Genomic DNA, 115,343 nt, shown 5'->3' with positions numbered 1-115,343 from the left:
ATTGTTTCTTTTTCTTCGTCATTTCCAGACATTAAGTTCCCTATAGCATCCGCAGTAACTTCAACTACAAATTCACAAATCCCTACTACAACTTCTCCAACTACTTCCTCCATCTTTCTACCTCCTTGTTTTATGTAACTTATTTGTAGTATAGGAGATATTAGTTAATTTTAACTATCGGAAAAGGTGACAAAAACATTACAGATTTGTAAGCTATTTCAACGGTTTTGTGAATTTATACTTCTCCCCTTTGAAACTTTAAGTATTATTAACAACCAGATAGGTCATCATAATATAAAGTATTTAAGAATCCTAATTTAAAGGAGGCGTGTAAAATATACTACGTAAAATTAATTAAAGGTCAATCTTTCTATGCTTTTGATCATCGTTTTTTAATATCTCAAGAAGAAGCAGTTTCGGAGAAAATTTTTAATTACTTACGCCGTAATGAATTCTTTGAAGTGCGTAAAGAAGAATATTCTGCCTAATGTACAAAAAGCATCAAGAAACAACTCACAGTATTGTGATTCTTTCTTGATGCTTTTATATTATCGCCCCGCCCCATATTCAACTTTATTCTCAATTCTATTAACATCTTCTAGTATATGTCCAAGCTAATTCATCGTTACTTTCATATTTTAGTATATGAGGAGGTGACGAACATGACTCATATCATTGATTACCAAGCTACTCAACCAATAAATAAAACGGGTGAAACAACTTTTGTAATTCCCCATTCCCCAAACAAAGCAATTCTAGCAAGTATTAAATTGAAAATTTCAAGAAGCGATTCACGTAATAATCGAGTAGAATTAATCGCTACAGTTGGAGTTAAAGGTATAACTGATATATCACAAATATTATTTAGAATTTTCCGTGACAACACTGAAATTTTCAACACGCAAGTAGGTATTGAATCTACAGATTCAGAGCAATTCTACGCTCAAACATTTCAAGCTATTGATAAAGATGTAAGCTGCGGGACTCACGAATATTCATTAACTGTGGAAAATCTAACAAGTGCTGCAAGTGCAGACGTTGTTGGCCCTCTATCTTTTAGTGGTTTAGCTATTGGACAAGATCATAAGTGTTGCTAAAGGAATCTATTGTTTGATGTTGCATTTGAGAAAAGTGAGACGTAGTAACTACGTTCTCACTTTTTTATTTTCTCTATGTTTTTCTTTATTTTCAATTTGTATTTAATCAAGAGTTTTTCACATTTTGAATTACTTATTTCATCATATAATTAATCAAATTTTCGACAAATCAAAAAGATTGAAATCCACTAATGAAACACGTAATATAGACTCTGACTCTAAAAAAGGCGCGTTAAAAAATAATGAATAAATTAGGAGGTTTTATATACGAGTTTTTAATTTTAAAAGACTGAGAGGTATTAATTATGTGGCGTAATAAAAATGTTTGGATCGTATTAATTGGGGAGTTTATTGCTGGTCTTGGGTTATGGCTTGGTATTCTTGGTAACCTTGAATTTATGCAAAAATACGTCCCTTCTGATTTTATGAAATCCGTTATATTATTTATCGGACTGTTAGCTGGCGTTCTAGTTGGTCCAATGGCTGGTCGTGTCATTGACCAGTATGAAAAAAAGAAAGTTCTTCTTTACGCTGGATTTGGTCGTGTTCTTAGTGTTATTTTCATGTTTTTCGCTATTCAATATGAAAGTATCGCCTTTATGGTTGCTTTTATGATTGCACTTCAAATTTCAGCGGCATTTTATTTCCCTGCATTACAATCTGTAATCCCACTCATCGTTCGGGAACATGAACTATTGCAGATGAACGGTGTACATATGAATATCGGTACAATCGCTCGTATTGCAGGTACTTCACTAGGTGGAATTCTTTTAGTTGTAATGAGTTTACAGTATATGTATGCCTTCTCAATGGCAGCATACGCTTTATTATTCCTCTCAACTTTCTTCCTACAATTTGAAGATAAAAAATCCGCTACATCAAGTAAACAATCCGCTAAAGATAATAGTTTTATGGAAGTATTTCGTATTTTAAAAGGAATCCCTATTGCTTTTAAAGCACTTATATTAAGTATTATCCCTCTTTTATTTATAGCTGGATTCAATTTAATGGTTATTAACATTAGCGAAATACAACATGACCCAACAATTAAAGGATTCATATATACAATTGAAGGTGTAGCGTTTATGTTAAGTGCATTCGTTATTAAACGTTTATCTGATCATTTCAAACCTGAAAATTCACTATATTTCTTCGCATTTTGCACCGCTTTTGCACACCTTTCGTTGTTCTTTAGCGATATTAAATGGATGGCACTTGCCTCATTTGGTTTGTTTGGATTTAGTGTTGGCTGCTTCTTCCCTATTATGTCGACAATTTTCCAAACGAAAGTCGAAAAAAGCTATCACGGACGTCTCTTCTCATTCCGTAATATGTTTGAAAGAGTTATGTTCCAAATTGTCTTACTCGGCACAGGCTTCTTCTTAGATACGATTGGATTACAGTATATGGTTCTAATTTTCGGAGTCATTTCATTGTTAATTATATTTATTTCCCTATCTAAGCAGAAACAATTCGAAAAACAAACGTCGCAATCTGCTAATTTATAAAGTAAAACTTTAATCAGTGGGGGGTTTGTTCATCTCCCACTGATTATTAGCCCTCACCAATCAGGCTTTTACGGGCAGTTACCTCCCACCTAACCATCTCGCATTCGCCGAATTTTGAGGTGGGAGTCTTACTGCCCGCAAATAGCGAGATAAAACTAATACTTCTTAAGAATGGACCCAGTATTTTACTTGATCCATTCTTTTCAATTTCTAAGATTAAACTTTATATCCTTTGTATAGTCCAAATATTTAAAGGTGTATCGCTTACTGTTTTCGAATACAATAAACAATAGATTTTTCAAAAAGGAGCTGTGGAAATGTCTGTTGGTATGCAATTATTAATTACCCTTCTTTTTTCATTAGTTATGTTTTGCGTCCTTAATTTTCTAGCCATTTCCCTATCCCAAAATAACTTTAAAAGAAGGATTGTTGCAGGTTTCTTATTTTTACTGTTAACTCCCATTATCTTTTTGACTACTACAGCATTCGTTTCTATATTCAATAAAGGTGGTTTTGGATCAGCTAACCTAGCCTTTATTATTGCAAATATGTATGTTGTAAATGGAATTGTCATTCTTCTTTCCGCTTCATTTATCCTCAAAAGACATAACATAAGATAGAGTACTAGGCATGAATCTGGCATTACACTAGATTCATGCCTTTTTATTTTGAAATCCCACCCTTCTCCAAATTTTTATGTGAAATTTATTAATTCTTTATAAAAATTTAAACTTTATTCATTACAATATTCTTATTGTATTCGCACGTTTATAAAAAATAATAAGAAAGGAGTACACAATGAAAAAGTTTCTACTTATTTTCCCTATATTAATCGTTCTACTTAGTGGATGTAGCAATAATGATATATACGGCTCTTGGGAAGTCATTGATAATAAAAAAGGTGAATGCCCTGTGTATTATAAATTTGAAACAGTTGTAAAAGAAGAAAAGAAAGAAAAGGTTGTTCACAATTTAGCGGAAATGCAAACAACAACTAAAAAAGAGGATTTATTTAAAGGATCGTTTGTTAAAAATTCTAACGTGTATCGTATTGATTATGGTAACTCGTTTACATCGGATCAATCTTTAAAAGTTGTCGATAATAAATTAAATGTATACTTTTTTACAACTGAAAAAACATGTACATATAAAAAAATAAACAATTAATCTTCATTTATAACGTAGAAAATATTTTCTGCGTTATTTTTATATTTTTCCTTATTATCCTCCCTCTAAATTTGTCAATCGTTTTAATTTTCATAAAAAAATGATAAAATGTAAACATGTGTTTTCAGAATAATTAAAAACGCAGAAAGAAAACACTGTTTTTAGGAGGGGTTTTGATGACTTACACGTTAGCAACTAGAATGAAAGCATTCCAATCTTCTATATTTAGTGAATTAGGGTCCTATAAAAAAGAGAAAATTGCAGCAGGTCATAAAATGATCGATTTAAGTATCGGGAATCCTGATATGCCTCCTGCTGATTTTGTAAGAGAAGAAATGGTACATACGGCAAGTGCAAAAGAAAGTTACGGATATACGTTATCTGGTATTCAAGAATTTCACGAAGCTGTAACTGAATATTACAACAACACTCATAACGTTATATTAAATGCTGAAAAAGAAGTTTTATTATTAATGGGTTCACAAGACGGACTCGTTCATTTACCTATGGTTTTTGCAAATCCGGGAGATATAATACTAGTTCCTGATCCAGGATATACAGCTTATGAAACAGGAATTCAAATGGCCGGTGCAACCTCTTACTACATGCCATTAAAAAAAGAAAATGATTTCTTACCTAACTTAGAAGTTATCCCTGAAGAAATCGCTGATAAAGCGAAGATGATGATTTTGAACTTCCCAGGAAATCCAGTTCCAGCAATGGCTCATGAAGATTTCTTTAAAGAGGTAATCGCATTCGCGAAAAAACATAATATTATCGTTGTCCATGATTTTGCTTATGCTGAATTTTATTTTGATGGCCAAAAGCCGATTAGCTTCTTATCTGTACCTGGTGCAAAAGAAGTTGGCGTTGAAATTAATTCTTTATCTAAAAGTTATAGTTTAGCGGGTAGCCGTATTGGTTATATGATTGGTAACGAAGAAATTGTCGGCGCGCTTACGCAATTTAAGTCTAATACAGATTACGGTGTGTTTTTACCAATTCAAAAAGCTGCATCCGCTGCATTACGACACGGCGCTGCGTTTTGCGAGAAAAACCGAAGCATTTACCAAGAACGTAGAGATACTTTAGTGGACGGATTCCGCAAATTCGGTTGGAATGTCGATAAACCAGCTGGAAGTATGTTCGTTTGGGCTGAAATTCCGAAAGGATGGACTTCTCTAGAGTTCGCTTATGCACTTATGGATCGTGCAAATGTCGTTGTCACACCAGGCCATGCATTTGGTCCTCATGGCGAAGGCTTTGTACGTATTGCACTTGTTCAAGATAAAGTAGTATTACAAGAAGCAGTTGAAAACATTAAAAATAGCGGTATTTTCTCTATTGAAAAAATAGAAGAATTAGTTAAAAATTAATAATAACTCCCCTGCTTAACTTTAGCAGGGGTATTATTATTCCTGGAGGTACGATATGAATATTAAAGATACTCTTCCCCATCGCTATCCATTTTTAATGATCGATAAAATTACAAATGTTAAAGAATCTCAATCAGCTACAGGATACAAACTGATCACAAATAACGAGTGGTTTATTAATAAAAATCAAAACTATATGCCTCATATGCTAATTGTAGAAGCACTGGCTCAACTTAGTGCTTTTGTAAGTACAGGTGAATCTGAAGGACTTGGTTTCCTCTCCTCTTTGGATGGGGTGGAATTTCATGAAAATGCGTATCCCGGTGATAAACTTGACTTACATTATGAATTAACACGTAACAGACGAGGTTTTATTCTTGGGAAAGGAATTGCCTCTGTAAACGGTCAATCAATCGTTACCATTGAAAAGCTATTAATATATCAAGCTGATTAAACAGATTACATAGTAAGGAGTAGGAAAATGCAGAATGTTGTAGGTATTGATGCTGGGGGAACATTAACAAAAATTGCTTACTTTAACGAAATGAACAAATTAGTTTTTAAAAAATTTTATTCATATGAACAAGAAAGAATTAAAGAATGGCTTTATAATAATAATAATTCAATTACACAATTATGCATTACAGGTGGTAAAGCTAAACAGTTAGAACAACTACTTTCAGGTTTATATGAAATAGTAGAGTTAAACGAGTTTGAAGCTACTTTAGCAGGAGTACGATACATACTAAAAGAAGAAAAGCTTGCTATAAACAACTTTGTATTAACAAATATCGGTACAGGTACTTCTATTCACTATGTTCACGACAAGCAATACGTTCGCGCTGGTGGAACTGGAGTTGGCGGTGGTACTATTATGGGTCTTTCAAAACTATTAACAAATATAGATCATTTTGAAGATGCGATTCCACTTACGAATATAGGCTCAAGAAAAAGTCTAGATATTACAGTTGGAGATATTTATGGTGGGATCCTCTCCCCTATTGATAATAACTTAACTGCTAGCAATTTCGGAAAAGCGACTATTACAGACTCAAATTATAGTAGTTCAGATATACTCGCTACCGTTCAAGGACTTGTCGGTGAAGTCGTCACAGCATTAAGCCTTCAATTCGCCGAAGCAAAAAATATTAACCATATCATTTACATCGGTTCTACTCTATGTAATAACATCCACCTTCAAAATATTATAAATAGCTATACAGAATATCAGAACAAAATTCCAGTCTTTTTACAAGATGGTGGTTATAGTGGTGCGATTGGTGCTTTACTTCATGTTACGAAATAAAAAAGCTGACTTTTGTCAGCTTTTTTTAAAGCAATACTTCAAATTCAATAATTGATTCTCCATTCTCTCCAATTCGTTCCACACTAATTCTATCGATTACACAGTGCAGCTTCTTATGAAAACAAGGAAGATCCCTTGCTAGTTAAGTAGCTAACTGCGAACTTTCTTTTCTTCCGACTGTTACATGGGGTATGTACGGAATGTCTTTTCTCAAAAGTGGTAGTAATGGTCCTGTATATAATTTATCATGTAGCTCTTCTATTTGTTCTTTTCCTTGCTCAATTTCTAAAAATAAATAGTCTCCTATACTAGTTACACCACTTGCAAACTCAATTTCAATTGTACCTATCCCTTTTGACAAATTCAAAATATGTGATTTCAATTTATTATTTGAAATATTACTTTCAAAAGGAAATACAATTGTTATGTGGGGCGGAATTAAACCAAATAAAGGATCGTGTATTTCTCGAATACTTTCTATCTCATCAGTAGACATGTTATTTAGAAAAAGTAAAATTGTACGCATTTTTATATCCCCCACTCTCCTCAATTTTTTATATTGCATGGTAGCTTGCACTTCAACAAGTTATTTCACTTACATAGAAAAATAAAAAACTTCTCAAATGAGAAGTTTTCATATAGCATGATTATTATTTTCCCGCCAAACTTTTCTGAATTTTATATAACAAGCAATTCTCCACGGAATAATATAAGACACCGCAACGACGTAAAATAATAAACCAATTGTTTGCGGATCTAAGCCAACAATATATTGTCTTGAACTATATCTTAAAATAACAATTCCGATAAAAGTAATTAAAAAGGCAGCACTTTTTTTCGTATAAATGTTTCCGTCTTCTCTTCGTTCATAGCTTGTTAGAAATATAAGTGGGATTGCGAAAAGAACCCCAATGAATGCTGCTATAGTCACTTGTAATATAGCTGGATGTACTGGACCAAAAAACAATAAAATACCCGGTGTTAAAAATAATAATGGCCACAAAATTCGTTTCCCATTTCCTTTTATCGGCTTATACATAGAACGAAAACGACGCCAAAATATTAGCAGTGCAACACATAAAAAGACTGTTATTAGTGAAGATGTATCTCCCATTGTCTTCCCTCTTTCTATAATAATCTAACAATATTTTAAACCGTTTGTTCGAATGAAACTTTACGAATAAATATACTACTAGTTATGATATATAGAATGGTTAATCCAATTGAAATCACAGTAAAATAGGGAATATCTATTAAAGATAGATCGCTTGTAAATAATAAACCTTTTATTCCTACCTCACCATAAAGCACACTGTTTGTTGTTAAAAAAAGTGTTCCACCAATCATAAGACCGATCCACTTAAATCGTTGTTTAAAAACAACTACTACTTGAAAGAAACATGCTGTCGTAACATAAAATAAAAATTGTAAAATAAACTGTTGTGCTAATAGTTCTCCAAAACTAGCATTCCCCATATTATATTTTATATCTTGTAAAAGCATTACTTGAAGAAATGAAAATAGTCCGGATTGCAGTACAATATAACAAATCGCTCCGATAAAATATTGTATCCTTGTCACACCAAATGAAATAGCTAAACGAAATAAATCATCTTGTATGATGAAAGTACTCCCTATTATAAACATCATAATTGCTATAGAAGGATTATTGATAAATTCAGGTAAATAACCAATTTTCATTCCATATAAATTAACAGCATTCATAGCCCCTTTTATTAATAAAGCTGCGATCCAAAATATTAAAATTGCCTTATAATGAAAATTCATATGTAACTTCAACTGCTTCATTAACATCGTCATTTCACTTCACCACCAGTTATGTGAATAAATAGTTTTTGTAATGTGATTTCATCAACTGCTAATCCTTCTTTTTCAAGAGAGTAATAATCTTCATTAGTAAATTTTCCCCATATAACAGCAATTCCTTTATTTCCATAAATTTCTCGATTTATAACTTTTTTATTGATCGAGAACTCATCCACTTTATCTTTTTGCCCTGATATAATATGACCTTGTTGTAATAAATCTTCCGCCGATGATTGAACAACTAGTCTTCCTTCTTTTATGATAATTACATCTTCAATAACATGGGTTACTTCTTCTACTAAATGTGTTGATAATATAATTGTTCGAGGATACTCACCGTAATCTTCTAATAGTAAACTATAAAATAACTCTCGATGTGCTGCGTCTAAACCAGTAGTTGGTTCATCAAAAATTGTAATTGGTGCCCTACTTGCTAGACCTTGAATAATCCCTACAACTGTTTGCATTCCGTGTGATAATTTATGATATTTCTCTTTCATATTAAGCTGAAATTTCCCTGCCAGTTCTTCCGCGTACTTCTGGTCCCAATTTTTATAAAACATGTTACATAACTTAAAAATTTCTTTTACTTTATAACTTAAATGCGCTTCTTCTTTCACTCTAACAAAACAAATGCTTCGCATCGCTTTACTATTTTCAAAAATATTTTCGCCAAATATAGATACACTTCCACTACTTGAAATAATTTGTCCAGCAAGTAAGTTTAATAAAGTCGTTTTCCCTGCTCCGTTTCTTCCAAGCAAACCATATATTTTATGATTTTCTACTTTAATTGTTACTTCGTTTACAGCTAGTTTCTTTTTATATTTTTTCATTAAATCTTTCGTTTCAAGTGCAAACATCACTCTTTCCCCTCCTTTGTAATTTTTTGTATCATGTCCATCAATTCGTCTTTTGATATTTCTAGTACTTTTGCTTCTTCCCACACTTTAGGTAAATATTGAGTCATAAAAGTATTTTGTCTTTTTTTTAGTACGACTTCTTTTGCTCCCTTTGCAACAAACATCCCGATCCCTCTCTTTTTATATAAAATCCCCTCATCCACTAATACATTTACCCCTTTAGCTGCAGTGGCTGGATTAATTTGTAACATCTTCGCAAATTGATTTGTCGATGGAACTTGTTCTTCTTCAAGTAATATGTCTTTTAAAATATCAGATTCAATGGTTTCTGCAATTTGTATGTATATTAACTTATTTTGTTCTAGAGTAGGTTTCACGATTTCACCACCTTAGGTTCCTAGGTTCATTACTTATGTAATTAACCATAGCACATCGTTTTATTTTTTTCCATAATTTTCATCAAAAAAAAGAATCATTCGATAATGAATGACTCCCTTTAAAAAATGTTCGTATTTTCAATCGTGAAATAACCCCATCTTCCTCCATATCACTTAGATTCCCGCACAGGATGTTCATCAAAAAATTGCTTCCGAAAATCTTTATTATTAACTAGCTTTTCTATTTTTTCTTGATTACCGTAAAAGAAGTTCATTACGATTCCCTTATTCCATATAAGATCATCCTTTGGCAAATCATTAAATTCTTTATAAAGTATGGGTAAAAGTTCTTCTCTTTTCAATGTAAAACTTTGATTTTCAACCTGAAACTCATATCCTTTCGCATTTGGTACTAAAATTGCAAGATAAATAGCGTTAAAGAGAAAATTCTTCTTCATCGTATCCTTCCCATCAAACCAATACGTCTCAATCATGTCATCTGTAAGATTTCCATTCTCTTTTGCACCATATTTCACTTTAATATTTTCATTTTCTAAACTTATACTTTGAACTGTTTCACCACCAGATAAGTTTTTAACAATCGCAAACACGTCGGAATTATTTCCAACGTATGTCCCCGTATATTTTTTAAAAGCCCCAGGTTCAATATGTGATATTTCTTTTATTTGTTCCCCATTAGAACAAGCAGTAACAAATAAAAAAATTGTTAGCATAACACCTGCTATTCTATTCATATACTTCATTAGACACCCCCAAGTTCTATTAATTATCCAATCTATACAATGTATCCCTTAAAAACCCTTTAAAATATACGCATTTTAATCAAAATTAAAAATTTTCAATTTTTATGTTTACAATTATCCATTAATTGTATATACTTACTAACGTAAGAAAAATATTCTAAAAGGAGGTCGAAGGAAATGATGAAATTACAATTACATGCTTTAACTTTAGCGTTAACTGCACCTGTGTTTTTCGGACAATTAAATATGAATTCGACCACCCTAATGGAGAATTAAAAATCGTACTTTATTTCTTTTAATTCATAAATTCGCCACAGGAGGTCGTATACTTTCCTGTGGCTTTTTCACGCCTAGCCATAGGAGAACGATATCTTCCTGTGGCTTTTTTGTGCGATTTTTTAGTCTCTTACATTATTTTTTAAAGAAAGGAGCAACATTCGATGACTATTAGCGTATTGTTTTTAAGTATTACGATTCAAAGAAATGCACTTTCCAAAGCTGAAATTCTTCATAATGAGCAAATTGCAAAAGCTATGAATGATGTTAAGGAACGCCAAGTGCTTTATTGTGATCACCTGTAATTCCTTTTCGAAAGGAGGAATTCGTCTATGACTTTTCATATTTTCTTTTTTACGACAGCACTTCAGAAAAAAACGTTATCTGAAGCTGAAATCTTTCGTAAACAACAATTAAAACAAACTATGGATAAAATAACGGACATTAAAAGTTCGTATTATACACAAATGTATTAAAAATATTTTTTAAAGGGGCAATAACCTAATGAAATTTAAAGCTTTCTTTTTAACGATTACCATTCAAAAACGTAAACTTTCAAAAGATGAAATTTCTCGCGAACAACAAATTAAAAATATTATGGACGGAGTAAAAGAGCGTCAGTCCTCTTATTACAATCGTCTTTACTAAATAAATTATAAAGGGGTAATATCCAATGAAATTCAGAGTATTATTTTTAACTATTACCATTCAAAAAAATAAACTGTCTGAGTCTGATATGCTTCATGACCGACAAATTGAACAGGCTATGGACAACGTAAAGGAACGACAAAGTCATTATTGTAGTCACCTGTAATTCCTATTCGAAAGGAGGAATTCATGTATGAAGTTTCACCTTTTCTTTTTAACCATTACGATTCAAAAAGAAACTATATCTGCAAATGAAGCAAAACAAGAGAAACAGTATAAAAAGATTATAGATGAAATTCGTGATCGTAGAAGCAAGTACTACACTCACCTATAATTGTTTGAACTTATATTAGAAATGAAAGGAGTCGATTATGATGTTAATAACGCGGTGTAAAGAAATGATTTGGATAGTTCAGAGGGATTCCACATAGTTTATTTAACAAAAATTCACCGCCTGATTTGATGTGTAAAAAATATATAATAATACGTATTTCATACACTCAAAAAAATAAAAGATACACCTCTTTTTATTAAGCGGTGTATCTTTCTCAACATATTCTATTTCCGTTTACTTCGTTTCGTCTTAAACAATCTCACTAAGTTCGAAACAACTGTTTTTGTTACCGCATAAGCTGGTACTGCTAAAATCATTCCGATAATTCCCGCGAAATTACCTACCCCTAAAATAAGGATGATAATTGTTAACGGATGGATATTTAATTTTGAACTCATAATACGCGGTGAAATGATGTTACTTTCAAACTGTTGTACGATTGTTACTATAATAATTACGTACAAAGCTTGCATCGGAGATACGAACAGACCTATAATGACAGCTGGTGCTGCTCCGATAAATGGACCTAAGTTCGGAATTATATTTGTAAATGCTGCGATAATTCCTAAAACGAAAGCATACGGTAAACCGATAATTAAATAACCAGTAAATGTAAAAGCACCTATAAATAAACAAACGAGCGCTTGACCTTGAATATATGCAGATAATGTTTCGTTCGTTTCCTTTATGATACGAAGTCCTTCTTCACGGTAAGACTCTGGTAATACACTAACAGCTTTTCCTGGAAATGCATGTCCATCTTTAAACATATAAAATAAAATGAACGGTACTGTAAAGATAACTAACGCCACGTTCGTGATAATACCAAATAAAGCCGTTGCACTCGACGTAATTGTGTTTGGTATACCCTTTAAGTATTCAATCGCATTTTTCTCAATTGTTTCAATGGAAACGTAGTTTTGTGTAGATAACCATTCAAATAACCTATGATGGGATAGATCTTGTATGTATACTTTTCCCTCTTTTATATAAGTCGGCATGTTTTTCACTAAATCCATTAGCTGTTGTGAGATGGTTGGAACAACTACTCCAATAGCAACTCCAGTTAATGTGATGATAAAAAGATACAGTAGTAAAATCGCTAAACCTCTAGGAACTTTTTTATTCTCCAAAAAGACTAACAATGGGTTAAATATGAAGTATAAAAATAACGCGATTAAAATTGGGAAAAATAATGTTGATATGAAGATACCAATCGGTTGAAATAGAAACGATATTTTTGTGCAAATAAATATAATTCCTACAACCATCAGCACTTCTAATGTCCAAAAGTGCACTTTCGATTTCAAAAAAACGTCCTCCTTTAAACTAGCACTTCTCTTCATTGTACCAAATTAAACTTAGATTTCACATAATATTTTCTTTTACAATATTCCAAAATCCCATTAAATACACTACAATGAGATTACAGACAAATTTGCAGGTAAAGGTGATAAATATGACACAATGCATCATTTGCAGAAAAGATACGAAAGAACTTAGTGAACAATATGTCATTCCAGAGATATTATGTGGATATTATTTCACAAACTCAATTTGTGATTCCTGTCATGAACATATGACAACAAATATTGACCGTCCTTTAATTAGACATAAATTAAGTCAATATAAGATTGAGCAAATGAAAAAACAAATCGACTCCCCTCTCTATACGAATGAACATGGTGAGGAGCTAGCAGCCGCTGAGACAGATGTAGTCGAAGTAAGTGATGAGATACTTTATTCTAATGCATTAATTATGAAACTATGTAAAAAGCACGATATTTCATTACATAATGAAATTTGGAAAGAAGAGCGCGTAACAAAAGTGGCTAGTTCTATTCAACGTGAATTGCTTTTAGATAACCGTAAATATAAAATGAGTGTATTAAAAATGGCTTATACTTTTGCTGTACAAACAATTGATGGCTACTTTGACGATCTAGATGCGATTGATATTTCTACCATTCTATTAAATGCCGATTTCATGGAATTAAAGGAAAAGAGTATCGTTCGTGACTTAAGCAAAAGCTCTTTATGGAATACATTAAATACAACGAGCGAAAACCATTATTTTATTTTACTTAGTGATAAAGACGGTCTGTTCTGCTTCATTCGCCTATTTGATATTTTTGATGTTGTTGTTCATTTATCAGAAGAGAGATACAATCTTCCATCACCAATTGTCGGCGTAAATAATGTAGACAAAAAAGGATTTTTTGTGGAAAGTTTAAAACAGTATATGGATGGGCTATTTAAAGAAACTACACGTTCCATTTAATCCATACGAGAACATACGGTCTCCTTTCTTCATAAAAAGACACTGTGTTATAATGAGTGTGAAAAGAACAATACAATCACATAAAACAATTAAAAACTGTATATAAATAAAAAAGACTAGTGTGCGGCTACACACTAGTCCACGTAACTTAGCAGATTGGATTGTTCATTTATCCTATTTGTTTCGTACAAACACAACAACCCACATTCTATAGGCATAGGTGGGTTGTTATTTTTTGAGCTTGTCAATTAAGACGACAATAAACGTTAACAATGCAATGAGAAACAGTCCACCTTGCAGTAACAACGCAATTTCACTCACTTATTATCACCCCCCTCCTACTCAGAGAAGTGATAATTGAACAACCAACCGTACCATAAGTTACCTCTTAATTTTATCATATTTTTTAATTGTTTACGACGAAAACCCGCAAGCTAGTAACCTGCGAGTTTTTTTATTTCTCACTATTTTTACTCATGTTTTAACTTTCCCTTAAGAACATCATAAAATTTCCGTTCATCATCTACATTTAAGTGAACACGACTTACTGTTTTAGAAAATCCATATAACAACTGTGCTTTAATTGGCTCTTTTAACGTTATTTCAAAAGTTGCAGGTTCTTTTATAAATTCCATAACAGTTGCGTCAAGAACCTCTTTCTCTTCTTCTTTCGTTAAAGGTTCGCCTTTATAAAACACAATGTTATCAATTTGTGTAAATGGTATAACGATTTTCTTTCCTAATCCAATTTGAATAATTACTTTTTCTTCCGCAATGATAATTGGATTTTTACGCATCGCTTGTATTTCAGCTAAAAAATAAAACATCGCATATATGTTTAAGATGAGTAAAATCCAAGCTATTATTGGATTCCATTGATGAAGTAAATAATGAAAACCGATACTTTCAATTAATGTTGCATGAATAATCATGATATACACACCTATTGCACCGGTCTTTTTATGATATGAATATATGAATTCATTTTCTGGTACTTTTACACGCCACGATAAAAACGCATAATAAAGTAGTTTACACTCTGAAAGAATAACATTCACCGCTGTACTTCTTTTCATAGTAGCGTCAAATGCTTTATCAATCGCATAAGAGAATGATTGATATTCTCTTATATACTCTTTATATATTTTCATTATTTTAGGAAGAGCTCTAATAATTTTATATACGATGAAAAGCTCTAACCCTATAAAGGCAATTTCTCCAGCCACAATAATATACGAAACAAATGAATAGGCTTGTAAATAATCGCTTGGGATAATAAATCTTGCGAATATGTATCCAGCAATTACGACAGGAAAGATATACGTTAACGAATATCGCTTTCGGATAATAATGAAATATGTAATAACTGGAATTACAAATATAAAATCCAATAATGAACCGAGCGCTACTTCCTCTGGTACAGCTGGTGTAATTGGAAGGGAATATACTAAATAATTCGACAACATAATTACAGCTACGAGCCCTATCCACACACCTTTTCGCCTTCGTGAAATTGAAGAATTCATTCATTCCTTCTCTCCTTTATTTAAAGACCTCATTTAAATTATCTTTATAAAATGAGATAGCACGTTCAAATTCTTTTACCTCATCTGCTTTCACAACTGTCTCTAAAAGTAATTTCATCGCTTCTTCATGATCTTTCACGTTGTATTTTGCTAGTGATAAAAACACTTTCATCACATCATTTTCTGGGAACTTCTTCATCCCAGCTTCTAATACTGTGATCGCTTTATCGTATTCCCCAATACAACGATACGTGCTGCCAAGACCGATATACGCACCGCGAAGGGATTCACCATCAAGTCCGTTCGCAATTGCCTGTTCATAATACGGAACCGCCTCCATTTCAAGGCCCATGGCATCATGTATCCAAGCGCATTGATATAGCACTTCTGCATCCCTCGTAAAGTTTGTTAATCCTATAAGGATCTCTCTAGACTGCGCATATTTCTTTTCATTTCTAAGTTTAATAGCCTGCTTTAATAAATGTTCCATAGAATCCACTCCTCACAAAATGTTCATTATGCATATATCATGTATTACACATTTACGAGCAGCTAATGGCCTATTCTATTGATTCAATTTAATAATTAATGAGAGATACGTTCCCCCACTAATTTAATATTAACTCCATTATATACTATGCGACTACAGCTCTTTCTAAAAGCTTAAATTTCCATAGCAGTAATACGATTGCATAAATGCTCTAACATATTGACAATTTCTTTTGCAGTTTCATCTTTCCCATTACATAACTTCACAGTACCATCTTGTCCAATAACGTGATGCACAGCCCCGCGAGAATATAAAGAATGCGGTGAGTTTGCTACCATTACACTTGCTTTTGCATCTTCCATTCTTTTGCTTGCTCTTTCAATAAGTTCTGCTTCATTTACATCACTTTCAAGTTTAAAGCCAACGAGTATCGTCTCTGGATCCCAATTCTTTATTTGTTTTAATACTTTTGGTGCTTTTTGAAAATGAATAATCGGTGCGATATCACTTGAAATCTTTCCGTTCATATTAAGAACAGTTCCATCTTGGTCACAAACCTTTTCGACAACCCAATCTGAACCAGCAGCAGCCATAATAACTGCATCTACTTTTTCATGTGTGATAATACTTTTCATCTTATCTTGTAAATCAATAATCCCCTCAAATGGGTGCAATTCTAATTGGTTATTTACATCACTTGGCTTCTCCGCAAAATAACCGTGTAAATATATAACATGTGCTCCTTTTGCCATAAGCTCTTCCGCCATAATTCTCCCAATCGTACCTTTTGCTAAATTTGTATGTCCGCGTACTTGATCCCATTTTTCTAGGCAGCCACCACTCGTTATTAATATCTTTTTCCCCTTCATCATAACCATCCCTTACTGATTTTTCGTACGAAACCACTCTACACCAAAATCAACTACATCACGTTGCTTCATAAAGCGGCACGTTGCATTTCCTATCTTCCCAAGAGTAACAGTTCCTTTACGTTCGAACTCTACTCCAATTTCTACAAACGTATCAGACTCGTAATCCATTTCAACAAACTCTTTCCATACTCTTACACCGTTTTCTATAATAGGTGCACCTACTTTTATTAATTCCCGTGCACCTGTACGTACTTCAGATAGGTGCATAGACGTATTGGAATCATATCCGACTCCAATTAATAATATGTATCCATCTAAATCATATATTTTTCTTAACGGTGATTCTTCTCCCAAGCTCATTGATAGCGAGTGATTCATTGTAATTTCCTCTGCATTTTTCCCCCATGCGGCAAAGCTTCCTAGCGGATGATTGCTGCGCGATACATTCGGATATGTACGAAAACACTCAACTATTTTTCCCATTGCCCTTGTTGGTGTTGTATTTGGGTTAAATGCCGGAACGCTATCTCTAATAACTTGCCACCATTCTTCTGGTACAGGTGGTCTTCCCCAATGTTTCGGGTCGGATAAATCCGAAGATTGTGTTGGCATAATTATTGTTCCTTCTTCCGTAACAACCTTCATTAATGCCTCTACTACGGCCACCGACCCGCCGGATATCCAGCCGAGAGAACTTAATGATGAATGAACAATAATTGTCATTCCTTTTTCTACTCCTAATGCTTTTAAATCGTTTGTAATTGTTTCAATTGTATTTGGAAATTGTGTACTCGCCACTATTTCATTCATTTTCACGATGGTTCCCCCATTTTGCTTTAAACTAATACATAAATATATTATCATATTTTTCTTAATTTTTAACATAATCATTTGGATTACTATACACCTATTGTTCTTATCATATCGAAAACAGTTAAATTATGGTATATTTATTTAAAATTTTAAAAAAAAGGTGAACACAATGAAGAAAATTATATTACCCCTTTTCATATTAGGAATTATTAGCTTAAGTGGCTGTACTTTTTCTAATAATGAATATGAAGATTTTTGGGTGTTAGAAAAATCTAGATATAACGAAGGTGGATATGGCCCTTCAAACTTATATGAAAAAGCACAGGAAGATCCAACTATGATTCATTACTCAAACGATAACATTAGTGAAGGAAAGAGGATGGTATATTTAGCATTTGGAGAAAAGTATAAAAACGATAAAATTACAGTAAAAGAAGTTAAAGACGAAAAAGATACATCGGTTATCGTCTTACGTATTGAAAAAAATAAAGGAAAAGATAAAAACCCTGTTATGTATATCGGTGTGCCTAAACTTAGAGATTTTATTAAAATAGTAGATGAAGATGGTAAGAAAATTTTTGAAATGAAACAAAATGAAAGCGTTACATCACAGCAATGAAAAATTTTCACTCTAGCAATCCTAATTTATACTTTATACTAATATGAAATAACCCATCACAAATGATGGGCTATTTGTTAATTACTTTTTAATTCAACTGTTGCTACCCTTCAATCGTAACCCCAGTAAACATTGATAAATTCCCGGTTATTCTTTCTCCTACTCGTAAAAACAGTCCTGCTGCTCTTCCGCTAATACAATGCGAACCGATAAGAAGTTTACCAGTATACGGTCCATCCCATGTATCAATTGTATAATCAGGCATGTCTACGTATTGCTGATATATTTTTCGTTGTTCAAAATAATACTCTGTTTGATCTTCAGCTAATAGTTCATCATTTTCGTATATAGATACTCCTCCACCTTCTCGACCGTATAAAGGTTTAGAAACATATGATTCATTTCTTTCTAAAAATGGCTTATTTGTAAAATATGTTGGTAGGAAGTATTTATTAATAATATTACGCTCTTCTTCTTCAAAGAAAACCACTTCTTCATAAAGCTTCCAAATTAATGCGAGTACACTTTTGTTTTGCATAACAAAAGCAGCCGGTGGATTGATAATTTGCACTCTTCCTTGTGCGATATGATTTAAAAATTGTAGACCGATTCTTTTCCCATTTTTATCAACATCTGAAACTAAATATTCAATTGGATACAGTCGATATAAATAATGGATTCGCTCTCCATTTGGCGTATATATTCCATCATCTGCAACGACGATATCTTGTATGCCAACATATTCCGTGGACTGATCTAAGCAATAACTTCTTAAAAATTGAACTGTTTGATGATCTTCATCGTGCCAATCATAACTAGTAAAATATATCGTTTCTTCATGTCCTATATTATAGTCGTGTTTAATTTGTTCCCATGCCTGCACAATATGCTCCTCAATGTGATTCGGGTGATTCACATCGTGATAACGGCACAACACTTCATTTGCGACAGACGGTTCTAAATAACCTGTTGGTGTATCACAATTTACTTCTATTAATTTAATATCATCACCATTTACGATAAAGTCAAACCTTGTAAAATATGAAAATAAACCAGTATGTTTCATTCTCGCAATTTCCCACGTTTCAGGCGGGAATCCAAGTTTTTGAAAATCTTCAGTCGTATTTACAATATATTGATACGTTCTATATAACACATACATAATTTCTTCCGTCGCTTTAGAAATTGCAGTATATGTACGTACTGGCATCCGGTACATACCAGTTGCCATATATTGATTCCATTCTTCATTCTCTAAAAGACTTGGCCACGTAAATCCATTTCTACTAGCCTCTTCTGCAAGAGAAAACCATACTTTCATATACGCTTCCTGTTCTTGTTCTGTATACATTTCTCCATTATCCTTTCAAATTAGGATCCAGCTGGTGCTTTTGCGTTTCCAATTCCACTTGAACCAGAATTCACTTTCGGCGTTTGCGTAGTAGATGATTTTGACGTGTTTGAATCTGTTGTTACTTTATTTGAACTATTCGGTTGTTCTTTATTTAAATCTACTTTTTTTGAAGAATCATTATTTCTACTAGTGCCACCGTAATACCCACCACCACCGCTGCCACCACTTCTTCGCTCATCTTTTTCACGGTATGGAATAATATTATTTGCATATGGTTTCTTTGTAAGATTTGGTTTCGCAGTACTATACATATTCGACGTCTTACTTGCTAGTAAATAGCCAGCAACGAACGGAAGTATTGGCAGATGGGAGCTCTCATTATTAAATGAAGCAGGTGAATTATTATCTCTACATAATTCTTCTTTTTCTATATTTTCTGTCGTTGGCGCTTTATCATCACAATTTAATGCTTCTTGTTTGCTTTCTTGCTTCGTACCATCTGTTTTTACCGCACTACTTTCTTTTTGTGCGCTCTCTTCATCATTATCAGCACATCCTGTTAATAAAAAAGATGACACTCCTATTGAAGCTGCAATTTTCACAAATTTACTTTTATCCATTCTCATGTGTTATACACCTAATTTCTTGTTTATCTATATTTTACCAATTACCTTTATTATATAATGTAATCATCATTTTTTTCAAACTAAACCAAATATGTAAAATTACATATTTCGCATACTTTTAAACTGTTCATTCTCGAGATAGCAATGAAATCTTTCCACCCCCGGATATTTTTCTCCCAGACTTTTAATCTTAAACCTACACTTTTTATAAAATTCGACTGCCTCTTCGTCTGTCTCTGCCTCTATATATGTCAACTCATACTTCCTAATTATTTCTCTTATCATTTGAAGTGCAATTCCTTGATGACGATATATTTCATCAACAGCTATGTGACACATTCTCGCTCTATTTGTATCAATTAATACAATACCTATGCACCCCATATTCCCATATTTATATAGTACTGCATGATCGTTTTCATACAATGAAACTGCTTTAATTAAGCTTACTTCACTCGGACCGGTCGCATGCTTTAATACTTTCTTAATTGGATCTATTTCTAAATGCTCAACACGTTGTAACATCATACTTCCATATCCTTTCTTATGAAAAAAGACTAGCTCTTTATTAAAAAAGAGCTAATCTTTTTACGCTGTTCTTTTTTCTTCTTTTTTCACAACTACAGCTACATAGCTATGAAGTATCATTCCGACAATAACGAGGCTCATTCCAATCCAAGATAAAGAAGACGGAATTGGGGCAGATAGCCAGATAAGCTCTCCTACTAGTGCAAATAAAACTTCACCGGACTGTGTCGCTTCAACGGTTGCTAATTTTTGCGGATCGTCTTTTACAAGATCTGTTGCAAAGAAAAATAATACTGTTGCGATTAAACCTGAGCTAACCGCTACAATAAAACATTGGATAACTTGGCTACTTGACGGTAATCCACTTGTAGAAACTTCATATCCAGATAGTAAAAACCAAAATGGTAAACTTGCTAATGTCATACCGAGAACTCGTTGGAAGACATCTAATTCACCCTTACAAACTTGCATCATCTTTCTATTTCCAAGTGGATATGCAAAGGCTGCAATGAGTACAGGAACTACACATAAAACAGTTTCACGAATTCCTAAAGAAGAAGCGTGTTCTACTTGCATAAGAACAACACCGAATAAAATAATGCCTGACATTACTAATTCCTTCATTGGAAGTTTTTTATGTAATGGGTCAACCGTGAAAAATGGTGTTAACAAAATCCCTGCAACTATCGTTATTTGCCAAGTTGAAGCGACGAGCCACCCCGGTCCAAACGCACCAGCAAAACTAAGCGGTGCATAAAAGAGACCAAATCCAACAATACTCCATAACAACCATTCTTTCGGATTGTTTTTCATATATTGAAAGAGTTGCTTTAAGTTCCCTCTATACATGACAATTAGTAATAGCATGGGAACCATAAAGTAATACCGTAATGATGCACTCCAAATCCAACTTCCACCTTCTAAGTCCATCGATCGGTTTAACACAAAGGTAAAGGCAAAGAAAAACGATGCCAATATCCCTATTGCAATAGCTTTCATCTTAAAACCCCTTATATAGTTTCTCCTTTTACTATATAACAAAATGAATATAATTAATATTCAAAAATCTCATCACACGTGTAGTCTACTTCTCTTATATAACTTCCGTAATCGACTAATGTGAGCTTGATGATACCGATTATGATCCGCCATATGCCATATTCCCCATCTTACAGTCGCTGTTTCGCTATTTTCATAGGACACCTCCCGAAGCAAATCATTTTCTATTAGTTTCATACATTCCTTATAAAACATAATCTGTACTTCTTTATAGTCTTGCATCAACTCTTGTAGCGTATGTTTTCTTAGCTTTGGAAGCTCTCCTTCTTCATTCAGCATAGGACCATATGTATTTTGAAATACTGATGGCACTTCTTCCCCCTTTAAACGATATACCCAATGCAAATCGACAACTGCTAAATGCTGAAGTAATTGCCCAATACTATTTTCATCATTTTCTGGCCCTTTATATGATAGTTCTTTTTCTTCAGTACCTTCTACTAAATTTTGCAATCTTTCAAATGTATCCCGAACAGTCGCATACAAAATTGCCACGTTGGGGTTCATATCTTTTTCTAAATGGAGATCTTTCATGATAATATCCTTCCTTTAAAGAAACAACACCATATTTTCATCATCACTATACACACCATTCACCTTTATAGCTTTTTTTTCAATTCCATACGTTTTAAAGCCCAATGATTTGTACAATTTTTTTGCTGGTTCGTTTGTGGACACAACACCTAAGGTTAATTGCTCTAGTTTTATATCTCGCGCTCTTTGAATGGCATTTGCTATTAACTCACGTGCCAATCCGTTCCGCCTGTTTTGTGCATCTACATACATCGCAACGATATGACCTTTATGCTTATATGCCTCTTTCTCTTCAGTCAGTAAAGTGACAACTCCAATTAATTGATTTTCTTTATTAAAAGCACCGAATGTACAACTAGTAGCAGATGTTAAATTACTTGCAACTCGGTCAAGAGGATTTTCCTGGCGGATTGCCTCTTCATAAGTTGTTATAAACGCCTCTGGGTTTACTTGTAATGCTTGTAAACGTAAGTTCCAATATTTTTCCGCATCTTCTTTAGTAAGTAATCGAATCATTTCTCTATCCCCTTTAAGTTTACATAATATTTTTATAGACTATTAAATAAAGATTAATATTCTTCTTTTAACATACTATAACGATATCGATGAATGAACTTACCTTGACGTAATCGATCATTTCTCATTATTCCTTCACAAACAAATCCAGCTTCTTCATAACTCTTTCTAGCTTGTAAATTATCTTCGTCTACACGTAACCAAACTTTTTCTAATTTGAATTCAGAAAAGCCGATTTGTAACATACTGTATAGGGCTGCCCTTCCATATCCTTTACCCCAATATTCTTTATTTCCAATTGCAATCCCTAGTTCAGCATTTTTATTTGTATTATCAAAGTTTTTTAGGTCTACCCATCCAATGTGTATACCTTCCTTTGTAACGATAGCTCGTTGCTCATAACCATTCTCTCGACTAATGCATGCTTCAATCCACCTTCTCGTATCTTCACGAGTGAACGGTGGATATTGATCTGGTACAACTAAATGCTTTGTTACTTCTGTATCTAATGACCATTGATATCGATCTTCTACATTGTCTAGTGTCAATTCTCTTAATTGAACGAATGGTATATTCACTTTGCTATCCCCTTCTCATTTCCCAATAGAAAACCCTTCGAACACTCTTCCTCCATACTCTTCTAACGTTTTTTCTATAAAGGTGATTAACTCCTTTTTCTCACTTGTTTTATAAAAATGATCAAAAGCCGCTACAAAATGTTCTGCATATTGCTCGTCATACCTTCTTAACACTCTAATAAACCATTTTGAATTTCCAAGCCATTGACCATTTACCCTTAAAACATATTCATGCACTAAATCAGCTAATAAATTGGCGATGAACAATTCTTCTTCTCTCTTTGCTGCACCAATGAAGTCATCTAATGCATCCGTAATAAAATAGCGCTTCTGCTTCATCGTTTCTTCTGTCCATTTTTTTGGTCCTTTATTTAATAAATCATTCGCTTCTCTTTTGAGTATCTCTACAATTTCATCTTTTCCTTTTAACAAAATACCTTCTGAAACTAATTGAGGTAATGAAGGTCGCCCGCGCTCACAATCACTTTTTAAAAAGGTTTTATACGTTTCAAAATTATGTACAAACACTTCAACAGGCCATCCATTACTATAGAAAGATTCTCTATAACAAGATGACAAACTTTGGTCGAAAATTACAATATCAAGGTCAGATGTTTTCGTAGCCTCTCCTCTAGCAACGCTTCCCCCTAGTAAAGCAACATCACAATTCGAAAATTGTGATGTAATAATACTTTGTGCCGCTTCAATTGATTTCATAATCTTATCCCTTCTTATTTTACTTTCTTCTTTTCAGCTCTTTCTCGTGTCTTTTTAATATAGGATTCTGCATCTGGTGTTTTGCATGACGTTTCACCGTGATCAACTTCTACTTTTCCAATTTCACGTGAGATTTCAATTGCTTGTTGCTCTAAACTTTCATTTCGAACCCCTATCGCAATTAAAGCTCTATTCATCGCTTCTCTTTTTCGATTTTTTTCATTATGTATATGAACTTTAATCTCTTCTAAATACGGTAAGAAAAAGTCATCGTCTAACGTTTTATTTTTTATAGCGATATTCGCTAATAATGACCAACCTGCTCTTCCAATCCATTCATCATCAGACTTCGTCCATTCTTCCATTCTTTCTATCGCGATTGGCGACGTACATATAGCTGTCATAAGAACGTCCATTAAACAATAATAATCAACATCCTGAACCCATCTATTTAGCTGTTCTGACGTTAGTTTCTTCGGATCTAAAATCATCGTTGCTAAAGTCATTGCATCCATATTTTTCGTTTCCCATAGTGAAATTGCTAAATCATGATCCTTTTTTATCTTCTTTTTTAACAATTTTAAATTCGCAAAACTAACTCCAAATAACGGCTCTTTCGCCCCATGGTTTTTATAAGTCTTACGAGTTTGTTCTGTCCCATATTCTTCTAGTTGCTGCATTACTTCTTCAAGTAACATATGCCCACCTCTTTTATATATTTCGTTGACTTCATATATGTATGTACGATATATTCCACATTACTTTTAGGTTTTCCTATATTTATTTTTCAAATACGGTATGTGAAATTTTTATTGATGTATTTTAAAACAACAAACATCCTCTAGCGCATTCAACGGGTTTATTATGTTCCTTCCTATTATACTTTCTACCCTTGTAGCAGCGTCTACCATAGATAATTGTGCAACTGAAAGCATTTCGTTTCTATCTTTCATAATTTCATATAAATACTTTTCTAATTTAGCATCATGCTCTTCTTTACGACCTTGCATAATTAACTCAAATATCCCTTCTATCACTTCTACTTTTACATGTATGGATTTATTATTCTGCCGAGCGTATTGTTTTAAACGTTCCATCGTCCCTGAAACAGTGCGGTTATTTGTAAAAAGTATGGTCTGTGGCTCTTCAACCTGACAAATCATTTCAAAGAATGGCTCATCAATTTTCAATATAGGAATGTCTATTTCGAAATTTTCATCTAATAGCGTAATATAATCTGTACAAGTTAATAAAAGTGTATCTACATCACTTTTGGCTATATACTTTATAATATCTTTTAAATTATTTCGTGCTTGTTCTTTTTCAAAATCACAATCTTTTTTTAATATGCGTGATAAGATGGGATCTACAAAATGGAGTATTTCGATTCCAAAAGATTGCAATGCTCGGTCAATGTATTCAATATTTGAATGATGAGCATGTAAACAAGCTAGTTTTTCCATACTTATCCTCCCTTTCTAAAGCAAAAAACATGAATGAACCATTTTACATACAGTTCCATTCATTTAATTCTTGTTTCATTTTTTCAAACCTGCAAAACAGTGAAATCTTGCATACTTTTTTACAAACTTTTTTGCGCTTGTAAAAAAGTTTTTTTGCATTTCCCCCTCTAAAATTGCTAATATAGTAGAGTAGAACTTTTATAGAGAGTAGGAAAATTATGCACAATGGAATTCGGATGACAACTTTAGTGAAAAGGGCTCTGTTGATTTGCGCTGGGGTATTATTTACATACGAAGCTGCTTACGGATCAACACATATCGCTCTAGCAAGTACAGAGGATGAAGCTAAATCTGTTCAACTTGTAAGTGAAATTCAAACATCCCTTGCTCCGAAAGAAGCTCCAAAGCACTATAACGGGCAAGTTAGAAAAGTCGCTTACTTAACATTTGACGATGGTCCTGGAAAATACACAGCTGAGCTTTTAGATATGTTAAAGAGCGAAAATGCAAAAGCAACATTCTTCCTAATTGGTTCAAACGTGAAAGCTTTCCCTGATCTTGTAAAACGTGAAGATGCTGAAGGCCACTATGTTGGGATGCACAGTATGACTCATAACTACAAAAAACTGTATACAGAAGGTCACTACGTTGATGAGATGAAGGAAGACCAAGGCTTAATCGCTGGAGTTCTAGGTAAATCACCAGTATTAACTCGCCCATCTTACGGCTCAATGCCAGGATTAAATGAAGCTCTTCGCAACAAAGTTGTTGAGAATGGTTTAAAAGTATGGGATTGGACAATTGATTCATTAGACTGGAAATACAACAAAATGCCAGTTGATGCTGCTTCAGCTAAAATCGTAGAAAACGTTCTAGCTGGTGCTACAAATCCAACAGAAGTTATTCTTATGCACGATATTCATCCACAATCAGTTAAAGCAGTACCTGGAATTATTAAAGGACTGAAAGAAAGAGGATATGAATTAGAAAGCTATCATGAGAACGAACACTTCCCATTAAACTTCTGGCATGATAATCGTATTTAATGAAAAAGACTTGATTTCCTCTAGTAGGTTATCAAGTCTTTTTATTATCGTTTTGGGAATTTCTTTTGCTGCTCTTCAATAGCACGAATAATATTCTCTCTATCATCTTGAGTTATACTGATAGAAAATTCGTACTCCTCTTCCTTACACCATGCAGGATTAAGTTCTTGCGATAAGCGAATAACAATGTGAAACTCCCCTTCATTTTCTCCGACATATTCAAACGCCAAATTTGGTTCTATGAAATCTAGTTCATTATATGTAGGGTTTGGTAAAGATTCAAACCATTTTATCATGTACTGCAAGTCATAAGTTTGTAAAAAAGGATCCATCGTTTTAAAAACTTTATTTTCTTCTAACAGTTTCGCCTTTACTATTAACCAGTTTCTATCACACTCGTCTTTCTCATCTTTAAATTGGTATTTTACAACCTCTAAATGTAATGATACTTTTTTATTTTGAAAATTCATGAGTAGCCCCCTTCTATCTCTGAGTCTTTTGTTTTATAAAGTTTTATTAATCCCGATACTTAAAATTATACTAGGTTATTCTAATCGTTTTTTAATACGGATGAATTGTTTAAATTTATTATCATTTGTACATAAAATAAATTTGATTTGCAATATAATCTGAACTAAAGTGAAGTCCATTCCTTATCCACCACATGATAATACCTACCAATGAAGCTGTTTTAATATCAACCGCAACATAATCATCTGGCAAATCCTTTTTCGTATTCTCTCTTCTCGTTTCTATTAATTGCTTTAAAAATAAAAATAATTGCTCCTCAAATTGATTCATTTTAAATAATATAAATAAATAATTTCGGTGGAGATATAAATAATCAAGTAATTGTGTTAGTTTTTGTTTTTCTGATAAATCTTTTGCATGCATTAAATCAACAATTTTATTAGACAGCTCATTTAAAATCTCATTCGTGATTTGTTCTAGTAAATCTTGAATATCTTGATAGTGTAAGTAAAATGTTGTTCGATTTAATCCTGCTTTTGTTGCGACTTTCTGAACTGTTAAGCTTGAAATACTAGAATTCTCACACAAGAGTGAAATAACAGCATTTTCAAACATTTCTCTTGAACGAACTGTACGAGGATCTTCTTTTTTAGGTGTAGACATTTTGAAACTCCTTTATAGATTTTCTCTTTACTTACTCGACAGTGCATACCTTCTATGTCGAGTAGTGAACATTTTCAACAAAACTGTTCATGGTCAAAGAAAATTTATTTTGTTACCATTAATTTTATAGACACTATGTCGATAAATCAAGAAAACAATGAAGGAGTTTACCAATGCAAAAGGAAATATCAGAAAGAAAGAAATAAAAAAATTATATTAGTTGTGCTCATTGCCGGCTGTTTTTTATCAACATTAAATCAGACGCTATTAAATGTAGCGATGAGTAATTTAATGGAAGTATTTGATGTTACGGCTGCTACAGTGCAATGGCTATCAACAGGCTTTATGCTCGTGAACGGTGTACTAGTGCCGATTACTGCATTTTTAATGAAACGATTTACTACAAGGCAGCTATTTATTAGCTCAATGTTCTCCTTGTTGATCGGGACTGTTCTTTGTGCATGCGCCATGAATTTTGGCATTTTGTTAACAGGAAGAATGATTCAAGCAGTTGGGGCAGGAATTATTATGCCACTAATGATGACAGTTATTTTATATTTATACCCTAGTGAAAAGCGTGGCAGTATTATGGGGACCATCGGCTTCGCCATAATCTTTGCGCCAGCCATCGCTCCAACATTATCTGGCTTTATTATTGAATATGTATCATGGAGATGGTTATTTATTGGATTAGCTCCCTTCGTATTAATCGTTATTATTCTCGCGCTAAAATATTTAATGAATGTTGCTGAGACAACAAAAGCAACATTAGATATCGTAAGTGTCATTTTATCAACGATTGGATTTGGTTGTATTATATTCGGATTTAGTAGTGCGGGGAGCAAAGGATGGGATCATCCAGTTGTTATTACTACAATTATCATCGGAATAATTGTTACAACTCTATTCTGTTTACGTCAAATAAAGTCTAGCGATCCACTATTAAATTTATCCGTATTTAAGTATAAAATTTTCACTCTTACATCAGTCATTAACGTACTCATTACGATGATTATGTATGCTGATTTAATTCTTTTACCAATTTACTTGCAAAACGGACGAGGTTTCACTGCTTTTGAATCAGGTTTACTTCTATTACCTGGCGCTGTAATTAATGCCTTCTTATCACCTATCACAGGTAAAATGTTTGATAAATACGGGGCAAAACCACTCTTTATTACAGGTTTAATATGCATCATTATATCGATGTGGGGTGTAATTGATTTGACCGAATCCACTACTTATATGTATTTAATGGTTCGCACCATTATTCTACGCATTGGACTAAGTTTCATTTCGATGCCTTTAAATACAGCAGGTTTAAACGCTTTACCAAGAGAATTGGGTTCACATGGCTCCGCAGTGAATAATACCCTTCGTCAATTAGCAGGTGCTATTGGAACAGCAGTTATTATCACTGTGTATACAATTCAATCCACTTCACATACTTCACAGTTATCTAGTGAGAATGGAAGCATATCAGCTATGCAAGTAACGAAATTATCTTCTATCTTCAGCTCAAGTGATGCCTACGCATTTATGTTAGTCTTATCCTTTGTAGCACTGATATTTGCATGTTTCATGCCTAAAAAAGTAGCACTCCAAAAATCCGAAAGTAAATCTTAAAATAAAAAATCCTACTCGTTTTCTATACGAGTAGGATTTTTTATTATTTATTTTGTTTCCCCGTCTTCAGTCATCTTCACCTTCGTTTTATTGTTATAGTTATATTTAGAACGATCTACCGGTGTAAATCCTTCTGGTGTGTAGAATCGTAATAAGTCACCGTTAACAACTTGGTCGGAGTATTTTAGTGATTTTTGAACCATTTGTTCATTTTGTTTTATTTCATCTGTAAATTCTACAGGTTTCCCAGTCGCTGTATCATAATATTTGCCGTTAAGTGCTGTAACTGTTGGGCTTACGTAGTTACCGTTACGGAACGGAACGACTTGTTTATGCTCTGGTGATAATAAATCTGATCCGAATTGGACATAATTTTTCGTATCTGTACCTAGTAAGTGTAATAACGTTGGAAGAACGTCAATTTCTCCGCCGTATTGATGTTGTACGCCGCCTTCCATTCCTGGTACGCGAATGATTAAAGGTACACGTTGTAATTGAGCATTTTCAAATGAGTTCATTTCTTTACCCATTATTTGAGACATTGCTGCACTATGATTATCTGAAATACCGTAATGGTCACCGTACATAACGATAATTGAGTTATCGTATAAACCAGATTGTTTCAAGTAATCAATGAATCCTTTTACAGATTCATCTAAATAGCGTGCTGTTTGGAAGTACGTATCTACTGATGAATCACCTGTTTTAGCTGGTTCAATCGTTGCTTCCGCTTTATCAATCGGATAAGGGAAATGGTTCGATAACGTAATGAACTTCGTATAGAACGGTTGTTTCAACGTTTGTAATAACGGAATTGATTCATTAAAGAACGGTTTATCTTTTAAGCCATAGTTTACTACATCTTTTTCATTCATATCATAGTATGACGCATCAAAGAATTTATTAAAACCAAACGATTTATAAATTTCATCACGGTTCCAGAACGTTTTGTAGTTACCGTGGAACACTGCTGATGTGTATCCTTGTTGACCTAAAATAGCTGGTGCTGATTGATACGTGTTATGAGCTTTATTTGTAAAAACAGATCCTTGCGGTAATCCAAACATTGAGTTCTCTAACATGAACTCCGCATCAGATGTTTTACCTTGCCCTGTTTGATGGAAGAAGTTATCAAAGTATAACGTATTCGCATCTTTTGTAAATGAGTTTAAGAATGGTGTAACCTCTTGACCATTTAGCTTGTAGTTTAGTAAAAAGTTTTGGAATGACTCTAAATGAATATAAATTACGTTCATTCCTTTTCCTTTACCAAAATACTCAGGATTTGGACTTGCATAAGTTGATGTAAGATAGTTTCTAACTTCTGTCATATTATCGCCATCAGCTAATGCTCGTTCTGTTGAAGCTTTCGCACTTTGAATACCATCATAAATCGTAAAGTTGTACGCCCCTAAATATTTCACGATATAATTGCGGTCAAATGTTCTTGTTAACAATTCAGGACGGTCAGATTCTGCAAGACCTAGGTTAATACTAAAGAATAAAATACCTGCTACAAATACTAGAGATAATTTATGCTTGGCAACACGGATTGGTTTAGGATTTACAAATTTCGTTGCGACTAAAACAATTAAAATGATTGTATCTAAGAAATATAGTGGATCATATAAGTGTAGCAATGCAAAAATACTACCACCTAAATCTCCAAAGTTATTCGATTGTGTTAATGTCGGGAACGTAATAAAGTCGCTGAAAAAGCGATAATATACTACGTTTGCGTATAAAAGTATAGACATTAGCAAATTAATAATAATTAACCAAATGTAAGCTCGTTTCCCTTTTGCGAATAGTGCGAGCCCTAAAAATAGAACTGCTGAGCTTAACGGGTTGAAAAACAGTAAGAACTTTTGGATTGTGTTCGATATCCCTAAATTAAATTCTGTCACATATGCTGCATATGTTTTTAACCAAAGTAAAATAACGGCAAATACGAAAAATCCAAAATGATTACTTAATACTCGTTTACTCTTTAATAAAAATTGTTGCATCTCTCCACCTCTTTTGATCATCCAAGGCTTATTTTATATAAGTCTGTCTCTCTCAATTTTTCTTCTTCAAATAGATTTTATTTGTTTAACTATATGAAGAATATTAGTAATTATAATTTGTAGCTTTTATTTATTCAACTATTTCTTTTTAAACAGTTTGACTTTGGTTTCTATTTTACAAAATACATTTGTAACATTTCCTGTTTTCTCCCAAGGCTCATCCACTAATTATGACTCCACAAACTATAATCCTTTATTTCCTCATTTGCAAACTAATCTTTCTCCAATTTTGGTACATATTTCACATAAGAAAAAGTGTAGTTTGAAGTAATTGCTCAAACTACACTTTTCCTACAATCTTATCCTTTGTAACTAACTTCCCCAATTGCAACTAATTCCTTTAACCCCATAAACATTAAATTCCAACCATGCTCAGACCCGTCATGATGCTCTTTAAGCGCTTTTTCAATATGAAGTTCTGTCCAATCTTCTTCATGAGGAACGATAATGTTTTGTGAAAATATCATTTCAGATCCTTGTTGATGATCTTTTATCTCAACTGTAATTATATCTTCTAATTCGCTAAATTGTGGCATTTTGAAAGTAAACACCAATTTTTTAGGTTGGTCAATTTCAATGTATTCTCCTATAGCTCGATAATCATTCCCATCGCGATGGTCAACAATTTCCCAACTTCCTCCTACTCGAAGAGTATTTTTCGCTACTTTATTCGTTCCTTCCAATGTAAAAAACCATTTCTTCATCATTTCAGGGTTTATCCATGCTTCAAAAATTTCTTCAGGAGCAACATCAAAATCCCTTACCATCGTTAATGTTATTTTTGAATAATTATTCATTTGCATACTCCCCACTTCATATAAAAATGAAGATTTTTTTATTTGAAGTAAAATACACAAAACCCTCGCTCTCATAAAAGAAAGCGAGGGTTTTAATCATTTATTATTGACCTTTGTACATTGCATCAACTTGTTTTTGAAGTTCTTCACTTTCTAAGAACTCATCATACGTTGCTACCTTATCAACTACACCGTTTGGCGTTACTTCGATAATACGGTTTGCAATTGTTTGTACGAACTGATGGTCATGAGAAGTGAATAGTAATGTTCCTTTAAATGTGATTAAACCGTTGTTTAATGCTGTAATAGACTCAAGGTCTAAATGGTTTGTCGGATCATCAAGTGTTAATACGTTTGCACCGCTTAACATCATTTTAGATAACATACAACGAACTTTTTCTCCTCCAGATAAAACAGAAACGTTTTTCTTTACTTCTTCACCAGAGAATAGCATACGGCCTAAGAAACCACGTAAGAAACTTTCTGATTCATCTTGTGGAGAGAACTGACGTAACCAATCAATTAAAGTGTAATCACTGTTCTCGAAGTACTCAGAGTTATCTCTTGGGAAATGAGCTTGAGATGTTGTTACACCCCATTTGAATGAACCGCTATCTGGCTCCATTTCACCCATAAGAATTTTAAATAATGTTGTCATCGCAATATCGTTACGTCCGATAAATGCAACTTTATCACCTTTATTTAAAGTGAAGTACACATTATCTAATATTTTTTCGCCATCAATCGTTTTCGAAATACCTTCAACTGTTAATAGGTCATTTCCTACTTCACGTTCTGGTGTGAAACCAACGAACGGATAACGACGTGATGATGGTCTAATATCATCTAATGTAATTTTATCTAACAATTTTTTACGAGAAGTTGCCTGTTTCGCTTTAGATGCATTTGAGCTAAAGCGTGCAATAAAGTTTTGTAACTCTTTTACTTTTTCTTCTTTTTTCTTGTTAGAATCTTGCGTTAGTTTTAATGCTAATTGGCTTGATTCATACCAGAAGTCATAGTTACCAACGTATAATTGAATTTTACCGAAATCAAGATCAGCCATGTGCGTACATACTTTATTTAAGAAGTGACGGTCATGGGATACAACGATAACTGTATTTTCAAAGTTCATTAAGAAGTTTTCTAACCATTGGATCGCTTTTAAGTCCAAGTGGTTGGTAGGCTCATCTAGTAATAGAATGTCAGGTTGACCGAATAAAGCTTGAGCAAGTAATACTTTTACTTTCTCTGCCCCTGTTAATTCAGACATCTTTTTATCATGAATATCTTCACCGATGCCTAATCCTTTTAGAAGGATTGCAGCTTCTGACTCAGCTTCCCAACCGTTTAGCTCAGCGAACTCACCTTCAAGTTCTGCAGCACGCATGCCATCTTCATCACTAAAGTCTTCTTTCATGTAAATTGCATTTTTCTCTTGCATTACTTTATAAAGACGTGTGTGACCCATCATTACTGTTTCTAGTGCAGGGAACTCTTCATATTCGAAGTGATTCTGTTTTAATACTGCTAGACGCTCACCTGGCGTAATATGTATGTCACCTGTTGATTGGTCAACTTCACCAGATAAAATCTTTAGAAATGTTGATTTACCAGCACCGTTTGCTCCGATTAAACCGTAGCAATTACCTGGCGTGAATTTTATGTTAACATCTTCAAACAATTTGCGATCCGCAAAACGCAAACTAACGTTACTTACTGTAATCATGTGTTTCCTCCAATTTCGATACTTTTATATACATGCTTCAATTACTATAACATATTTAACAAACTAAAGGTATATCTTATCATCATTGTATTGGGTACAAAATAATTTCTTTAAACATCAAAAGAAATCATAAATACACGGCTTACGCACGGGCACTAAATTCTCAAATGCACGTATCTCCTCTTCGCTTCCGCTTATTAACTCTAATTCATTTAATTCTAACGGACGTTTATAACCAAACATAATAGTAGATAACGCGTTAATATCCATTTGAATCCCTTTTTCTTTTGCTGTTTCTTCTTTAATGATTGTTATTTCATTATTTTTAAGTTGAACCGTTACGTTATTCCACGGTGCAAATGAATCTGTAATATGTAAAATCACTTCTTGTTCTTCGTTGCTCCCATTCCATTCATATTGTTTGAAGAACTGTTCTACATCTACAATTCTTCCCATGAAATATGGAGTTACTTCTGCTTTTACTCGTGGTTCTTGTAATGTGTAAAGAAGTGGCTCTGTTTCACTTAGTATCATTTCAAGATCTTTTATCATAGAATCATGTTGGCAAATGAAATTCCAAAGGCCAATTCTTGCTTCATTATGCAGTGGAACAAACTCTTCTACTGTCATTTTAGAGTTCTCTATTTTGTATAAAATGTAACCCGCCGCATTTTTATTTTCATCATAGTAAACAGCCAATGTTAATTCATGATATACCGCTTGTAGCCACCATTTACGGTCTCGAACTAACATACCAGAAAAACGTTCTGCAAATGTTTCATATAGCTTCTCTACTTCTTCTGAATGATTATCTTTATTAAAACGTTTCACTGTACCATTCACTTGTTGTTTTATTATTAAATCGCTCTTTGTCATATGGCATATATGGCGATTGGCACAAAGTTCCCATCCGTATTTGCGGTAAAATGAAACTGCAAATGGATGTAACATCGATACACTATATCCATCTTTTTTCATCGTTTGAAGGGAATGCTGAAGCAACTCTTTTACATATCCGCTTCTTCTATACTCTGGGTACGTCGCTACCCCTGCAACGCCGCCCATTTTAAACTTTTCTTTTCCTATGTAAATATGAAAAGGAATTAAGTGCAACTTTGCAGCTAACTCGTCACCTTCCATGATGCCGTATGTTTGATGGCTTTCCTTCATTCGAGTAAGTTGCTGCTGCAATCGTTCCTCATTTACTTTATATTGAAAAGAGTATTCCGATAAAGCTAACGCTTTTCTGAATTTATCTTCTTTTAGTTGTATAACGTTCATATATTTCTCCTCCATCCTTTGTTTGAATTATATCATAATTCTTAATATTCCAGTACGGTGAATGAAATTATATCGACGCTTCGACAAAGAATATCGACACCTATCTTATATAAAAAAGCAGATACATTACGCATCTGCTTCTCATCAATTTATTTAGCTAACGTTTGAAGCTCTTCAAAAAATGTAGGATACGATACACCTACTGCTTCTGCATCTTCAATTATTGTTTCTCCTTCAGCAATGCAGCCAGCAATCGCAAGCATCATTCCAATGCGGTGATCACCGTGACTATGTACTGTAGTTCCTTTTAGCTTACATTTACCGTAAATAATCATTCCGTCGTCGGTCGCTTCAATACGAGCTCCTAGTTTCGTTAGTTCAGCAACGACTGTATCGATACGATTCGTTTCTTTCACTTTTAGCTCGTGTGCATCTTTAATGACTGTAATTCCGTCTGCTTGTGTTGCTGCTAAAGCGATAATTGGAATTTCATCGATTAGTCTCGGAATAATATCCCCGCCGATTTCGATTCCTTTCAGTGACGATGTTTCAATTGTAATATTTGCAGCAGGTTCTGATGCACCTTCGTTAATTGGATCCACAGTAAACGTAGCTCCCATTTTCTCAAGAACATCAATAATACCTGTACGAGTCGGATTCATTCCTACATTTTGTAATAGTAGTTTACTATTTGGAATAATTGCGCCCGCTACTAAGAAAAATGCCGCAGATGATACGTCACCCGGAACTTGAACGCCTGTTCCTTTTAGATTTTGTCCACCAGCTAGTTTTACAGTTTCCCCCACGCGAGTTACTGTAACGCCAAACGCCTCAAGCATTCTTTCTGTATGATCACGCGAAATATGAGGCTCTGTAACAGTTGTTACACCTTCTGCACGAAGACCTGCAAGTAAAATAGCTGATTTCACTTGTGCACTTGCTACCGGTGAAGTATATTCAATCGCCTTTAAATTCCCGCCTCGTATTGTGAGCGGCGTAAACGTTCCTCCTTCTCGGCCATCAATTTTTGCGCCCATTTTCTTTAGTGGATTTGTGACACGTTGCATCGGTCTCTTCGCAATTGAAGCATCACCTTGCACGCAAGAAAAGAATGGTGTGTTTGCAAGTATTCCTGACATTAATCGTATCGTTGTACCAGAATTACCTACATCTAATACAGTTTTTGGTTCTTGTAAACCTTCTAATCCTTTTCCAATTACCGTAACTTCGTCTCCATTTTGCGTTATCTCTACTCCCATTTCTTTAAAACAAGAAATAGTACTTAAACAATCCGCACCAGGAAGAAATCCTTTAATTGTTGTTTTTCCTTCCGCGATTGCGCCAAACATAACAGCGCGATGCGAAATTGATTTATCGCCAGGGATTGTAATTGTGCCATTCAATCCGTTATTTACAGTTTGTACTGTTTTTTCTTTCACGTTGCTACCCTCCTCATTAAATTGTTTCATACGTTTGGTATTCTGCTTTTCCTAGTGCGATTTTTGCCTGCGTGCGATCCTCTTCCCTTTGGAAACTAATTCGTAACACCCCAAGTAATCCTTCACGGGCTTCTAAAATTTGCAAGTTTGTAATGCTAATTTCTTCTTCTGCTAAAATACTCGTAATATGAGCTAAAGCCCCTACTTTATCTAAAACATCGACGTATAAGTCGTGATAAGCAGGAATTGCGCCCCTCTTTCGCACCGGTAAAGAATCACGGTATTCTTTTGCGTCAGCAAAATAGTTTTGTATTTCACCTGCATCTCCTTTAGAAACCATCTTGTATAAATCTTCCATTTCAGAAATCCATTCTTCTAATAGTTCCAATAAATGCTCACGGTTTTGTTTTACAATATCACTCCACATTTTCGGACTACTTGATGCGATACGCGTTATATCTTTAAATCCGCCTGCCGCTAGTTGGTGAATAAGCGGGTTATCCCCTGCATGTTTCTCAACTTGTTTTACTAATCCTGCTGCGATTAGATGCGGAAAATGGCTAACAATTCCTGTTACATAATCATGTTCTTTTGTATTTAAAACGAGAAAATGCGATCCGGTTCCTTTTAACCATTCTTTCAGCTCATCTACTTGATCCGTTGGCACGCGATTCATTGGCGTTAAAATGTAAAATGCGTTTTCGAAAAGGTGCGCCTTTGCACTTTCAACACCAGTTTTATGAGAACCTGCCATTGGATGTCCACCGATAAAAGAAACTTTCTTTGATAATAAAGCTTCCGCTTCATTCATGATTGTCCCTTTCGTACTTCCTACATCGGTAACAATAACATCTTCTCGTAAATGAAATGATGCAAGTTTGTGTAATAACTTTTTTGTTTCTTCAACTGGAGAGGCAAAAACAATTAAATGTGCCTCTTCACATGCACTCTGTAAATCTACTGCTACTTCATCAACTACATGTAATTCTTTTGCGCGCTCTACTTGCTCTTTAAATATGTCATAACCGATAATCGTTACATCGTGCTCTTTTTTAATCGCTAATGCAAGAGAGCCTCCTATTAATCCAGTACCGATTAATACTACCTTTTTACACATTTGCCTCATCCCGAGACTTACCTTTTTTATTTTCAAAGTGTTGTTTTAACACTGAAATCACTCCCTCATTTTGTTCCCTAGTTCCGATTGTAATACGGACACCATTTGGAAACGGACGAATAATAAACCCCGCGTGCGCACAAGCTTCATAAATTTCCCCAGCATCATCTACTGGTAAGAAGATAAAGTTCGTTTGCGACGGATAAAACGGGATTTCATTTTCTGTACAAAAACTTTCGTACTGTTGTAATCCCTCTTCGTTAACACGTACTATTTCTTCAATAAACGCTTCATCACTAAAGGCAATCGTTGCAGCTTTTTGTGCTAATGAAGACACGTTAAACGGCAAACGAACGACATTTAATTTCTCGATTAATTCTTCTTGTCCAATCGCATACCCAACGCGAAATGATGCTATACCGTACGCTTTAGAAAACGTTCTTAAAATAAGAAGGTTTTTATGTTTTTCTAATAGTGGTAACGTCTCTGGGAAATCTTTCGCGGTTACGTATTCATAGTATGCTTCGTCAATGACAATTAACGTCTTTTCACTAACTCCCTCAATAAATTGAGTTAATTTTTGCTCATCAACATATGTGCCTGTCGGATTATTCGGATTACAAATCCATACGATTTTTGTATATTCATCAACTGCTGAAGAAATTTCGTCTAGATCATATACACCGTTATTTAAAGCAACTTCTTTCACTTCACAGCCTTCAATAATTGCATGATGACGGTACTGAGGGAATGTCGCGCCAGCAGTTACGATATTATCTCCTTTACAGAGCACTGCACGGCTTATAATTTGAATGACTTCATCGAGCCCACTACCACAAAGCACTTTTTCCATTTGCACTTGTAATTTCTCTGCAATTGTTTGACGGAGTACTTCAGCACCTCCGTCAGGATATAAAGCATGTTCCTGCCACGATTTTTGTAACTCTCCTAAAACACGAGGTGAACAGCCAAATGGATTTTCATTTGATGCTAACTTAACAAATGAATGATTCCCGTATGCTTCTTTCATTTGCTCTGGTGATTTACCTGGTTTATACGGTTGTAATGATGATAATTGATCTTTTACTTGCATGTTAAATCCACCTTTTCATTAAAATTCTTTTGCGTATTTGTTATGTTGCGAAATGTTTTGCTTTAGTAATTCCATGCGATCTTTTCCGAATTGTTCGACTAGTGCATCTGCAAGTTCCCACGCAACAACAGCTTCAGCTACAACCCCTGCTGCAGGTACTGCACAGCTATCCGATCTTTCAATACTCGCTTGGAATGATTCTTTCGTATCAATATCTACGCTTGCTAACGGTTTGTATAATGTAGGAATTGGCTTCATCACACCTCTTACTACAATTGGCATACCTGTTGTCATACCGCCTTCTAAACCGCCGGCATTATTCGTATTTCTCGTGTATCCTTTTTCTTCATCCCACATAATTTCATCATGCACTTTACTTCCAGGTTGTCTTGCCGCTTCGAAACCAACACCAATTTCAGCACCTTTAAATGCATTAATACTCATAATAGCACCAGCAAGTTTTGCATCTAATTTACGATCGTAATGAACGTAGCTACCAACGCCAATTGGCATACCTTCTGCAATTACTTCAACAATACCGCCTATAGAATCTCCGCTACTTTTCGCGTTATCAATTGCATTCATCATCTCTTGTTCTACTTCTTTATCTAAACATCGAACAGGTGAGTTTTCAGTAATCGTTTGAATTTCTTCTATCGGCAAGTGAGTAATAGGCTTCGCTTTTACTCCGCCAATTTCAAGAACATGTCCTGCAATTTCCACGCCTAATTCTTTCAAAATTTGTTTCGCAACTGCACCAGCAGCTACACGAACTGTCGTTTCTCTTGCAGATGAGCGCTCTAATACGTTTCTTATATCACGATGGCCATATTTAATTGCTCCGTTTAAATCCGCATGTCCTGGACGTGGTTTTGTAATTGTACGTTTCATTTCTTTACTTTCTTGCTCTGAAATTGGTTCTGCTCCCATTACTTTCGTCCAATGTTTGAAATCATCATTTTTTACGATTAACGTAATTGGTGAGCCAAGTGTCATTCCATGACGTACACCACTTGCAATTTCAACTGTATCTGTTTCAATTTGCATGCGTCTTCCGCGTCCATGCCCTTTTTGTCTTCTTAATAATTCTTTATTAATATGTTCCGCTGTTAATGTTAAACCTGCTGGTACACCTTCTAAAATAACTGTTAACTGCGGCCCATGTGATTCTCCAGCTGTAATGTATCTCATTTCTCTTGCCCCTTTATTATTTTTTTGTACAAAAAAGTCCCTACTGAGCGCTCAGTAGGGACGATGTTTATCGCGGTACCACCCTAGTTGTAGACTTATTTCGTCTACCTCTCTTCTTCTTTAACGATCGTTTGACCGTCTTTCCCTCCAAAAGTTGGCGGGAAAGATGCTCCAAGGCTGTAATTCATGCTTACCTTTGTACTGATTCACACCGGCCATCAGCTCTCTTTAACAGTGAGATAAGCACTACTGTTTCCTCTTCAGCGCATATATGATATGGAATTAAGATAATTTATTTTTGAAACCTTTTAACTCATCCATGAATCTATGGAATTCTGGAATATCCATTTGTTGTGCAGAGTCTGATAATGCAACTGCTGGGTCTGGATGAACTTCAGCCATTACTGCATCCGCTCCAATTGCTAATGCCGCTTTCGCTGTTGGTAATAATAAATCTCTACGTCCAGTTGAATGCGTTACGTCAACGATAACTGGTAAATGTGTTTCTTTCTTTAAAATCGGTACTGCTGAAATATCTAATGTGTTACGTGTCGCTCTTTCGTATGTGCGAATACCGCGCTCACATAGAATAATTTGGTCGTTACCTTGCGCAATAATGTATTCCGCTGCATTGATGAACTCATCAATTGTTGCTGCTAAACCACGTTTTAATAATACTGGCTTGTTAACTTTACCTACAGCTCGTAGTAAATCGAAGTTTTGCATGTTACGTGCGCCAACTTGAATTACATCAACGTATTCTAATGCCATTTCCACATCGTTTGGATTTAAAATTTCACTAATAATCGCTAAGTCGAACTCATCTGCTACTTGGCGTAAAATTTGTAAACCTTCTTCTCCTAAGCCTTGGAAATCGTATGGAGATGTTCTCGGTTTGAAAGCACCACCGCGCATTAATTTTAAACCTTGGTCTTTCATCGCTTGCCCTACTTGGCGAACTTGCTCTAAGCTTTCTACCGCACAAGGTCCCATAATGAACGTTTGTGTTCCGTTTCCAATCAATTCGCCTTTCACATTAACGATTGTATTTTCTTTTTTCTTTTTACGTGATACTAGTAACGCTTTACGGTTATCATCTTCTTGTAATTCTAAGCTTGCTTTGAAAATCGTTTTGAAAATATGTTGAACCGTTGACGTTTCGAATGGTCCTTCGTTATGCTCTGCGATCATATCCAGTACTTCACGCTCACGTACTGGATCAAAACGTTTCGTACCTTGTACTTGTTTTTGCTCCCCGATTTTTTGAACGATTTCACCGCGTTTGTTTAATAGGTGTAATAGTTGTAAGTTAATTTCATCTACCTGTTTACGTAATTGATCTAATTCGTGATTTGCCATTTGGAAATCCTCCTCTAATGTTTTAAAAGTATAGTAAGAGAATGAAAAATTCTCTATTTTCTGAACTGGTTAATTATACAAATTTAAAGTGGAATCGATACCTCTTCTTATTTTAAACTAATAATTACCATAAAGACACTAACTACTAGTTAATAAGGCACTTTTTTTGTACAAAAAAGCCCTACTGATTCAATCAGTAGGGACGATATTTATCGCGGTACCACCCTAGTTGTAGACTTCTTTCGTCTACCTCTCTTCATTGTTAACGATCAATGTGACCGTCTTTCCCTTCATAAAGATACATATCTTTACTACGAAAAAGATGCTCCAGGACTGTAATTCGCTCTTGTTTTTGTACTGGTTCGCACCAACCACCAGCTCTCTGTTACAGGGAAACAACAACTACTGCTTTTCCTTTCAACGCATGACTATTTTATTTTCAAGTTGGACCACTAAAATACAAAAAGTCCCTACTGAATAAATCAGTAGGGACGATATTTATCGCGGTACCACCCTAGTTGTAGACTAACTTTCCGTCTACCTCTCTTCACTGTTAACGATCAATTGACCGCTTTTTCTTCATAAAGACAATACTATCTTTACTATGAAAAAGATGCTCCAAGACTGTAATTCATGATTATCCCTGTACTGGTTCACACCAACCACCAGCTCTCTGTTACAGTAAGACTAACCACTACTGTGATCTCTTCATTGCACTTTGTTTATTCAAATGTTTTTGAAATTGAATAAGTATGATTCGTATTATAGAACGCTTTTCAAAACACTGTCAACAACTTTTTATTTATTTTTTAAAATTCCGTTTTCGCCCTATGATTCCTCTTGTAAATTCTCCATAACAATTCCGATACGTATTATTTCATTTTCAAGTAAATGTAAAACACATTCCTCTACTTCATATTGGATTAACAATTCTTTTATTTGTATTATTTCATTTTCAAGTAAATCGGCTTCCTGACATGTTTGCAGTAAAATAAAAAACACGTTTGCAAACATTTCTTTATGCGCTTTCATACTCTCTTTCTTATCAAGCATTTCGATAAATAACTGTTTCATTTCCTCCCCCGTACATTTTCCACTTACACCCGAAAATGTACGAGACATAATACATAATCCTTTTTCTAAAATTTCATCCATGTATAAAATAATGCGTAAAAGCATTACATATTCTCTCGTTTTTATCTCACCCATTTTTGGTCGTTCTCGTAAAAATATACTGAGCCAAGCTGTCCAAAATTTTTGTTGTTCTTTTACACTTAACGTTTTGACGTAATAGCATAAATACTGCATGAACTTAATTTTATTTTCTTCATTTTCTTGTATGAGTAAAGGATATAACCAATCTGTTTTTTGCTCCCAATACAGTACACATTTAATAAATACAAAGCTTAGCCACTTCAAAAAAGCTTCCCTCGTATGCGGATGTAATACTTCCAAATGTTCTACCGCATACTTAATAAATCGCTTCATCTCTGTAAATAAAGGTAAATTTATTTGCGTGTAACATAAGCCCGCCCACGCATATTTCGTAATTTCATTTTCCTTCTTTAAATCTAAGTATGGTAACATATATTTTCGGCACCATTGCTTCTCAATATGATATAAAAATGTAATATCTGCTATTAAACGAGCAAACATAAGGTTTGTCCGTTCTGAACTAACTCTTACTTGTTCTTCAAACAAAAATAAATATTCATACACATTACGATCGTATAAATGATCATATGATAACAGTTTTAATAATACAGCTGTCATTTTCCCGACAGGATGCTGAATCGATTCATTGTAAAAGTCTTGTTTTCCAAGCTTAAAATCTGTATCGCTTTTCATAACTTGAGGAAATACTGAAAAAGCAAATCGTTTTACAACCCGTATACTATTCTCCTCTAACTCTTCTAATCGATTACTAATTTCATATAGAAAACTACTAATTAACCAATGAAAGGCAGTATTTCTAACAAATTTCTGCAATAGCGGAATAATTTTTGGGATTTGCTCATTTGTCAGTCCCCGGTTATTTCGCCACTCTCTTATACAAACGAACCATACTTCATTACTTATTTCATGCACACCTACTAATTGGTATGCAAATGAAATACTCCATTCTGTATTCAATTTACATGCTTTCGATAACATCTCTAGAAAATGGCGTTGTTCAAAAACACCGTCTTGAGAAAATTGACGAACTTGCTTCATAATTTCATCGTCTTTCAGTTGTAATAATCCATCAGCAGTTACATTACAAGTAATGCTTTGTTCTGTAGTCTCTTTCTTTTGTACACTGTATCGATCAGAATTGAAGTGAGGATGTTTTTGCTTCATTAACTCATACCCTTTTGCTGTAGCTGGACTATTCGAATCACAAGTGAATAATACATCTAAGACTAAACAAACATCAAATGCCCTCTCCTCTGCAAGGTGCTTCATTACAGTTTGAATGACTTCTTCCTTTGTTTTTTCTAAAGAATGTGCGTAATGATTTTTTAAAAGTTGAAAAACTTCGTGTTTATATGTGACATCTAAAAGAAATCCTTCCTGTAACAACCATTTCATTTTGTCATCTACGCTAACAAATATATTTTTATTCATCGCATCAATTGCAATTCGCTTTTGAAGTACACTATTTGCTTCTATCATTTCTGTAATATAATAATTCCCTTTTTTCTCATTGTTTTCACATAAATAGGTTAGACACTCTTTTACAATTTGAATTAAAAATGCAAGGTCATTTTGATGAAACTCTTTCTCTACATTTTCCTTATCTCTTTTTTTCAGTGCTGTTTGTCTTAATGACAATATTCGCATCTTCTCTAATCCCATCATCATAATTGGAACAGCGTAATAAGAGATATGCGGTCTCATCTTCTCATTCCAAATTTGCTCCACATGAGAAAAGGTAGACACTGGTAAACGACTCGATTCCTCGAGTTCAATTGATTCTTGCGTATCATTTCCCCACTTTCTTTCACGCTTCAACTTAAGTTTTCCGTCCAAAATAAACGTGAGTAACAATAAAGCAATTTCTTTATGCTCAGGAAAAGAACATTTTTGAAGTAAGTAAGAAATTTTTTCTATAGATCTACTATCTTTTTCAGCTGTTTCTAATAAAAGAAGTGTCCACCTTGCAAACAACAACGGGTCCATCTTGATCTTCGTTTCGTTTAAGTAGCTACAAATCGTTTTCCATAATAATGGAGATATTTTAGAATGATTTTTAAAAATCAATTGAAATAATTCTTTCTGATGGCTAAAAAGAAATTGTTCTACTAACCATTCTGCAAGTAACTCATCTACTTCATCATAGTTTGGCGTAAGTAAAAATAAATTTTGTAATTTCCCTTCTGCTTCAAGCCATTCGACCCATTCATAATCACGGGCAAATTCAACGAAGTACCGAACAGTTTCAATTTTTTTTATTGACTGTTTTATATAGGATAATTGCTCCTGCTCTACTGATGGAGGTACGGTTACAATATCACGAATACGCATTCTTTTTGTAATATAATTATCACCCATTAATTCCGCCCAACGTTTCACCGCTTTGACAAGGGACTGATGATTATTTGCTTTATTCGGATACACAATCGGCCTTATCCCTAAATGTTCCCAGTGGTACGTATTTTCCCCTTGTGCGACAAATGCATAACGCCTTGTACTTGGTGGTAAACCAGTTGCTAAATATTTCATTACTGGGTCATTATGGCTATATCCAACGAATAAAACGGTGTAATTTGAGAATAAATCAACTAAAAATCTTCTCGCCCATCCTTCCGTTAAGTAAGCCCTTCCAAAATCACCATCTGTTAAAATTAAAGCTTCTTTTTCCTGTTCTATATTGCCATGTATGTAAGCCAGCCCTTTAAACGCTCTACCTGTAGGTAAAGCAGGTGCGTAATAAACGTTTAATTCTCTATTCATTTCTTTCATCACAGTTGTAAAATGTCGATCAAAGTTTGTCGTTACAATGCGGACTTCTGTATCTAAAGGAAACAACCTCGGAATTGCATAATGAAGCGGATTTGGTTTTGACTTTTCTATATGAACTAGATCTCTTGCAACTTGATGCACATCTTTCGTTTTCGCAATTTTACCGAGATAATAATCGTGGGGTTCTGTCATCTCACGCCTTTCGACATATAAAGCTTTCGAAATTTCATCAACTAAATCATCGAAATTCGGTAAGTTTGATTTCCCCTTCATAGAAACTCCTGCTCCAACGAATAATACTAACTTCCCTTGTTCAAGGTGATCGATTAACTCATCTGGAATTTCTACTTCTGAAGTAATCCACATCCCGGATTCCCCCTTACCTAAAAATGTCATACGCTCTCATTTTACTATAACATTTTTTAATTGTTTTTTTAATATTTAGATAAAATTTCGACGTGATAAAGTTTTACCTAAATTAAACCGTTCCAATGTATGAACTCCTGGATTTATTGTAAAACTATGTATAAATGGGAGGTGTAAATATTGAGTGATATTACTGTAATACTTATCAAATTTATATCATGCATCATCGCTTTTAGTATCGGACTAGCTCTATTTTTCCCAGCAACGCTCGTCCAAATCATTTCTTTTAGTCTCTTCGTCACAATCGTTTCTTATATGTTTGTTGATAAAATTATTTTAAATCGAATTGGCAATTCCGCTGCCATTATGACGGATTTCTTACTTACGTATTTAAGCGTTTGGATTTTCGGTAATATTTTATTAGACAACTACATGCAAATTGCATGGGGCAGTATCCTTTCTGCCATCGTCTTTACATTATCAGAAGTAATCGTCCATCGTTTTTCTAATGCCCACACAAGGCACAACAATGATAATATTCGTGTTAATCGCCGCTTGGCATATGGTACTGAGTTTGCTGAAGAACAAAACATATTAGATAAAGATAAGAAAAAGTAAAAGAAAGGACGCCATTCTATAATGACGTCCTTTCCTATATTAAGCTTCTACTTTTAAATCTTTTAATGCAATAACATCCGCAAATGCTCCAAACACTACGTTATGATGCTTCACAATATCTTCAGCACGTAATACATCTGTATCAAACGTACTATGCGCATCACTTACTAATGTTACTTTATATCCTTCACTAAACGCTCTACGCGTTGTTGTATCAACACAATACTCGGTTTGCATTCCTGAAATAATAACATGCTCAATGCCTTTTTCTTGTAAAACTTCGTTCAAGTTCGTCTTATTGAATGAATCTGGCGTTGTCTTTTCAACGATACTATCACCCTCTTGCGGAGCAATCGCCGCATGTACTTTCCAACCATCCGTCCCTTTTTCTAATGGATGATCCTTAGGCCCGTTATGTTGGACATAAATAACCGGAATACTATTCGAACGACATTCCCCAATAAGCTCTTGTAATGTTTCTAATAACTTTTCCCCATTATGTACTGGCATTCCTGCTGTATACATACCCGCTTGCACATCAATTACTATTAATGCTTTTTTCATTTCACACAGCTCCCTTTGTTTGTATAAGCCCCCTGCATATTCATTATAATTGTTTATATTCCACCATCCAACAATCTTCTAAATTCCCTTCGTGAAGTTCATGTTTCTTTAATATTTTTACCTTTTTAAAGCCGCACTTTTCATAACAACTTATCGCACGTTCATTATTTACTCTAGGATCCATCGCTATTGCTTCAACTTTAAGTTCATCTATAATATATGTAATTGCAGCTTGCACAAGATTTGTTCCAATTCCTTTTCCCCAATATGTCGCTTCACCGATGAATTGGTCCATCCCCCATACTTGTTGCGTTTCTTTATACCCATATAACGCTTTCCATTCAGAATCCACCGGGTACATTTGTATGTAACCAATAGGTATTTCATCGAACTCTACTAAACATCTTTTTTCAAGACTGTTTGGATTATGTATAAAATGATCAAGTACCTTTTCTACAGATTGCGGATTATCTCTTCCTTCGTAATATTGTAAAACTTCTGGGTCTGTTAACCATTTTGAAATGATAGGTGCATCTTCTTCTATTACATATCTAACTAATAATTGTCCCTTTTGGAATAACATAGGTCACCTCCTTATTAGTTACTCTTATAATAACTTTTCTATATGTGGACATTAAACTTTTAAAATTGCTTCTACTCGCATAATCCCCAAATAAAAAATTATTCTGTTCAACTCAAACTGATTATCATAAACTATTACTTAACAAACTAAAAGAATGTTTCCCATAATGATGTTCTTATGTAACAAAATCTAAAAAACTAAAACAATTTGGAGATGAGACTTTGAAATCAACATTAATCATTCTTCGAGGAAACTCCGCAAGTGGCAAAACAACAATCGCAAAAGAACTGCAAGAGCATTTCGGTCAGGGAACACTTCTAGTCTCACAAGACGTTGTGCGTAGAGATATGCTAAAAGTGCACGACACAATGGGTAACTTATCTCATGATTTACTATTTGAAATTACGAAGTACGGAAAAGGAAAATGCGAATTTGTTATTTTAGAAGGTATACTAAACAATCGTAGATATGGAGATATGCTGAAAGAATTAATACATTATTTTGACGGCAACGCGTATACATATTACTTCGATTTATCGCTTGAAGAAACGATTAGACGGCATAATACGAGAGAAAAACGACATGAATTTGGAGAGGATTCATTAAGTAAATGGTATAATCCGAACGATACAATTGAGGTCGGTAGCGAGACTGTCTTTACAGATGATTTCACGCAAAAGGACATATTTCATGCGATTCTTAATGATGTGACGCATAAAAAATAAGACTACCTCATTATGTCAGTCTTATTTTTTATGTTCCTTGAATTTCAGTTTTCATAACCGAACAAACTTTACATAAGTAATAATATATATTCATTTCCCCGAACTGAAAATCAACTACTGAAATAAGTTCCCGTTCCTCAAGATCTTGTGTAATTGTAGCAACATATTTCATCTCTTTCGAACAAGTTGGACATCCTAAATCTTCTGGAACATCATCGTATAGGGGCGCTCCTAACAATCTACATACATATTCCGAACCGAATAAGTCAAAAGCTTCCCAGTAACTATCTTCATCAGTAGGTATATCTTCATTTTTCATATTCGTTAGCTTTACATTAGTTTTTGGAAGATTGACCGGTAGCTTATCCTCATCTTCCATAATCCACTCTTCCGTATTGTCTTGCTTTATTATTTGTACCGTTTTACCCCCATTACTTAATTGAAAATATTGAGGCTCCCACACCATCGCACAATTCAAGCAAGAGACGAATGGTAAAACATTCATTTCATCATTTTTAAGTTCAGCAGGCCTCTCATCTTTCAAATCTAAACTAAAGATTTGATGCATTTTCTCACCGCATAACTTACATAGTGGTAATTCACAATCTTGACCACCGAAATAATGATTATATGAATCTTTCCCTTCCATTACTCTATACCCTTTCATTTGATTGCAATGTGTGCCATATAATTCCATTGTCATATTTAATCCTTGCTTCATTTAAATCAATAAATTCTTATCCTTTAACCTTTATAACATAATTACACTTCAAATTTTAAATACCAATAAATCGCAACTTCATCATTTTGCTCATTTATCCCTTTATAAACAAGAAAATCAAACCCACCAATTAAAAATCCACATTTTTCATAAAACTTACATGCTGCCACATTATTATTTTGCGTTTCAAGCATAATGCCCGGCATATTACCGTCTTTTGCCCACTGCTTTGCTTGTTCTATTAACCTTCTACCAATTCCGAGTTCTCGACATTCTTTATCCACTTTTATATCTTCTATGTATGCATAGCGATTCCAATTCTTTTTCAATATCATAACTCCTACGATCTGGTTATGTAAGAGCGCAATGTAGATTATTTGATTAGGATTATTTATATATTCATTGTACGCTAGCTCTTCATCGTCATCATACTTATCTTCTAAATAACTTTTTTCATAGCCAGGTACTTTTTCGACTGTATATTCTATTTTGTTATTTATTTTTGAAACAGAAAGAACTAACCGGGTATTCACTGTAAAACTATCATCAATTGCAGGTAAATAGTCTAAATCATTTATTTCTAATTTTCTAATCAAAAGACCCATCATTTTCTCCTTAAAATAAACGTTTCATATCTTTCTTCTTTATACTAAATAGTTGTCGCAATTCCTGCTAGAAATAAACTTACGATCGCTAAAAAAGGCGTACCCACTACAGCCCCTCTTAAATGAAACTGGTAATCTTTATATCCCTGCATCCCTTCTGTACTAGGAATAACTACAAACCGCGGAGTAATCCAGCAAAATATAAGCCAATCAATTATAAGTAAATCTACTAAATTGAAAATCATTAAAATGCCAAAAGTATGTAAATAAGCCTCAATATACAATAATTTTTCATGGTGATGTAGTATATATGTAGAAACAAAAGGTGTACCGAAGAGAATAATATTATATATAAGTCCGAAATAAATCGTTTGCCTTTTTTCATTTATCGATTTTGGAAAAACTATTTTTTGAATATCTTTCGGATAATCATTTAACCAAAGACGGGGATTATAATATAAAGACCCTAATATCATAATAGACAGTATAAAAGACATGGAAATACCGACAATCAGCATTTGTTCAATTTGCCCCACAAATTAGCCCCTCCTTATTTACAATTGGTATGTACTTAATTCACTTAATTAGACATTGTATGCATGATACAACCTAAAAATTAACAAATATTTTTATTAAAACTTTTTCGTTATTACTTGATTTTCCCTAACGTCCATGCTTATTTCTTGCAATATGGTTGCAGATTTAATAAAGTGAACATCTAATTAGTGTTGTTCACCTTCGCTAATTATTACAGAGTAAATATTTTTAAATTTACATAAAGATAGGATTGGTGAAACGAATGAAAATCGAACATATCGCAATTTGGGTAAATGATTTAGAATTAATGCGCATTTTTTATACGAAGTATTTCAACGGCAAAGCAAACTCTTTATATCATAATGAAGCAAAACAATTTGAATCTTATTTTATTACGTTCGAATCTGGAGCGCGCCTTGAAATTATGCGTAAGAAAGGTATAGAGAACGAGCCTAATCTTAATATAACTGGCTATGCACATATGGCTTTCTCTGTTGGAAGTGAAGAACGTGTAAATGAACTGACAAAAACGTTAAAAGAAGCAGGCTATTCTTTATTAAATGGACCACGTTTCACTGGAGATGGCTATTACGAAAGTGTAATAAGCGATCCAGAAGGCAATCAAATAGAAATCACTATTTAGTTATCTTTTATCTTTTCTGAAGAACAAATGAAGATTAGTTTGGAGGAATACTATGCATAAGCTACATTTCAAAAAATTTGAAGCAACAGATTTCGATCAATACTTTCAGCTCGTATCAAATGAAAAAGTGATGGCACAAATTACAGAGCGTGCAATTCCGTTAGACGAAGCGCAAAACGACTATAAAAAACTGTTAACGCGCAATGAAAAACATAAATTATTCGGCTCCTACAAAGTGTATGATTCTATTACAAATGAATTTATCGGTCTTGGACATGTAACAGCAAATGAGGATGCTACAAACGAAGCTGAACTTGGTTATATGATATTGCCGGAGCACTGGGGAAAAAGATACGGTAGCGGGATTGCAGCAGAATTAATGGATATAGCGAAGCAAACAGATGTAAACGTACTAAAAGCAATTATCGATCCAAACAATATCCCCTCTCGAAAAATTTTAATAAACGTTGGTTTTACATCAGAGAAAGTTTGTGAAATTGATGGATTGCCTGGGGAGATTTTAAGTAAATATATTTAACTATATAAAAAGGCGATGCTACCACTCACAAAAGGCGTTTACGTTAATACACCCGACCTCTCTATTAAAGATTGGCCAGATGCTTACTACAGGCTATAACTTTGACCGGTTAATGGAAGTAAAGGCTAAATATGATCCGAAAAATGTTTTCAACTTCCCGCAAAGTATTCCGCCTTTTTATAGTCCAAAATGAAAGTTATCGTTTATATTTCTTTTGCATGATAGTGATTTGGTTTCGTACCTCCCCATCACCTTACATAAAGCAAGTGAACACGAAAGCCGGTGGAATATTCCAGTTTATTTTCTTCACCTCAATATTTGCAAAAAAAGACCGGAAAAATTGGTGTTTAAAACGTGTATATTGGAAAGTAATAAATTTCCCATCTTCCCCTAATACTTCTTTTGTTACCTGTAATATCTTTGTAGAAGTATCAAGGGATAAACTGGTAAATGGCAATCCTGAAATAATATAATCCACTTGGGTAATTTTATATTGCTGAATATACTTTTCCGTATATTCGGCAGAGTCATGAATAATGTACACATTTTCCATGTGTGAGTATCGCTCTTGAAGTATACTGTAAAACTGTGCGTTATTCTCAATGATTAGCAATACTGTTTCATTATGTTTATGTTGAATGAGCTGTTCCGTAAACACTCCAGTTCCTGGTCCATATTCAATAATGCATTTTGCTTGTTCAAAATTTATAGGGGCTACCATTTGTTTTGCAAGTTGCTTAGAACTTGACAATACTGCTCCTACAGTTCTTGGGTGCTTTATATATTCACTTAAAAAATGTAGTACATGCATAGTCTTCTTCCTCTTTCCTTGTAGGATACAAGGTATACTCTACTAAAAAAATATTAGAATACGATGAGAAATACATAAGATATTCTTAATGTCCCCCTAAATACAAAAGAAACTTAACCAACAAGTCACACATGCTTTAACATGGAGAAACAAGTATAATAGCGCCACATGCTTGTTATTATGACGTTCTTGGCATGCGAGTCATGCTTGTAGAGACTCCATGTCAAACTAATATCGCTCTGTACTTTTATTTTGCAGAAAACGACCAACTTAGGATATCAAATGAAGAGTGTCAATTTTGCTGTATTTTCTATGTCGCGAACAAAGAAAATATATACTTTTTTAACTGTATTTGTTAAATGAAAAAGACACTTTAGAAATTTCTTTTTTCATCCTCTTTTAATGATTTTTTCATCCAAATTTCATCTGAATCTCATTCTTATTAGTTACACTCTGTATATAAATTGGCGTTGGCCATAAAAAACTAGTAAGGAGGAATCCTACATGAAATATTATGAGAAGGATCAGGATAATATTAGAGAAAATCCATCCATTTCTGATGAAGTCGCTTCCGTTTCATCACGAGGCTGGCAGATGCTGAACAAGGTTCCAGAAGTCACGATTTTCTTCTGGATTATCAAAATCATGGCAACTACTGTGGGCGAGACAGGCGCAGACTTCTTAAATACAAACCTGAACTTTGGCTTGACCAAAACGACTTTTGTTATGAGTGCTCTCTTGTTCATCACACTGTTCTTCCAGTTCAGGTTGAAGAAGTATGTTCCAGGGATTTACTAGTTCACTGTCTTGCTGATTAGTGTTGTCGGCACGCTAGTCACCGACAATCTTACGGACAACTTCGGGGTCGCTTTAGAGACGACCACCATCGTTTTCACCCTCGCGCTACTGGCGACTTTTGCCGCTTGGTACGCGAGTGAGAAGACATTGTCCATTCACTCTATTTACACGACAAAGCGAGAAGCATTCTACTGGTTGGCTATCCTATTCACCTTCGCCTTAGGTACTGCAGCTGGTGATCTCGTAGCAGAGAGTCTCAACTTAGGTTACTGGATTTCAGCACTCATATTCGCCGCATTAATTGGGGCTGTAACCGTCGCTTACTACCGCTTCAAGCTAAATGCAGTGTTGGCCTTTTGGATCGCTTATATTTTAACTCGTCCTTTCGGTGCCTCTTTTGGCGATTATCTATCACAGCCTCACGATTCTGGTGGTCTTGGTCTCGGTACAGTGGGAACAAGCGTAATCTTCCTCACAATAATCTTGAGCTTAGTTATTTATTTGACCAAGACGAAAAAAGACGCGAGCCCGAGCCTTAATTAATATATATTTTGTCTAAACCTTAAAATAGGTGACATGATTTCCTAATCGTTATTACAAAATTTCAACCAAAAGAAAATTAAAAGGCAATACTACTTTAAACTAACAGTAGTATTGCCTTTATATAAAATAAATCATTATTCCCTTATTTCGTCTACTATACTATGAATTAAAGAAATTAGAGCTTGTTTTGTTCCCTCATCTGTAACTTTTGCATCATCACTAAATTTAGTGCGTACAGACGGGATTAATAACGAGCCATTTTGAACGACAACTGTATCTAACATGCCTAGTGTAAGTAACAAAGATTCATGGGCTTTATCCCCTCCCGCAATTGACGGTGAAGCTGTTATGATAGCCACTGGTTTTTTATATAGTTCCGCTGATGAAACAAGCCATTCTAACGCATTTTTTAAAACTCCTGGTATACCTTTTGCATACTCTGGCGTACAAATAATAAGTGCATGTGCTTCACTTAATGTCTTTCGAAATTCTTCAACAACAATAGGAGCTCCAACTCGATCTACATCCGGATTAAAATGAGGAAGTTCCTCTATTCCCTTATAAATAGTGTAATCTATACCTTCTGGAATAAATGCTGCTAAAGTTTTTAATACATTTGTATTAGATGACCCTTCCCTAATACTGCCTGAAATCGCTATAACCTTTTTGTATTTGCTCATATGATCGCCCCCTACGAACATCATACTTATACGACCATAGAAAAATCAAAAATATTGAATCATTTATCAAATGTACATCTATTAAATTTGTTTACATAATAATATTATGTTTTTAAAATCCAAACATTATTACCGTTATTACTTTCATCGCTTTGCATTTAGTCTCTACATACCATGCACTATTCCACCACCGAAAGTAAAACTTTCTCAAGGTCTTTTTTAGACAACATACTATCGTTTACATACACTTGATATGCATTTCTTCCTTCTTTTGCTGGCACAACTATTTTCATAGCCCGTACATTTGACTCTTTATACTCACCGAATGTAATGTCATATCCGTTTAATTTATATGTTACAATGTCTTTATAAAAATTTGGTCCTTTTTCAGTTGCTTTATCAAATGGTTCTTCAATAAAATAATCTTTTTTATCATCTTCAAGTATTTCTAATTGATGAATTGTAAATCCTAATTCCGCATTCGATGTAGATGGCTTTTTTTTCACATTACGATCTTCATATCTCATCGTAATTAGAGGGATTGGTTTTCCAACCGTTGCATTTGCTTTTGCTTCTTCAAATACTAGTTGATACCCAGAAGGAATATATGTAGGACGCTTTATTGGAAAACCAATTATTTGTTCGGCTTGTTCATATGTATATGTAAAATGTTGATCTAATCTTTCTTCATATTTGTTTAACTCTTCCATTACCTCACTATCTCTTTTCTCTTCATCAGCATTTAGACGGTCTGTAGCTGTATATTTTCTTTCCTCATTCTCTACGACACTAACTTTCTTATAAAAATGATATGTTTCTTGTAATAACTCTACATATTTTTCAAAGTCCTCTGTTGCAAATAGTTTTTGAGCGACTTCTATCCTTTCCATTAATCCTATATAACCGTCCTCTGACATCCCCATATCTTTTCTCGCTTCTTCTGGTGTACCTACAATCTTATCAATTATTGTTGTACCCGCAAAAGTACCAGTTGGTATAAGAACAGCCGCAGCTACAAAGCCAAGTAATAACTTTTTCTTCATAGAAGTTTTCCCTTTCTTTTTCATTTGTTGGTATTTATGAAAAGAGGTTTGTACTTTATCTTCTAGATTAGGTGTGGGTTCGAGTGTCTTTGCTTTTCTTTTCAATTCATCCGTTATATATTTTTCAAAATCCATTTACTTCTCCCTCCCTTACGGCTGGCATATGCTCCATTTCTGTTCTTAATCGTTTTAGTGCTATATGTAATCGAGATTTCACTGTACCAATAGGGATTTGAAGAAGTGCAGCAATTTCATCCAAGCTATATTCATGGAAGTAACGCATAATAACAACTTCACGATGCTTATAAGATAATTTTTGTACAACTTCCACTATTTCACTTCGTGTTTCTTTATGTAAAATACCTTCATCCATTATGTAAGACCGATCTTGTTCATACATTTTCTTCTTTTCAAAGATTCGAAATCGCCGCCACGATTTACGACGCCAATCCTGTACTTGCTTGACAACTAGTCCATGTAACCAAAAACGAAATGAACGGTTCATATCATAATTCGTTACAGACTTCCACATTTTGATATATACCTCATTAACTATATCGTCTACATCTTGGTGTTGATTCCCTAATAAAAATACTACTGTTCTATAAATATCTTTACTTGTTAATTCATAAATAACTTGAAAGGCTTCTTTGTCCCCAGACTCCATTTTATACAGCCATTCTTTTAATTCTACTTCATCCAAAATTACGTTCCCCTCTCATGATCCTTCACACTATATTCGTCCGTTTCTCACAAAAAGTTCATTTTACATAAAAATTTATTTATTACAATAAAAATATAATATATATTTTACAGAAAGGAGGATTCGTATAATGAACAAAGAGGACAAAATTCATGCTGAAAATGTATTAAAACATCTCTTTATAGGATCGCAAGTTGATGGCCTACAGTTTGGTCTTTCTCCAACGACTATAAAGATCCATTTTACAAATTTTGATGCTGCAGTTAATTATGATGGACAGTTATATGTCAACATCGAATCGAAATGGTGTTTATTTAATAATCCACCAGAAAAGTACCCTTCTAATGAAGATGAATTTGACGATTATTCCGAGGAAGAAAAATATAATAGAATTTTTAACATGAGAAGGCAGAAAGTTATAGACCTGCAATTAGGTAAGGAAACTCCACATTTGTTTATCTTACTTGAGAACGGAAAAATCATATTTGTAAATGGTTTTCATGACTATTTTGAATGTTGGCAAGCTGGGGTCCAATGTGAGGATTGGCTTGTAGTTGCTACACCTGGTAATGAAATTGCTACTTGGACTCCCGATGAATTTACTAATAAATAAGATGTCAGAAATCGCAATTGAAAAAGTATATCTTGCACAAGGAGCAACAGATTTACGTAAATCAATTGATGGACTAGCGACTGTTGTAAAAAAACATTTATAATTCCACTGATACGCAGAAAAATAAAAAAGAGAATGATTCAGAATTTTATTTCTAATCATCCTCTTTTTATTTTTATATTTTAACATACTGGATATGCATTAGAACCCAAATAACGTTCTTTTATAATTTGACGATGATGAAGCTCATGACCAGCGATAATGTTTGCTAATGCAAGAACCGTGACTTCAGAATTGTTCGCAATTCCCCTTTGTACCCAAGCTTCTTTATCTAAACTTTTAAGCAATTGCACAGTAGATTGGCGAACAACTGTTAAATTCTCAAGAAGATCTTGCATAAATTGCTTATCAAACGCTGCTCTAAGAACATACATATCATCGTTATATCCAGGAAGTTCTGCTGTCTCGCCTCTTGCTATGGAAAGCAATCGATATGCCATAATACGTTCAGTATCCGCAATATGACCGATTACTTCTTTTATACTCCATTTATTAGGAGCATATCGAAAATGTCCCTCACTATCAGAAATATCCTTCAATAAAAGATTCGTTTCCTTCATTTGTTGCTCTAGAATATGTATGATATCTCCATCTGGTATTAAGTTTATGTACTTTGAATAATACGGGTTATATTCATTTGCTTCTGGTCTCTTTTGCATGCTTATCATCCTTTTTATTTTATCTTTATATACAACTTGTTATAATGATATTATCATATTAATCTGAAAAATTAAATTCTAAAACAAAAGGTCCACATCCTAATCGAATGATATCTATAAAGATTCATTTATAGATATCACAGAAACTAGTACTTTCGCAACAACTAGAACGCTTGACTCTTTCAAAGCAACAATTGATATGTTTTTTCCTCCAGTATTTATCCTGTACGATTACTTAATACAATTTGACTCTTCAACGATTGGTTTAATTCAAAAGAACTACATAATAATTCAGAAAATGATTGAGAACCCCTTGGGATTTCTCCCAAGTATTTTTGTATGCTAAGTATCTTTCTATTCCTGTAACTATTTATACCCTGTTTTAGCTTTTTCTCCACGTTGTTCGCCCTACTTATGATTCTTCCCTCAGCTTGTTGATTAGAAATATAGGTGATGGAGCCCGCAGTGATTAGGATCACATTAACAAAACGACTCATTCCCAATCCTCCAACTAAACCATCTCCCATGCCCTTCCGTTACCCAAAAAGTTTCACAATATTCGTTTCCGTGAATATAATAATCAATATGAAGGTCCCGATCCCACATGTTGTTATATAGGTGAAATACATCACGTTTTGCACCAATTTCTTTAATTTGTTTTTCTAGCGTATGTTTTACATTTTCAGGTATTTGGTTTGCCACATGTGTATGAAAAATACAAATAACAGCATCTTCGCTGATTTGATCTGCAATGGCCGGAAAAAGTACTACACCGTCTCCTTCTATTAATCTTACTGATTTTTCTTTTACGAGAGCTGCTGCTTGATCAAACTTTTCAAGTCTTTCTTTATGTTCTGGCCAAATAAGCGCGCGTAACCATAAATAATCTTCTTCATCATTTAAATCGTTCACATGTAAATCTATTCCGATTCTTTCTACGACAGGTGGACTTTGTTTTAAAAAGGAGGGCTTCTTCTCCCCTTTTATTTCTGATTGTAAATGAACATTTGATTGTCTATTTCCATACACTTCTTCCGTTCCATATGAATAACGATATTGATCCCAAAACAGTTGTAATCCCGCACTTGTACCAATTTCTATTAACGCCAATGGTTTGTTCACTTTATTAAATATGTAACAGAAACTTGGATATAAATAGGCACATCGTCTTACTTCATTCGTTTGAACAAGTTTCGTTTGTAATAAAGAGATAATTTCTTCTCGATATACGTGGCAAAAATCTTTAAATTGGTAAAAGGCATTTTCAAAATTTATATCAGCATTTTCAACTAAACTTTGATAATACTTTTTTAAACTGTGCTCTTTTCCTTTTAACAATAAATAATGGACCGCACCTAATAATAAGTTCGGAACCGGTTGACCAGGTTGTGCGTAGGAAGCTAACGTAAGAACTTCCTCATCTTCAGAAATTTTTATTGATAAGTATTCGTATAAAGGACTCGATCCTTTACATTCATTTACGGAAAAACCCCGAAATAAGTTTACGACTTGTTCTTTTGTAAGCATTGGTATCCCTCCTGTTTATTTTTCAGAATAATCTTATCATTAATTTATTATTTACTCTATTTTTTCAAATTAGATGTTACAAAAATAGAATTTTACTAGTTTCCAAAGATAAAACATAAAAATAGAAATTTTTTTGGGATAACATCAAACTGGAATTCTTCTCCAAATCCCGCTTTACTACTATGCTTTTTACCCTTATGACAGAAGAATTCTATGAAATAAAACGTTAAATAGTTTAAAATTATCAGATAACACTAGATATTTTAGTCTATTAATTATTATAATAGACTATGAGATGGTTATATAATTGAGACAAAAAAGATAGATTCCTAGGTGGGGCCTAGGCGGTGTTTTCTTTTTACGGCTTAGAAATAAAAACACCTACACTTTTTTGCCAATATAGGGGATGGAGAGATTATCATGAGCAACATGCAGCAAAAAACAGACGTTATCTTAATTGGCGCGGGAATCATGAGCGCAACGTTAGGATCATTACTGAAAGAATTGGCACCTGAATGGGAAATTAAAGTATTTGAAAAACTCGCAAATGCCGGAGAAGAAAGTTCTAACGAATGGAATAATGCCGGTACAGGACATTCTGCGCTATGTGAGCTTAACTATACATCCGAAAAATCTGACGGGTCTATAGATATTGGTAAAGCTGTAAATGTTAATGAACAATTTCAACTTTCAAGACAATTTTGGGCATATCTTGTAAAGAGAAACTTAATTCGTAATCCACAAGATTTTATTATGCCACTACCTCATATGAGTTTGGTACAAGGGGAAAAAAATGTCGAGTTTCTAAAAAATCGTTTTGAAGCGCTTTCAAAAAACCCACTATTCCAAGGAATGGAATTTTCTGACGCTCCTGACACATTAAAAAAATGGCTTCCACTCATTATGGAAGGCCGTAACTCTAATGAACCGATGGCTGCAACGAAAATTGACTCTGGAACAGATGTTAACTTTGGTGCGTTAACGCGTATGTTGTTTGATTACTTAAAAAGTAAAAATGTCGAGCTAAACTACAAACATAGTGTTGAAAATATTAAACGCACGAAGAATGGTTTGTGGGAAGTGAAAGTACATGATATGAATAGTGGTAAAATCGAACATCATACTGCAAAATTCGTCTTTATCGGCGGCGGTGGCGGTAGTCTACCTCTACTACAAAAGACTGGTATTCCTGAATCAAAACATATCGGTGGATTCCCAGTAAGTGGACTATTTATGGTATGTAAAAACCAAAAAGTTATAGAGCAGCATCATGCAAAAGTATACGGTAAAGCTAAAGTTGGTGCTCCGCCAATGTCTGTACCTCACCTTGATACAAGATATATAAACAACGAAAAAGCTTTACTGTTTGGACCATTTGCTGGCTTCTCACCTAAATTCTTAAAAACTGGCTCAAATCTTGATTTAATCGGTTCTGTAAAACCGAATAACGTCTTAACGATGTTAGCAGCTGGTGTAAAAGAAATGGGATTAACAAAATACTTAATCCAACAAGTTATGTTATCACACGAAAAGCGTATGGAAGAATTACGTGAGTTTATTCCGAACGCTAAAAGTGAAGATTGGGATATTGTCGTTGCTGGTCAACGTGTGCAAGTAATTAAAGATACTGATGCAGGTGGTAAAGGAACACTTCAATTTGGTACAGAAGTTGTTAGTGCAAATGACGGATCAATCGCTGCGTTACTTGGTGCTTCTCCAGGTGCTTCTACTGCTGTTCACGTTATGCTTGAAGTATTAGAAAAATGCTTCCCAGAACGTATACTAGCATGGGAGCCAAAAATAAAAGAAATGATCCCTTCATATGGCATATCACTTACGGAAAATCCAAGACTGTTCCAAGAACTTCACGCTTCAACAGGACGCACACTTGGGTTAAATGAAAAAGAAGCTGTTCACAATTAATGAATAGATTAAAAAAACGACATAATAAAAACGTCCGATATATTCGGACGTTTTTATTATGTCTGACGAAGAAATATAGTGACTAAAATTATATCGGCGATTTTTTCAATATGCCAGCGATTCGACAAAGTATATCGATTCACTTACAATAAATGACAAATATCCATTAACTCTCAACTAGAAATTATACTTATCGATATTATCCTTTGTAAATACAACTCGTTCAGGAAGTGCGATAATACCGTTTCCTTCTGCCTCATAGTCATACCCTTGAATAGAATTTGGTTCTACTTTCACTTTGCCGATTCCTTTTACTTCAAAGCTATCCCCTACTTTTAACTTCTTCCCTTTTACAGCAATTTCATTTGCAACATACGTTGCGAGTGCACCTTGTTGTTTAACATCCCATAAACCGAATTGTTGTACTGTTCCTCGTTTTACATAATCACGCATAACATTTGGTGTTGAAAATCCTGTTACGACTACTTTTTTATCCATTTTCAAATTCTCAGCTGCTTGCGCCATCGCTGGAAGTGCTGTTGCATCTGGACATATTACTGCGTTAATATCCGGATATGTTTTTAAAATACTCTCCCCTACTGATAAAGATTTTTGTGCTTTATTTTCACTGGACTATTTATCGCTTCAACTGGAATAAACAAAATAGCGAACACATATGTTTAAGCAGTGGTCAATTGTTGAAAGGGATGAAGAGCATGTCACAGCTAAACTTTGAAGACAATTTGTTAACAAAAGTAGCTTGGTACTATTATAAAGATCAATTAACCCAGCAAGAAATTGCTTCACTTCTTCACATTTCAAGAAATAAAGTCGTTCGGTTGTTAGATAAAGCACGGACGGAAGGTGTCGTCACATTTCACGTAAAAGGTACTGGTTTGCACTGTTTAAGCATCGAACGTGACCTTATGAAAAAATTCCATCTAAAAGATGCTTTCGTTATTCCAATGCCAACTGAGGATTATTCATTTTCACTCGGAAAAGCTGCCGCACAATATTTAGAAACTCAATTGCAACAAGGAGATTTACTTGGGGTTGGCTGGGGAGAGACGATAAGTAAAATGCTAGAAAACATTCATTTTGATAGCTCTATGAATCTTTCAATCGTTTCTCTTACAGGAGGCGTAAATCACTATATTCCAAGAAATCAAAGCTATTTAAACTACATGCAAGGCGATCTTCATATTATTCCTACCCCTTTTCTAACATCTACAAACGAAATGACGCAAATTATTCTATCTGAACCGAGCGTGAAAGATATGCTTCACGTCGCTTCACTCGCTCATACAGCAGTAGTTGGCATTGGCGGTTTATCTCAAGACGCCACAATTGTGAAAGAAGAAAAATTAACACTACGTGAAATGACTTATATACGTAGTCAAAACGGGGCCGGAGATATTTTAGGGCAATTTTATAATACTGACGGAAAACAATTAGAACTTCCCCATCATAACCGTCTTATCGGCACACCACTCTCTGTTCTTCAAAATATGAAACATGTCGTTGGTGTAGCTGGCGGCACAGAAAAGATAGATGCAATTTACGGCGCCTTAAAAGGAAAATTCATTCATACATTAATTACCGATGAAGAAACTGCCCTCTCCTTATTAAGAAAGGAAGGTGACACTTAATGTCTACTCTATTAGCTTACGACGCTGGTACAGGAAGCATTCGAGCAGTTCTTTTTGATTTAAATGGTAATCAACTTGCCGTTAGTCAAAAAGAATGGATTCATAAATCAGATAGTCGTTACTCTGGTTCTATGAATTTTGATGTAATAGAAAACTGGCAGCTCGTTCAAGAATGCACGAAGGATGTTATTCAAAAAAGTAATACGTCCCCCTCTTCTATTAAAGGTATTAGTGCAACGAGTATGCGAGAAGGTTTTGTTTTATACGATAAAAATGGGCAAGAAATATGGGCTTGTGCAAATGTTGATGGCCGCGCATCAGCGGAAGTTAGTGAATTAAAACAAATTCGTTCCGAAATTGAAGAAGATTTATATAGAAAATCCGGTCAAACTTTTTCGTTAGGTGCTTTACCTCGCTTACTTTGGATTAAAAAACATGAACCAGACGTGTACAAAAACATTCATTCCTTTACGATGTTAAACGATTGGATTTTATATAAATTGTGCGGCGTACTGCAAATTGATTCTTCAAATGGATGTACGTCCGGTATATTCGATTTACAAAATAGAGCTTGGGATAACTGGGTTGCTGAGCAATGCGGTCTTACTCTAGCCTTTTCTCCAAAAGTAAATGAAGCTGGTACAGTTATCGGGAATATCACAAAACGAAGTTCTGAATTAACAGGATTACATGAAGGAACACCGGTCGTTGCTGGCGGCGGAGATGCACAAATGGCATCGCTTGGAACTGGAGTTGTAAAGCCTGAACAAACATTTATATGCGGGGGCAGTTTTTGGCAACAAGAAGTAAATATAACAAAACCAGAAACTGATCCAAATGCGGCGATTCGTGTAAATTGCCACGTCATTCCTAACCTATGGCAATACGAAACAATCGCTTTCTTCCCTGGCCTTGTTATGAGATGGTTTCGAGATGCTTTTTGCCAAGAAGAAAAAAGGCTCGCTGAAAAACTCGGTGTAGATGCTTATGAATTACTAGAAGAACAAGCGAAAGAAGTTCCTGTAGGCTCACATGGCATAATCCCCACTTTTTCAAATGTAATGAACTATATTTCTTGGCGACATGCTGCACCATCCTTTTTAAATTTAAGTTTAGATGCTGAAAAATGCGGTAAAAAAGAAATGTTCCGTGCAATAGAAGAAAATGCCGCCTTCGTTACATTCGGAAACTTGAAATTAATAGAGGCTCTCACAGGTAAATTTCCTTCTGAAGTGATTTTTGCTGGCGGCGCTGCTAAAGGAAAACTTTGGCCACAAATACTAGCAGATGTCCTCGGAATCCCTGTTAAAGTACCAGTTGTAAAAGAAGCTGCTGCTTTAGGTACGGCAATTGCAGCTGGAGTTGGCGTAGGGATTTATAAATCTATGGAGAAAACCGCCGAGCAATTTGTACAGTGGGAAAAAACGTTTGAGCCAAACGCTGAAAATCATGAACGATATAAAGGGTACTATGACACATGGAAAACAGTGTATGAAAGTCAACTTTCTTTAGCTGATAAAGGACTTACATCACATATGTGGATGGCGCCTGGTGCATTGTAACAAATTACATAAAGGAGTGAACGGTATGCTTAAAGTGAACGAAAATGATTTCTCCTATCGCTTCGGTGATAACGGGCCGAAATATTTAATACAAGGCCCGAATATCGATCTTGGCCTAGTCGTGATTCAGCCTGGGCAAGAGTTTCAAAATCATTATCATACAACGTGCGAAGAAGTCTTCTATGCGTTAGAAGGCGAAATAGATTTCTATGTTAATAACGAAAGAGTTCCGATCAAACAAGGTGATGTCTTGCAAGTTCGACCTCATGAATCTCATTATCTTATTAACCATTCCGATAAGCCTTTTAAAGCTGTTTTTATAAAGTCACCACATTTACCAAATAAAGATACAGTACAAACTGAAAATCCAACATTAACGAAGGAGTGATTTCGAATGACTTGGGGATTTAAAAATCGATTAAACACAATTTTACCTGACGGCAGAGCAGTTATGTTAGCGATAGATCACGGCTACTTTTTAGGACCAATTCACGGACTAGAACAACCGTTAGAAACAGTTAAAAACTTGCTTCCATATACAGATTCCCTCTTTTTAACGCGCGGTGTACTCAGCTCCTGCATTCCTGAAAACTGCAACACACCGATGGTTATGCGTGTATCAGGCGGGGCAACTGTAGTCGGCAAAGATTTAGCGAATGAAACAATTGTTACACCTGTGAAAGAAGCAGTAAAACAAAACGCAATTGGCGTCGGCGTTTCTGTCTTTGTTGGATCAGACTATGAAACACAAACTGTTTCAAATCTCGCAAATGTAGTCTCTGAAGCTCACGATTACGGCCTGCCAGTGCTCGGTATTACCGCCGTTGCGAAAGAACTACAAAAACGAGAAGCTCGCTTTCTAGCACTCGCCTCCCGCGTATGTGTTGAAATGGGAGCTGACATTATTAAAACGTATTACTGCGAAGGATTCGAAAAAATTACGAGCACATGCCCTGCCCCAGTCGTAATCGCGGGAGGTCCAAAACTAGATTCAATCGAAGACGCATTAAACATTACGTACAATGCGCTGCAAGAAGGCGCAATTGGGGTAGATATGGGCCGAAACATATGGCAGTCCGAACATCCTGCTGCAATGATTCAAGCGATACATGGTATTGTGAAAAATAGATTGAATGTGAAAGAAGCGCTTGAATTATATGATGATGTGAAAAATTAAGGTGAAAGATAGACCATTACACTTCAATATATACAAAGTCAATATTCTACTATAAGGTAAAGCCCATATGTTAGATTACTTGACAATCTAACATATGGGCTTTTTTACATTTTTCATTGTTCCGAATTTGATCAGGATTTCTAAAGATCGCGTACGTTCCAAACAATCTCACCGCGCTCGTCCCACGTACTGTGATGCCGCTCAAATCCTATCTTTTCTAGTACCCGGAAGGACGCAACATTCCAAGCACCTACAGTTGACCAAAGTCTGTGGCGCCCGGTAGCAATCGCAGCCTCTAGCACAGCGGATGCTGCCTCAGTCGCATAGCCATTACGATGAACACTGCGGAACAACTCATATGCAATTTCCGGCTCTTCAAGCGTGGAACGACCGATAATCAAGCCACAATACCCGATGAAATCGCCTTTGTCTCGCCTGCGAATAGTAAGAAGAGAAATACCATTTTCATATGCTCTCTTGCGCATCTCGATAAGATCGCTACGAACGGAGTCCAGGGATGGCATGTCCACACCACGTTCGCCAATTAATTTTCTCATCCAGACTGAATCGGATTCCTCCCACATATTCAGGTCAAGTCGTTCAGTTTTCAGTTGAAACGCCATAGCTTTAAATAAAGCTGTCATAGTAGCAACCTCCTATTTATGTCACTGTACTCATAATAGCTTCGCACCTCATCACCACATCAGATCGGAAACCCGGTTGATTCGTGAAATTTTATAGCAACAGTATACAAAAAATTAGTATTCTTTTATGCATAAGTAATTCCCCTACAAAATAGACCTTTTTATCAAACTTTATTTAAAATCTACAACAGTTGGTTTAAAGTGACTACACTCTCGTTCATAAATGATTTGTTTTAGATTTTCACTTATCCTACAAAACATCTTCCTCTATTTCTTAAAATAATGATAAACTCCCAATAATTTGCTGCCATAATCGGTGTATCCTTACTATATTCACGCTTAATATTTATATTTTTGGCTCTGTTAAATTTTAATGTTGAAAATTGAGTAAATTAGAGGGAAACCCAAATATAAGGGTTTCCCGTTTTTATACTTTCGACTTTTCGCTGTTAAGAGACATTTTTTAGCCAAGTAATAATTCGAAGTACCTGAAATGGTTCAAACCAAGTAATTAAAAACATCACAACGAAGAAAGAAATCAGTGATATGAATTTTAATGTTCCTTTTTCCCGTTTAGCAACTGCTATAAAACTTAGTACAATTCCAACTAAAAAAGAAATAAAACTAAACAGTACAATCGGCTCAGAATATCCATCTATTATCCAATTTAATCCGAATAATAATATCCCTACAAACATCAAGACTATTGACAATGCACTGAATTTTTTCACAATTTCACCTCCAAATATAATTTTACCATTTTAAGAATTAAACGATAATTTTTTTGTTGCATAAGAATGAACAATTACACGATAAACTTAGATAAACGTAAGCTCTCATACGTATCAATTATTTCATACACAAATGACGATAGGAGAAACTCTTTTATATTGTGTTTAGTGCTTTCGTTACTGCAACTATCAATAAATAAAAACCAAGCGCGATAGTTATCGAGATATTTTGTAACCACGCCTTTAAATCGGTCTATCCATTGTTTCATACGAGAATGGAGACCATTTACATTATAGATAAATAAAGAAGCTGTCTCACAAGTCAGATTTCTGACTAAAAGACGCTTATTTTTTACTTTGGTGTTCCATTAAATAAGCGAATAAAATGATCAAGCCCCTTCCCAAACTGGATAAGGGGCTTGATATACACCTTCAAACAATTATTCTTGATGAGTGCCATTAGGTTTTGAAACTTTTTTACCTTCTCTATAGTCAAGGCAAGAAACTTCAATTAATAATCCATTAAATATTGTAAAATAAAAGCCATAACTACTACCTCTCATTGTATAAGGTTCCTTGTCTATTTCAATGCCCCCAGCTACTAAACGATTATATGCTCGATCAACTTCACTTGAAGTTTCCACCAAAAAACCAATATGAAAAGCTTCAGGATATGTAACGTCTTTTTTCCCCTTGAACGCTTTTGGATCACTTAACACAAGTATAAATCCATTCTCATCACTCATCACTACAAGTGCCTTTCCCTTTTGTTCCAAAAATTGAAAATCAAAAAATGTTTCAAAAAAATGTCTAGCTTCTGATAAATCATCAACACAAAGATTCAAATGGTTCAACCTCATTCACTCATCTCCTTATAAACAGGGATTATACAGAAGTATATTGACCCATATAGATAACACTTGAATGTTTAAGGGCAGGAATTCAAGTGTTCAGTCTACAACTATTTTTTAACAGTCTAATACTTTTTTCTATAGTCTAGAACGTTTTTTTAATGCCACATTTGGAATACAATGAATGAAATTATATGAACAATCCGACACGGAATATCACTTTACTGATAAAGATTGAGAATCGTAGTAGCCCTATTGTTTATTCTCCAAATTGGTTAAAACCCACTCAATCAAGAAAATTGCTGAAGAAATCCGCTCTGTCGTATCCCCTAAGAACACTTTATTAAGTAACTCATCAAAATTAGTCGGTCTAATAGGTAATGCTTGAATATACCTTAAAACAGCTCCAGCTGGAGGGGCTGGCTTATTATTAATAGCCCATATTCCCTCTAGCAATGTCCACATTGATGTGTGAACTATGTATGAAGCTTTTAACTCATCTTTTGCTTTCAAAGCAGCCTGAATTTTAATAAGCGAACTATTTAACCAATGAGAAATGCCTTTTACTTTATCACTAGAAACAGAATAATTTTCATATTTATGTTGAGCTATTTCCTTTAACCTTTCCAACTCACCGTTACTATCAAATACAATTTCCCCTTCTAAAAAAGAGTATAATTCCATTGAATTATTTTTAAAGTTTAATTGAATTTGATTAAAATTTGCATACTTATATTCAATTAAAATACCTTCTCTCATTTCTGAATGAAAATCCTTCTTTTGTCCATTCTCTAAAAGAACATATAAGTCTAAATCGGATTCGGGGTATGCGTCACCTCTTGCGATAGATCCGATGAGCATTAATCCATTTACCTTATACATATATAAACTTTCATTTAATATTGTTTGTACCAATTTTTTATGTTTTTCATATGTAATGAATGAAAGGTTTTCTTTCATTTATATCCCCCTAGTACTAAAAAAGAGGATACATGTTAGCTTCTACAACATGTATCCTCTGCTTATATTATTACGACTTCTGATAAGCCGATTTCGATGATTTCACATAATAAACCCCGTGCTCAACCTTAATGATATGATCTGGTTTTGGCTTACCGCGGCCTGCTCTATGCCCAGCTAAGTGCTCTTCACTCGTTTCCCAGTTCTTCCATGCTTCTTCAGATTCCCAGCGAATCATAACTACAACTTCTTCATCTCCGCGTCTTACTTTTTTTACGAGAACACTTAAGTCGATGAATCCTTCAAATTTTTCAATAATTCCTTCTCCAGTGAAACGTTCTACAACTATATTAGATGTACCTTCTTTTACTGTAAATGTCTTTGTTTCGATAAACATATATTCCACTCCCTCTTTGTAATACGAATACTAGTATTCTTCTATTATAATTGATTATGATAATTATTTTCAATTAAAAAGTTTCTAATTTTTAGAATTATGCTGATTTCTCCTCAATCGCCTCATCTAAAAATTTGAAGTACGGAAGCAATATTCCTATTAAAGACGTGACACATATAATCGAACCGATAATAAAGTATAGCACTCTCACTCCCCACATTTCACTCAGTATTCCCCCTAATAACACACCTAATGGCATAGCCGATCGTATGAAAAATAATCGCACTGAAAATACTTTTCCTATCATATTGTTCGGGACTGTTTGCTGGCATATCGTCGTGTTGTGGACATTGAAAAATGCAATACATATACCTGCAATTACTTCAATTATTACCGCGATTATAATACTATGATTGAATCCTAGAGAAATGTATGTGAGGCCCCCTATAAACAATCCTCCGAGCATAAGTATACGCCGACTTTTATATGTTACTTTTCCGACTAGTATGGATCCCACTACATAGCCAAGCGGGAAACCTGCCATAAAATAACCGTATTCAGCATATCCTGCTGAAAGTTCGTCTTTTATATAAGGAAGATTCGTAACCATCGTTACCCCTACTCCAAACTGTACGAAAGTAAGAAATACACTGAGCCAAACGATTATTGGTTTTGTAAAAAAGTATGTAAAACCGTGAAGAAACTGTTCTAGCCACGTTTTTCTCAATTCTTGTTTTACTCTTTTTTCTTTTATGAAAAGTAACAATCCTCCACTAATGAATAGACAAACACATACGAACAACATTGTTAATTTGATTCCAATGAATTTAATAACAATGCCACCTAATACTGGCGCAAGAAACATCATAAGACGGGTCATTCCATCTATATACGCATTTGCATCTTGAAGCTGCTCTTTACTTACAATGCTCGGTGTAATTGCTTGACTGGCGGGTGTATAAAGCGGCGTAATGAGCCCTATTATAATTTGAACGACATACACGTGCCAAACTTCTATACTACTAGTAACTAACATGACTAAAGGTAGTAAGAAAACAGATGCCCGTATCCATTGTGAAAAAATCATAATCCACTTTCGGCTCCATTTATCAATAAATGGGCCACTTATTAGTTGCAGTATGAGAGACGGGATAAAATATAATAACCACATACTGCTTAATGCTGTTTTCGATCCTGTTAACTCATATACAAGTATCGAATTACATAACGTCCCGAAAGCCCCGCCTAATTCTGAAATCGCGCTACCAATCCACATATAAAAAAACGAACGATTTTTCAATACACTCTTCACTATAGCTCACCAACTTTTCTATTAAATTCCTCCCTTTATGTACATTCTCGTTGTATATTATCTATTCAAAAATGTATCTAATTCTTTCGCTAACGACTGCACTGCTTTCTTTCTTAATACATATTTCCCGTCATATATATCTACTAACTTCGCTGAACGTAACAATTTCAAATGATGGTGTACTGTCGATTTACCAAGTTGCAGTCTTTCTGTAATTTCCTGCAATGTACGTTCTTTTTCAAACAGCACTTTTACAATTCGTAATCTCGCTTCATCCCCGAGCGCCTTATGTTTATGAACTAAAAAATAATTCGGTTCATATGGATCTTCAGGATGTATGCTTTCGTTCGCGACTGGATAATGAAATACTTTCGTATCTTCAATATCCGCTTCTATATTCCACGGTCTGTACGTCATTTGCGGGATAAGAAGTACGTGATGGACACTTGGCTCTGGCATATAGTTCACTCCACCAGTCGCCCACTCGACAAACTCTTCCGGTTTCATCTTTTTATTCATTTCATTTTTCGCTTCATAATCTCGCTGTAGTATAGAAACAATTTCTTCTGCCTCTTTTTTAACAACACTGTCATACCACCCTGTCATGACGGCGATTAAATGCGTTTTTAGTTCGCGCACATCGACATGACATACAAACTCTATATACGTAGAAAAAAACTGATGATCATGTGTCAGTTCCTTTAGTTCATGTATTACAGCTACTTCTCCGCTTGCTGCTAAACGTCTTTTTTCTTCATACTTCTCTCCTAAAAACGGTAAACATATATACTTTAAATCTTCTTCTGAAAGTGAATCGATATTTGCAATAAACTGTGATAGATCCTGAAAATCTCCCTCATACAATAACTGAAGCAATGCTTTCCATGTATTATTTCCTTCTACAAACTGTAAATGCTCTCTCATCTCTACCGATAATGATTGTCTAATTTCTTCCCATTCGCTTTGAGATTTTTCAAGCGTGTCGATTAACCTCTTATGAGTAATTGCCGCAATGCCAAGTGCACATTCGAAAAGTATCGAATACCTCATTTGAACGTTGTACGTTTCCCTCTTTCTGCTCGTTACGTGAAAGACTTCCATTTAATCCCCTCCTTATTTTCTAAGTATTGAATTCTATATTTATCGAATTATACCTTCTAATTTTTTAGAATTTTAAAACCTTCCGAAACTTTATATTGCTACAAATTTTTAAACTTAAGCTGCAGTTGATTTCCTTGTTCAACTATGAGGCAGGTTTATTGAAGAGAAAGGAGAATTTATTACATTTAGAAAAATGATTTAGAAAGCATAAGTTTATTTCTGCAATTACTACAACGACGCCGTATTGTTCTTTTAAAAACTTCCAAACATCAATCAGATGATAAGTAGGTACGTTTTCTCTAACACTTATTGTTGGTCAATTTCATAGTTAAGGAGGCTATACGAATGAGTAAAAAAGAAATGTTGCAAAATGGAGTCAAGCAAGTTTTTTACGAAGAAGAATGGTACCCACCGATATCAGAAGCGTTAAAGAATCTTACTGCTGCACAAGCATGTTGGCAACCAGAAGGAAAGGCCAGTAATACGATTTGGGAAAATGCAAACCATTTACTAACCTTTAAAGAGCGCTTACTTTCCCGCTTACATCAAGATGATACATTTGTTGCTCCACAAAATAATTATGACACGTTTTTCCAAGGTGGACCTAATGATGATGATGATGCTTGGCAACAGACAGTGAAGCGCACGCTTCAAGTACATGATGCCTTACAATCTTCATTAACATCCCTTCAAGAAGCAGAACTGGATCAACCAAGTCCTTCTCTACCAGTTTGGCAACAATATCTGAATATCCTTTTGCATGATGCTTATCATACAGGACAAATTATACAACTTCGTAAACTCCAAGGTTCATGGCCAGCTCATCGTTCATATTTATAAACGATGATTAAAGATGATAGACAAGCATATGATTCTACATTTAGCAGAATAAGTACAAAAAAAGCAAATGAGATTCTAACTCTCATTTGCCTTTTTTGTATACTGGCGAAACATCCTACAATGAATTATTAACCTTAATTAAAACTCAACAAAGAATGTTCAAATTGATAAAGTAAACCTTTAATCAATGGGATTTTGTCCATCCCCCACTAATTATTAACCCAAACCAATTGGGCATTTCCGGGCCATTATCTCCCACCTCACTTCCTCGCATTCGCCGCATTTTGAGGTAGGAGTCTTACCGCCCATTAATACAATTCATTCACACTTATTAATTCATCTGCGCATCGTTCAATAGCCCTATTATTTCACTCAACATTTCTTCTGTAAAAGCACCTGCGCTAAAGTTCACTAATGCTCGTAATGGCATATAGTTCAGCATAGCGTCCATCATTTCAGAGGCATCACTATCCCCTTCAGTCATACTACCAAACGGACTGTCTTTTAATGCTTTTTCCATAAGCCCTTTTGCGATTGGTGCTAAGATTTGGTTCGTAAATATGTCCCCAAGTAAAGTATTACGATGCACCGGTTTTTGAATTATGGTCGTTGATTGAACATACATGCTATCATGTAAAACGATCTCTTTTGAAGACTTTCCTACTAAAATTTCAAATTCACCTGTTTCAACATGCCAGTCCTTTAATTCAACATTATAATAAGCAAATGATCTTTTATTTAAAGTAAAGTTAACCGTTTTTTCTTCTCCCGGCTGCAATTCTACTTTTTCAAATCCTTTTAGCTCTTTTTCAGGACGAATCATACTGCTTTCAACATCTTTTATATAAAGCTGAACAATTTCTTTCCCTGCCGTACTACCAGTATTTTTCACGTTAACACTGATAGAAACAGTGTCCGTATCCGTTATCTCTTTCTTATTTATTGAAAGATTACTATACTCAAAGTTTGTATAGCTTAAACCAAAACCAAATGGGAACAACGGTTCAATATTTTTTGCATCGTAATAACGATATCCGACGAACACACCTTCTTTGTATTCTACTTTGTCACCTTCACCAGGGAAGTTTAAGTAAGAAGGATTATCGCTTAACACTTTCGGGAATGTTTCCGCTAATTTCCCGCTTGGATTCGCATCACCAAATAATAAATCAGCAATCGCTCCGCCTAATGCTTGTCCACCTAAATAGCCTTCAAGTATTCCTTTTACTTTACCTATCCATGGCATTTCAATTGGAGCACCGTTACTTAAAACTACAACGATATTACTTTGAACTTCAGCGATCGCCTCAATTAATTGCACGTGATTTTCTGGCATCTGTAAATGCTTTCGATCAAAGCCTTCAGATTCATAACGATCTGGAAGTCCAACGAAAAGGACCGCTGTATCTGCTCGCTCTGCTATTTTTTTCGCTTCATTAACCATGCTTTCATTTACATCATCACTTGCAATATCATAACCTTGTGCAAACAATATGTTCGTTTTTTCACCTGATACAGTTTCAATTTCTTCGAGAATACTTTCAAGCTTTGTTGGGTTAATATGAGAGCTTCCGCCACCTTGATATCGTGGTTGCTTTGCAAAGCCTCCAATTACCGCTATCGTTCCCTCTTTTTTCAGCGGAAGAATGGAATCTTCATTTTGTAACATAACCATACTTTCACTTGCAGCTTCTCTTGCAAGCTGATGATGCGTGTCCTTACTATACACAGCGTTTTCTAATTGGTTATCATAAGCTTTAAAAATAATGTAAAGTAGACGCTCTGCTGCTTGATCAAGCTTTTCTACAGCTAGCTCACCACAGTTAACTGCATCAACAATTTTCTTCTCACCAATTCCAAAGCTTGAAGGCATTTCTAACTCCAAACCGTTCGCTAGACTTGCAACACGCTCATTTACTGCACCCCAATCAGAAACGACAAAACCTTCAAATCCCCATTCATCTTTTAAAATATCATTTAATAAATAGTTATTTTCCGAAGCGTATTCACCATTTACCTTGTTGTATGCGCTCATTACTGTCCAAGGCTGTGCTTCCTTAATGACATCTTCAAAGCTAGCAAGATAGATTTCACGCAATGTTCTTTCATCAACAATTGCATCTACTGACATTCTGCGATGCTCCTGATTATTAGCAGCGAAATGTTTTAATGACGTTCCAATCCCTTGACTTTGTACGCCTTTAACATGGTTTGCAGCCATTTGTGATGATAAATACGGGTCCTCTGAAAAATATTCAAAGTTTCTTCCGCATAGCGGCGAACGTTTAATATTTGCACCTGGTCCAAGGAGAACTCCTACATTTTCAGCCTGACATTCTTCTCCTAATGCAACTCCTACTTGTTTTATTAATTCTTTATTCCATGTACTTGCTAATCCTACTGCTGATGGGAAACAAGTCGATGGAATACTATTATAAATCCCTAAGTGATCTGCTCCCTCTGCCTGTTTTCTAAGGCCGTGTGGTCCATCAGTTACCATAATGGAAGGAATGCCCAATCGCTCAATCCCTTTTGTATTCCAAAAGTCTAATCCAGAACATAGACTTGCCTTTTCTTCTAATGTCATTTGTGAAATGATTTTCTTAATATCCCTTTTCATGATAGCCCTCCTAAAAATAATTAAGTAAACGCTTTCTTAATGTTATTATAGTTATTTTTTTTTAGATATTATGGTATATTTTTTAGAATACTGGTAAAAATTTTAGCTGATTATAAATATGGTTACTATGCAGAATAAAGGAAAATATTTGAGTGTATTAAACAAGGGAAAAAGGATGTTTTAATTAAAAATCTAAGGAGACTACCTGAATCAGGAGATCTTGGGGTGTTATCAAAAACAAGTCACTTGCGAAGCCAGAAAAATTCTGCTATCGCAGCATTTTTGAAAAAACAACGCTAAGCAAAAAAATGCAATAAGCTACCCATATGGACAGCTCAGTTACATAATTATCGTTATTCAGAAGTAAATCCATTATTGGAATTAAATGTATTTAGAAACATAGAAAAGTCCCTTCAAATCTTCTTCTGAAGGGACTTTTCATTTACATAATCTTCAAAAGTGAAGCGGAGTTCATTTGTAAAGATAACATTTGAATAATTGTTTTCATAACAGCATCTTCTTCATTAGAGAGGGTAATAAAATTCGCAGCATCCTTTAATTCTTGAACTGCATTTCGGACAGCAAAGCTATATGTTGCGCGAGTCATGAGTTCTAAATCATTGTAACCATCTTCAAAGGCCATTGTTTCTTCAGGAGTAACATTCAATAAACGCTGCAAGTATTCAACGGTAGTTCCCTTATGAACATTGGCATTTGCTATATCAATCCAAGCTGCTTCAGAAGCAACAATATAAGCCGACTCAAAAAACGGAGATAGTCTTTCTCTGGTCTCCATACATCTTAACAATGGGTCGTGAATAGTGATTTTAATGAAATCATCTGTTATTTCATTAAAATCAGAGACTTGTTTTACTTGCGCATAGGACTTTCTGACAATAGCCGCTTCTTCATGAGAGATGTTTTCTTTTATTATCTCACCGTTTCTTGTACAGGCAATAATGGTATGTTCTAAGCTCACTTTCTCAAGTAAACGAATAATTTCCAATCCTAAATTATTGCTTAGTAGAGATTCATAAACAAATTTTCCGTTATTCTTGATTCTAGTTGCGCTATCCCCTAAAATCCATAAATCATCTGAATCATTGCCAAATAACTCTTCTACACGTTCACATTGTTTACCAGTAACGGGAGCGAAAACAACACCTTTTTCTTTCATAATCTTTTTTACATCCTTGTACAGTTCCCTGTTAAAATCACCACTATTATTCAAGAACGTTCCATCCATGTCAGTTAACACTAATTTAATCACTAGATGCCCTCCTCCAATGCTAAATAATTTCATCATATATTAACGATTACATAAAGCTTAAAAGTCTAATCCAGAACATAGACTTGCCTTCTCTTCTAATGTCATTTGTGAAATAATTTTCTTAATATCTCTTTTCATGATAGATAGCCCTCCTAAAAAATAATTAAGTGAACGCTTTCTTAACGCTATTATAGTTATTATTTTTTTGCTGTTATGGTATATTCTTTAGAATACTTGTAAAAATTTCAGTTAACTATATATATAGTTACTATACAAAACAAAAATGACCTACTCTCGCATTGGCTGATTTTTAAAGAATTGAGGTAAAAATAATGAATTGCTCCAAACTAGAAGATTTATATTATATTTGTAAGCTAGTCTTTGACATACATAAAACACCTATCTTTTTCATTGATAACAAAGGGAATTTGGCATTTGAAATCTCGCCCGATTTTCAGTATAACCCGTTGTATTCTTCAAAAGAGGCGTTATTTAATCAACTATTTAGGGGAAATCCACCCTATACTTTTCCGGTACTTGAAGAGACTGCCTTTCTCGAAAATTTTTTCTCAATTAACTTACGTTTAAACGATCAACTGAGTGGGAATATCATCGTTGGACCAGTCCTTTATTCCAGGTTATCAGAAACTTCAATTAAAGGAATCGTTAATGATCTTCAACTAAAAATAGACAAAGAAGAAATGATTCGATATTATCAATCTCTCCCCGTCTTAAGCAATTTGCAATTTTTAAATATAAGCATGATTCTTTATTACATGCTGTATCAACAAAAATTAGAGATTGCTGATATTTTGCAAAAAAATATACTGTTAAAAAAGGATGATTTTGAGATTGAACAGCCCGATATACATATATCGGAGCAACGTCAAAGTACATTAACTCATATCGATCCACTAGTTGAAAGGAAAATATTTGAGTGTATTAAGGAAGGAAAAAAGGATGATTTAATTAAAAATTTAAGAAAATCACCTGAATCAGGCGATCTTGGGGTGTTGTCAAAAACAAGCCACCTGCGAAGCCAGAAAAATTCTGCCATCGCAGCAATTACACTTGCGACAAGGTCGGCTATAGATGGTGGACTATTCCCTGAAATCGCATATACCCTCAGTGATTTATTAATTCAAAAACTCGAAGAAATAAAAAAAAGTGAAGCCATTTCCCCATTTTTAGAGAATGCTCTACTTGAGTTCTCAGAACGAGTTAAAAACGGGAAAATGCAAAAACATTTAAAGCCTATAAACATATGTCAAAATTATATATTTACTCATCTTTACGAAGATATTACACTATCCCATCTAGCAGAAATAGTCGCATTAAATCCTAGTTATCTATCTTCCCTTTTCAAGAAAGAGGTTGGAATTTCATTAGGCGAATATATTCAGCGTGCTAAGATAGATGAGTCAAAAAGCTTAATGACCTATACAAAACATTCTATATCAGAAATCTCCACACTATTAAATTTCCATGACCAAAGTCATTTTACAAAGGTCTTTAAAAAACATACTGGTATTTCACCTAAACAATTTAAAAATGGATACAGTTATTAGTTTAGAAAATTTTATCATACTTCGAATAATTGTTGTCCTTCGTTCTACCAATAGATTTATTTTGTTGCTTTACATTATTAATACATATCCTTTATAAAGCGAAAAAACATTAATTTTTAGTACATAAATTGAAATAGATTGATCCCAAACATAATTTACATTCTTCATAACTTCTGATCATAATCCAAATTTGGAAGAATAGGGGCTTTTTTATATACAAATAATAAAGTGAAACTTTAATCAGTGGGAGTTTTGTCCATCCCCCACTGATTATTAGCCCTCACCAATCGGGCAGTTATCTCCCACCTAACTCGCTCGCATTCGCCGAATTTTGAGGTGGGAGTCTTACTGCCCACAAATAGCGGGATAAAGCTCAAGGAGTTGTTGACATGCATTTCATATTAAATATGTTAGGGATTTTCATTGTAATATTATTCATTTTCCTATGTTCGCCTAATAAAAGAAAAATAAAATGGAGACCAATCATTATTCTAATAATATTGGAGCTTTTTATTACATGGTTTATGTTAGGCACCAAATTGGGCAGTATCATAATTAATAAAATTGCGTCATTTTTCAGTTGGCTACTATCATGTGCGAATGAAGGTATTCGATTTGCATTTCCTTCAGCTATGGAAAATCAAACAGTTGATTTCTTCTTTAGCGCATTACTACCTATCATTTTTGTTATCACTTTTTTCGATATTCTTTCTTATTTTGGAATCTTAACTTGGATTATTGATAAAGTAGGTGCAATCATTTCAAAGATTTCTCGTTTACCAAAGTTAGAAAGCTTCTTTTCCATCCAAATGATGTTTTTAGGAAATACGGAAGCACTTGCAGTTGTTCGTGATCAATTATCTGTGTTAAAAGAAAATCGTTTGTTGACTTTTGGAATTATGAGTATGAGTAGCGTCAGCGGATCCATTCTTGGTGCTTATCTATCAATGGTTCCAGCGACATATATTTTCAGCGCTATTCCTTTAAACTGTATTAACGCATTAATCTTGGCTAATGTTTTAAATCCTGTAGAAGTCACTAAAGAAGAAGATGTTATTTATTCACCTTCAAAAAATGAAAAAAAAGATTTCTTTTCTACTATTTCAAACAGTATGTTAGTCGGGATGAACATGGTTATCGTTATTTTAGCGATGGTAATTGGGTATGTAGCATTAACAGCATGTTTAAATGGTATTTTAAGCTTTTTTGTAGCCGGTTTAACAATTCAAAAAATCTTCTCGATTATCTTTAGTCCCTTCGCTTTTTTACTTGGTTTATCAGGCAGTGATGCTATGTATGTAGCTGAATTAATGGGGATCAAAATAACAACGAATGAATTTGTTGCAATGATGGATTTAAAATCAAACTTAAAGTCTTTACAACCACATACGATTGCGGTTGCAACAACATTTCTAGCCTCTTTTGCAAACTTTAGTACAGTTGGTATGATTTATGGAACTTACAATTCATTATTTGGCGGGGAAAAATCATCAATAATCGGTAAAAATGTTTGGAAGCTTCTTATTAGCGGAATGGCTGTTTCCTTATTAAGTGCTATGCTCGTGGGGCTTTTTGTGTGGTAAATGAATATTGATTTCGTTTTAATTACAAAAGACACCCGAATTAAATTGGGTGTCTTCATTAAATTATTTTGATTGTTCCTTTATAATTCTTATCTCCGAATCTGTCCATTTCCACGAATCACATATTTTGTGGAAGTCAATGCAGGTAGCCCCATTGGTCCCCTTACATGTAGCTTTTGTGTACTGATGCCAATTTCTGCACCGAATCCGAATTCAAATCCATCAGTAAAACGCGTTGATGCATTATGATAAAGCGTCGCGGCATCAACAGATGTGAAAAATTTGCTGACGTTTTCCTCGTTCTCTGTAATAATCGCTTCGGAATGCATGGATCCATACGTATTTATATGATGAATTGCTTCTTCTGGAGTGGAAACCACTTTAACTGCCAGTGTGAGAGATAAAAACTCTGTTTCCCAGTCTTCTTCTGAAGCTGATGCAATAGAAGAATCAATTGCCAATGCTTTATTATCACCACGTAGTTCCACGCCTCTTTCCTTCAAGGAAGAAAACAGCTCGCTACCAAATCGCTGCGCCCAATTCTCATGAAGTATAATCGTTTCAATTGCATTACATACAGATGGACGCTGCGTTTTTGCGTTTATAATAATATCAAATGCCATTTGTTTATCCGCTGTTTCATCAATGAAAATATGACAATTTCCCGCACCTGTTTCAAGTACTGGAACAGATGCTTCTCTCACTACAGTATCTATTAACTGCTTGCCGCCTCTTGGGATAAGAACATCCAAGTACTCATTCAATGTAAACAACTGCTTTGCACTATCTCGTGATGTATCTTCTATAAGCTGTACGCTTTCTGGAGGCAAACTTGTTTGTTTGAGCGCTCGGTGAATAACAGCAACGATAGCTTTGTTAGAATAGACAGCAGAAGAACTACCACGCAATATTACTGCGTTTCCTGTTTTTAAGCAAATTGTAGCAGCATCCACTGTCACATTCGGCCTTGCCTCATAAATCATTCCGACAACACCAAGTGGTACGCGCATCTCCTGAATAGATAATCCATTTGGTCTTTCCCATGCACTTACACATTCTCCAACAGGATCACGTAAATCAATTAGTTGCTTAATACCTTCAGTCATATCAATGATACGCTGTTCATTCAGCATAAGACGATCAAGAAGAGAATCAGAAAATCCTTTTGCCTTACCTTCTTCGATATCCTGTTTGTTTTCCTCTAAAATATAAGCTGTTTCTACTATCAGCTGATCAGCAATCGCAGCAAGTGCTTCGTTTTTTTGATTTGTAGATTTAAGCACAAGTTCTCTAGCGATTTTTTTCGCTTTTTGTCCCTTTGCTAACACTTCATTCATTTTTATTTCCTCCTTTTTAAGGTTAATCAGTATAAAATTTGAGAGCCGTTTAACTCTAGTAATGCACTATCATCTAAATCTTTCCTGCTTATTAGAATTAGAGCGCTCTCTATTCTTAAAATGAAACCCAATTATCCCTATGGATGACTTCATAACTATGCCTTTCGCCTCTTGCTTGAATATCATGGCTCTGCATACCTTTTAGATCCCTCAGTTCCTCTGCACTATATCTGCATTGTCCTTTTCCTATTACGTGCCCTTGTTGCGTAATTACTTCCACTACTTCGCCCGCTTGGAAAAATCCTGACACATTAGTAACACCAGCAGGAAGAAGACTCTTTCCATGCTGAATGATAGCAGTAGCCGCCCCGGCATCTATTTCAATTTGTCCGCTAACAAGCGAATGCAAGGCGATCCATTGCTTGTTCATCTTAATAACTTTTTGAGGAGCATTACCAATATACGTTCCATCACCTTTGCCCTTCATAACATCTAAAAACTTCTCCTGTCCACATCCCGTTCCAATAAATACACTCACTCCAAGAGATAGTGCCGTCTTTGCAGCATCGATTTTTGATTTCATACCGCCAGTCCCAAGTTTTGAGCCAGCATCTCCAGCAAGAGAAGCAATTTCTTCCGTAACTTCAGGGAGGAAATAATATTTTTTCGCATCCGCATTTTTCTGAGGATTTTGGTCATATAAACCGTTCACATCGGTAAAAATCATAAGCATATCTGCCGAAACAAGTCCGCTTACTAAAGCTGACAGCATATCATTATCACCGAACGTCAGCTCTTCTAAAGAAATGGAATCATTTTCATTGATTATAGGAAGAGCGGAACGGTTTAATAGCTCTCCTAAAGTAGCGTAAGCGTTACTGTATTGTTCTTTTCTAGAAAAATCACTTCTCGTTAGTAAAAGTTGTGCAGTAACGATACCATATTTACGGAATTCCTCCGTGTACGCCTGCATTAATAAACTTTGCCCGACAGCGGCAGCAGCCTGTTTCCCTTTAATTGTCACAGGTCTACTAGGATACCCTAGAGCAGAAAAACCTGCAGCGACTGCCCCAGATGTAATTAGCAAAATTTCATGCCCTTCCTCTTTCAATCGTGCCAATGCGGCAACGTGATCTGAAAGTTGTTCTTTACAGATGCCTCCATGACTTGCTGCCAAGGAACTGCTCCCAATCTTTACAACAATTCGTTGTTTTTTCACTTTTGTATCCCCCAAGTCTAAAATCAAAGTTTTTTATAAATTACACTTTTATTTATACAGTTTGCAGCTCTGTCTATCCTCTTCAGTGCTGCACCTATAGTATTAAAGAGCAAAATAAAAATGACCGCTTCGCCCTTAATAAAATAAAAAGGACGAAACGGTCATTGTTCCGCGGTACCACCTTAATTGATATACATAGATATCCACTTGGCGCCTATAACGCAGGCGTACGCCTAAACTTTCATTTAAGACTCGGGGATAGGTTCGATACTTTCTATACGAGGAATCTTTCAGCCGGTGAATTCCACTCTCTTTCGCAAGAAGACATATGTACTAGTTCCCTTCAACGATTTTCAATTTAATTTTTTATATTATGCTATATAGTTCGTTTTTGTGTCAAGAGGTATTTTGCAAAATGAATATGATGACAAGTTTCTTGTATGAGATTATGGACATACTGGATGATAGTGAAAATTGATATAACTATACTCATATTCATAAACATAAAATCTTTAAAAAAATCTCTCCTGTCATTCATGCGATTAATAACATATATTGTTCTCCATACCAAGGTATATAACATAAAATCTTTAAATATAATGCGTGTACTTACATAATGTCGAATATAATTTATTTTTATATTTTGTATTGCAAAAAGGAACACACTCTCTTAAAATGTTTCTTTATATTGCATGGAGATATCATTATTATTTTAGAATAACAATATCAGACCAATATAATTTATGATAAAAGGAGCCAGATTGAGTTATTATGGACAAACAAATTGGATTCATCGGATGCGGAAATATGGGAATGGCTATGATTGGCGGGATGATAAACAAAAATATAGTGTCTTCAAATAAAATCATTTGTTCAGATTTAAACACTACTAATTTAAAACATGCTAGTGAAAAATATGGACTAACTACAACAACTGACAACAATGAAGTAGCTAAAAATGCTGATATTTTAATTTTATCAATTAAACCAGACCTATACGCATCAATAATTAATGAAATAAAAGAAGTGATCAAAAACGATGTTATCGTCGTAACGATCGCTGCAGGGAAAAGCATTAAAAGTACTGAGGATGCCTTTCATAAAAAGTTAAGGGTTGTAAGAGTAATGCCTAATACACCTGCTCTTGTTGGAGAAGGAATGTCTGCGTTATGTCCTAATGAAATGGTGACAGAAAAAGATTTAGAAGATGTACTAAACATTTTTAATAGTTTTGGTCAAACAGAGATCGTAAGCGAAAAATTAATGGATGTTGTAACTTCTGTAAGTGGTTCTTCACCAGCATACGTATATATGATTATAGAAGCGATGGCAGATGCTGCTGTACTAGATGGTATGCCAAGAAATCAAGCATATAAATTCGCAGCTCAAGCTGTGTTAGGCTCTGCAAAAATGGTACTAGAAACAGGAATGCATCCAGGTGCATTGAAAGATATGGTTTGTTCCCCAGGCGGAACAACAATAGAAGCTGTAGCAACATTAGAGGAAAAAGGCTTACGAACAGCCATCATTTCAGCTATGCAGCGTTGTACGCAAAAGTCTGTTGAACTATCTAGGCAAACTAAAAAGTAATAAATAAATGTAATGAAACCCACTTTAAATACATTCACATATCTTTAAACAGTTTTAGACTATATGCACATTTCATTTACATACTCCTCCTTTTTCACCAATAACTGAACGGACAAATTCAAGGATAATTGAGTTTGTCCGTTTTGTATTTTGTTATTCTAAAATAATTTCACTGTTCTTATTATCATTTATTTCATAGCGTAATATCCTTTTATTATTAAGGTAACATCATTTTCATATGTATTTGCTGCAGATTGTATTAAGTTTTAAATCATACGTTTCTTGTAAGACATGATGCACACCAGATGAAATATACTCAGAGACTAAGTATAATATCTATTGAAAAAAGTAATATCAATCGCCTCAAATTGTTAACATAATATTTTTATCGTCCTCTTATATTAATACCTACTATTTCCTAATCCTCCGCAATTACAATTTAAATCATTTAAGTTTTGCATCTACTAGTCAAACAAAGACTCCCCTTAAATCGAAAATGTTTAAGGGGAGTCAGTCATATATGATGAAGTTATAGTTCTGATTTTACTGGAATAGAAACATTGTTTTTCACTAAATTTTTGACGTCTTTAAAGCTAACAAAATTGTTGTTTTGCTCATCCCAAAGACGGAAACGGATTGACCGCAAACTTGTAGCAAGAGTAATCGTTGGTACATTTTTTAAAGGAATCGTATTATTGTGTGCCTCTTCTAGTTTATAGTTAGGTACTCTTGGACTTAAATGGTGAACATGATGAAATCCAATATTACCAGTAAGGAATTGTAAAATTTTGGGTAGTTTATAGAAAGAACTTCCTTCCACTGCCGCTTTCACATATTCCCACTCTTTATCTTCTTCAAAATAAGAGTCTTCGAACGTGTGCTGTACGTAAAACAGCCAAATACCTACTGAACCTGCTATTAAGAATATAGTACCATGCACTAAAAGAAACGATTGCCATCCGAGTGACCAGCATAGTAACCCTACTAAAGCAACGATTAGAACATTCGTCAAATAGGTGTTCATGCGTTCCTTCTTTCTGGCACCTTTTCTGTTAAATCTATTTTTAAGTAGGAAAACATAAATCGGACCTAACCCAAACATAACCAATGGATTGCGATATAAACGATATGCTAAACGGAGTCTAAATGGCGCTGCTAAATATTCATTCACTGTAAGCGTCCAAATATCTCCTGTACCTCGCTTATCCAAATTACCACTTGTAGCGTGATGAACGGAATGTTCATGCCCCCATTGATCAAATGGGAATAAAGTTAAAACACCCATACATGTCCCTACTATTCTATTTACACGACGACTTTTAAAAAAAGAATGATGGGTACAATCATGAAAAATAATGAAAATCCGTGTCATAAATCCAGCGGCTAATACAGCTGGAACTAATGCTAACCAATAAGAAACGGACAAACTTTTATAAGCAAGGTACCATAAGATAATAAATGGCACTACCGTATTGATGATTTGCCAAACACTTTTTTTTGCCGTTGATTTTTCAAAAGGAGCAACTTGTTTTTTTAAATTTTTAGTATTTTGTAAGGTCATTTTTTCTAATTCCTTTCCTTTATGTTGCTAATTCGTATTATAACACATTATTAGTAGTAGGTGTTATACGCAGGTATAATAAATATTTTATACTATGAAAATCTCTTTTTTCTTACTCATTCCTTACAAATTGCTTACGTCCAGAATAGCTTCTATTAATGCTAGCCTCATTATCTTTTTACGAAGATTCTTCATTGTTGTCCCTCCATAAGCTGTTTTCAACATCCTCAATGTAACATTCGTATGTAAACAAGGATTTTATTTTACATAACATTTACGCAAGCTTATATTTATTCTTTTTTGTTATTAATTCCCCATTGTCACGAAACTAACAATAACCAGTTTTCTAAAACGATAAAAAACGAATAACATACACAATGAACGTAATGTTCACTTGTTGCAACTGATTTTACCGGAACTGGATCTATTTTATGAAACAAATCAAATTACATTTAAAATAAAAAACTAGTCTATTTTGAAAACTTCCCTCACTTTTATTTAACTGTTATTCTATATAAAATATAAAAATTTAATGTCCGTTTATTTAATTTCAAACCTATGATATATTCAAAATATTAATCATCACAAAGTTAATAAAATGAAAACAAGGGCAATTTATGAAAAAACATATATTATATTCATACTAAAATCACATAGTTTTTAGTATAGAAAGGAGATTCAAAATTTGAATAAGAATTTAACCAAAATTACATTAATAAGCGGTATCGCTCTTATACTTTATCATTTTTTCAAATGGTATTTAGTTGAATTCCTTACTCCATTTGTTATGCCATTTCTTTCAATAATAGTTCATGGATTGTTTTTCTTAATATTAATTTTCACAATCATACATCTCATCAAATACAAAAATTGGAAACCGTTAATTATTCAACTAATCATAGTAATTACTTGGATATGTATACCATTTAATGCGATTTATATAAATTTAGATTTTATTATCTATAAAGAAGACCGTGAAAAAGTTATAGCACTTATAGAACATAAAGAGTTAACTCCTAATGTTCATTATGATAGTAGACAAATTCATTTACCTAAACAGTTTGCATCCACTTCCAAAAACGGTGGGGATGTAATTATTCAACAAAATAAAAATGGTATTTCTGTTTTCTTTTTTACTTATCGTGGTATATTAGATAATTTTTCAGGATTTATTTACACACCAAATGATACTAGACCAAACAAATACGACTTTAATAATGAATATAAAGAAATCACAAAAATAGAAAAACACTGGTATTATGTCACATCATATTAAAGAACATAAAACTTTTCTTTTAATTATATTAAAAACATACCGTATTATAGAAAGGGAATGCTTGTATACTATATACTGATCTATACTGCATTCCCTAATTAGGCCCGACACGAATTCTTGTCGTATTAGCTCATTCAAGGTGATGCAAATTTTTTACAAGTGATACATCTTTTTTATCATATACGTCGCTTTAACACAACTCAATATAGAGGTTGCTTTTTAAATGACTCGAATCTTAACATAGGAGTAGCATCACACATCCATCAACTTAAGAATTTTCTCGTTTTGGATTATTTGTTTTTCTCAGCTTGATTGTGACAGGGCACTGCCAACAAAAAGGCTAAGCGATCTTTTATATAAAAAAACCGATTTCCTGTAATCTAAAGGATAATCGGCCGTGTTACTATGCATTTATTTGTAGTAGTTGAAGAAATTCTAAAGGTATAATCATATTAATTATTATCTATAAAGTGAAACTTTAATCAGAGGGGGGTTCCATCCCCCTCTGATTATTAGTTGAACCAATCGGGCTTTTACGGGCAGTTATCTCCCACCTGACTTCCTCGTATTCACCGAATTTTGAGGTGGGAGTTTACTGCCTGTTAATGCGGGATAAAATAATTCGCTTCTCAGTTTTAGAGTCGAAATAATGAACTTTATCCATATTCAAAACTAGATCTATATTAGATTGACTTTGCACATCTAAAGATGTGTCCACACGTGCAACAAAAGATTGTCCATTAATGTTAGAATATAGATATGTTTCTGCTCCCATTAATTCTGCTACATCAATAGATACCGTTACTTTTGCGTTATATAGTAAAGCCTCGATTGCTTTTCCATAATAAAAGTCTTCCGGACGTATTCCTATTATGATTTCTTTATTCGCATAGCCCTTATTTCGCAAGCCTTTCATCTTCTCTTCCGGCACTTCAATTTTCCACTTATCAATCATAACTGCATTTTCTTTTAATACTCCTTTGAAAAAATTCATTCCAGGAGAACCAATGAATCCTCCAACAAATACATTCTCTGGATTATCATACACTTCTTTCGGTGTACCGACTTGTTGTACAATACCATCTTTTAGCACAACTAAGCGCGTTGCCATCGTCATAGCTTCTATTTGATCGTGTGTAACATACACAGTTGTTGTTTGCAGCTGTTGATGTAATTTTGTAATCTCAGCACGCATTTGAACACGCAACTTCGCATCTAAGTTTGATAAAGGCTCGTCCATTAAAAATACTTTTGCATTTCGAACAATCGCTCGGCCTAGGGCAACACGCTGGCGCTGCCCACCTGAAAGTGCTTTTGGCTTCCGGCTTAAATACTGCTCAAGCCCAAGAATTTTTGCTGCATGTTGCACACGTTGGTCAATTTCTTCTTTACTATATTTTCGTAGTTTTAATCCAAACGCCATGTTTTCATAAACACTCATATGCGGATAAAGCGCATAATTTTGAAATACCATTGCAATATTTCTATCTTTCGGTGTAACATCATTTACACGCTTTCCATCAATATAAAAGTCGCCCTCTGAAATCTCCTCAAGTCCTGCAATCATACGTAACGTTGTAGATTTCCCACACCCTGAAGGGCCAACCAAAACGATAAATTCTCCATCATTTACTTCTAGGTTAAAATCTTTTACGATTGTCACATCATGATCATATTTTTTGTAAATGTTTTTGAATGATAGTTGAGCCATAATATCCTCCTAGAATTCGAGCTATATTTATAGATATTGTTAAAAATTATGATGACATGAATTATAAAACCTTCGAAATATCCTTCATACTGTCTAAAATATAATCCGCTTTCCCTTCTAAATCTTCCTTCCTGCTCGCACCCGATAAGACGCCCACTACTTTAATATTACTATTTCTTGCAAATGTAACGTCTGTTAATGTATCACCTACCATAAGCACATCTTCTTCAGTAAGTGAAAATTTTTCTTTAAACATATGATAAAAATCACTTTCAGGCTTTGTTCTATTCACACCATCATCTGCACCTAAAAAATCTACGTAATCATATAACTCAGTCATTTTCAGAGAATGAATAGCTGCATCAACATCATCTGCCGTAACAACCCCAATAATATATTCATTGTCTTTTAAATATCGTAACGTTTCCTTTGCACCTTCCACTTCTGTAAATACAAGATCATCTGCTGTAGAGTACTTTTTGAATAGAAGACATACATTATGAATAAAATTATCTTTATCTACATGTTGATTTTCTAACAACGAATACCATGCAGCCGCAATAAAGTAATTTGTACGACAAGCTAGTAAACTCGTACTCTCAAAATCGTTATCATTCATACCAATAATCGTTAAGTAGTCATCTCGTTTACTTTCTTCATTTGGATACGTTTGAAATATATCATCTAACACACGATGCACAATTTTGTACCAAACTGAATCTAACTGTATTAATGTTCCATCTTTATCAAAAATAATCGCTTTATTCACCTTTTATTCCCCCTATAACTTCATTCCATGTTTTCATATTTTTATACTGAACTTTATTATGAATAGGATTAATAAACGCTACTAATTCGTCCTCTTCCCATCCCTCAACTCTAGCGTACGCCCCTTCATTTAAAGAGAATGCAAAGGTTACATCGCTGCCGTTTTCTTTTTCAATCGTTCGTCCATTTATAAGTAGTCTCCACTCACACGGTTTATCTGTTTGAACGTTATAAATAATATTTCCTTTTGCCTCGTCACCGACATCAATCGTTTTACCCTCGTTTTGAATATCTATCGCTAGTTTTCTAAATCGAGAGAAATAAATTCTTCCTTTTTGGATTGCACCGTTCAAATTCTTAATAGATAAACCGTTACATAATACATATGTTCCTGGATCACCGTAAATTGATGGGTTTTTTGATCCCGGGAATGTTTTAGACGGATGTAAATGAGAATCACTTCCTCCTATCCCCCAGATTTTAAGACCATTTGACCACATTTGATCGAAACAACGCAAAGCTTCTAAAGTAGATGATTTACTTTTTTTATAAGTTGGATCACACATAATTTCCATCGTATGAACATTTTCTAAGTTAATATTAACTTGGTTCGCCCAAGGCTTCATAAATGGATGATTCACACTCAATAAATAGCCTTTTTCTTTCATGAGTGAAAATAGTGCATTCATTTTTTCAGCGCTAAATGATTCATCTACATACTCTGTAAAATCAATGAATTCGCTTATACCAAATATGTTGTAATGACCGAAAGGAGTTGTAAGTTCCATAGATGGTATAATTAATGTGTTTCCTTTTTCATAAGATGGCATAACGATATTATGCTCCGTCGCATATAAAAAATCTAATTCTTGTTTTTCACATACTTTCATTCCAAGTTCATCATCTATCTCGCCATCTGTTAAATCTGTATGTTCATGAAAATCTCCTTTGTACCAGCGATGTTCTTCATTTACTATCTTATTAAAACGGTCATCATCGATAAAAACATTTCCCTTACAAAAATGCTCTCTATTATACTTTCGTTTCAACTGATCATTCACTTCTATATTTACTGTATAGTCAACTTTTTCCCCAGTAAACTTTACTACTTTCTTTGCACAATGAGGGATATACACGACTTCTAATTCCCAATTACCTGACTGTATTTCTCCTCCAATACAACCAGCGGAACAAAACTTTGAATCTTTCGAAACGACTAATTTTTCATTTATAATTGGCGTTTGATATTGTATACGTACATAACCGTTAGGATCTCTCAAGATTAATAAAAGCGGAATTTTTCGGCTATCCCCTTGATCAATTGTTAATGTAAAGTTTGTAATATCAGTTTCATCCATTTGGAAACAATGTTTATTTTTTACGAATGGAGAAAGTGTTATCGTACTTGTTATTTCGATCATAGTTCTCACACCTTTTTAAGTTTTAATGAAGGTATTTTAGAGGCACTTCCTTCGTTCAAAAGCACCTCCCGTTCGTACTGCAAACAGGTTTATTTCTTCTTTTTCAGCACTTTATCTAATTCTTCTTGCGCAACTTTAGCTGCTTCATCTAATGCTTTCTTTGCTGGAACTCCTTCAATCTCTACTTTATCTTTAGCTACATTTAAAGCGTCATTAATTTTCCCGCCCGTTGGATCTACAAATGGTCCCACTCCATTATTGTTTGCTTGTTCTAACGGAACTAATGCTTGTGGTTGTTTTTTAACAAATTCAGCATATGGACCGTACTCTGTTACATTGTTACGAACAGGGATATAGCCTGTTGCCATGGACCATTCAGCCGTTTTCTCAGTACTTGTCGCAAATTTCATAAAGTCATATGCACCTTTTGCTACTTCTGGGTCAATATTTCTCGTTAATGTGAATAAGTATGTTTCTAATTTTGGCGCTGGTTTATTATTCCCCCAAGCTGGTTGAGGTAATGCTTCAAAAGTGTTAAGACGTTCTTCTTCCGTCATTCCTTTACCTAATGATTTAAAAACAAATGCTTGGTCACCAGATGATCCTGTGAACCCTAATGTTCTACCTTCGACTAAATCAATTACTGTTTTATCCCAATATTCCCATCCAGTACCACCTGAATGTATTTTCATAATTTTATCTTCATGAAGCCATGTACGGAATTTCTCCCATACCGTAACCCAAGTATCATCGTTAATTAATACTTTTTTACCATCTTCACTTAATACATTGCCACCAGCACTACGGACTGCATCAATTAAGTTTGACGTCCCCCACATTGGCATCCAGCCTGCATATGAAACATTTCCGTTTTCACCACGTTTTGCGACTGTTTTTGCTACCTTTTCTACACCTTCCCACGTCTTTAAATCATCTTTTGTAAAGCCATTTTCCGCTAATGCTTTTTTATTATAATAAAAGATTTGTGTTGTACCGTAAAACGGAATTCCATATAACTTCCCGTCAATTGTTGCTTGCTCCATAAAACCTTTTCCATAATCTTCTTTTTTAAAATCCGTATCATTTTTAACAGATTCATCTAAAGGTACGATTAACTGTTTTTTAACATATTCTTGAATGACGTCTGAACCTAGTAATGCGATTGCTTCTTGGTTATTCGCTGCAAATCCACTTTGTAGCTTTTGATAAGACTCATCGTAGTTACCTGCTTTCGTCGTTTTCACTACATATTTGTCCTGACTTTTATTGTATTCTTCCACGATCTTGTCTACACCATCTGCAAGCGAACCACCTACTCCATTAATGAATGGAACAACAACCTTCTCGCCTTCTTTACTTGCTTTAACCGTACTTCCTTTACCGCCTGAACAACCCGCAAGTGCACTAACAAACAATGTTAAAACTGTTAGAAGCATGAATATTTTTTTCATCCCACATATCCCCTTTACTATTTAATTACCCCTTTATTCCTGAATCAGTAACACCAGATAGGAACCATTTTTGTAGAATTAAAAATACGATTAAGAGCGGCACTGTTGCGATTGTACTTGCAACCATAATGTGTGACCAATCTCGTCCTAAAGAACTATTAATGAAATAATCAGCAATTCCATTCGTAATTAACTTTTGTGTATTATCTTTCAAAATAAGAGCTGGCCAGATGTAATTATTATAGTTACCAATAAATGTGACCAATCCTAATGTTACAAATGATGATCGTGTCATCGGAAAAATGATTTTCCAAAGAATTCGCCAATCACTCGCTCCATCAATTTTGGCTGCTTCTACTATTTCAAAACCAACTTTGTGGAACGTTTGTTTTAAATAGAAAATACCGAATACGCTAACAGCCATAGAAATCATGTATCCAAAATGTGAATCAAGTAGACCAAACTTCCCTAACATTACATATACAGGAACATACGATACAGCTCCAGGAATCATATAGGTTGCCATCACAACACTAAATGTAAGATTTTTACCTTTAAACTTATAAAATGCCAACATATAAGCAAACAGTGCAGATGAAACAAGCACATATATAGTAATGATGAAAGATGTATAAAAACTATTAAATAAATATGTGTTAAATGGTAGTATGTCTAATACTTGCAGATAATTTTCCCAGTGAAATTCTTTAGGCCAAAAACCTCCTTGTAATACTTCACTAGATGTTTTAAACGAGCCAAGTACCATCCATATGAACGGAAAAACAAATAGTATACTTGATAATGCTAAAAAGAGATGCTTTACGATTAATGGACCTTTTTTCATGTTATTCACCTTAATAGTTCACCCACTTATCACCTATTATTTTGTTAATAACAGATAGTAAAATTGTAATGATTAGTATGATAAATGCGATTGCTGTTGCAGATCCCATATCAAATTGTTCAAACCCTTGTTGGAAGAATAAATAAAGTAACGTACGCGTCGAACCACTAGGTCCACCTTGTGTTAAAATTTTTATTTGATCGTAAGCCTGCACTGAAGAAATTGTATTGACAACAACTAAAAAGAAAGTTGTTGATGAAACCATTGGCAATGTTACATATCTAAATTTCTGCCATGAATTTGCTCCGTCAATACTAGCTGCTTCATATAAACTATCTGGAACTTTTTCTAATGCGCCAATATAGAAGATCATCGTCCAACCAACTAATTTCCAAACTGTCACAATAATGACTGCTAACATCGCTGTTTGACTACTCTGAAGCCAATCCAAACCTGGTATCCCGAAAAAGTTTAGAACTTTATTAATAACTCCAAATTGAGGTTCATATAAAAGTGACCACACAATGGATACAGCTATTGTTGGCGTTACCCAAGGTGAAAAAATCATTAATTGGTACAATGCAGAACCTTTGAATTTATTTCGGAAGAATAATGCGAATCCTAAACCTAATGCAATCGTCGGAATGACTGTTCCAATTCCGAAATAAAACGTATTTAGCAATGCTTGCATAAAAGAATCTTGTGTAAATAAATTGAAATAGTTTTCTAAACCAACAAAATTAAAATCATTCGTCATAAAATCCCAATCAGTAAAACTAATACCTAAACTAATGAAATTCGGAATAATCCAAAACAATATTAGAGGTATTCCAACTGGTATTAAAAAGAACACAGCTTTTGATAGTTTTATTTGCATTCTTGCCACCTCCTAATTCATATTGTACGAGTATATTATTAACGCAATGTTGTTAATTTGTTAACTAATTGTAAAAACAACAAATTAACAAAATAAAACAACATATAAACAAAAAAGACTATTTCTTATCTACTAAGAAATAGTCTACTTTAAAATTTTATTTCTATACTATTATCACTTCAATCCCATTACTTTTTAACATATTTTTCCATTCTTCATCAAGCTTAGCATTTGTATATAATGCATCTATGTCACTAAAACTCCCGCTTTTATAAAACTTTGTCAAATTAAACTTTGATTCATCAGCCATCATTACAACTTGTTTTGCATTATTCTTTAACTGCTTAAATATTTGTGCATCTTCAATATACGAACATGTTAGTTCTTTTTCTAAAGAAATTCCGTCACACGAAGCAAATAACTTATTAACAGTGAAATGGTCAAGATAGTTTAACGTCATTTCTCCAGACAATGCTAATGAATTTGTATTCAATATTCCTCCAATGACTATTAACCTGCAATCAAAGGAATCATATTGTTCTTTAAGCTCAATAATTTTATTTACAGCTGGTATCGAGTTTGTTAAAATCGTCAAATTCTTTTTATCGTGTATGTAATCTAAAATTTGCATTGTGGTTGTCCCAATTTCAATTGCGATAATATCATTATCTTCTACGAGTTTACTTGCTTCCATTGCAATTTTTCGTTTTTCTTCAATATTCTCAGCTCGACGTTTATCAAAATGAAATTCTAGTGTTTGATCTTTTTTCTTAATTGCACCACCATGTATTTTCGTAAGTTGCCCTTCCTTGTGCAACATATCTAAATCTCTTCGTATCGTTTCTGTTGTAACATTTAATACCTTCGCTAAATCATTTACCATAACTCGGTTGTACTTTTCTAACTCATCTAGTATGTGTTTTCTTCGTTCAAATTGCGTGTACGATTTCATTTCATTAACACCTCTTCAAATTACGAAAAATATTGATTTTCTAAAAACTCTTATTATAAGAAAGACTTAATCGTTACTTTTAACATAACATCATTTACAGAAAGAAGGAACGATTATCTTTACTATATTTCGTCAAAGGAACAATGATATATACCACCTTGTTATATTCATCATACTTTTTTATTACAGGAAGTCGCCCTTTTTTATAAAGAGCAGTACTTTTTATTTTTATCTGAAATTCAAATTTGCTTAACAATAAAAACACGATTATAATAAATAAAAATTTATTGTTAAACGATAAATTTCATGTTAGATTAAATAGATAATTAATAAATGAGGTGCTTTATATGAAACAAGGATCAACACTCTTTTTAAAGACAGCTATTATTCTGATTGGAATCCCTGTTCTTGCTTTGTGTATATTTTTAGTTCCTAACATAGGGAATTATGCAGCGGAATTGTATCCCGATATTGCATATATAAAATATCTTATTTTAATCAATCTGTATGCAACGGTGCTACCTTTTTATTTTGCTCTGTATCAAGCTTTTAAACTTGTAAGCTTCATTGACAAGGGTAACCCCTTCTCGAAATTATCTGTTAGAGCTTTAAAAAAGATAAAAAACTGCGCAGTAACAATCAGTATTTTATATGTGGTAGGTATGCCACTCTTCTATCTTGTGGCGGAAAGAGATGATGCACCTGGTATTATTATACTTGGCATGCTCATGATCTTTTCTTCAATGGTTATCGCAGTCTTTGCTGCTGTTCTCCAAAGACTTTTAAAAGATGCGATAGATATAAAATCAGAAAATGATTTAACGGTCTGAGGTGAATAACATGGCAATTATCGTGAATATTGATGTAATGCTAGCGAAAAGAAAAATGAGTGTAACTGAACTTTCAGAGAAAGTTGGAATTACTATGGCTAACCTTTCTATATTAAAAAATGGAAAAGCAAAAGCAATTAGAATTTCAACTTTAGATGCTATTTGTAAAGCATTAGAATGCCAACCTGGGGATCTTTTAGAGTATAAACCTGAAATCTCTGATGTAGATCATGAATAAAAAGAGTACCCGCCATTAGGTACTCTTCAACAAATAAGTATGGCGCTCCAAGTTCCACCTCATATGATAACTCGTCCCACGAATTCATCATATGTTTGTCTTATTAGAATGTTCACTGGTTTAATGTGTAATTTCTATATAACAAAGAAAACATACTAAACTAAGAATAGTAGAAGTGAAGAAAAGATCGTGGGTGCTTTTGGATTCTGAATCCGTAAAAAAGCTGATCTTCTTCACTTACCTTATTTGAATCAGTTTTTAGCATGTTGGTCCTCGAGATCGTGTATAAGAAATGGGAATCGATAAGTGTAAGGTGAAGACTTCAACTATACGTCAGGAGAAAGTTTATGAGACACATAATTGCATTTGATATCAATAACAAGCAATTGAATGCGTATGCCGATATTGCTATACGTAGCTTTCAATCAGGTAAAACTTTTTTAAAGATAAAATTAATAAACGTGGAAATAAACATTTACGAAAACTACTTTTCCTGATTATCCAAAACATGATTAACTAACGACGTTACGGGCGAAATCACATTATAGAGTACTACGATAAATTAAAAACGCAACCATATAACAAATGTCATATAGTTGCGTCCATTGCGTGTGTAAATAAGTTACTAAAGCTTCTCTTTCATCTTATTACACACGATATACACTATGATTATCGGTTAAAGGCCTAACATCATAGTTTCATTCATCATATCTCCCCCTAGTAAAAAAACGAATCCATATTAGGGGTATTTAGTATGCGTTATACGTAGATACATGTGCGATATAGATTTTTGCCCAATCCATCAAAAATCTATAAATACAGGTTGACTAATCGTAAGAAAAGCACCTGTTATAGATGTTATTGCATTTAATCTTTCTTCTCTTTTACCACTAAAGAGAATACATTGTCCAAATTAATCATACGGTCTCCAAATCTGAAGAATCTAGCCTCTCTTGCTTGTATAGAGTTCTCTATAGCAGTAACGGTTACTGTCTTTTTATACTCAACTTCAAATTCGTGTTGTTTACCATCGATTGCTTCTAAGCTTATTATAAATTTTTTAATTTTCTCCACCTCCCACTATCTATCTATTCGACAAAAAAACATCATCATCCTTTTATCTAAATAAGCAAAAGCCATCACCGTAAGGTGACAGCTCAAAATGGGATGGGAGAAATATTATCGAAAGGGGGTTTCGAAATAAATCAATTTAAGGTCACTGTTATTCTAGATACGCTCAATCTTCTCCAAACCACCACATCAATAGTATGTCTACACGCGCCCTGTATCGGTGACTGGGAAAAGAGCAAGAATCTTTAATTCAGACTTCCACTGCCTAATCAGGTTTCTTTCTCTTGTCTTCTCTTTTATACTCCATGGAGTTTGCACTCAATTGTGCGAAGAGCAAGTCCCAAAACACTTCGGCTACTTAATGTTATTTTCACCTATCTTTTACAAAACGTTTAAAGGATTTATATCAAGATGCGTATATTTCTTCTGGCACCTTGTTTGAACCAATACAAAAGACTGAGGGGAAGGTTCAGCTGTATTGGCTCAAACAATTCGCTTCATCAGCATACCTGCATAAGATATCATGTATTCTTTTACAATAAGAGTCTTAATCCAAAGAATACCTTTTGAAAAGTGCGCTTTTAGGTTTGAAAGAATAAAAATCTGAATCCCGTATATACTGTGAATACGCCAATCTGTAACAATTGATTTTTCCTCCAAAACGGAGCAGTTAGCTTTTGCTATCTGCTCTTTTGTATTGATTTAATAATAAAATTTTGTTCTTATTTCTTTTTCACACCATATACTTCTAACCTAGACGTTTCGCTCATAGAGTTACCTCCTATCTTAAAGAGCACCGTGAGTAAGTGCTCTTTTTTAGTTTCCCCTTTTCTAAAAAATGAAATTTCCATACCGTTTCTCGAAAAAAAAATTTAAATATCCAAACTTCTAAACATTACGTATAAATAGTATGTTAGTATTAATACGAAGATATTTACCAACTAATTTTTATGTCCTAGTCTTATACCATACTAGGGCATATTTATTTTTAAGAATTTAATACTCTCTTCTTTTAAAATAACGTTTTTTTCAAATGATGACCCTATTTATTTGGACACATTTACCAGTATTTTTACCAAAAAATTCATGATATTGTTAATTAGTCGAGTACGTCATTACTTGACGATTACCCTTAGGAGCCCCGCAGACATACGGGGTTTCTTTTATTTAAATAAGGATTTTGTTTTAAATGTCTTCCCCTTCAACATCCCAGCTACCCACAATCAATTTACCAACTTAAATTGATTCCTTTTATTCTTAAGCTTTGTTTTCTTTCATAAAAAAAAAAGCTTGTCTCTTTACTCCAAGTAAGCTGTTAATAAACGCTTGTCTCAATCTTTTATATATTTTTTTCATATCTTATATCATGTAAATTAATAACTGCCCCTGTAAAGTAGGTGAAATATTTGAGTAGATATAAAAAAGAACCACATATACCTTTTCAATGTTTAATCCCATTACCTGAAAGTGGACCAACTGGAAATACTGGTCTTGAATCGGCATTTAGGGCCATTAAAACTACTGATCAGTCCATATCCGCAAATGCCCTTTCGATAATTACATTTGAAACCATAGAATTTGATTTAAATAACGAATATGATAGGACGTCAACTTTCTCACCACAACAAGATGGTGTATATTTAATTATTGCTGCTGTAACTTTTGAACCAACAGATATATCAGTAAATTATGTAACTCAAGCATTAATATCCGTTAATAATAGTTTTATAGCTGGTAGCGATAATTTTATGGGTGGAAATTCTGGTTTTCTAAATGCTGTAAACCCCTCTACTATCGTCCAATTGCAAGCAGGAGATGTAGTCAGAATCTCTGCTAGTAGCAGTGTAGCTGGTCAATTCCTTGCCGTTTTATCTCATTTTGAAGCGACTAGATTACCATCTCCAGCATCAAATCCTAGTTCTCCAATTACTATTTCATCCTCAAAAATAAATAAACAAACTTTTGATAAAAAACTCTAGATTTATATGTGAACATTATTACCTTAATAAAATATTGTGAGTATAGATACCAAACTAAGATTGGTATCTTCTAAAACACATCTTGTTTCTCACTGAGAACCTCAAAGTAATTCACACATATAATCACATAAGAAAACGCTGTTGTTAATTCATGATTTATATGGCAAATAGAAGATATAAAAGGTTCTTATTAGGTTGAATGAATTTCTGATTCTGCACATACGTTTCCCTTGAAAGAATTAATCCACTATAGTTTTTTGATAAGACATAGAATAAAAGCTCTCTATCAATAACCACTTTAAAAAATTCGGAGTAATGCGACAAAGACTACTCCGCTATTACATTGTTACATATTATGTATTATTAAATTCGCCCTCTCCCTCGGCGATTCCTTTTCCAAATAATAATCCTCAGCCTTCCAATACCTATTTTGAAACTTTGAAAGGTTCCTCTGCGTTTCTACACTTTCACGTAAAAACCTTGTTTGTCTTGAACAATCCAAATACACCATATAATGAAAGAACTCTCTCCATTCTATTCGCTGAAGAAAGGCTCCTTCAACAACAATTACACCTACTAAAGGAATCTGTATTTCTTTCAGTTCACATGAGTTTGTTTCATCATGATAGAAAGGTAATTCTAATTTAATTTCGGTTTGTAACTTTTGAAAAAGGTTTCGCTGCAACCAATCGATATCCCATTGAAGGTTGTAGTACTCATACCACTCTGCAAATCCAGTATGATATCGCTTATTACGCTCGGTAATGTGATCATCAATATGAAAAATATGAAACGGGATTCCACTTTCCTTCATATCTTCTTCCAACTCTTTAACTAATGTTGTTTTACCCGAACGACTTAGGCCATCTATACCTAAAATAAATCGCTCATCTTTATGTTCTTTAATCACTTTCATTATTTCACTTGTGCTCATTACTTTTGCCAATCTTCTTTTAATAATGAATAAACGACCGTGTCATGAGCAACATCATTTTGAATCATATATTTTCGAAGTAATCCTTCTTCTTGAAACCCTGCTTTTTTTAATAAATTACGAGAAGCTTCATTTTCTATATATACGACAGCTGCAATTCTTATTAAGTGCAACGTTTCAAACCCGTAAGCTAGCATTTCCTGCAGTGCTTCTGTTGCGTATCCTTGTCCCCAATATGTATCATCTAGCTCATAACCAATTTCAGCTCGTTTATGATGATTGTTAATTAAATGAAATCCACACGTACCAATTAATTGATCCGTACCTTTCTTCTCTATTCCCCAGCGAAATACACTTCCTTCTTCATTGCGCTTTCTAAATGTTTGAATTGTCGTTTTCGCTTGCTCAATATTTTCAAAAGAATCCATTCCGAAATAACGAATAACGGATTCTTTTGAAAAATAATGGAACATTGTTTCTGCATCTAATAGTGTAAGTTCTCTTAATAGTAATCGTTCTGTTTCTAATTTTGGAAACTCCATCCTCTTTTTCTCCTTTTATTCTAATGAACTACAAATTTCAATATAATTACCGTCTGGATCGGCAATGTAAGCTATTGTTTGTCCCCACGGTTTTACGATTGGCTCAACTAAAACTTTAATACCTTGTCCTCTGAATTGCTCAATCGTTTCTTGTACATTATCAACAACAAATCCTAATTCGAAATGAGAAGACTGTAACTCACCTTCTGTAAGCGGTAGTCCTGTTAATTCTTTCACGTCTTGTCGCGTATTCATCGCTAAAATTGTAGATCCAGTATTAAACTCAATATATGTACCATGCTCTGCTTTTATAGGTAACTGTAAAATATCTTTATAAAATCTTAAGCATTCTTCAAACTTTTCTACATATAAAATAATGTACTTCATTTTTAAATTCATTTTACATCCCCCTTTGTATCTATCCCTAAAATTTCGACAAAAGTCTCAAAAAACCTTGTTCCGCCTAAAAATGAGCACAAAAAAATGAGGCCGATTTCTCGGCCTCCCAGCTTATTGGCATAAAACAGGAGATTTGGTTTGGACATAACCAGTTCTTACATTTATTATATTTTATTTTTTCTGAATTTTAAACACATTAAACACCTATTTATATTGAGAAAGTTTTTTTACTTGCATAAAATCATACCGTTTAAGAAATGCTACAAATGGAGGTGTATACATATGGAACCAATGCTATGTCCAAGCTGTAAAACGAACCGCACTCGCTTTAATATTCTTGAGCAACAAGTAAAACCAGTAAAATTAAATCCGCAAACTGGTCAAGTAGAAGAAGAATACACGAATGAAACGATGAACGCTTTTCATATGGCTTATCAAGGACCTACATACCGCGTCCAATGTGCCGTATGCGGGCTTGTTGAAAATCCAGAACAATTTATTAAACCGGCTCAAAATCAGTCTTTCTCTTAAACATCTTTATTACCCTCTACCAATTTTCTATAGGGGGTTTTTTCTGTTTTACGTAAGCAAGATGCACAATTGCTGTTTAATCAAAGGTTCCTAATTCATCTACATGTCTACTATTCGTACACCGTCATATATATTTCTGTTCTACATAAAAATAGCGGCCCAATAGAATCAAAGAACAGCTAAACCTTGCGACCCAAAATAAGGCACATTGGATGAAGCAACAACCTGCAACCTTACTAGACTACCATCACTTTGAATATTAAATGCTGACACTGTCCCCTGATTTCCATTAAGTGTGTAAAAATACCTTCCATCTTTACTCACTCCAACATCCATCGGAAGACCTGGTGCTGTACCCGGCGGTGTACTAGTAATATGCCTTACTACCGACAGTGCTCCATTCGGGGCGATTTGGTAGGTGGATATGGTGCCACTTAAAGTGTTCGTAGTGTAGGCAAAACGTTCATCCTTCGTTGTTATAACCCAACAAGCAGTTTTATATCCATTTTGTACAGAGCCACTGATTACATGAAGAGTACCGTCATTGCTCAATGAATAAGATGACAACGCATTTGAAACTGCTTCTGTAACTAAGAGAATTCCGGACGATAGAAAGTAAGCACCTAATGGGCCTTTACCGTAAGAATCATTAACAATTGGTCCTGTAACCGTACCATCTTTATTTACATGGAAGACACTGAGATGGTTTGATGTAAGCTCGGAGACAACGATTTTACTACCATCCGGGGTGAAGAGAACTTGTGCGGGCTGAGCATTAAAGGTACTGAGAGCATGAGTGGATCCTGGAATAGGTGTAAGGTTTCCCTTATCATCTATGTGGAATCCAGTAATATTTGATGCAAAATTGTTTGCAGCATTACCTACATTGGAGACATAAAGAAGATTATCATGCACACCAATGCTATTGGGCTGAGCACCTCCTGATGGCTTTACATCCACGAAAACCGGCACCCCGTTATCTGCTATGATAAAACTGCTGATACTATGACTGCCTGCGTTAACTGCAAATAGGAAACGACCATCACGAGACAAAGTGAGAGAACCTTGTGATGCTAGAGGATCTATACCATCGTTTGCCGTTTCTGTAGAAACTTCCTTTATACCAGTACCTCTTCCGTAAGTTCGGTAAGAACCCACAAAAGTGAGCATTCCATTCGTATCCATATGAAAAGCAACAATGTGATTCATTACTTCATTATTAGTCATCATGTATACCATACTCGCACGAGCACGAAAATAATTGTTCATTCTCTGCATTTTATGACTCTCCTCCCTTCATAATTTTATATGGTTTTTTTTCCATTTACATTCGCAAGAAAATATAAATTGGTTTAACAACAAATGCTACTCACCTTGTAATTTCTTTAAGTGAAAACCTTAATAACTTCCATGATGTTATTAACATCAGTTTAAAATTAAAAATGGTACTCAACAATCAGGTCCGATTATTGAACATCATGGCTGGTATTTTTAAAACTACTTTATTGCTACTTAGCAGCTTCATCGTCATTTATGAATTTGTTAGGTATTATTATTTGTACTTCTCTCATAGTTCTACACCTTAAATATATTGTTCTTATTGTGTAAAAAAGAGTGAACAAAATGAATGTAAGAATAAATAAAAGAAGATGATCCCTAGTCCCACCAGAATCATCTTCTTTAAAAATCCGCTCTTTATTATAATATTTCGCTTTTCAATTTCTTAATTTTCCAAGAAAGCCTTATAAAGAGATACATATACATACAACCAACAAACCCCAGCATAACTTTCGCCCAAATTGGCACTCTTGATTCTGTTGAACTTAAAAATACGTTATACATTGAGGGTAATATAGTTATTGAAAAAAATGCAAAAAATTGTAGTAATTCCTTCATTTTTTGTACCTTCGTTTCCTTTTCTGAATAAATATCAGGCAATTCATTTTCCTCTTCTACTTCTTTACAAAAATAATTCCATTTTGCAAAACTCGTTACATGTTTCCACCCACACATTTCATATATATCAATATATTCTTTTTGTTTTTCTTTTGAATCTTTATAATCCAATCTGAAATCCGCTTTATATACTACATCTTTCGGCTTAGTTTTCTTAAACGTATACATTATATTATATTTTTGTAATGCCCAGCCTTGTTGGTGCATATTCCGTAAAAAAGCTTCTTCTTTTTCTAAGCTCCATACCGCGAAAGGTTTGAATATCTTCTTTGTCTCCATCTTCCATTCACTCCCCTAATATACTGTTTCCATTCCTTACAGATCTCTGCAGTCTGTTATACTCTAGCTCTAACACTTCTCTCCCAAACAGTGTTAACTCGTAGCACTTCTTTCTGTCTGTAGAGGCTACTTCAACAATTAACTTTTCTTTCAATAACTTCGTCGTATTTCCGTATAAAGTACCAGGACCGAGCTTTACTTCCCCATTTGTCATCTCTTCTACCATTTGCATAATTCCATAACCATGCATTGGCTTTACAAGTGACAACAATATGTAATATGTCGCCTCAGTTAATGGAATGTATTTTTGCGCTTTCCCATTCATTATAACTACCTCCGATACATCGCCTTATGATATATCGACTCACGATACATCGTATATCGATATTTTATAATTATATTCCAAAATATGCAAGTGTAATATTAAAATTAAATATCCATCTCTTTGAATTGAAAAATCATACCAATTTTCTGAATAATTTGTTAAAATATAGAAATATCAGCTCTTTTATTATGAAAGGAATGTTACATATGATTCAGAAATTAAAAGAAAATATAGGGTCTGTGTTTGTTGGTAAGGAAAATGTTATTGATCTACTACTCGTTTCATTGCTTGCTGAAGGCCATGTACTGCTTGAAGACGTACCTGGTACTGGAAAAACGTTACTTGCGAAAACAATTTCAAAAAGTATTGGTGGTAGTTTTTCTCGTGTTCAATTTACACCCGATGTACTTCCGAGCGATGTGACAGGTATTGAATATTTCAATCCAAAAACGAGTGAATTCGAGTTAAGACTTGGACCAGTTATGACAAATATACTACTTGCAGATGAAATTAACCGTGCGATGCCTAGAACACAGTCTAGTTTATTAGAAGCGATGGAAGAACGACAAGTAACTCTTGAAAAGCAGTCTACTCCTCTTCCGAAACCGTTCTTTGTTATTGCGACGCAAAACCCGATTGAATCACAAGGAACTTTCCCTCTTCCAGATGCACAGCTTGACCGTTTTTTAATGACGATTTCCATTGGTTATCCGGCTCCTGAAGATGAGCTACAAATGATGCGCCGTTTTCGTAACAATGCACCACTAGAAAGCGTCACATCTGTTATTTCTTTAGAAGACATTTTAGAAGCACAGAAACAAGTGAAAGAAGTATTCGTATCAGAGGCGCTAGAACACTACATTATTAAACTTGCTCACGCTACAAGAAATCATGATTACATTGCTAACGGTGTAAGCCCGCGTGCCACATTAGCTTTAGTACGTGCAGTTCAAGCACTAGCCTTTTTACGCGGCAAGGAATATTGCACACCTGAAGATATTCAATTTTTAGTTCCTTCCATTTGGAATCATCGTATCGTCTTGTCAATGGAAGGAGCTTTACGTACAACAAAAAATGAATTAATGCAAAGGATTTTAAAAGAAGTTGACGTACCCGTGGAGATTGAGCAAGCATGAATGGACAGCGCGTTGTAACTGTACCTTTATTTTTTCAAATCCACATTATCCAACTAACTGTACCGGTCGCTTTACTATTTACGTTCTTTTTCCCACAACGATTTCTTATGTTTCTCTTTTTCTTCTACTATTTATTTGCGATTTTCATTTATAAATATGTCGCCTACATAGAGAAAAGATTTCAAGTTATAAATGAAAAACAAACAACTCGGCTTTTCCCTGATGAATCCGGACAGTTTTTTATTCATTTAAAAAATGGGGCAAATATACCACTCGTTAATGGTGTTTGTTATTTTCATTTAAATTCGTCCCTTATACCGCATAAAGATCAAGGGATTGAACAAATATCAAAAACGTTATTTTCTTTCCCATTTTCACAACCTGCTCATTCAGCGCAAAAATGGGATTTAACATTAACCGCAACGAAGCGTGGTGTATTCCAAATTGAACAGTTCGAATGTGTTTTAAAAGACCCTTTTCATTTATTAACTGTACATTTACCTGTTTTCGATAAGTTAAAGACTGAAATTATTGTATACCCTACTCCTAAAAACGTAGCCGGTTTGCAAGAACTTCAGCAACTATTAAACGGTTCTTATCGAACGAATTTCTCTTTTTACAATGATGAAACATCTATTATCGGTGTAAAAAGATATGAACGTGAGTCTTTCCGCTCTATCCATTGGAAAGCATCTGCTAAAATGCAGGAATTACAAGCAAAGCAATATGAACCTGTAAAAAATTATAGTTGGACGATTTGTCTTTCTTTAGCTGCTGATCGTGGGTTTGGTTGGAAAGAGAATGTAGAAGACCTTATTTCTTTTACCACATACATTTGCCAATACGCAACGAAGCATCAAATTCCGTTTGAGTTATTTATTAGTGTTTTAGCAGAAGGTGGCCCTTTGCTTTTACCTTTAAACGAAGGACAAACACATTACGGGAAGGCTTTAGAGGAATTGACACGTATTTCAGATGATAGTACGCTACTTCCGAAACAAGGATTTCTTCACTATGTAACGAGAAAAAGGGAACGCTCGTCTACAATGATATACATTGGTTTGCAGAAGAATGAGCTTCCTCTTCTAACGCAACCTACATTTCTCATTAATAATGAAGGGATGGTGGAATCAGTTGAAAACTTGGCTCTATCACGTTAATGACTTTATTCTGCTGCTCCTCCTTTCGTTATTAACGGAAAGAAATGAAATAGTTGGTATTGCTATATTTTTAGCGACCGGTTATGTAGGAGTACTTCTTATTAATAAATTCATGAAGAAAAAAACAACAGGATTTGTAATACTGTTAGTTGCTCAAATAGTCGGTTGTTCTTTAATCCTACCGTTTTCTCTTTTTGGCACAATTATGTTACCTCTTTTCTTCTTTATCGTACACGCGGTCGGACCTGGATATCCAGTTCAAAAATCGTTAGGCGGCATTGTATGGTTTGTCGTTTCAGCTATATTTTATGCACCATTTCCTCCATTATGGAAATTGTTACTATTAGCTTTGCATATTATGATTACATTTTGGCTAACTGGGGCAAATCGCAAACAACAACTATTACGTTTCACTTCTATCATTACGATTGGTGTAATTAGTATATTACTTATTCAAGTGTTTCCTTTCATACGGCTTATTTTTGCTTTTATCACGGAAGTAATCGCATTAGGGATCGGCTATGCTATAAATCCATTACTAATAGCAGCTGAAATGAAAGATACAGAAGGAGTTTGGGCAAATAAAGGACATCTCTTAAAACCACGGATTGAAGACGGGAAAAAACTTCCTGATTTTGATCCAATACTCATAAATAGCATTACAATATTGGTCTGTACAGCCATCGCTATTTACGTCGTTTGGAAAATAGTAAAAAAACGAAAACATTTAAGTTTACCAAATATGCCTGTCTTTGAATCTACAATCATTACTGATAAAGAAGGAATTAGCCAAAAACGGTTCAAACGAAATAAACCACCAAATAACGAAATTCGAAAAGAAATTTTCAAACTTGAGAGTAAGCTATCCCCTCCTTTAAACCGAGAACGAGGAGAAACTGTTGAGGCTTGGCTAGAAAGAGTAAATCATGAAGAAGAGGTAAATATTCAGAGTCATATTATTATAGATGCTTATAATGCAGTACGTTATTCAAATAGTGAAAACACTGTACTTTTGCATGAATTTAAGGAAGAGGTTCATAAGCTTTATGCTTATCAGAAGAGTTTGAAGAAGAAGAAGAGATAATGATGTATACAAAAAGACTCCTATTAAACTAGGAGTCTTTTTGTAAAAGTCCACGTTGCTTTTCAAAATTTATGCTTTTTTCCCTGCTTCAATTTCTAAAGATTCTTCATGCCACCAAAGTGTTTCTTCAGGGTCTTCTTTAGCGATTAGATGTGCTTCTTTCTTCGATTCTACGGTAGGATAAGATCCTTTTAATGCACGTCCTGATGTTGTAACAAACAGTACACTAAATACAACTAATCCAATTACACTTACACCTGTTAAATAAAATGCTGGTGCGAGCGGGTTACCAGTAGCATGAACTAAGTATGAACATACAAGCGGCGTTGTACCACCGAATATAGATACAGAAATATTAAAGGAGATAGAAAGTGCACGATAACGTACATCGGTGAAAAAGAGTGCTGGTAATAACGAAGGCAATGTTCCTTCATAAACACTAAGGAAGAAACCTAAGACGAAAATACCCGCAAACATGGCTACAATATGTCCGTTACCAATTAATAAAAATGCTGGAATTGAACATAATGCTAAACCAAGTAAACCAATTTGTACTACGCGTTTATTACCTACTTTATCACTTAATTTACCGAAATAAAGTGCCAGTGGAATCATAAGTGCCATCGTAATTGAAATAATTAATAAGCCAGTTGTTTCTTTGACTTTTAGTACTTGTGTTAGATAAGAAGGAATATACGAAAGGATCATATAGTTTGTAATGTTAAAGAAGGCAACAATTACTGTGCTTAATAAGAAGTCTTTTTTGTGATATTTTAATATATCCATAAATGAAAATTGTTCGTTGTCTTCAGATTCCTCTTGTGCTTTTTCCATCTCTTGAAAGATTGGAGATTCATCTAAATGACGTCGTAAATATAAACCGACCAAACCAATTGGTGCAGCAATTAAGAAAGGAATACGCCATCCCCAGCTGAGCATTTGCTCATCTGTTAATAATAACGTCAAAATGGTAACAATTACCGAGGCAGCAATGTAACCTGAGAGTGTCCCAATTTCAAGACCACTACCGAGTATACCACGCTTTTTATCTGGAGAAGATTCTGCGATATAAACCATTGCTCCTGAATATTCGCCGCCTGTAGAGAAGCCTTGAATCATTCGCGCAATTAAAAGTAGTATTGGTGCCCATACACCAATTTGTTCATAGGTTGGTAGTAATGCGATGAATAATGTAGATAGTGCCATTAAAATAATAGTTGTACTTAAAACAATCTTTCGGCCATACTTATCTCCTATTCTACCAAAGAAAATACCTCCAATTGGTCGAACGAGAAAGGCCGCCGCAAATGTACCAAATGTTAGTACAAGTTGCAAACCACTATTATCCACACCTGAGAAGAATAATTGACTTAAAATTACCGCTAAATACGCGTATAATCCAAAGTCGAACCACTCCATTGCATTCCCAATGCCAGTAGCAACAACTGCTTTCCTAGCTTGTTTAGGATTGACAATATTAACGTCTTGAGGTTCAAAATTCAAATCATTATTTTGTTGCATATAGTAAAACAGCCCCTTATTTAATTTAACTTCTTTAAGCACACCTTCTCTTACTAGAATAAATTCAATACGAAGCACTTAAGGAAAAGCAACGTCTCCTTATCTGTTATTATTGTTTCACATAATTAAATATTTGTCCAATGAGATGCTTTCTAGGTTAAGGAAATAAGTATTTAAAAAGCTGAAAAAGACACTATATTAGTGCCTTTTTCAGCTTTTTATTTATTATTTTTTTCAGAGCATGAGAGAGCATTTTCCTCTCCTATTCTCCTTTTGTTTGAATTTAAAACAAGTCACTTTTCAGCTTCAAATCATCACAAATAATTTCATCGTAGTAGAAATAAAATATTTATTTTTAAACACTAGCTGTAGCTGCCAAGCTATGAATACAAGAAATTAACTCATTAACGAATGTATCAATCTCTTCTTTCGTAATAATATATGGCGGAAGTAAACGAATGATATTTCCTTGTGTTACATCAACTAACATTCCTTTATTCATTAGCTCTACCTGTAATTTCTTCACATTTTCATTTGTATCGTTCACGCTAATACCGAACATCATCCCAGCATGACGTACTTCCTTAATATAATATGAATTTTCTTTCTGAATTTCTTGTAGTTTGCCATTTAAATATAATGACGTTTCATAAGCTTCTTGCATTAAACCATCATCAATTAATGTTTTTAATACCGTTAAACCTAAAGCCGTTCCCATTGATGAATGAGCAAACGTTGTTCCGTGATCTCCTGGTGAAAATACATTACATAACTTTTCACCTACAATGATTCCTCCTAGCGGTATCCCGCCTCCTGCTCCTTTACCAATTTGAATAATATCCGGTGTAATATTGAAATTTTGATAAGCAAATAGTTTCCCAGTTCTGCCCATACCACTTTGTACTTCATCAACAATTAGAATTACATTATATTTATCACATAGATATTGAACACCATGTAAATATTCACTTGATAAAGGATAGATCCCCCCACTTCCTAAAACAGGTTCTAGCATAATTGCAATAGGCTTTTCATTTATTATTGTTCCTTCTAATTGCTCTAAATTTTCACGCTCTACTTCATAGACAGGAATTGATGTTTTAGGGAAATTTTGATATACATTTTCCTGCCTTGTAAAATGAAGTGCTCCTAACGTACGCCCGTGGAAACTATTTTTCAGCACAACGACTCCGTCACGTTCTTCATTCGTAATAGATCTATATTTATCAATTAATTTTAAAGTTGTTTCTGTCGCTTCCGTACCAGAATTTGCAAAAAATACTTTTCCATTTTTTAAAGAGTAATCAACTAATTTCTTTGCATACTCAATCGCTACTGGATTTAAAAAATGAAAAGGAAGATGCAATGACTTCGTAACTTGCTCCATTGTCGTTTGCACAATTTTAGGATGATTGTATCCTAATACATTTACTCCTACACCAGAAAATAAATCTAAATACTCTTTTCCATCCACATCATACAGTTTACAACCTTCTCCTCTTTCTATCGCAACCTTCGTACGACAATACGTAGGCATCATATATTCTTTATCTAATTGAGACCAATCCGACATAATAAATTCCTCCTGGCTATTTTTCCGTTTTTCATGTTCATTATCTATAAATTCATTTACAAATTAATTTTTAAGATTGAAATTTTAATAGTGGTTTTCTTCCACCTCTTAAATAAAACGTGTTATTTCTCTTCCCGATATTCATTTTTCCATAATTTCTTCTATTTCAACAGGTCCACTACATGTGCGTTTTTTTCATCTAGCGGTATGTTACCAATTTGAACTTTGTATGTAATACATAATCAAGGCTATAGAATCATATTTAGTAACAATCGACGAAAAAAATTTGGAGGCTAAATCGATGAATGAAAAATATGATAAACAGAGGCAATCTTTATTAGGAGAAGACTTTAATCAAAATCGAGAACGTAATGAACCAGCTAAACTTCACTCTCAAACAGTTGGTTCACGTGGACCTGTTTTAAAGCAAGATAGTGTACTGCACGAGGCGTTACAAGAATTTATTCATGAAAAAATTTTAGAAAGACCTGTTCATGTAAAGGGTTACGGTGCATTCGGTTATTTTCAAACGATATATCCGATGTCAGAACATACTAAACTAAGTTTTTTACAAAATTCTAATGAGAAGGTTCCTGTTATGGTACGATTTTCATTTGCTGTTAGTACGAAAGGAACACCTGATACTTCTAGAAATGTACGTGGTTTTGCTACGAAATTTTATACAAATGATGGCGTTTTCGATCTTTTATGTAATCACATTCCTGTCTTTTCTGTTCGTGATCCGATGCGTTTCCCTGAAACTATTAAAGCACTCTTGCCTTCACCTAAAAATAACTTAATAGACCCTGATAGATTTTGGAGTTTTGTCGCTAGAGCACCCGAATCCATTCATTTTGTTGTCCATTTATACTCTGATGCTGGTACGGCAAAAAGTTTTCGCTACATCCCAGGGCATAGTGTAAATACGTACGTTTGGAGAAATGCTGAAGGTAATCGAAAGTATATAAAGTATCATTGGTATCCATTTGAAGGTGTACAATACATTACTAGTGAGGAAGCAACTAAACTAGCTGCGGAAAACCCTGATTATAGTGGGAAAGATTTATACGATGCAATTGAGGCTGGTAAACCAGTGGAATATGGATTATATGTCCAGCTCATGGATCCGAAAGATGAAGTACATCTTTCTTATGATCCTTTAGATGATACAAAAGTATGGGATGAAAAGGCTTATCCTCTAATACCAGTTGGTAAAATGGTATTAAATAAAAATCCTGAAAATTATATGGAGCAAGTAGAAAAAGTGTCCTTCTCTCCTTCTAATTTACTGGATGGAGCAGAATTGTCTGATGATAAAATGCTACAGGGCCGTACTAATATTTATAGCGATTCTCAAAGACGAAGAATTGGACCAGAATTTCGTAAATTAGCAATTAACCAACAGCAAGATTGGACACCTGCTAATCAAATTACAAGCGGTGACGGAAGATACGTTGAAGGAAAACTTGAAAGAACTTCTATAACTAAGCAAGACGACTTTGGGCAGGCTGGTGAATTTTATGAAAAGTTAACACAAATAGAGAAAGAACACCTTGCTGAAAATTTAGCTAGTGATTTGAAAGTTATATCCAGTGATATTAGAAAAATAGTTATGGGGTATTTTCATAAAGTGTCAGCTGATTTGGTGAAGAGGATTGAGAGTGCGATGCAATAGCTTTAAGAATATAAAAAACGTCATTTTTAATGTTTAAAATGACGTTTTTTTATGGCGAACTTATTTGTGATTTCTATGATAACTTCAAGCTATCATGTGAAGATATTGTGTATGTCGGAATTACCGGTGCAGGTGTATCTCCTCGATTTGCATATTGAATAAATTGGGACCCACCAAAAGCGACTGTTCCAATAAATACAATGCCGATTAAAAACATTTTGACTTTTTTTATCATTTTAATGCCCCTTTTTCCATTGATTTTTTTTGTGACACTGTACTTTGATAAAAATATTCACTAGCTTTTCGATAATTATTTTCCTCATGAAATTTCACTGCAAGTTTTTCAGTATATTCATAAACAGCATCTACTAGATTATTCTGTTCAAAATATTTAATACCTTCTATTACGACCTTCTCTAGTTCAATTGTATTTGATAATTTATTCATTTGTTCAAGAATTAAAAATCTATGAAGATATTCTTTATTATCAATTTCCTTACTTACATTTATTCCACGATTAATAAGCTCTTCTGCACGCAAAGTTTCTCCCAACTTAAAGTATGCTTCAGCCTCTGAAAAAAGTGCACGTACATGATTTGCTATTTTACTGTTTACTTCTGACAAATGACGAATTGCAGATGGTAATAGATTTTGATTTTCATATAACCAACCTATATTGCTTCGAACACGTAGTAATAATTCTTCTTGAGATTCTCTTCGTAAAATATCAATAGCAGCATCAAAACTTTCTTCTGCTAAATTATATTGCCTTAAATCTATACACGATAACCCGTAAACGTTTTTACACAACGCAACAAGTACATTATATTCTTTATGTTTTAAAAATATATCTTTAGCCTCAGTTACTTTCTCAATCGCAAGTAGAGGTTGATAAGTTTGATACAAGTGAGTCGCTTGTCTATACATAAACTCAGCTTTCTCTAATTCATTTAAATCACTCGTTATGAATTCTTCAGCTTGTTCAAAATGTATTTTCGCATCATTATAGTCACTTAATATCGTTCTATGTATTCCCTTAAAGAAGTGATAATAAAATTGAATAGAATTAGATGCAGGTAAATTCATTGAATCGATATGATCAAATGAGCGCTTATTAATTGAAAGCCCCTCTGTAAGCACTTGATATCTAAAATTAAATAATTCCAAATAAAATTTTTGATCCAAATTTAGTTCATTCTCATTAATTCTTTTATTTATTTCTGTTTTTATTTGTGACGCTTCGTTTGTGTTACATCTTATAATATGTTCATACCATACCTTTAATAAACTATTAATTTCCTCATTTGTATTTGTAATCAAATTCTTCCTCCTCTTTCTTGTATGATATCTATATTTTATCTCAATCTACTAATAAGCTACTTATATAAGAATCGATAAATATAATTCAGAAAATTCGATTAATTTAAATTTGAAATTCTGTTCAAAATAAAGATAAGAAGCCATATTTACAAAAACAATATGGTTTCTTATCTTTTATCATTTATTAATAACAACTCTTCCCTTCAAGATTATTATTACATCATTTTATATTATGGTACTCATTCCTCTTTTTCAGATAATCCTTTTCACATTGTAACGGTTTGTATTCCACTATTTTCCCTGGCTTCTTTTTCGCTTCGCTAACAATCCATTCCCCTTTTTCAAGTTCAAGATGTTTTATTACATTTGTATCGTCTATTTCTTTATAAAGTAAAAATGCTTCAAGCGGCTTTACAAACAACCTAGGCTCTCCTCTATATCCACCACTTTCAAAAGCTTTAGTTAACGAATTATAATAAGTATCATCAACTCGACCGCCATACATGAAGTGTGCAGCTTCTAGATCTCTTTTATCAACTTCCCAAAAGCTATTTTCATCAAGTTTTAAATTAAACGTGGATTTAATGTCCTTCATTATATTCTTCACATACTTTTCATCTCGAACTTTTCTTTCTTCGAGATAATCCGAAGATAACCTTGGTGCATCTGATTGGGAATGTACAACGTGTTGAATAGATACACATAAAACAAATACGCTTAAAATATACAATAGTTTTTTCATATTTAAGTATCACCTCAAATAATTTAGATACTATATTATTTGAGGCTAAGGATATTCTTATGCTAGGAATGAGAAAAGTCCTATAAAAAGGCTATTTATAGGACTTTCCCTTTTAATATTCGTTTATCAGTTTCATCGGTGAAGCAAGTACCTTACTACTTTTCACATCATATAATCCTATAGGTGTTACCCGTATAAAAGGCAAGTGCGTGGCAGAAAAGAATAAAATCGTAAATGCTGGATCGTTATAGGTGTATCCTCGCTCTTGTAGTAATTCCACCATTTTTTTCTCTTTATGTATTAATTCGCTCATTTTTAAATCGGACATAATCCCGAGCAACGGTAATGCAATTTCGTGTAACACTTCATTTCTTTCCGCTATTACCATACCGCCACCTAGCTCTTTTACTCTATGAAAAGCTGTAAGCATATCTTCTTTCCTTTTTCCAATAAGAATGATGTCACCTGTACCGGAATAAGAGCTAGCAAGACCACCTAATTCTTTCGCAAAACCTTTCACAACTGTATTCAATCGCCAAGTACCATCACGAGCAATCATCATAAGGAAACACTCATCATGGTCAAGTGAAAGTTCATCACAGTTTAATTCGATTTCACTAACATATGGCTTTGTTATGACGTCGTTTAATAATTTTATACCCTTTGCATCATTGAAAATCATATCTTCTTTCTGCAAACACCAGTCTAATTGTAAAGGTGCTACTTGGAATTTATCCCACTCTATACTTACTGATTTATTTTTATTTATTCCGTCACGCTTCATCCATTTCCCCTTTGCAATTACACTAATCAGCACCGGGTTTTCTTTACTTTCCAAAATATTAATATTAGCGATTCTACCTGTGGCAATCGCACCATGTAAATGCTCCATATTATAATAACGAGCAATGTTATAACTCGCCATATTATAGGCATCTATAACCGGTATCCCTTGCTTAATCGCTATTTCTATCAATCTATTTGTCATTCCGTTTTCATAAAATGACGGATGTGAACCATCTGTTGTGAAAATGAATCTATCAAATTGTTTAACACCTAGTTCTAGCAATTCTTTTACTAAACTTTCTAAATCTGGACGGATAGAAGAATTTCTAAGAGAAACGGTGTAACCTTGCATAAGGCGTGTTAATGCTTCCTGCCCTGTCATCGCCTCATGATCACAATCCGTACCTAATAACTTTAACTTCGCTAACGTTGTTTCAGACGCACCTGGAAAATGACCTTCTACTTTCTTCTGTAACCGCTTTGTTTCCTGTACCCAATTTAACATTTCATCATCGCCATGTAATAGTTTTGGCCATGCTGTTAACTCCCCTCCTTGAAGAACATCTTCATGGTTAAGCCATTCCATTATTTCTTCACTATTAAACAATGATTGGCCATTTTGCAACTCAGTTTGTCCATCGAAACGGCACCACCAATACATGCTTGCCGGAATCTTTTTAAATTCATCTAATAAACGAAATGCTTCTTCACGTTGTAATGTGAAAAATAAAGTTAAATTATCATTAATAAAAGTTGTTGTCCCAAATTGCATTGCATGATTTGCTAAAGTCTCTGGATTATATAATTGATATGGATGTGCATGCGGTTCTATGTAACTAGGAACTACATACTTCCCTTCGCAATCAATAACTTCACAATGAGTAAATTGCTCTGGCAGTTTTTCTCCTACGTATACAATGCGGTCATCATAAACCCAAATATTTGCTTGCATCCACTCACGCATATATGAATTTAAATATGTCGCATTCTTTAATAAAATGTGTGGACTTCTCGTGCCATCTAGTACTTCAACATGTTCTCGTAATTGTTTATTACTCCATTTAAAATGATTTTGTGCCAATGTATTCAACTCCAAATCAATTCATAATTATTTTGGTTAAAACGAGAAATAATTAACCAACTAAAGTATATTCTATTCATAACTCCCCTTTGTAAGTCCCCTATACTCTTCATTATATGGAATGATTGAAAAAATAACAATTTTCAGAATTAAACACACACTCCTTTGATCCAAAATAAAAAGAATGCCATGCAATAATCTGTACCCTTTGTAAAGGACATTTTGAAAAAAGTTAGGCAACATCAAGAAGATGATTTCTGTATCCAACAGGAGTCATCTTTTTTAAATTCCATTGATATCTATA

At 34.3% G+C, this 115,343-nt stretch carries 119 protein-coding genes, 7 pseudogenes and 4 other annotated features; of the genes and pseudogenes, 45 read left to right on the top strand and 81 right to left on the bottom strand.

Annotation, left to right across the window (positions count from 1 at the left end; all coding sequences use genetic code 11):
- The first annotated feature begins 335 nt into the window (after positions 1 to 335).
- The 8 genes from MR071_RS03735 to coaW all read left to right on the top strand — a co-directional run bounded on the left by MR071_RS03735 (position 336) and on the right by coaW (position 6,454).
- Positions 336 to 488: a YqbF domain-containing protein gene (locus MR071_RS03735; protein ID WP_080018204.1), complete on the top strand. Its 153-nt coding sequence runs from the start codon at positions 336 to 338 to the stop codon at positions 486 to 488.
- Positions 489 to 662: 174 nt separating this feature from the next.
- On the top strand, positions 663 to 1,097 hold the full coding sequence (gene exsC, locus MR071_RS03730) for an exosporium protein ExsC (protein ID WP_105584999.1): 435 nt from the start codon (positions 663 to 665) through the stop codon (positions 1,095 to 1,097).
- A gap of 305 nt (positions 1,098 to 1,402) precedes the next feature.
- On the top strand, positions 1,403 to 2,605 hold the full coding sequence (locus tag MR071_RS03725; RefSeq protein ID WP_242234999.1) for an MFS transporter: 1,203 nt from the start codon (positions 1,403 to 1,405) through the stop codon (positions 2,603 to 2,605).
- A 317-nt stretch (positions 2,606 to 2,922) separates the two neighbouring features.
- Complete coding sequence (locus tag MR071_RS03720; RefSeq protein ID WP_105585001.1) at positions 2,923 to 3,225, top strand: hypothetical protein; 303 nt, start codon at positions 2,923 to 2,925, stop codon at positions 3,223 to 3,225.
- A 178-nt stretch (positions 3,226 to 3,403) separates the two neighbouring features.
- A complete protein-coding gene (locus MR071_RS03715; protein WP_105585002.1) occupies positions 3,404 to 3,772 on the top strand; it encodes a hypothetical protein in 369 nt (122 codons plus the stop codon).
- A 176-nt stretch (positions 3,773 to 3,948) separates the two neighbouring features.
- On the top strand, positions 3,949 to 5,148 hold the full coding sequence (locus tag MR071_RS03710; protein ID WP_142395781.1) for an LL-diaminopimelate aminotransferase: 1,200 nt from the start codon (positions 3,949 to 3,951) through the stop codon (positions 5,146 to 5,148).
- Between the two features lie 55 nt (positions 5,149 to 5,203).
- Positions 5,204 to 5,602, top strand: coding sequence for a 3-hydroxyacyl-ACP dehydratase FabZ family protein (locus MR071_RS03705; protein WP_078182100.1), 399 nt, complete (start codon positions 5,204 to 5,206; stop codon positions 5,600 to 5,602).
- Between the two features lie 27 nt (positions 5,603 to 5,629).
- The gene (gene coaW / locus MR071_RS03700; RefSeq protein ID WP_242234998.1) at positions 5,630 to 6,454 is read left to right on the top strand and encodes a type II pantothenate kinase; all 825 of its coding nucleotides are present in this window, start codon (positions 5,630 to 5,632) and stop codon (positions 6,452 to 6,454) included.
- A gap of 25 nt (positions 6,455 to 6,479) precedes the next feature.
- Here the strand turns inward: coaW and MR071_RS03695 are convergent.
- The 6 genes and pseudogenes from MR071_RS03695 to MR071_RS03670 form a co-directional block, all read right to left on the bottom strand.
- Positions 6,480 to 6,980, bottom strand: a pseudogene (locus MR071_RS03695) (2'-5' RNA ligase family protein).
- Between the two features lie 108 nt (positions 6,981 to 7,088).
- Positions 7,089 to 7,568 (bottom strand): CcdC family protein, encoded by a 480-nt coding sequence (locus MR071_RS03690; RefSeq protein WP_105585007.1) that lies wholly within the window; start codon positions 7,566 to 7,568, stop codon positions 7,089 to 7,091.
- 35 nt (positions 7,569 to 7,603) lie between these two features.
- Complete coding sequence (locus MR071_RS03685; protein ID WP_242234996.1) at positions 7,604 to 8,275, bottom strand: DUF4052 family protein; 672 nt, start codon at positions 8,273 to 8,275, stop codon at positions 7,604 to 7,606.
- Positions 8,272 to 9,144: an ATP-binding cassette domain-containing protein gene (locus MR071_RS03680; RefSeq protein ID WP_105585009.1), complete on the bottom strand. Its 873-nt coding sequence runs from the start codon at positions 9,142 to 9,144 to the stop codon at positions 8,272 to 8,274. Before MR071_RS03680 ends, MR071_RS03685 begins: the two co-directional genes overlap by 4 nt.
- The gene (locus tag MR071_RS03675; protein WP_105585010.1) at positions 9,144 to 9,521 is read right to left on the bottom strand and encodes a GntR family transcriptional regulator; all 378 of its coding nucleotides are present in this window, start codon (positions 9,519 to 9,521) and stop codon (positions 9,144 to 9,146) included. The genes MR071_RS03680 and MR071_RS03675 overlap by 1 nt, the downstream gene beginning before the upstream one ends.
- A 170-nt stretch (positions 9,522 to 9,691) precedes the next feature.
- Positions 9,692 to 10,285 (bottom strand): DUF4825 domain-containing protein, encoded by a 594-nt coding sequence (locus MR071_RS03670; RefSeq protein ID WP_242234994.1) that lies wholly within the window; start codon positions 10,283 to 10,285, stop codon positions 9,692 to 9,694.
- Between the two features lie 440 nt (positions 10,286 to 10,725).
- On the opposite strand from MR071_RS03670, the gene MR071_RS03665 reads away from it, so the two are divergent.
- Genes MR071_RS03665 through MR071_RS03645 form a run of 5 tightly spaced genes read left to right on the top strand, consistent with a single transcriptional unit; the run spans position 10,726 to position 11,543 of the window.
- Positions 10,726 to 10,866: a YrzI family small protein gene (locus MR071_RS03665; RefSeq protein ID WP_105585012.1), complete on the top strand. Its 141-nt coding sequence runs from the start codon at positions 10,726 to 10,728 to the stop codon at positions 10,864 to 10,866.
- Positions 10,867 to 10,893: 27 nt separating this feature from the next.
- The gene (locus MR071_RS03660; RefSeq protein ID WP_000142704.1) at positions 10,894 to 11,037 is read left to right on the top strand and encodes a YrzI family small protein; all 144 of its coding nucleotides are present in this window, start codon (positions 10,894 to 10,896) and stop codon (positions 11,035 to 11,037) included.
- Positions 11,038 to 11,065: 28 nt separating this feature from the next.
- Positions 11,066 to 11,209 carry a YrzI family small protein gene (locus MR071_RS03655; protein ID WP_016100548.1) on the top strand — a complete coding sequence of 48 codons (144 nt, stop codon included), beginning with the start codon at positions 11,066 to 11,068 and terminating at the stop codon, positions 11,207 to 11,209.
- 25 nt (positions 11,210 to 11,234) lie between these two features.
- On the top strand, positions 11,235 to 11,375 hold the full coding sequence (locus tag MR071_RS03650) for a YrzI family small protein (RefSeq protein ID WP_002147207.1): 141 nt from the start codon (positions 11,235 to 11,237) through the stop codon (positions 11,373 to 11,375).
- A gap of 27 nt (positions 11,376 to 11,402) precedes the next feature.
- Positions 11,403 to 11,543 (top strand): YrzI family small protein, encoded by a 141-nt coding sequence (locus tag MR071_RS03645; protein ID WP_002142199.1) that lies wholly within the window; start codon positions 11,403 to 11,405, stop codon positions 11,541 to 11,543.
- A 224-nt stretch (positions 11,544 to 11,767) separates the two neighbouring features.
- Here the strand turns inward: MR071_RS03645 and MR071_RS03640 are convergent, their stop codons facing one another.
- Positions 11,768 to 12,853: an AI-2E family transporter gene (locus tag MR071_RS03640; RefSeq protein ID WP_105585013.1), complete on the bottom strand. Its 1,086-nt coding sequence runs from the start codon at positions 12,851 to 12,853 to the stop codon at positions 11,768 to 11,770.
- Positions 12,854 to 13,002: 149 nt separating this feature from the next.
- Between MR071_RS03640 and MR071_RS03635 the strand changes: the two genes are divergently transcribed.
- Complete coding sequence (locus MR071_RS03635; protein WP_242234992.1) at positions 13,003 to 13,824, top strand: HNH endonuclease; 822 nt, start codon at positions 13,003 to 13,005, stop codon at positions 13,822 to 13,824.
- A 228-nt stretch (positions 13,825 to 14,052) separates the two neighbouring features.
- Here MR071_RS03635 and MR071_RS03630 read toward each other — a convergent pair whose 3' ends face one another.
- The 5 genes from MR071_RS03630 to MR071_RS03610 form a co-directional block, all read right to left on the bottom strand.
- A complete protein-coding gene (locus tag MR071_RS03630) occupies positions 14,053 to 14,145 on the bottom strand; it encodes a putative holin-like toxin (RefSeq protein WP_001289318.1) in 93 nt (30 codons plus the stop codon).
- Positions 14,146 to 14,294: 149 nt separating this feature from the next.
- Positions 14,295 to 15,350: a hypothetical protein gene (locus tag MR071_RS03625; protein WP_242234989.1), complete on the bottom strand. Its 1,056-nt coding sequence runs from the start codon at positions 15,348 to 15,350 to the stop codon at positions 14,295 to 14,297.
- Positions 15,351 to 15,366: 16 nt separating this feature from the next.
- Entirely contained in the window at positions 15,367 to 15,840 is a 474-nt protein-coding gene (locus MR071_RS03620) for a tetratricopeptide repeat protein (protein WP_142395782.1), read from the bottom strand.
- 173 nt (positions 15,841 to 16,013) lie between these two features.
- Complete coding sequence (locus MR071_RS03615) at positions 16,014 to 16,709, bottom strand: phosphopantothenoylcysteine decarboxylase domain-containing protein (RefSeq protein ID WP_242234986.1); 696 nt, start codon at positions 16,707 to 16,709, stop codon at positions 16,014 to 16,016.
- Positions 16,710 to 16,721: 12 nt separating this feature from the next.
- Positions 16,722 to 17,522 carry an AAC(3) family N-acetyltransferase gene (locus tag MR071_RS03610; RefSeq protein ID WP_181149465.1) on the bottom strand — a complete coding sequence of 267 codons (801 nt, stop codon included), beginning with the start codon at positions 17,520 to 17,522 and terminating at the stop codon, positions 16,722 to 16,724.
- Positions 17,523 to 17,694: 172 nt separating this feature from the next.
- On the opposite strand from MR071_RS03610, the gene MR071_RS03605 reads away from it, so the two are divergent.
- The gene (locus MR071_RS03605) at positions 17,695 to 18,144 is read left to right on the top strand and encodes a hypothetical protein (RefSeq protein ID WP_242234985.1); all 450 of its coding nucleotides are present in this window, start codon (positions 17,695 to 17,697) and stop codon (positions 18,142 to 18,144) included.
- Positions 18,145 to 18,247: 103 nt separating this feature from the next.
- Here MR071_RS03605 and MR071_RS03600 read toward each other — a convergent pair whose 3' ends face one another.
- The 10 genes from MR071_RS03600 to MR071_RS03555 all read right to left on the bottom strand — a co-directional run bounded on the left by MR071_RS03600 (position 18,248) and on the right by MR071_RS03555 (position 25,519).
- The gene (locus MR071_RS03600; RefSeq protein ID WP_105585020.1) at positions 18,248 to 19,495 is read right to left on the bottom strand and encodes a glutathionylspermidine synthase family protein; all 1,248 of its coding nucleotides are present in this window, start codon (positions 19,493 to 19,495) and stop codon (positions 18,248 to 18,250) included.
- Positions 19,496 to 19,515: 20 nt separating this feature from the next.
- Positions 19,516 to 20,124 carry a hypothetical protein gene (locus MR071_RS03595; RefSeq protein ID WP_242234982.1) on the bottom strand — a complete coding sequence of 203 codons (609 nt, stop codon included), beginning with the start codon at positions 20,122 to 20,124 and terminating at the stop codon, positions 19,516 to 19,518.
- A gap of 99 nt (positions 20,125 to 20,223) precedes the next feature.
- On the bottom strand, positions 20,224 to 20,649 hold the full coding sequence (locus tag MR071_RS03590) for a GNAT family N-acetyltransferase (protein ID WP_105585141.1): 426 nt from the start codon (positions 20,647 to 20,649) through the stop codon (positions 20,224 to 20,226).
- Between the two features lie 63 nt (positions 20,650 to 20,712).
- The gene (locus tag MR071_RS03585) at positions 20,713 to 21,651 is read right to left on the bottom strand and encodes a DMT family transporter (protein ID WP_242234981.1); all 939 of its coding nucleotides are present in this window, start codon (positions 21,649 to 21,651) and stop codon (positions 20,713 to 20,715) included.
- 72 nt (positions 21,652 to 21,723) lie between these two features.
- A complete protein-coding gene (locus tag MR071_RS03580) occupies positions 21,724 to 22,245 on the bottom strand; it encodes a DinB family protein (protein WP_242234979.1) in 522 nt (173 codons plus the stop codon).
- Between the two features lie 15 nt (positions 22,246 to 22,260).
- Positions 22,261 to 22,761 carry a GNAT family N-acetyltransferase gene (locus MR071_RS03575; RefSeq protein WP_242234977.1) on the bottom strand — a complete coding sequence of 167 codons (501 nt, stop codon included), beginning with the start codon at positions 22,759 to 22,761 and terminating at the stop codon, positions 22,261 to 22,263.
- Positions 22,762 to 22,814: 53 nt separating this feature from the next.
- Positions 22,815 to 23,339 carry a GNAT family N-acetyltransferase gene (locus tag MR071_RS03570; RefSeq protein WP_242234975.1) on the bottom strand — a complete coding sequence of 175 codons (525 nt, stop codon included), beginning with the start codon at positions 23,337 to 23,339 and terminating at the stop codon, positions 22,815 to 22,817.
- 15 nt (positions 23,340 to 23,354) lie between these two features.
- Complete coding sequence (locus MR071_RS03565) at positions 23,355 to 24,056, bottom strand: nucleotidyltransferase domain-containing protein (protein WP_242234973.1); 702 nt, start codon at positions 24,054 to 24,056, stop codon at positions 23,355 to 23,357.
- Positions 24,057 to 24,070: 14 nt separating this feature from the next.
- On the bottom strand, positions 24,071 to 24,754 hold the full coding sequence (locus tag MR071_RS03560) for a DNA alkylation repair protein (RefSeq protein ID WP_242234971.1): 684 nt from the start codon (positions 24,752 to 24,754) through the stop codon (positions 24,071 to 24,073).
- 111 nt (positions 24,755 to 24,865) lie between these two features.
- Complete coding sequence (locus tag MR071_RS03555) at positions 24,866 to 25,519, bottom strand: hypothetical protein (protein ID WP_105585027.1); 654 nt, start codon at positions 25,517 to 25,519, stop codon at positions 24,866 to 24,868.
- A 218-nt stretch (positions 25,520 to 25,737) separates the two neighbouring features.
- Here MR071_RS03555 and MR071_RS03550 point away from each other — a divergent pair, with 218 nt between their 5' ends.
- Positions 25,738 to 26,565, top strand: a complete 828-nt coding sequence (locus MR071_RS03550) for a peptidoglycan-N-acetylglucosamine deacetylase (protein WP_002110445.1) — start codon at positions 25,738 to 25,740, stop codon at positions 26,563 to 26,565.
- A gap of 44 nt (positions 26,566 to 26,609) precedes the next feature.
- Here MR071_RS03550 and MR071_RS03545 read toward each other — a convergent pair whose 3' ends face one another.
- Both MR071_RS03545 and MR071_RS03540 read right to left on the bottom strand, forming a co-directional pair.
- Positions 26,610 to 27,035 (bottom strand): WapI family immunity protein, encoded by a 426-nt coding sequence (locus MR071_RS03545; RefSeq protein WP_242234970.1) that lies wholly within the window; start codon positions 27,033 to 27,035, stop codon positions 26,610 to 26,612.
- A 121-nt stretch (positions 27,036 to 27,156) separates the two neighbouring features.
- A complete protein-coding gene (locus MR071_RS03540) occupies positions 27,157 to 27,699 on the bottom strand; it encodes a TetR/AcrR family transcriptional regulator (protein ID WP_242234968.1) in 543 nt (180 codons plus the stop codon).
- Between the two features lie 135 nt (positions 27,700 to 27,834).
- Between MR071_RS03540 and MR071_RS03535 the strand changes: the two genes are divergently transcribed.
- Positions 27,835 to 29,325, top strand: coding sequence for a DHA2 family efflux MFS transporter permease subunit (locus MR071_RS03535; RefSeq protein ID WP_242235186.1), 1,491 nt, complete (start codon positions 27,835 to 27,837; stop codon positions 29,323 to 29,325).
- 47 nt (positions 29,326 to 29,372) lie between these two features.
- Here the strand turns inward: MR071_RS03535 and ltaS are convergent, their stop codons facing one another.
- The 10 genes from ltaS to MR071_RS03485 form a co-directional block, all read right to left on the bottom strand.
- Complete coding sequence (ltaS, locus tag MR071_RS03530) at positions 29,373 to 31,334, bottom strand: lipoteichoic acid synthase (protein WP_105585031.1); 1,962 nt, start codon at positions 31,332 to 31,334, stop codon at positions 29,373 to 29,375.
- Between the two features lie 359 nt (positions 31,335 to 31,693).
- On the bottom strand, positions 31,694 to 32,191 hold the full coding sequence (locus MR071_RS03525) for an SRPBCC family protein (RefSeq protein WP_242234965.1): 498 nt from the start codon (positions 32,189 to 32,191) through the stop codon (positions 31,694 to 31,696).
- A 103-nt stretch (positions 32,192 to 32,294) separates the two neighbouring features.
- Positions 32,295 to 33,920 (bottom strand): ABC-F family ATP-binding cassette domain-containing protein, encoded by a 1,626-nt coding sequence (locus tag MR071_RS03520; protein ID WP_193646553.1) that lies wholly within the window; start codon positions 33,918 to 33,920, stop codon positions 32,295 to 32,297.
- Between the two features lie 117 nt (positions 33,921 to 34,037).
- Positions 34,038 to 35,201 carry a GNAT family N-acetyltransferase gene (locus MR071_RS03515; protein WP_242234964.1) on the bottom strand — a complete coding sequence of 388 codons (1,164 nt, stop codon included), beginning with the start codon at positions 35,199 to 35,201 and terminating at the stop codon, positions 34,038 to 34,040.
- 149 nt (positions 35,202 to 35,350) lie between these two features.
- On the bottom strand, positions 35,351 to 36,640 hold the full coding sequence (gene aroA / locus MR071_RS03510; protein ID WP_242234961.1) for a 3-phosphoshikimate 1-carboxyvinyltransferase: 1,290 nt from the start codon (positions 36,638 to 36,640) through the stop codon (positions 35,351 to 35,353).
- 16 nt (positions 36,641 to 36,656) lie between these two features.
- Positions 36,657 to 37,757: a prephenate dehydrogenase gene (gene tyrA / locus MR071_RS03505; RefSeq protein WP_242234959.1), complete on the bottom strand. Its 1,101-nt coding sequence runs from the start codon at positions 37,755 to 37,757 to the stop codon at positions 36,657 to 36,659.
- Positions 37,750 to 38,850: a histidinol-phosphate transaminase gene (hisC, locus tag MR071_RS03500; RefSeq protein WP_242234956.1), complete on the bottom strand. Its 1,101-nt coding sequence runs from the start codon at positions 38,848 to 38,850 to the stop codon at positions 37,750 to 37,752. Before hisC ends, tyrA begins: the two co-directional genes overlap by 8 nt.
- 18 nt (positions 38,851 to 38,868) lie before the next feature.
- Positions 38,869 to 40,041 (bottom strand): chorismate synthase, encoded by a 1,173-nt coding sequence (aroC, locus tag MR071_RS03495; protein ID WP_242234954.1) that lies wholly within the window; start codon positions 40,039 to 40,041, stop codon positions 38,869 to 38,871.
- A 53-nt stretch (positions 40,042 to 40,094) separates the two neighbouring features.
- Positions 40,095 to 40,314, bottom strand: a binding site (T-box leader).
- A 9-nt stretch (positions 40,315 to 40,323) separates the two neighbouring features.
- Complete coding sequence (locus MR071_RS03490; protein WP_242234952.1) at positions 40,324 to 41,400, bottom strand: bifunctional 3-deoxy-7-phosphoheptulonate synthase/chorismate mutase; 1,077 nt, start codon at positions 41,398 to 41,400, stop codon at positions 40,324 to 40,326.
- Between the two features lie 195 nt (positions 41,401 to 41,595).
- Positions 41,596 to 41,830, bottom strand: a binding site (T-box leader).
- Between the two features lie 54 nt (positions 41,831 to 41,884).
- Positions 41,885 to 42,121, bottom strand: a binding site (T-box leader).
- 107 nt (positions 42,122 to 42,228) lie between these two features.
- Positions 42,229 to 45,711, bottom strand: a complete 3,483-nt coding sequence (locus tag MR071_RS03485) for a DUF4020 domain-containing protein (RefSeq protein ID WP_242234950.1) — start codon at positions 45,709 to 45,711, stop codon at positions 42,229 to 42,231.
- Between the two features lie 180 nt (positions 45,712 to 45,891).
- Here MR071_RS03485 and MR071_RS03480 point away from each other — a divergent pair, with 180 nt between their 5' ends.
- Positions 45,892 to 46,329: a YndM family protein gene (locus tag MR071_RS03480; protein WP_242234948.1), complete on the top strand. Its 438-nt coding sequence runs from the start codon at positions 45,892 to 45,894 to the stop codon at positions 46,327 to 46,329.
- A gap of 39 nt (positions 46,330 to 46,368) precedes the next feature.
- Here the strand turns inward: MR071_RS03480 and MR071_RS03475 are convergent, their stop codons facing one another.
- Together MR071_RS03475 and MR071_RS03470 are read right to left on the bottom strand one after the other, a co-directional pair.
- The gene (locus MR071_RS03475; protein ID WP_242234945.1) at positions 46,369 to 46,893 is read right to left on the bottom strand and encodes a cysteine hydrolase family protein; all 525 of its coding nucleotides are present in this window, start codon (positions 46,891 to 46,893) and stop codon (positions 46,369 to 46,371) included.
- Between the two features lie 43 nt (positions 46,894 to 46,936).
- Positions 46,937 to 47,476 (bottom strand): GNAT family N-acetyltransferase, encoded by a 540-nt coding sequence (locus tag MR071_RS03470; RefSeq protein ID WP_242234943.1) that lies wholly within the window; start codon positions 47,474 to 47,476, stop codon positions 46,937 to 46,939.
- A gap of 221 nt (positions 47,477 to 47,697) precedes the next feature.
- Between MR071_RS03470 and MR071_RS03465 the strand changes: the two genes are divergently transcribed.
- The gene (locus tag MR071_RS03465) at positions 47,698 to 48,201 is read left to right on the top strand and encodes a kinase (protein ID WP_242234942.1); all 504 of its coding nucleotides are present in this window, start codon (positions 47,698 to 47,700) and stop codon (positions 48,199 to 48,201) included.
- 28 nt (positions 48,202 to 48,229) lie between these two features.
- On the opposite strand, the gene MR071_RS03460 is transcribed toward MR071_RS03465, so the two are convergent.
- Genes MR071_RS03460 through MR071_RS03450 form a run of 3 tightly spaced genes read right to left on the bottom strand, consistent with a single transcriptional unit; the run spans position 48,230 to position 50,063 of the window.
- The gene (locus MR071_RS03460) at positions 48,230 to 48,904 is read right to left on the bottom strand and encodes a hypothetical protein (RefSeq protein WP_242234940.1); all 675 of its coding nucleotides are present in this window, start codon (positions 48,902 to 48,904) and stop codon (positions 48,230 to 48,232) included.
- A 59-nt stretch (positions 48,905 to 48,963) separates the two neighbouring features.
- The gene (satA, locus tag MR071_RS03455; RefSeq protein ID WP_242234938.1) at positions 48,964 to 49,527 is read right to left on the bottom strand and encodes a streptothricin N-acetyltransferase SatA; all 564 of its coding nucleotides are present in this window, start codon (positions 49,525 to 49,527) and stop codon (positions 48,964 to 48,966) included.
- A 44-nt stretch (positions 49,528 to 49,571) separates the two neighbouring features.
- Positions 49,572 to 50,063, bottom strand: coding sequence for a nitroreductase (locus tag MR071_RS03450; RefSeq protein ID WP_105585047.1), 492 nt, complete (start codon positions 50,061 to 50,063; stop codon positions 49,572 to 49,574).
- Between the two features lie 263 nt (positions 50,064 to 50,326).
- Here MR071_RS03450 and MR071_RS03445 point away from each other — a divergent pair, with 263 nt between their 5' ends.
- The 3 genes and pseudogenes from MR071_RS03445 to MR071_RS03435 form a co-directional block, all read left to right on the top strand.
- Positions 50,327 to 50,707: a VOC family protein gene (locus MR071_RS03445; RefSeq protein WP_242234936.1), complete on the top strand. Its 381-nt coding sequence runs from the start codon at positions 50,327 to 50,329 to the stop codon at positions 50,705 to 50,707.
- Between the two features lie 52 nt (positions 50,708 to 50,759).
- On the top strand, positions 50,760 to 51,245 hold the full coding sequence (locus tag MR071_RS03440) for a GNAT family N-acetyltransferase (RefSeq protein ID WP_242234934.1): 486 nt from the start codon (positions 50,760 to 50,762) through the stop codon (positions 51,243 to 51,245).
- A gap of 3 nt (positions 51,246 to 51,248) precedes the next feature.
- A pseudogene (locus MR071_RS03435) lies at positions 51,249 to 51,438 on the top strand (BBE domain-containing protein); the annotation flags it as partial.
- Positions 51,439 to 51,498: 60 nt separating this feature from the next.
- On the opposite strand, the gene MR071_RS03430 reads toward MR071_RS03435, so the two are convergent.
- Positions 51,499 to 52,056: a class I SAM-dependent methyltransferase gene (locus tag MR071_RS03430; protein ID WP_242234932.1), complete on the bottom strand. Its 558-nt coding sequence runs from the start codon at positions 52,054 to 52,056 to the stop codon at positions 51,499 to 51,501.
- 504 nt (positions 52,057 to 52,560) lie between these two features.
- Here MR071_RS03430 and MR071_RS03425 point away from each other — a divergent pair.
- Positions 52,561 to 53,397 (top strand): annotated as a pseudogene (locus MR071_RS03425) (COG4705 family protein).
- Between the two features lie 134 nt (positions 53,398 to 53,531).
- Here MR071_RS03425 and MR071_RS03420 read toward each other — a convergent pair.
- From MR071_RS03420 to MR071_RS03410, 3 genes are all read right to left on the bottom strand, one after another.
- Complete coding sequence (locus MR071_RS03420; RefSeq protein WP_242234929.1) at positions 53,532 to 54,077, bottom strand: NADPH-dependent FMN reductase; 546 nt, start codon at positions 54,075 to 54,077, stop codon at positions 53,532 to 53,534.
- A gap of 179 nt (positions 54,078 to 54,256) precedes the next feature.
- The gene (locus MR071_RS03415; RefSeq protein ID WP_242234927.1) at positions 54,257 to 55,255 is read right to left on the bottom strand and encodes a hypothetical protein; all 999 of its coding nucleotides are present in this window, start codon (positions 55,253 to 55,255) and stop codon (positions 54,257 to 54,259) included.
- Entirely contained in the window at positions 55,245 to 55,823 is a 579-nt protein-coding gene (locus tag MR071_RS03410; RefSeq protein WP_105585054.1) for a sigma-70 family RNA polymerase sigma factor, read from the bottom strand. Before MR071_RS03410 ends, MR071_RS03415 begins: the two co-directional genes overlap by 11 nt.
- Positions 55,824 to 55,953: 130 nt before the next feature.
- Between MR071_RS03410 and MR071_RS03405 the strand changes: the two genes are divergently transcribed.
- Both MR071_RS03405 and MR071_RS03400 read left to right on the top strand, forming a co-directional pair.
- Entirely contained in the window at positions 55,954 to 56,436 is a 483-nt protein-coding gene (locus MR071_RS03405) for a hypothetical protein (RefSeq protein WP_105585055.1), read from the top strand.
- Positions 56,417 to 56,539 carry an IS66 family insertion sequence element accessory protein TnpB gene (locus tag MR071_RS03400; protein ID WP_242234926.1) on the top strand — a complete coding sequence of 41 codons (123 nt, stop codon included), beginning with the start codon at positions 56,417 to 56,419 and terminating at the stop codon, positions 56,537 to 56,539. The genes MR071_RS03405 and MR071_RS03400 overlap by 20 nt, the downstream gene beginning before the upstream one ends.
- A 79-nt stretch (positions 56,540 to 56,618) precedes the next feature.
- Here the strand turns inward: MR071_RS03400 and MR071_RS03395 are convergent, their stop codons facing one another.
- The 3 genes from MR071_RS03395 to MR071_RS03385 all read right to left on the bottom strand — a co-directional run bounded on the left by MR071_RS03395 (position 56,619) and on the right by MR071_RS03385 (position 58,682).
- Positions 56,619 to 57,155 (bottom strand): DinB family protein, encoded by a 537-nt coding sequence (locus tag MR071_RS03395; RefSeq protein ID WP_242234924.1) that lies wholly within the window; start codon positions 57,153 to 57,155, stop codon positions 56,619 to 56,621.
- A 218-nt stretch (positions 57,156 to 57,373) separates the two neighbouring features.
- Positions 57,374 to 57,652: a hypothetical protein gene (locus MR071_RS03390; RefSeq protein WP_242234922.1), complete on the bottom strand. Its 279-nt coding sequence runs from the start codon at positions 57,650 to 57,652 to the stop codon at positions 57,374 to 57,376.
- Positions 57,636 to 58,682, bottom strand: a complete 1,047-nt coding sequence (locus MR071_RS03385) for a DUF2332 domain-containing protein (RefSeq protein WP_242234920.1) — start codon at positions 58,680 to 58,682, stop codon at positions 57,636 to 57,638. The genes MR071_RS03390 and MR071_RS03385 overlap by 17 nt, the downstream gene beginning before the upstream one ends.
- A gap of 420 nt (positions 58,683 to 59,102) precedes the next feature.
- Between MR071_RS03385 and MR071_RS03380 the strand changes: the two genes are divergently transcribed.
- On the top strand, positions 59,103 to 60,605 hold the full coding sequence (locus MR071_RS03380) for a malate:quinone oxidoreductase (RefSeq protein ID WP_242234918.1): 1,503 nt from the start codon (positions 59,103 to 59,105) through the stop codon (positions 60,603 to 60,605).
- 177 nt (positions 60,606 to 60,782) lie between these two features.
- Here MR071_RS03380 and MR071_RS03375 read toward each other — a convergent pair.
- A pseudogene (locus tag MR071_RS03375) lies at positions 60,783 to 61,232 on the bottom strand (substrate-binding domain-containing protein); the annotation flags it as partial.
- Between the two features lie 89 nt (positions 61,233 to 61,321).
- Here MR071_RS03375 and MR071_RS03370 point away from each other — a divergent pair.
- The 4 genes from MR071_RS03370 to lsrF are packed head-to-tail and all read left to right on the top strand — an operon-like array spanning position 61,322 to position 64,993.
- A complete protein-coding gene (locus tag MR071_RS03370; RefSeq protein ID WP_242234916.1) occupies positions 61,322 to 62,254 on the top strand; it encodes a sugar-binding transcriptional regulator in 933 nt (310 codons plus the stop codon).
- Entirely contained in the window at positions 62,254 to 63,816 is a 1,563-nt protein-coding gene (gene lsrK / locus MR071_RS03365; protein WP_242234914.1) for an autoinducer-2 kinase, read from the top strand. The genes MR071_RS03370 and lsrK overlap by 1 nt, the downstream gene beginning before the upstream one ends.
- 25 nt (positions 63,817 to 63,841) lie before the next feature.
- Complete coding sequence (locus MR071_RS03360; RefSeq protein WP_242234912.1) at positions 63,842 to 64,204, top strand: cupin domain-containing protein; 363 nt, start codon at positions 63,842 to 63,844, stop codon at positions 64,202 to 64,204.
- 6 nt (positions 64,205 to 64,210) lie between these two features.
- Complete coding sequence (lsrF, locus tag MR071_RS03355; RefSeq protein ID WP_105585063.1) at positions 64,211 to 64,993, top strand: 3-hydroxy-5-phosphonooxypentane-2,4-dione thiolase; 783 nt, start codon at positions 64,211 to 64,213, stop codon at positions 64,991 to 64,993.
- Positions 64,994 to 65,133: 140 nt separating this feature from the next.
- Here lsrF and MR071_RS03350 read toward each other — a convergent pair whose 3' ends face one another.
- The 8 genes and pseudogenes from MR071_RS03350 to MR071_RS03315 all read right to left on the bottom strand — a co-directional run bounded on the left by MR071_RS03350 (position 65,134) and on the right by MR071_RS03315 (position 70,989).
- On the bottom strand, positions 65,134 to 65,637 hold the full coding sequence (locus MR071_RS03350; RefSeq protein WP_242234910.1) for a GNAT family N-acetyltransferase: 504 nt from the start codon (positions 65,635 to 65,637) through the stop codon (positions 65,134 to 65,136).
- A 449-nt stretch (positions 65,638 to 66,086) separates the two neighbouring features.
- Entirely contained in the window at positions 66,087 to 66,368 is a 282-nt protein-coding gene (locus MR071_RS03345) for a hypothetical protein (protein WP_242234908.1), read from the bottom strand.
- A gap of 74 nt (positions 66,369 to 66,442) precedes the next feature.
- Positions 66,443 to 66,667: pseudogene (locus MR071_RS03340) on the bottom strand (IS1595 family transposase); the annotation flags it as partial.
- Between the two features lie 141 nt (positions 66,668 to 66,808).
- Entirely contained in the window at positions 66,809 to 67,228 is a 420-nt protein-coding gene (locus tag MR071_RS03335) for a VOC family protein (protein WP_242234906.1), read from the bottom strand.
- 243 nt (positions 67,229 to 67,471) lie between these two features.
- Positions 67,472 to 68,179 carry a nucleotidyltransferase domain-containing protein gene (locus MR071_RS03330; protein WP_242234905.1) on the bottom strand — a complete coding sequence of 236 codons (708 nt, stop codon included), beginning with the start codon at positions 68,177 to 68,179 and terminating at the stop codon, positions 67,472 to 67,474.
- Positions 68,180 to 68,249: 70 nt separating this feature from the next.
- Entirely contained in the window at positions 68,250 to 68,576 is a 327-nt protein-coding gene (gene hmoA / locus MR071_RS03325; RefSeq protein ID WP_142395788.1) for a heme-degrading monooxygenase HmoA, read from the bottom strand.
- A 97-nt stretch (positions 68,577 to 68,673) separates the two neighbouring features.
- Complete coding sequence (locus MR071_RS03320; protein WP_242234903.1) at positions 68,674 to 69,888, bottom strand: MFS transporter; 1,215 nt, start codon at positions 69,886 to 69,888, stop codon at positions 68,674 to 68,676.
- Positions 69,889 to 69,945: 57 nt separating this feature from the next.
- On the bottom strand, positions 69,946 to 70,989 hold the full coding sequence (locus tag MR071_RS03315) for an ArsR/SmtB family transcription factor (protein ID WP_242234901.1): 1,044 nt from the start codon (positions 70,987 to 70,989) through the stop codon (positions 69,946 to 69,948).
- A 345-nt stretch (positions 70,990 to 71,334) separates the two neighbouring features.
- Here MR071_RS03315 and MR071_RS03310 point away from each other — a divergent pair, with 345 nt between their 5' ends.
- Positions 71,335 to 71,829 (top strand): DinB family protein, encoded by a 495-nt coding sequence (locus MR071_RS03310; RefSeq protein ID WP_242234898.1) that lies wholly within the window; start codon positions 71,335 to 71,337, stop codon positions 71,827 to 71,829.
- A 331-nt stretch (positions 71,830 to 72,160) separates the two neighbouring features.
- On the opposite strand, the gene MR071_RS03305 is transcribed toward MR071_RS03310, so the two are convergent.
- Positions 72,161 to 74,449 (bottom strand): glycoside hydrolase family 3 C-terminal domain-containing protein, encoded by a 2,289-nt coding sequence (locus MR071_RS03305; protein WP_242234896.1) that lies wholly within the window; start codon positions 74,447 to 74,449, stop codon positions 72,161 to 72,163.
- Between the two features lie 138 nt (positions 74,450 to 74,587).
- Here MR071_RS03305 and MR071_RS03300 point away from each other — a divergent pair.
- Positions 74,588 to 74,728: pseudogene (locus MR071_RS03300) on the top strand (helix-turn-helix domain-containing protein); the annotation flags it as partial.
- Between the two features lie 163 nt (positions 74,729 to 74,891).
- Here the strand turns inward: MR071_RS03300 and MR071_RS03295 are convergent.
- On the bottom strand, positions 74,892 to 75,719 hold the full coding sequence (locus MR071_RS03295) for an HAD family hydrolase (protein WP_242234894.1): 828 nt from the start codon (positions 75,717 to 75,719) through the stop codon (positions 74,892 to 74,894).
- Positions 75,720 to 76,051: 332 nt separating this feature from the next.
- Here MR071_RS03295 and MR071_RS03290 point away from each other — a divergent pair, with 332 nt between their 5' ends.
- Both MR071_RS03290 and MR071_RS03285 read left to right on the top strand, forming a co-directional pair.
- Entirely contained in the window at positions 76,052 to 77,287 is a 1,236-nt protein-coding gene (locus tag MR071_RS03290) for a helix-turn-helix domain-containing protein (RefSeq protein WP_242234892.1), read from the top strand.
- A 389-nt stretch (positions 77,288 to 77,676) separates the two neighbouring features.
- Complete coding sequence (locus MR071_RS03285; RefSeq protein WP_242234890.1) at positions 77,677 to 78,870, top strand: nucleoside transporter C-terminal domain-containing protein; 1,194 nt, start codon at positions 77,677 to 77,679, stop codon at positions 78,868 to 78,870.
- A gap of 89 nt (positions 78,871 to 78,959) precedes the next feature.
- Here the strand turns inward: MR071_RS03285 and MR071_RS03280 are convergent, their stop codons facing one another.
- Complete coding sequence (locus MR071_RS03280) at positions 78,960 to 80,207, bottom strand: glutamate-5-semialdehyde dehydrogenase (protein WP_242234888.1); 1,248 nt, start codon at positions 80,205 to 80,207, stop codon at positions 78,960 to 78,962.
- Positions 80,208 to 80,322: 115 nt separating this feature from the next.
- Positions 80,323 to 81,426, bottom strand: coding sequence for a glutamate 5-kinase (gene proB, locus MR071_RS03275; RefSeq protein WP_242234886.1), 1,104 nt, complete (start codon positions 81,424 to 81,426; stop codon positions 80,323 to 80,325).
- 145 nt (positions 81,427 to 81,571) lie between these two features.
- Positions 81,572 to 81,782: a binding site (T-box leader), on the bottom strand.
- Positions 81,783 to 82,197: 415 nt separating this feature from the next.
- Here proB and proC point away from each other — a divergent pair.
- A complete protein-coding gene (gene proC / locus MR071_RS03270) occupies positions 82,198 to 83,016 on the top strand; it encodes a pyrroline-5-carboxylate reductase (RefSeq protein WP_242234883.1) in 819 nt (272 codons plus the stop codon).
- Positions 83,017 to 83,545: 529 nt separating this feature from the next.
- On the opposite strand, the gene desA is transcribed toward proC, so the two are convergent.
- Positions 83,546 to 84,577 (bottom strand): Delta(5) desaturase DesA, encoded by a 1,032-nt coding sequence (gene desA / locus MR071_RS03265; RefSeq protein WP_105585077.1) that lies wholly within the window; start codon positions 84,575 to 84,577, stop codon positions 83,546 to 83,548.
- A 685-nt stretch (positions 84,578 to 85,262) separates the two neighbouring features.
- Here desA and MR071_RS03260 point away from each other — a divergent pair.
- Entirely contained in the window at positions 85,263 to 85,853 is a 591-nt protein-coding gene (locus tag MR071_RS03260) for a hypothetical protein (protein WP_105585078.1), read from the top strand.
- A 592-nt stretch (positions 85,854 to 86,445) separates the two neighbouring features.
- On the opposite strand, the gene MR071_RS03255 is transcribed toward MR071_RS03260, so the two are convergent.
- From MR071_RS03255 to MR071_RS03225, 7 genes are all read right to left on the bottom strand, one after another.
- Positions 86,446 to 87,564, bottom strand: a complete 1,119-nt coding sequence (locus MR071_RS03255; protein ID WP_242234881.1) for an ABC transporter ATP-binding protein — start codon at positions 87,562 to 87,564, stop codon at positions 86,446 to 86,448.
- 61 nt (positions 87,565 to 87,625) lie between these two features.
- Entirely contained in the window at positions 87,626 to 88,333 is a 708-nt protein-coding gene (locus MR071_RS03250; RefSeq protein WP_242234880.1) for an HAD family hydrolase, read from the bottom strand.
- Positions 88,326 to 89,753 carry a CehA/McbA family metallohydrolase gene (locus MR071_RS03245; protein ID WP_242234877.1) on the bottom strand — a complete coding sequence of 476 codons (1,428 nt, stop codon included), beginning with the start codon at positions 89,751 to 89,753 and terminating at the stop codon, positions 88,326 to 88,328. Before MR071_RS03245 ends, MR071_RS03250 begins: the two co-directional genes overlap by 8 nt.
- A gap of 89 nt (positions 89,754 to 89,842) precedes the next feature.
- Positions 89,843 to 91,204 (bottom strand): extracellular solute-binding protein, encoded by a 1,362-nt coding sequence (locus MR071_RS03240; protein ID WP_105585082.1) that lies wholly within the window; start codon positions 91,202 to 91,204, stop codon positions 89,843 to 89,845.
- Between the two features lie 25 nt (positions 91,205 to 91,229).
- Complete coding sequence (locus tag MR071_RS03235; RefSeq protein ID WP_242234876.1) at positions 91,230 to 92,048, bottom strand: carbohydrate ABC transporter permease; 819 nt, start codon at positions 92,046 to 92,048, stop codon at positions 91,230 to 91,232.
- Positions 92,049 to 92,058: 10 nt separating this feature from the next.
- Complete coding sequence (locus tag MR071_RS03230) at positions 92,059 to 92,925, bottom strand: carbohydrate ABC transporter permease (RefSeq protein ID WP_070143670.1); 867 nt, start codon at positions 92,923 to 92,925, stop codon at positions 92,059 to 92,061.
- A 163-nt stretch (positions 92,926 to 93,088) separates the two neighbouring features.
- Entirely contained in the window at positions 93,089 to 93,877 is a 789-nt protein-coding gene (locus MR071_RS03225) for a DeoR/GlpR family DNA-binding transcription regulator (RefSeq protein WP_242234874.1), read from the bottom strand.
- 347 nt (positions 93,878 to 94,224) lie between these two features.
- On the opposite strand from MR071_RS03225, the gene MR071_RS03220 reads away from it, so the two are divergent.
- The 3 genes and pseudogenes from MR071_RS03220 to MR071_RS03210 form a co-directional block, all read left to right on the top strand.
- Entirely contained in the window at positions 94,225 to 94,707 is a 483-nt protein-coding gene (locus MR071_RS03220; RefSeq protein ID WP_242234872.1) for a DUF2975 domain-containing protein, read from the top strand.
- A gap of 10 nt (positions 94,708 to 94,717) precedes the next feature.
- Positions 94,718 to 94,945 (top strand): helix-turn-helix domain-containing protein, encoded by a 228-nt coding sequence (locus MR071_RS03215; RefSeq protein ID WP_105585086.1) that lies wholly within the window; start codon positions 94,718 to 94,720, stop codon positions 94,943 to 94,945.
- Positions 94,946 to 95,319: 374 nt separating this feature from the next.
- A pseudogene (locus MR071_RS03210) lies at positions 95,320 to 95,633 on the top strand (transposase); the annotation flags it as partial.
- Positions 95,634 to 95,812: 179 nt separating this feature from the next.
- Here the strand turns inward: MR071_RS03210 and MR071_RS03205 are convergent.
- Positions 95,813 to 96,010, bottom strand: a complete 198-nt coding sequence (locus MR071_RS03205) for a hypothetical protein (RefSeq protein ID WP_033716458.1) — start codon at positions 96,008 to 96,010, stop codon at positions 95,813 to 95,815.
- Between the two features lie 1,412 nt (positions 96,011 to 97,422).
- Between MR071_RS03205 and MR071_RS03200 the strand changes: the two genes are divergently transcribed.
- Positions 97,423 to 97,995: a hypothetical protein gene (locus MR071_RS03200; RefSeq protein ID WP_002142288.1), complete on the top strand. Its 573-nt coding sequence runs from the start codon at positions 97,423 to 97,425 to the stop codon at positions 97,993 to 97,995.
- Between the two features lie 346 nt (positions 97,996 to 98,341).
- Here the strand turns inward: MR071_RS03200 and MR071_RS03195 are convergent, their stop codons facing one another.
- The 3 genes from MR071_RS03195 to MR071_RS03185 are packed head-to-tail and all read right to left on the bottom strand — an operon-like array spanning position 98,342 to position 99,870.
- Positions 98,342 to 98,929 (bottom strand): kinase, encoded by a 588-nt coding sequence (locus MR071_RS03195; protein WP_242234870.1) that lies wholly within the window; start codon positions 98,927 to 98,929, stop codon positions 98,342 to 98,344.
- Positions 98,929 to 99,471 (bottom strand): GNAT family N-acetyltransferase, encoded by a 543-nt coding sequence (locus tag MR071_RS03190; RefSeq protein WP_105585091.1) that lies wholly within the window; start codon positions 99,469 to 99,471, stop codon positions 98,929 to 98,931. The genes MR071_RS03195 and MR071_RS03190 overlap by 1 nt, the downstream gene beginning before the upstream one ends.
- 15 nt (positions 99,472 to 99,486) lie before the next feature.
- Positions 99,487 to 99,870 (bottom strand): VOC family protein, encoded by a 384-nt coding sequence (locus MR071_RS03185; protein ID WP_105585144.1) that lies wholly within the window; start codon positions 99,868 to 99,870, stop codon positions 99,487 to 99,489.
- A 282-nt stretch (positions 99,871 to 100,152) separates the two neighbouring features.
- Here MR071_RS03185 and MR071_RS03180 point away from each other — a divergent pair, with 282 nt between their 5' ends.
- A complete protein-coding gene (locus MR071_RS03180; RefSeq protein WP_000433610.1) occupies positions 100,153 to 100,401 on the top strand; it encodes a hypothetical protein in 249 nt (82 codons plus the stop codon).
- Positions 100,402 to 100,569: 168 nt separating this feature from the next.
- Here MR071_RS03180 and MR071_RS03175 read toward each other — a convergent pair whose 3' ends face one another.
- The 3 genes from MR071_RS03175 to MR071_RS03165 all read right to left on the bottom strand — a co-directional run bounded on the left by MR071_RS03175 (position 100,570) and on the right by MR071_RS03165 (position 102,961).
- Positions 100,570 to 101,679, bottom strand: a complete 1,110-nt coding sequence (locus tag MR071_RS03175; protein ID WP_242234867.1) for a lactonase family protein — start codon at positions 101,677 to 101,679, stop codon at positions 100,570 to 100,572.
- A gap of 420 nt (positions 101,680 to 102,099) precedes the next feature.
- Positions 102,100 to 102,636 carry a DUF2812 domain-containing protein gene (locus MR071_RS03170; RefSeq protein ID WP_242234865.1) on the bottom strand — a complete coding sequence of 179 codons (537 nt, stop codon included), beginning with the start codon at positions 102,634 to 102,636 and terminating at the stop codon, positions 102,100 to 102,102.
- A gap of 7 nt (positions 102,637 to 102,643) precedes the next feature.
- Positions 102,644 to 102,961, bottom strand: a complete 318-nt coding sequence (locus MR071_RS03165; protein WP_242234863.1) for a PadR family transcriptional regulator — start codon at positions 102,959 to 102,961, stop codon at positions 102,644 to 102,646.
- Between the two features lie 206 nt (positions 102,962 to 103,167).
- Between MR071_RS03165 and MR071_RS03160 the strand changes: the two genes are divergently transcribed.
- From MR071_RS03160 to MR071_RS03150, 3 genes are read left to right on the top strand one after another with little or no spacing between them, the layout of a single operon-like run.
- Entirely contained in the window at positions 103,168 to 104,097 is a 930-nt protein-coding gene (locus tag MR071_RS03160; protein WP_242234861.1) for an AAA family ATPase, read from the top strand.
- On the top strand, positions 104,094 to 105,257 hold the full coding sequence (locus MR071_RS03155) for a DUF58 domain-containing protein (protein ID WP_242234848.1): 1,164 nt from the start codon (positions 104,094 to 104,096) through the stop codon (positions 105,255 to 105,257). Before MR071_RS03160 ends, MR071_RS03155 begins: the two co-directional genes overlap by 4 nt.
- Complete coding sequence (locus MR071_RS03150; RefSeq protein ID WP_242234847.1) at positions 105,232 to 106,341, top strand: DUF4018 domain-containing protein; 1,110 nt, start codon at positions 105,232 to 105,234, stop codon at positions 106,339 to 106,341. Before MR071_RS03155 ends, MR071_RS03150 begins: the two co-directional genes overlap by 26 nt.
- Before the next feature lie 69 nt (positions 106,342 to 106,410).
- Here MR071_RS03150 and MR071_RS03145 read toward each other — a convergent pair whose 3' ends face one another.
- Together MR071_RS03145 and MR071_RS03140 are read right to left on the bottom strand one after the other, a co-directional pair.
- Positions 106,411 to 107,862 carry an MFS transporter gene (locus MR071_RS03145; protein ID WP_242234845.1) on the bottom strand — a complete coding sequence of 484 codons (1,452 nt, stop codon included), beginning with the start codon at positions 107,860 to 107,862 and terminating at the stop codon, positions 106,411 to 106,413.
- Positions 107,863 to 108,217: 355 nt separating this feature from the next.
- A complete protein-coding gene (locus MR071_RS03140) occupies positions 108,218 to 109,435 on the bottom strand; it encodes an aspartate aminotransferase family protein (RefSeq protein WP_242234842.1) in 1,218 nt (405 codons plus the stop codon).
- A gap of 301 nt (positions 109,436 to 109,736) precedes the next feature.
- Here MR071_RS03140 and MR071_RS03135 point away from each other — a divergent pair, with 301 nt between their 5' ends.
- Positions 109,737 to 111,110, top strand: coding sequence for a catalase (locus MR071_RS03135; RefSeq protein ID WP_242234840.1), 1,374 nt, complete (start codon positions 109,737 to 109,739; stop codon positions 111,108 to 111,110).
- A gap of 73 nt (positions 111,111 to 111,183) precedes the next feature.
- Here MR071_RS03135 and MR071_RS03130 read toward each other — a convergent pair whose 3' ends face one another.
- The 5 genes from MR071_RS03130 to MR071_RS25735 form a co-directional block, all read right to left on the bottom strand.
- Positions 111,184 to 111,345 (bottom strand): hypothetical protein, encoded by a 162-nt coding sequence (locus tag MR071_RS03130; RefSeq protein WP_242234838.1) that lies wholly within the window; start codon positions 111,343 to 111,345, stop codon positions 111,184 to 111,186.
- On the bottom strand, positions 111,342 to 112,427 hold the full coding sequence (locus MR071_RS03125) for a response regulator aspartate phosphatase (RefSeq protein WP_242235184.1): 1,086 nt from the start codon (positions 112,425 to 112,427) through the stop codon (positions 111,342 to 111,344). The genes MR071_RS03130 and MR071_RS03125 overlap by 4 nt, the downstream gene beginning before the upstream one ends.
- Positions 112,428 to 112,650: 223 nt before the next feature.
- Complete coding sequence (locus MR071_RS03120; RefSeq protein WP_242234836.1) at positions 112,651 to 113,172, bottom strand: hypothetical protein; 522 nt, start codon at positions 113,170 to 113,172, stop codon at positions 112,651 to 112,653.
- 112 nt (positions 113,173 to 113,284) lie between these two features.
- Entirely contained in the window at positions 113,285 to 115,039 is a 1,755-nt protein-coding gene (locus MR071_RS03115; RefSeq protein ID WP_242234834.1) for an adenine deaminase, read from the bottom strand.
- A gap of 232 nt (positions 115,040 to 115,271) precedes the next feature.
- Positions 115,272 to 115,343, bottom strand: a 72-nt coding sequence (locus MR071_RS25735) for an IS3 family transposase (protein ID WP_325782561.1), incomplete at its 5' end; no start/stop codon positions are given.

Source organism: Bacillus cereus group sp. BfR-BA-01316 (assembly GCF_022664195.1).
Classification (GTDB): domain Bacteria; phylum Bacillota; class Bacilli; order Bacillales; family Bacillaceae_G; genus Bacillus_A.
Note: the sequence above shows the minus strand (reverse complement) of the source record. Positions and strands in the feature narration are given on the sequence as shown.

Coding starts and splice junctions, on each gene's coding strand:
- lsrF (WP_105585063.1), top strand. CDS start 64,211: ATGACTTGGGGATTTAAAAATCGATTAAACACAATTTTACCTGACGGC.
- MR071_RS03395 (WP_242234924.1), bottom strand. CDS start 57,155: ATGCAAAAGAGACCAGAAGCAAATGAATATAACCCGTATTATTCAAAG.
- MR071_RS03525 (WP_242234965.1), bottom strand. CDS start 32,191: ATGAATAATTATTCAAAAATAACATTAACGATGGTAAGGGATTTTGAT.
- MR071_RS03605 (WP_242234985.1), top strand. CDS start 17,695: ATGAAGAAAATTATATTACCCCTTTTCATATTAGGAATTATTAGCTTA.
- MR071_RS03575 (WP_242234977.1), bottom strand. CDS start 22,761: ATGATTCGATTACTTACTAAAGAAGATGCGGAAAAATATTGGAACTTA.
- aroC (WP_242234954.1), bottom strand. CDS start 40,041: ATGAGATACATTACAGCTGGAGAATCACATGGGCCGCAGTTAACAGTT.
- MR071_RS03460 (WP_242234940.1), bottom strand. CDS start 48,904: ATGACAATGGAATTATATGGCACACATTGCAATCAAATGAAAGGGTAT.
- MR071_RS03580 (WP_242234979.1), bottom strand. CDS start 22,245: ATGAAAGATCTCCATTTAGAAAAAGATATGAACCCCAACGTGGCAATT.
- MR071_RS03310 (WP_242234898.1), top strand. CDS start 71,335: ATGAGTAAAAAAGAAATGTTGCAAAATGGAGTCAAGCAAGTTTTTTAC.
- hmoA (WP_142395788.1), bottom strand. CDS start 68,576: ATGTTTATCGAAACAAAGACATTTACAGTAAAAGAAGGTACATCTAAT.
- MR071_RS03520 (WP_193646553.1), bottom strand. CDS start 33,920: ATGATTACAGTAAGTAACGTTAGTTTGCGTTTTGCGGATCGCAAATTG.
- MR071_RS03710 (WP_142395781.1), top strand. CDS start 3,949: ATGACTTACACGTTAGCAACTAGAATGAAAGCATTCCAATCTTCTATA.
- MR071_RS03565 (WP_242234973.1), bottom strand. CDS start 24,056: ATGAAATCAATTGAAGCGGCACAAAGTATTATTACATCACAATTTTCG.
- MR071_RS03685 (WP_242234996.1), bottom strand. CDS start 8,275: ATGACGATGTTAATGAAGCAGTTGAAGTTACATATGAATTTTCATTAT.
- MR071_RS03155 (WP_242234848.1), top strand. CDS start 104,094: ATGAATGGACAGCGCGTTGTAACTGTACCTTTATTTTTTCAAATCCAC.
- MR071_RS03175 (WP_242234867.1), bottom strand. CDS start 101,679: ATGCAGAGAATGAACAATTATTTTCGTGCTCGTGCGAGTATGGTATAC.
- MR071_RS03240 (WP_105585082.1), bottom strand. CDS start 91,204: ATGAAAAAAATATTCATGCTTCTAACAGTTTTAACATTGTTTGTTAGT.
- MR071_RS03390 (WP_242234922.1), bottom strand. CDS start 57,652: ATGAGTCGTTTTGTTAATGTGATCCTAATCACTGCGGGCTCCATCACC.
- MR071_RS03405 (WP_105585055.1), top strand. CDS start 55,954: ATGAACAAAGAGGACAAAATTCATGCTGAAAATGTATTAAAACATCTC.
- MR071_RS03595 (WP_242234982.1), bottom strand. CDS start 20,124: ATGAGAATGGATAAAAGTAAATTTGTGAAAATTGCAGCTTCAATAGGA.
- MR071_RS03180 (WP_000433610.1), top strand. CDS start 100,153: ATGGAACCAATGCTATGTCCAAGCTGTAAAACGAACCGCACTCGCTTT.
- MR071_RS03415 (WP_242234927.1), bottom strand. CDS start 55,255: ATGGATTTTGAAAAATATATAACGGATGAATTGAAAAGAAAAGCAAAG.
- MR071_RS03400 (WP_242234926.1), top strand. CDS start 56,417: ATGAATTTACTAATAAATAAGATGTCAGAAATCGCAATTGAAAAAGTA.
- MR071_RS03145 (WP_242234845.1), bottom strand. CDS start 107,862: ATGCAACAAAATAATGATTTGAATTTTGAACCTCAAGACGTTAATATT.
- MR071_RS03385 (WP_242234920.1), bottom strand. CDS start 58,682: ATGCTTACAAAAGAACAAGTCGTAAACTTATTTCGGGGTTTTTCCGTA.
- MR071_RS03430 (WP_242234932.1), bottom strand. CDS start 52,056: ATGCATGTACTACATTTTTTAAGTGAATATATAAAGCACCCAAGAACT.
- MR071_RS03560 (WP_242234971.1), bottom strand. CDS start 24,754: ATGTTACTTGAAGAAGTAATGCAGCAACTAGAAGAATATGGGACAGAA.
- MR071_RS03330 (WP_242234905.1), bottom strand. CDS start 68,179: ATGAAAGAAAACCTTTCATTCATTACATATGAAAAACATAAAAAATTG.
- MR071_RS03230 (WP_070143670.1), bottom strand. CDS start 92,925: ATGCAAATAAAACTATCAAAAGCTGTGTTCTTTTTAATACCAGTTGGA.
- ltaS (WP_105585031.1), bottom strand. CDS start 31,334: ATGCAACAATTTTTATTAAAGAGTAAACGAGTATTAAGTAATCATTTT.
- coaW (WP_242234998.1), top strand. CDS start 5,630: ATGCAGAATGTTGTAGGTATTGATGCTGGGGGAACATTAACAAAAATT.
- MR071_RS03185 (WP_105585144.1), bottom strand. CDS start 99,870: ATGAATTTAAAAATGAAGTACATTATTTTATATGTAGAAAAGTTTGAA.
- MR071_RS03515 (WP_242234964.1), bottom strand. CDS start 35,201: ATGAACGTTATACAACTAAAAGAAGATAAATTCAGAAAAGCGTTAGCT.
- MR071_RS03705 (WP_078182100.1), top strand. CDS start 5,204: ATGAATATTAAAGATACTCTTCCCCATCGCTATCCATTTTTAATGATC.
- MR071_RS03540 (WP_242234968.1), bottom strand. CDS start 27,699: ATGTCTACACCTAAAAAAGAAGATCCTCGTACAGTTCGTTCAAGAGAA.
- MR071_RS03315 (WP_242234901.1), bottom strand. CDS start 70,989: ATGGAAGTCTTTCACGTAACGAGCAGAAAGAGGGAAACGTACAACGTT.
- MR071_RS03140 (WP_242234842.1), bottom strand. CDS start 109,435: ATGTCGGATTGGTCTCAATTAGATAAAGAATATATGATGCCTACGTAT.
- MR071_RS03170 (WP_242234865.1), bottom strand. CDS start 102,636: ATGGAGACAAAGAAGATATTCAAACCTTTCGCGGTATGGAGCTTAGAA.
- MR071_RS03665 (WP_105585012.1), top strand. CDS start 10,726: ATGACTATTAGCGTATTGTTTTTAAGTATTACGATTCAAAGAAATGCA.
- MR071_RS03550 (WP_002110445.1), top strand. CDS start 25,738: ATGCACAATGGAATTCGGATGACAACTTTAGTGAAAAGGGCTCTGTTG.
- MR071_RS03440 (WP_242234934.1), top strand. CDS start 50,760: ATGCATAAGCTACATTTCAAAAAATTTGAAGCAACAGATTTCGATCAA.
- MR071_RS03720 (WP_105585001.1), top strand. CDS start 2,923: ATGTCTGTTGGTATGCAATTATTAATTACCCTTCTTTTTTCATTAGTT.
- MR071_RS03620 (WP_142395782.1), bottom strand. CDS start 15,840: ATGGAACATTTATTAAAGCAGGCTATTAAACTTAGAAATGAAAAGAAA.
- MR071_RS03360 (WP_242234912.1), top strand. CDS start 63,842: ATGCTTAAAGTGAACGAAAATGATTTCTCCTATCGCTTCGGTGATAAC.
- MR071_RS03165 (WP_242234863.1), bottom strand. CDS start 102,961: ATGAATGGGAAAGCGCAAAAATACATTCCATTAACTGAGGCGACATAT.
- MR071_RS03470 (WP_242234943.1), bottom strand. CDS start 47,476: ATGTTATTCCAAAAGGGACAATTATTAGTTAGATATGTAATAGAAGAA.
- MR071_RS03670 (WP_242234994.1), bottom strand. CDS start 10,285: ATGAAGTATATGAATAGAATAGCAGGTGTTATGCTAACAATTTTTTTA.
- MR071_RS03680 (WP_105585009.1), bottom strand. CDS start 9,144: ATGTTTGCACTTGAAACGAAAGATTTAATGAAAAAATATAAAAAGAAA.
- MR071_RS03280 (WP_242234888.1), bottom strand. CDS start 80,207: ATGAATGAAGTGTTAGCAAAGGGACAAAAAGCGAAAAAAATCGCTAGA.
- MR071_RS03445 (WP_242234936.1), top strand. CDS start 50,327: ATGAAAATCGAACATATCGCAATTTGGGTAAATGATTTAGAATTAATG.
- MR071_RS03475 (WP_242234945.1), bottom strand. CDS start 46,893: ATGAAAAAAGCATTAATAGTAATTGATGTGCAAGCGGGTATGTATACA.
- proC (WP_242234883.1), top strand. CDS start 82,198: ATGGACAAACAAATTGGATTCATCGGATGCGGAAATATGGGAATGGCT.
- MR071_RS03645 (WP_002142199.1), top strand. CDS start 11,403: ATGAAGTTTCACCTTTTCTTTTTAACCATTACGATTCAAAAAGAAACT.
- MR071_RS03650 (WP_002147207.1), top strand. CDS start 11,235: ATGAAATTCAGAGTATTATTTTTAACTATTACCATTCAAAAAAATAAA.
- MR071_RS03305 (WP_242234896.1), bottom strand. CDS start 74,449: ATGAAAAGGGATATTAAGAAAATCATTTCACAAATGACATTAGAAGAA.
- desA (WP_105585077.1), bottom strand. CDS start 84,577: ATGACCTTACAAAATACTAAAAATTTAAAAAAACAAGTTGCTCCTTTT.
- MR071_RS03215 (WP_105585086.1), top strand. CDS start 94,718: ATGGCAATTATCGTGAATATTGATGTAATGCTAGCGAAAAGAAAAATG.
- MR071_RS03130 (WP_242234838.1), bottom strand. CDS start 111,345: ATGATAAAAAAAGTCAAAATGTTTTTAATCGGCATTGTATTTATTGGA.
- MR071_RS03545 (WP_242234970.1), bottom strand. CDS start 27,035: ATGAATTTTCAAAATAAAAAAGTATCATTACATTTAGAGGTTGTAAAA.
- MR071_RS03690 (WP_105585007.1), bottom strand. CDS start 7,568: ATGGGAGATACATCTTCACTAATAACAGTCTTTTTATGTGTTGCACTG.
- MR071_RS03135 (WP_242234840.1), top strand. CDS start 109,737: ATGAATGAAAAATATGATAAACAGAGGCAATCTTTATTAGGAGAAGAC.
- MR071_RS03535 (WP_242235186.1), top strand. CDS start 27,835: ATGTCGATAAATCAAGAAAACAATGAAGGAGTTTACCAATGCAAAAGG.
- MR071_RS03225 (WP_242234874.1), bottom strand. CDS start 93,877: ATGAAATCGTACACGCAATTTGAACGAAGAAAACACATACTAGATGAG.
- MR071_RS03290 (WP_242234892.1), top strand. CDS start 76,052: ATGAATTGCTCCAAACTAGAAGATTTATATTATATTTGTAAGCTAGTC.
- hisC (WP_242234956.1), bottom strand. CDS start 38,850: ATGCAAGTAAAAGATCAATTATCATCATTACAACCGTATAAACCAGGT.
- MR071_RS03335 (WP_242234906.1), bottom strand. CDS start 67,228: ATGAGGTTGAACCATTTGAATCTTTGTGTTGATGATTTATCAGAAGCT.
- MR071_RS03655 (WP_016100548.1), top strand. CDS start 11,066: ATGAAATTTAAAGCTTTCTTTTTAACGATTACCATTCAAAAACGTAAA.
- MR071_RS03160 (WP_242234861.1), top strand. CDS start 103,168: ATGATTCAGAAATTAAAAGAAAATATAGGGTCTGTGTTTGTTGGTAAG.
- MR071_RS03245 (WP_242234877.1), bottom strand. CDS start 89,753: ATGATCGAAATAACAAGTACGATAACACTTTCTCCATTCGTAAAAAAT.
- MR071_RS03660 (WP_000142704.1), top strand. CDS start 10,894: ATGACTTTTCATATTTTCTTTTTTACGACAGCACTTCAGAAAAAAACG.
- MR071_RS03380 (WP_242234918.1), top strand. CDS start 59,103: ATGAGCAACATGCAGCAAAAAACAGACGTTATCTTAATTGGCGCGGGA.
- MR071_RS03635 (WP_242234992.1), top strand. CDS start 13,003: ATGACACAATGCATCATTTGCAGAAAAGATACGAAAGAACTTAGTGAA.
- MR071_RS03485 (WP_242234950.1), bottom strand. CDS start 45,711: ATGTGGATTACTTCAGAAGTAGAAATTCCAGATGAGTTAATCGATCAC.
- MR071_RS03610 (WP_181149465.1), bottom strand. CDS start 17,522: ATGAATGAAATAGTGGCGAGTACACAATTTCCAAATACAATTGAAACA.
- MR071_RS03725 (WP_242234999.1), top strand. CDS start 1,403: ATGTGGCGTAATAAAAATGTTTGGATCGTATTAATTGGGGAGTTTATT.
- MR071_RS03370 (WP_242234916.1), top strand. CDS start 61,322: ATGTCACAGCTAAACTTTGAAGACAATTTGTTAACAAAAGTAGCTTGG.
- MR071_RS03235 (WP_242234876.1), bottom strand. CDS start 92,048: ATGAAAAAAGGTCCATTAATCGTAAAGCATCTCTTTTTAGCATTATCA.
- MR071_RS03255 (WP_242234881.1), bottom strand. CDS start 87,564: ATGGCTCAACTATCATTCAAAAACATTTACAAAAAATATGATCATGAT.
- lsrK (WP_242234914.1), top strand. CDS start 62,254: ATGTCTACTCTATTAGCTTACGACGCTGGTACAGGAAGCATTCGAGCA.
- MR071_RS03120 (WP_242234836.1), bottom strand. CDS start 113,172: ATGAAAAAACTATTGTATATTTTAAGCGTATTTGTTTTATGTGTATCT.
- MR071_RS03220 (WP_242234872.1), top strand. CDS start 94,225: ATGAAACAAGGATCAACACTCTTTTTAAAGACAGCTATTATTCTGATT.
- MR071_RS03350 (WP_242234910.1), bottom strand. CDS start 65,637: ATGACAGCTTTATTTAAAGCTATGGCGTTTCAACTGAAAACTGAACGA.
- MR071_RS03490 (WP_242234952.1), bottom strand. CDS start 41,400: ATGGCAAATCACGAATTAGATCAATTACGTAAACAGGTAGATGAAATT.
- MR071_RS03585 (WP_242234981.1), bottom strand. CDS start 21,651: ATGAAAGCTATTGCAATAGGGATATTGGCATCGTTTTTCTTTGCCTTT.
- MR071_RS03285 (WP_242234890.1), top strand. CDS start 77,677: ATGCATTTCATATTAAATATGTTAGGGATTTTCATTGTAATATTATTC.
- exsC (WP_105584999.1), top strand. CDS start 663: ATGACTCATATCATTGATTACCAAGCTACTCAACCAATAAATAAAACG.
- MR071_RS03590 (WP_105585141.1), bottom strand. CDS start 20,649: ATGTTACAACGTGTTGAGCATTTAGAAATAGATCCAATTAAGAAAGTA.
- MR071_RS03600 (WP_105585020.1), bottom strand. CDS start 19,495: ATGTATACAGAACAAGAACAGGAAGCGTATATGAAAGTATGGTTTTCT.
- MR071_RS03625 (WP_242234989.1), bottom strand. CDS start 15,350: ATGAATTCTTCAATTTCACGAAGGCGAAAAGGTGTGTGGATAGGGCTC.
- MR071_RS03195 (WP_242234870.1), bottom strand. CDS start 98,929: ATGAGCACAAGTGAAATAATGAAAGTGATTAAAGAACATAAAGATGAG.
- satA (WP_242234938.1), bottom strand. CDS start 49,527: ATGGGTCTTTTGATTAGAAAATTAGAAATAAATGATTTAGACTATTTA.
- MR071_RS03420 (WP_242234929.1), bottom strand. CDS start 54,077: ATGAGCAAATACAAAAAGGTTATAGCGATTTCAGGCAGTATTAGGGAA.
- MR071_RS03715 (WP_105585002.1), top strand. CDS start 3,404: ATGAAAAAGTTTCTACTTATTTTCCCTATATTAATCGTTCTACTTAGT.
- MR071_RS03555 (WP_105585027.1), bottom strand. CDS start 25,519: ATGGAAAAACTAGCTTGTTTACATGCTCATCATTCAAATATTGAATAC.
- tyrA (WP_242234959.1), bottom strand. CDS start 37,757: ATGTGTAAAAAGGTAGTATTAATCGGTACTGGATTAATAGGAGGCTCT.
- MR071_RS03190 (WP_105585091.1), bottom strand. CDS start 99,471: ATGGAGTTTCCAAAATTAGAAACAGAACGATTACTATTAAGAGAACTT.
- MR071_RS03615 (WP_242234986.1), bottom strand. CDS start 16,709: ATGAAGGGGAAAAAGATATTAATAACGAGTGGTGGCTGCCTAGAAAAA.